Annotated in this window: 63 protein-coding genes, 1 tRNA gene and 1 pseudogene; 41 read left to right on the forward strand and 24 right to left on the reverse strand. The window is 53.2% G+C overall.

Annotated features, from left to right (window positions below; all coding sequences use genetic code 11):
* Window positions 1-258: 258 nt before the first annotated feature.
* The 6 genes and pseudogenes from A6X21_RS11360 to A6X21_RS11380 form a co-directional block, all read right to left on the reverse strand.
* A complete protein-coding gene (locus A6X21_RS11360) occupies window positions 259-591 on the reverse strand; it encodes a HesB/IscA family protein (RefSeq protein ID WP_068847953.1) in 333 nt (110 codons plus the stop codon).
* A 180-nt stretch (window positions 592-771) separates the two neighbouring features.
* Window positions 772-1,818 carry a DUF6807 domain-containing protein gene (locus A6X21_RS11365; protein ID WP_165603774.1) on the reverse strand — a complete coding sequence of 349 codons (1,047 nt, stop codon included), beginning with the start codon at window positions 1,816-1,818 and terminating at the stop codon, window positions 772-774.
* A 166-nt stretch (window positions 1,819-1,984) separates the two neighbouring features.
* Complete coding sequence (locus tag A6X21_RS11370; RefSeq protein ID WP_068847957.1) at window positions 1,985-2,956, reverse strand: ketopantoate reductase family protein; 972 nt, start codon at window positions 2,954-2,956, stop codon at window positions 1,985-1,987.
* 121 nt (window positions 2,957-3,077) lie between these two features.
* Complete coding sequence (locus A6X21_RS11375) at window positions 3,078-4,895, reverse strand: hypothetical protein (RefSeq protein ID WP_240490241.1); 1,818 nt, start codon at window positions 4,893-4,895, stop codon at window positions 3,078-3,080.
* A gap of 414 nt (window positions 4,896-5,309) precedes the next feature.
* Window positions 5,310-5,414: pseudogene (locus tag A6X21_RS25555) on the reverse strand (zinc-ribbon domain-containing protein); the annotation flags it as partial.
* A 130-nt stretch (window positions 5,415-5,544) separates the two neighbouring features.
* Window positions 5,545-7,041 (reverse strand): hypothetical protein, encoded by a 1,497-nt coding sequence (locus tag A6X21_RS11380; RefSeq protein WP_068847961.1) that lies wholly within the window; start codon window positions 7,039-7,041, stop codon window positions 5,545-5,547.
* A 419-nt stretch (window positions 7,042-7,460) separates the two neighbouring features.
* Here A6X21_RS11380 and A6X21_RS11385 point away from each other — a divergent pair, with 419 nt between their 5' ends.
* From A6X21_RS11385 to A6X21_RS11395, 3 genes are all read left to right on the forward strand, one after another.
* Window positions 7,461-8,324, forward strand: coding sequence for a 4'-phosphopantetheinyl transferase family protein (locus A6X21_RS11385; protein WP_068847963.1), 864 nt, complete (start codon window positions 7,461-7,463; stop codon window positions 8,322-8,324).
* Window positions 8,325-8,627: 303 nt separating this feature from the next.
* Entirely contained in the window at window positions 8,628-8,864 is a 237-nt protein-coding gene (locus A6X21_RS11390; RefSeq protein WP_068847965.1) for an antitoxin family protein, read from the forward strand.
* Window positions 8,864-9,277 carry a type II toxin-antitoxin system VapC family toxin gene (locus tag A6X21_RS11395; RefSeq protein ID WP_068847967.1) on the forward strand — a complete coding sequence of 138 codons (414 nt, stop codon included), beginning with the start codon at window positions 8,864-8,866 and terminating at the stop codon, window positions 9,275-9,277. Before A6X21_RS11390 ends, A6X21_RS11395 begins: the two co-directional genes overlap by 1 nt.
* Window positions 9,278-9,513: 236 nt before the next feature.
* Here A6X21_RS11395 and A6X21_RS11400 read toward each other — a convergent pair whose 3' ends face one another.
* Window positions 9,514-10,530 carry a hypothetical protein gene (locus tag A6X21_RS11400; protein ID WP_131818300.1) on the reverse strand — a complete coding sequence of 339 codons (1,017 nt, stop codon included), beginning with the start codon at window positions 10,528-10,530 and terminating at the stop codon, window positions 9,514-9,516.
* A gap of 1,132 nt (window positions 10,531-11,662) precedes the next feature.
* Here A6X21_RS11400 and A6X21_RS11415 point away from each other — a divergent pair.
* The 4 genes from A6X21_RS11415 to A6X21_RS11430 all read left to right on the forward strand — a co-directional run bounded on the left by A6X21_RS11415 (window position 11,663) and on the right by A6X21_RS11430 (window position 17,325).
* The gene (locus A6X21_RS11415) at window positions 11,663-13,708 is read left to right on the forward strand and encodes a PrkA family serine protein kinase (RefSeq protein WP_068847975.1); all 2,046 of its coding nucleotides are present in this window, start codon (window positions 11,663-11,665) and stop codon (window positions 13,706-13,708) included.
* A 207-nt stretch (window positions 13,709-13,915) separates the two neighbouring features.
* Window positions 13,916-14,590 carry a Uma2 family endonuclease gene (locus A6X21_RS11420; protein ID WP_083233555.1) on the forward strand — a complete coding sequence of 225 codons (675 nt, stop codon included), beginning with the start codon at window positions 13,916-13,918 and terminating at the stop codon, window positions 14,588-14,590.
* Window positions 14,591-14,608: 18 nt separating this feature from the next.
* Window positions 14,609-15,715: a DUF444 family protein gene (locus A6X21_RS11425; protein ID WP_068847977.1), complete on the forward strand. Its 1,107-nt coding sequence runs from the start codon at window positions 14,609-14,611 to the stop codon at window positions 15,713-15,715.
* A 68-nt stretch (window positions 15,716-15,783) separates the two neighbouring features.
* Entirely contained in the window at window positions 15,784-17,325 is a 1,542-nt protein-coding gene (locus tag A6X21_RS11430) for a SpoVR family protein (protein WP_068847979.1), read from the forward strand.
* A 3-nt stretch (window positions 17,326-17,328) separates the two neighbouring features.
* Here the strand turns inward: A6X21_RS11430 and A6X21_RS11435 are convergent, their stop codons facing one another.
* Both A6X21_RS11435 and A6X21_RS11440 read right to left on the reverse strand, forming a co-directional pair.
* A complete protein-coding gene (locus A6X21_RS11435) occupies window positions 17,329-18,306 on the reverse strand; it encodes a DUF1559 domain-containing protein (protein WP_205847456.1) in 978 nt (325 codons plus the stop codon).
* Window positions 18,307-18,402: 96 nt separating this feature from the next.
* Window positions 18,403-19,728 (reverse strand): cytochrome-c peroxidase, encoded by a 1,326-nt coding sequence (locus A6X21_RS11440; RefSeq protein WP_083233556.1) that lies wholly within the window; start codon window positions 19,726-19,728, stop codon window positions 18,403-18,405.
* Window positions 19,729-20,085: 357 nt separating this feature from the next.
* Here A6X21_RS11440 and A6X21_RS11450 point away from each other — a divergent pair, with 357 nt between their 5' ends.
* The gene (locus A6X21_RS11450) at window positions 20,086-20,721 is read left to right on the forward strand and encodes a hypothetical protein (RefSeq protein ID WP_068847983.1); all 636 of its coding nucleotides are present in this window, start codon (window positions 20,086-20,088) and stop codon (window positions 20,719-20,721) included.
* Window positions 20,718-21,305 (forward strand): hypothetical protein, encoded by a 588-nt coding sequence (locus A6X21_RS11455; protein WP_068847984.1) that lies wholly within the window; start codon window positions 20,718-20,720, stop codon window positions 21,303-21,305. Before A6X21_RS11450 ends, A6X21_RS11455 begins: the two co-directional genes overlap by 4 nt.
* Window positions 21,306-21,533: 228 nt before the next feature.
* On the opposite strand, the gene A6X21_RS11460 is transcribed toward A6X21_RS11455, so the two are convergent.
* Together A6X21_RS11460 and A6X21_RS11465 are read right to left on the reverse strand one after the other, a co-directional pair.
* Window positions 21,534-22,373, reverse strand: coding sequence for an MBL fold metallo-hydrolase (locus A6X21_RS11460; protein WP_013111248.1), 840 nt, complete (start codon window positions 22,371-22,373; stop codon window positions 21,534-21,536).
* Between the two features lie 58 nt (window positions 22,374-22,431).
* On the reverse strand, window positions 22,432-23,511 hold the full coding sequence (locus A6X21_RS11465) for a Gfo/Idh/MocA family protein (RefSeq protein ID WP_068847986.1): 1,080 nt from the start codon (window positions 23,509-23,511) through the stop codon (window positions 22,432-22,434).
* A gap of 424 nt (window positions 23,512-23,935) precedes the next feature.
* On the opposite strand from A6X21_RS11465, the gene A6X21_RS11475 reads away from it, so the two are divergent.
* Complete coding sequence (locus A6X21_RS11475; protein ID WP_013111251.1) at window positions 23,936-24,136, forward strand: carbon storage regulator; 201 nt, start codon at window positions 23,936-23,938, stop codon at window positions 24,134-24,136.
* Window positions 24,137-24,436: 300 nt separating this feature from the next.
* Entirely contained in the window at window positions 24,437-25,123 is a 687-nt protein-coding gene (locus A6X21_RS11480) for a hypothetical protein (RefSeq protein WP_068847990.1), read from the forward strand.
* A 1-nt stretch (window position 25,124) separates the two neighbouring features.
* On the opposite strand, the gene A6X21_RS11485 is transcribed toward A6X21_RS11480, so the two are convergent.
* On the reverse strand, window positions 25,125-27,734 hold the full coding sequence (locus A6X21_RS11485) for a ligase-associated DNA damage response DEXH box helicase (RefSeq protein ID WP_068847992.1): 2,610 nt from the start codon (window positions 27,732-27,734) through the stop codon (window positions 25,125-25,127).
* Window positions 27,735-28,122: 388 nt separating this feature from the next.
* Here A6X21_RS11485 and A6X21_RS11490 point away from each other — a divergent pair, with 388 nt between their 5' ends.
* On the forward strand, window positions 28,123-29,250 hold the full coding sequence (locus A6X21_RS11490) for a VWA domain-containing protein (RefSeq protein WP_068847994.1): 1,128 nt from the start codon (window positions 28,123-28,125) through the stop codon (window positions 29,248-29,250).
* Window positions 29,219-30,328, forward strand: a complete 1,110-nt coding sequence (locus tag A6X21_RS11495) for a tetratricopeptide repeat protein (protein WP_165603776.1) — start codon at window positions 29,219-29,221, stop codon at window positions 30,326-30,328. The genes A6X21_RS11490 and A6X21_RS11495 overlap by 32 nt, the downstream gene beginning before the upstream one ends.
* 75 nt (window positions 30,329-30,403) lie before the next feature.
* On the opposite strand, the gene A6X21_RS11500 is transcribed toward A6X21_RS11495, so the two are convergent.
* A complete protein-coding gene (locus A6X21_RS11500; RefSeq protein ID WP_068847997.1) occupies window positions 30,404-30,748 on the reverse strand; it encodes a hypothetical protein in 345 nt (114 codons plus the stop codon).
* A 417-nt stretch (window positions 30,749-31,165) separates the two neighbouring features.
* On the opposite strand from A6X21_RS11500, the gene A6X21_RS11505 reads away from it, so the two are divergent.
* Both A6X21_RS11505 and A6X21_RS11510 read left to right on the forward strand, forming a co-directional pair.
* A complete protein-coding gene (locus A6X21_RS11505; RefSeq protein WP_068848078.1) occupies window positions 31,166-32,482 on the forward strand; it encodes a nickel pincer cofactor-dependent isomerase, group 22 in 1,317 nt (438 codons plus the stop codon).
* A gap of 51 nt (window positions 32,483-32,533) precedes the next feature.
* Entirely contained in the window at window positions 32,534-33,211 is a 678-nt protein-coding gene (locus A6X21_RS11510; RefSeq protein WP_068847999.1) for an HD domain-containing protein, read from the forward strand.
* 130 nt (window positions 33,212-33,341) lie between these two features.
* On the opposite strand, the gene A6X21_RS11515 is transcribed toward A6X21_RS11510, so the two are convergent.
* Window positions 33,342-34,118, reverse strand: a complete 777-nt coding sequence (locus A6X21_RS11515; protein ID WP_068848001.1) for a hypothetical protein — start codon at window positions 34,116-34,118, stop codon at window positions 33,342-33,344.
* 73 nt (window positions 34,119-34,191) lie between these two features.
* A complete protein-coding gene (locus A6X21_RS11520) occupies window positions 34,192-34,866 on the reverse strand; it encodes an RNA polymerase sigma factor (RefSeq protein ID WP_013111260.1) in 675 nt (224 codons plus the stop codon).
* Window positions 34,867-35,408: 542 nt separating this feature from the next.
* Between A6X21_RS11520 and A6X21_RS11530 the strand changes: the two genes are divergently transcribed.
* Entirely contained in the window at window positions 35,409-36,713 is a 1,305-nt protein-coding gene (locus A6X21_RS11530; protein ID WP_068848005.1) for an aldose epimerase family protein, read from the forward strand.
* Window positions 36,714-37,300: 587 nt separating this feature from the next.
* Here A6X21_RS11530 and A6X21_RS11535 read toward each other — a convergent pair.
* Window positions 37,301-38,818 carry an intermediate filament family protein gene (locus tag A6X21_RS11535; RefSeq protein WP_068848007.1) on the reverse strand — a complete coding sequence of 506 codons (1,518 nt, stop codon included), beginning with the start codon at window positions 38,816-38,818 and terminating at the stop codon, window positions 37,301-37,303.
* On the opposite strand from A6X21_RS11535, the gene A6X21_RS24665 reads away from it, so the two are divergent.
* From A6X21_RS24665 to A6X21_RS11595, 11 genes are all read left to right on the forward strand, one after another.
* Window positions 38,817-38,984: a hypothetical protein gene (locus A6X21_RS24665; RefSeq protein ID WP_165603777.1), complete on the forward strand. Its 168-nt coding sequence runs from the start codon at window positions 38,817-38,819 to the stop codon at window positions 38,982-38,984. The genes A6X21_RS11535 and A6X21_RS24665 overlap by 2 nt on opposite strands.
* A gap of 560 nt (window positions 38,985-39,544) precedes the next feature.
* A complete protein-coding gene (gene polA, locus A6X21_RS11540) occupies window positions 39,545-42,574 on the forward strand; it encodes a DNA polymerase I (RefSeq protein WP_240490242.1) in 3,030 nt (1,009 codons plus the stop codon).
* Between the two features lie 229 nt (window positions 42,575-42,803).
* Entirely contained in the window at window positions 42,804-44,711 is a 1,908-nt protein-coding gene (locus tag A6X21_RS11550) for a hypothetical protein (RefSeq protein ID WP_068848011.1), read from the forward strand.
* 89 nt (window positions 44,712-44,800) lie between these two features.
* Window positions 44,801-45,892 carry an ABC transporter ATP-binding protein gene (locus tag A6X21_RS11555; RefSeq protein ID WP_240490243.1) on the forward strand — a complete coding sequence of 364 codons (1,092 nt, stop codon included), beginning with the start codon at window positions 44,801-44,803 and terminating at the stop codon, window positions 45,890-45,892.
* 67 nt (window positions 45,893-45,959) lie between these two features.
* Window positions 45,960-47,645, forward strand: coding sequence for an ABC transporter permease (locus tag A6X21_RS11560; RefSeq protein ID WP_068848013.1), 1,686 nt, complete (start codon window positions 45,960-45,962; stop codon window positions 47,643-47,645).
* 657 nt (window positions 47,646-48,302) lie between these two features.
* Complete coding sequence (locus A6X21_RS11565; RefSeq protein WP_068848014.1) at window positions 48,303-49,652, forward strand: metallophosphoesterase family protein; 1,350 nt, start codon at window positions 48,303-48,305, stop codon at window positions 49,650-49,652.
* Window positions 49,649-53,206, forward strand: coding sequence for a YhaN family protein (locus tag A6X21_RS11570; protein ID WP_068848016.1), 3,558 nt, complete (start codon window positions 49,649-49,651; stop codon window positions 53,204-53,206). The genes A6X21_RS11565 and A6X21_RS11570 overlap by 4 nt, the downstream gene beginning before the upstream one ends.
* 206 nt (window positions 53,207-53,412) lie before the next feature.
* Window positions 53,413-53,748 (forward strand): hypothetical protein, encoded by a 336-nt coding sequence (locus A6X21_RS11575; protein WP_068848018.1) that lies wholly within the window; start codon window positions 53,413-53,415, stop codon window positions 53,746-53,748.
* Window positions 53,749-54,069: 321 nt separating this feature from the next.
* Window positions 54,070-55,752 carry a DUF4153 domain-containing protein gene (locus A6X21_RS11585; protein ID WP_068848022.1) on the forward strand — a complete coding sequence of 561 codons (1,683 nt, stop codon included), beginning with the start codon at window positions 54,070-54,072 and terminating at the stop codon, window positions 55,750-55,752.
* A gap of 432 nt (window positions 55,753-56,184) precedes the next feature.
* The gene (locus tag A6X21_RS11590) at window positions 56,185-56,430 is read left to right on the forward strand and encodes a hypothetical protein (protein WP_068848024.1); all 246 of its coding nucleotides are present in this window, start codon (window positions 56,185-56,187) and stop codon (window positions 56,428-56,430) included.
* A 171-nt stretch (window positions 56,431-56,601) separates the two neighbouring features.
* A complete protein-coding gene (locus A6X21_RS11595) occupies window positions 56,602-58,536 on the forward strand; it encodes a hypothetical protein (protein ID WP_068848026.1) in 1,935 nt (644 codons plus the stop codon).
* A gap of 48 nt (window positions 58,537-58,584) precedes the next feature.
* Here the strand turns inward: A6X21_RS11595 and A6X21_RS11600 are convergent, their stop codons facing one another.
* From A6X21_RS11600 to A6X21_RS11615, 4 genes are all read right to left on the reverse strand, one after another.
* Entirely contained in the window at window positions 58,585-60,090 is a 1,506-nt protein-coding gene (locus A6X21_RS11600) for a J domain-containing protein (RefSeq protein WP_083233559.1), read from the reverse strand.
* A 119-nt stretch (window positions 60,091-60,209) separates the two neighbouring features.
* The gene (locus A6X21_RS11605; protein ID WP_068848030.1) at window positions 60,210-61,016 is read right to left on the reverse strand and encodes a hypothetical protein; all 807 of its coding nucleotides are present in this window, start codon (window positions 61,014-61,016) and stop codon (window positions 60,210-60,212) included.
* Window positions 60,985-62,739 (reverse strand): Hsp70 family protein, encoded by a 1,755-nt coding sequence (locus tag A6X21_RS11610; protein ID WP_068848032.1) that lies wholly within the window; start codon window positions 62,737-62,739, stop codon window positions 60,985-60,987. The genes A6X21_RS11605 and A6X21_RS11610 overlap by 32 nt, the downstream gene beginning before the upstream one ends.
* 288 nt (window positions 62,740-63,027) lie before the next feature.
* A complete protein-coding gene (locus A6X21_RS11615) occupies window positions 63,028-64,350 on the reverse strand; it encodes an alkaline phosphatase D family protein (protein WP_165603778.1) in 1,323 nt (440 codons plus the stop codon).
* A 151-nt stretch (window positions 64,351-64,501) separates the two neighbouring features.
* On the opposite strand from A6X21_RS11615, the gene A6X21_RS24350 reads away from it, so the two are divergent.
* Together A6X21_RS24350 and A6X21_RS11625 are read left to right on the forward strand one after the other, a co-directional pair.
* Window positions 64,502-64,831, forward strand: a complete 330-nt coding sequence (locus tag A6X21_RS24350; RefSeq protein WP_131818302.1) for a hypothetical protein — start codon at window positions 64,502-64,504, stop codon at window positions 64,829-64,831.
* A 239-nt stretch (window positions 64,832-65,070) separates the two neighbouring features.
* Complete coding sequence (locus tag A6X21_RS11625) at window positions 65,071-67,422, forward strand: prolyl oligopeptidase family serine peptidase (protein ID WP_068848038.1); 2,352 nt, start codon at window positions 65,071-65,073, stop codon at window positions 67,420-67,422.
* Between the two features lie 224 nt (window positions 67,423-67,646).
* Here A6X21_RS11625 and A6X21_RS11630 read toward each other — a convergent pair.
* Both A6X21_RS11630 and A6X21_RS11635 read right to left on the reverse strand, forming a co-directional pair.
* Window positions 67,647-67,717 (reverse strand) — tRNA-Gln (locus A6X21_RS11630).
* A gap of 233 nt (window positions 67,718-67,950) precedes the next feature.
* On the reverse strand, window positions 67,951-68,589 hold the full coding sequence (locus A6X21_RS11635; RefSeq protein ID WP_068848040.1) for a carboxypeptidase-like regulatory domain-containing protein: 639 nt from the start codon (window positions 68,587-68,589) through the stop codon (window positions 67,951-67,953).
* A gap of 633 nt (window positions 68,590-69,222) precedes the next feature.
* Here A6X21_RS11635 and A6X21_RS11640 point away from each other — a divergent pair.
* From A6X21_RS11640 to A6X21_RS11675, 8 genes are all read left to right on the forward strand, one after another.
* Window positions 69,223-70,872, forward strand: a complete 1,650-nt coding sequence (locus tag A6X21_RS11640; protein WP_068848042.1) for a hypothetical protein — start codon at window positions 69,223-69,225, stop codon at window positions 70,870-70,872.
* 59 nt (window positions 70,873-70,931) lie between these two features.
* Window positions 70,932-71,924, forward strand: coding sequence for a flagellar motor switch protein FliG (fliG, locus tag A6X21_RS11645; protein WP_013111342.1), 993 nt, complete (start codon window positions 70,932-70,934; stop codon window positions 71,922-71,924).
* Between the two features lie 135 nt (window positions 71,925-72,059).
* A complete protein-coding gene (locus A6X21_RS11650; RefSeq protein WP_068848044.1) occupies window positions 72,060-72,827 on the forward strand; it encodes a FliH/SctL family protein in 768 nt (255 codons plus the stop codon).
* Window positions 72,824-74,155: a FliI/YscN family ATPase gene (locus A6X21_RS11655; protein WP_068848046.1), complete on the forward strand. Its 1,332-nt coding sequence runs from the start codon at window positions 72,824-72,826 to the stop codon at window positions 74,153-74,155. Before A6X21_RS11650 ends, A6X21_RS11655 begins: the two co-directional genes overlap by 4 nt.
* Before the next feature lie 168 nt (window positions 74,156-74,323).
* Window positions 74,324-74,767: a flagellar export protein FliJ gene (gene fliJ / locus A6X21_RS11660; RefSeq protein ID WP_068848048.1), complete on the forward strand. Its 444-nt coding sequence runs from the start codon at window positions 74,324-74,326 to the stop codon at window positions 74,765-74,767.
* A complete protein-coding gene (locus tag A6X21_RS11665; protein ID WP_068848051.1) occupies window positions 74,764-75,441 on the forward strand; it encodes a hypothetical protein in 678 nt (225 codons plus the stop codon). Before fliJ ends, A6X21_RS11665 begins: the two co-directional genes overlap by 4 nt.
* 97 nt (window positions 75,442-75,538) lie before the next feature.
* A complete protein-coding gene (locus tag A6X21_RS11670) occupies window positions 75,539-78,040 on the forward strand; it encodes a flagellar hook-length control protein FliK (RefSeq protein WP_068848053.1) in 2,502 nt (833 codons plus the stop codon).
* A gap of 98 nt (window positions 78,041-78,138) precedes the next feature.
* Window positions 78,139-78,558, forward strand: coding sequence for a flagellar hook assembly protein FlgD (locus tag A6X21_RS11675; RefSeq protein ID WP_068848054.1), 420 nt, complete (start codon window positions 78,139-78,141; stop codon window positions 78,556-78,558).
* Window positions 78,559-78,801: 243 nt separating this feature from the next.
* Here the strand turns inward: A6X21_RS11675 and A6X21_RS11680 are convergent, their stop codons facing one another.
* Window positions 78,802-82,209, reverse strand: coding sequence for a WD40 repeat domain-containing protein (locus A6X21_RS11680; protein ID WP_131818303.1), 3,408 nt, complete (start codon window positions 82,207-82,209; stop codon window positions 78,802-78,804).
* 823 nt (window positions 82,210-83,032) lie between these two features.
* Here A6X21_RS11680 and A6X21_RS25765 point away from each other — a divergent pair.
* Window positions 83,033-83,362, forward strand: a complete 330-nt coding sequence (locus A6X21_RS25765) for a hypothetical protein (RefSeq protein WP_068848058.1) — start codon at window positions 83,033-83,035, stop codon at window positions 83,360-83,362.
* Between the two features lie 790 nt (window positions 83,363-84,152).
* Here the strand turns inward: A6X21_RS25765 and A6X21_RS11695 are convergent.
* On the reverse strand, window positions 84,153-84,545 hold the full coding sequence (locus tag A6X21_RS11695) for a hypothetical protein (protein ID WP_068848064.1): 393 nt from the start codon (window positions 84,543-84,545) through the stop codon (window positions 84,153-84,155).
* 512 nt (window positions 84,546-85,057) lie between these two features.
* On the opposite strand from A6X21_RS11695, the gene A6X21_RS11705 reads away from it, so the two are divergent.
* Genes A6X21_RS11705 through A6X21_RS11715 form a run of 3 tightly spaced genes read left to right on the forward strand, consistent with a single transcriptional unit; the run spans window position 85,058 to window position 86,044 of the window.
* On the forward strand, window positions 85,058-85,240 hold the full coding sequence (locus tag A6X21_RS11705) for a hypothetical protein (protein ID WP_068848067.1): 183 nt from the start codon (window positions 85,058-85,060) through the stop codon (window positions 85,238-85,240).
* Window positions 85,188-85,685, forward strand: a complete 498-nt coding sequence (locus A6X21_RS11710; protein ID WP_131818304.1) for a hypothetical protein — start codon at window positions 85,188-85,190, stop codon at window positions 85,683-85,685. The genes A6X21_RS11705 and A6X21_RS11710 overlap by 53 nt, the downstream gene beginning before the upstream one ends.
* Window positions 85,682-86,044, forward strand: a complete 363-nt coding sequence (locus A6X21_RS11715) for a DUF1257 domain-containing protein (RefSeq protein WP_068848070.1) — start codon at window positions 85,682-85,684, stop codon at window positions 86,042-86,044. The genes A6X21_RS11710 and A6X21_RS11715 overlap by 4 nt, the downstream gene beginning before the upstream one ends.
* Window positions 86,045-86,178 lie beyond the last annotated feature (134 nt).

Genomic DNA, 86,178 nt, shown 5'->3' on the forward strand with positions numbered 1-86,178 from the left:
CAACGCCTGACTCAAACCCAACGCCGCCAAGGAGAAAGACTGCTCAACTCCTGCTGAGAAAATCGTGGACGGCGTTGTGTGCCATGCTTGCGGTTTTTGTGCCATGCTTGCGGCCTGGAGCAAGCATGCGGTATGACCCCTCGCCACACGCCATCGATTTCTACAACGCGTCACATCCAAACAAAAAATGCGACTTCAGGAAGACCTCCCGAAGTCGCATGAATTTTTGTCTTGGCAGTGAGAACTGATTCTCAACTACTATGCGGAAAAACTGCTGCCACATCCGCAGCTCTTGACAGCATTCGGGTTTTCAAACACGAATCCGCGACGATCCAATCCACTGTAGAAGTCGATGGTGGTACCATCCAGATACAACGCACTCTTCTTGTCGATAGCAACCTTAACACCATGATTTTCGATCAGATGGTCGTTGACGGGATCAGCGGCTTCTTCGAAACCGAAGTTATACTTGAAGCCACTGCAACCGCCGCCGGCAATACCGACTCGAACCAGCGTGCTTTCACTCATTTGCTGCTCGCTGATGATCCGCTGAATTTCCTTGGCGGCACTTTCGGTCAATGTGACTGGCATGTTCTCATTCCTCAATTAAGGGCATCGCTGTTTCACAAGTGAAAGCGAAATTCAGTTGCATTATACAACCCGGCGTCACAAGTCAACAAGGGGCCTTGTTTGACCGGCTGCCGGAGGGAAAGTGGCAATACAGAACCATCCACCATACACAACTTTATACGCCATTGAGCAATACGACAATCAACCAGCCTTTTTCGGATTCTCTGTGCGACCTTCTGTCAGGAATCCTTCGTAGACTTTCTGAATCTCCTCAGCAGTCGGAACTCCCGAATGAACCCATAAACCGTATCGCAGCTTGACGGTTTGCTTGGCTCCCCTGGCCGCCAGTACCACAGGCTTGGACAGCGTCATATCATTCTGATAAGACCCTTCACCAAAAGGACTTACGGTGAACAGACCGTAGTCTCGAACGTGGTATCTTCCGGGGCGGAAGTTGGTCGCGTCATCGAGAATTGTCACACCGTAAGTTTTCTCATTCACCTTTCCGGAATAATCAATCCACTGCGCTGGCTGGCCCCAGGCCTCCTTGGTTTTGGTCTTCCCGTTGGCAGTCAGGATTTTTCCTCCCTGCAGTTCCCGCATGGTCTGAGCAATTCGAACTGCGAAAAATCCTTCCTTGGTATCTCCCATCGTCACGTCATCCACCAATGGTTCCAGCACGATCTCTGCTGCAATCAGGCGGTTCCTGGTGATCGTCCACCGTGTCGTCTCTCGCAGTTGGGCCTGCCCGTCTCCATTAAGCCATTCGTTTTCGAGTCGAATCACCACCTTCTCGCCTGCCCCCTTCTCGATCGTCGCCCCGCGATTCACGATGGGCTCTCTTTCCATCCAGTGCTTGCTGTGATTCACTTCATCAATGCTGATCCACAATCCTTTATGGTGTGGATGCTCTTTTTCTCCTGGTTCAATAGGCCGGGTGAGTATGGCCCCATCGGCAGCCAGGAGTGGCCAGAAATAGGGCTTTTTCAAATCCTTGCCCAAATGCAAAGTCGTGAAGGGTTGCCCATCAATCGTAATCGCAATCTGATCTCCCTCCTGCTGAGCAACGACTCCGCCTTCAGCACCAAAAGTCGTGATTGACCCCAACGTCAGACTGCAGATCACAGCCAGGCACCAGAGAAACTGGCCAGCAGTTGGTAAAGCCCTCATTCCAGTCATCTGTTGGAACGTCATTGCCTGATCTCCCGGTTGTTCAAAATCATGGTCGTCCATCATGCAGCGGGACATGGAAGTCCCCATGGGATGCAACTGGCAACCATACCAACCTCAGCCGTCACTTTCCTCAGGAAATGCCCTTCACCACCATGAAATCGCAACAGGAATCGCCACGATTCCCACACGGGCTCAACATCACCTGTTCGTAACAAAGAGTTCGCTTCCATCCAGCGACAGATCAACCTCTGGAGGAAGCACCCTCCCGCTCTCTGCGAATGTCAGCCACTTTGAGATGAGTGATCGCCAGGTCGAGCAAGCGGAAACTTCCCGCCGGGACAGGCGATGGATAATTTTTGAGATCATAAAGAATCTGTGCCGCCTCATTCGCTCCCCCCGCTTCGAGGTCTGTCATCAACGAGGCTGCCAGAGTGGATTTGGGGTTATGAACGCGAAACTTCAGATCCTGATACACAGCATCTCGAGGGGGATACCCGGCCGCCTCAGCAATCGACCGGCATTCCTCAAGAAGTTGTAACGTAAACGCCCCACCGCCCGCCTGTACAATATCTCCCACCGTCCCCCGCATGAGGCAATTGATCCCCGCCAGCGTTGCCAGGAAGAACCACTTCTCCCACATCTCAAGCAAGATCTGGCGACTATGGACCGCAGTAAACTTCGCCCGTGAAAAAATCGGATCGATCACATCCACCCGCTCGGCCTGCTCGGCACATCGTTCTCCATAAACAAAATCGTGCACATTGCTCAAATGCACAATTTCACCAGCAGTGTTGAGCCGAGCCGAAATATGGCATTTGCCACCCAGCACATGCTGGGGACCAAACGCTGCATCGAGAACCTGCAGATGCCGCATGCCATTAAGCATGGGAATGATGAGTGTCTCTGGCCCAACGGCTGGCCGAATATCAGCGATCGACTGCTCCAGGTCATAGGCCTTGCACGTCAAAATCACGAGATCGAATCGGGCGGCAGGTTCACCCCGCTCTGCCAGCGCACGAAGTCCACTCGCAGTCAGGCAAGCAGGTGCCGGGAGAAACGCATTCCCGAAAGAACTGGCGATCGCCAAACCGGCTTGAGCCAGCTTCTGTGCGCGCGCCGGCCGGACCAGAAACGTCACATCCTCGCCCGCTTCAAGCAGCCGCCCACCAAAATACCCACCCACAGCCCCCGCACCCAAAACCAGAACTCGCATGGATTATCTAGCCTCTACCAAAATCATTTTTCATCGTTCAATCTGACGATGATCGATTCCCAGCGATCATTCAACACGAGGCAGAACTTTCGTCTCAACATCACCGGACGGTGAAACTCATTTATTTTCTGGGAAACGGTAGATTCTCAAATTTGAACGAAACCACCTGCTCCTCAGGTTGATCGATCACCTCCACAAGTAAGACCTCATCACCATGAATTGGAAGAGATTTCAATCCAGCGAAAACATGCCACCAACGTCCATTCTCGAATCGATTCGACGTGGTTATTTCATGCGGAGTACGAACTTTTCCCTCTACCTCAAAATAACGAACTTTCATCTCTTTGACATACTGCATAGAGTCTGCTGAAAATAAATAATCCGGGTAGTCTTCATAGTCATTCATATCAGGTTTAATTTTTTTCCTAAATCCTAGCTTTTTTATCAATGGGGAAGCATCATTCAATGATTTACTATCAAACAGGCCTGGAATTTCATGCACCACTCGTTTACCACCAATCAGGCAAGTGATTTCTCCTTCCATAGAAACGATCCGTGACGCCTGAAATCGTTGATTTGTAAACAGAAGAGCCAGATTGTTCTCGTCGGGCTCCACCTGGCCACTATGTCGCAGAATTTTGCAAATGTTCAGCGACTCTCCATTCACTTTATCGGTTGAATCGATCACTACCTGACCTTGATCAACCTTGATGCTATGAATTTTGATCTTCCCCATCCCGCTGAGCCGGTTGAACCTCTCTCCTTTGGCGCGAAAAACAACTCCATGGGGGACGTACTGCTTCCCTGTATTTCCGTCATCAATTCGATAGATACATCTCATGGCTGAAGCGTTCAATGTGATACCAGGCTCCAATCCCTGAGCTTCCACAGCCGGCTGAAATGGTGCACCTTGTGTGAAGAAATTCGATTCTCTGGTCTCACGCAGTTTCATTCCCGGAGCGAAATTCTTCGGTCCGCCCATAGCCATGAGCAGCATGAGACTCGAAGGAAGCTGCACCAACCTTTCTTCATCCGTTGCCGGAATGCTGGTCACAAATCTGAGTGAGCCCGGTTGTTCTTCAGTTTTCAGATTCTCAATAAGATGCTTACTGATCGTGTCCAGATCTTCAGTAAAGTTCGAAATATTGGGCCGGAGAAATGTCTGAATATATTTGATCTGATTATCAATCAAGGTTTTTAGTTTGGGAAGTTCATCAGTGCTCTTCGACAGAAGTTGAAAGCCTATTGAAAGATCTTCCCCAACCTTAACCGAAAATTGCGCAGCACTCAGATCATAAGGCCACTTCCCTTGAGTCATCGGGCTTGTGCTCTCGATCTGACCAGGGATCGAAGAGGCTTTTGATGGATCAATCACCGCTACGAGGAGGTGGGCATCTCGATCGAGTGTCGCCCACATGGGATGGGGTTTGACCGACTCACCCCCGGCAATTGCCCGCTGAATAGTCTCGACAGAACCAACTAACAGAACATCCGGCTGACTCAAATAGAATGCGCGTGAGTCTAATCGATCCACATCGGCTTCATAGAAGAGATAGTCACGATCTGCATGTTTTCTTATTTCTCCCTTTCCATCAATGGCCCGGAGATCATCATAGCTGACAGATCTATTCAGATGAAGGACACCCAGAGTGCTCTTCGTCCACTCCTCAGTTGACGATCCAATCGCTTGAGCAATCCTTGGAAGAAGGACTTCCATCGAATCTTCCGGCAGTGGTGCGGCCTTTTCTATAGCGGCCGAAATCACTTTCAATCCAATAGTGATACTCTTAATATCCTTCTGCGAAAGTGAACTTTTTCCTAAAGGCTGATCCGGGCTGACTCCAAACTTGCTGCCCAGAGAAACAACCATCGGTGACTTGTTAATCTCTGCCGAATTCACATGAATCAGCAGATCGGTATCGCGATCAAACCAGCCCATTCCGGGAAGAAATTTTTCAGTGGTCGCTTTCTCATTGCCAGCCGTTTGAGCCACGGATTCGTTACCGGGGAGCTTCTCGGCACCGATTGAAGAAGAGGTTGAAGTTGCCTCCCCCTGTGTCGAAGCAGGTTCCGGCGCTGCAACCACCGGCATTACTTCTCGACTCGATGAGCCTCGGAAGTACATGGCGGCCACTAGCGTGCCTGCAACGAGAACGAGCACGCATACACCAGCGATCAATGCGACCACTGGCGGCTTCTGAGAAACGGGCTGCCGACGAGTCTTCACTGTCGAGCTATGCCCATGAACTTTTGAGGTTGATTTTTTATGCGGTAACTTCGCTGGTGGAGAGATCGGTTCATCGAAGTCTGAACCAAAGCCCCCTTCTTCCTCTGGAGACAACCTCGCTACGAATATCGAACCACACTTGGAACATTTGACTTTCTTGCCAATTTTTTCGGCTGAAGCCAATTTGAAAGTTGATTCGCAGTCAGGGCACGAAATCCGTAGTGAGGCCATACTGTGCTCCGCTAAAGCCACTCGCCTGTTGTGTAGGACTTGAGCTTATACGTAGCACAGTAAAATGAACAGTACTGCCAGATCCGATTTTTATGAGAAAATCACCCGAGGGCACAAAGAAAAAAGCCCCCTAACCCGGCCCCATTCCCAGGTCGTAGGCCTTCAAATTCTGGCGATAGACAGCGAGTGCCGCATGCAGCGTTGAGCGGTCGATCTTCCATTGGGGATTGCCATCGGTGAATCGATTGCAGTGCTCGACCAGCAGTTGATGCAAGAACTTGAAAAGATGCCGGGGCACGCGCATTTGCGACAACGTGCTGACAAGTTCCGCTTCCGTCACACTGCTGTCGAACCAGTCGAGCAGCTTGGGCGGATTGGTACTGCCATTGGTACAAGCTTTAATCCGATCGTTCGCCAGGTCGTAAAGCGATTCCCCTGTCCACTCGAGCGAGCGGATCATATTCTGCTTATCGAGCCGCGAACGCTCGTAGAATTCGGGGTTTTCCCGGCTGAGAAAATGACTGATCTCGACAGGCAACAGCAGCTTGAAGCCCAATCCCGAATGCTTGAGAAACTTGTTATCGAACATGGGCCACATGAGATCACGCATGCGCTCGGCATTACCGTTGATCAGATGCGGCTCATCGACACGATCAACAATCACCACCATCCCGGTGAAGCCCAGCGTTCTCAGCACGCTTTGTAGCTTCGAGAGGAATTCATAGCGGTCATCACTGCGGTCCTTGGCAGGGACAGGCTGTGCCACGAGGTCTTTCGATTCAAAACCTGCCAGCACCTGCTTGAGTGCAATCAAAGGATGATTCAGCACGCGCACCTGTCGGCAAACTCGCCAGGCCAGCCACAACAATTTTGTCTGCTTGATCAGCCACGGGCCCCACGCCACCAGCAGCACCAGCCACGGCCAGGGCCTGCCCATTTGATTCAGCGAGCCGTTCTGTGCCAGCACCCCAAAGAGGACCAGCGTGGCCAGTGCTCCCAGCCCCAGTTCCCACCAGCTCACAAAGTTGGCAAACCTCAATTTACGACGCAAAGCATTCCAGCGTGTGGCGGGATGTGTACTTCGCGCCTTATCGAAAAAGGCCGCCAGCAGCAGCAGATCTCGCTTCTGCGAACGCGAAAGGCTCGCCAGTCGATCCGCATGAATCTCAAAAGCTCCCGGCTTGGACGTATGGTTCTCCTCCAGCACATCATCCACGAGCCGGGTGGTCGCTAACGACAGGATCGCATCCATATGATCCCACAGCTTCCACTGATTCAAAGCCCGCTCAGGTCGGGAAGAATGCGGGGCCACATGCTGGCGGAAGTTGTCGAGAAACGGATTGAAGTCGTCGTACTCGACCACAAACACCCGGTCATTCGGATTCCCCACATTATGCTCGGAAATCTGATCCACCACCTGCAGGCGCAGTGCCGTTTTCCCACTTCCCTTTTCACCAAACACAACGGCTGTCGATGGTTCCCCCGGGTTGCCGCAGATTTTATCCCAGGCAGGATGGAACGTCGCCTGAGCACAGAACCGCTTGAACAGCGGATCGCTCTGTGCGTCTTCCTGACTGAATGGATTCTGAGAAAGCCCATGATGTTCGAGAAACTGCTGAATCCGCATGAACAACCTTTACGGCTGGTGAATGTAAGCTCTGCAAGGCCCTCATCAACTCAAGAACTGGCACTTTCTACAGAGCGAAACATAAAACAGGGCGAAACATGATTCCGTGACTTCCCATCGCTGGCTTCCCTGACCCCGGATCATTAGGCCCTGCATCGATCCTTCGATCGAGGTCAAGCCCGTCTCCTGTCGGACACAGACTCATGACCACAGACCGACGACCATCGACGACAGAGCCCACCGGGTCATACCTTCTTTGAAGGAAAGTCGTTTGCCAGTACAACGCGCGCTCCTACAGAATACCTGTTCTGCGCAAAACATCGCCAGTGACTTGATCCGGGGATCAACCCTTGTGGAAAATTTCATACAGAATAAATTCCACCGCGAACCATGATCGTCTGTGAACCATCGAGAACCTTGTGACGCTCTCCACGGCAGCCAACACATCTTGCAGCCCGCTTCTGTGGCCCGACTGGTCGCCAGAGATCCTCTCCAGTTCGCCCAGCCAGATCCTCGTGGTACGCGTCCCGCTCGAAATCTCTCCTGACCGCCAGACATCGTTGCGGGAACTCCTTTCCACCTCGGAACTGGCACGGGCCGATCGATATCGATTTCCGGAAGTTGGTCGCCGGTTCATTGCCTGCCGGGCCGCTCTCAAAACGTTGCTGGCCACTCACATTCAAGGTTGCCATCAGCCCAAAGATATTCGGTCGATCGAACTGATCCCCACAGCCAGCGGCAAACCCACCTGGGCCGGCTGCGAGAGCGATTTCAGTGTCAGTCATTCGGGCGAAATGGCCTTGATTGCCCTCCAGCTCCCCTGCTCAACCTCCACAACAAATCACTCCCCCGCACCGTTGCGACTGGGAATTGACCTCGAACATGCGGCCCGCACGACCGATTGCCTGCGTCTGGCCCGCCGGTTCTTTGCACCCGGCGAAGTCGCCGCCCTTGAAGCTCTTCCCGCAGAAGAGGTCCAGCGGGCGTTCTTTCGCTGCTGGACGCGTAAAGAGGCCTATGTAAAGGCGATTGGCGTCGGCTTGGCCTATTCGCTGGAAGCGTTCGAAGTCCCGATTCATTCCCTTCCCCCGGGAACCAGCCACCGGGCACTCCTCGCGCATGCCGCCGACAGGGAGCAGGTGCAGCGCTGGCAACTCTTCGAAACCTCACCTCACCCGCACTACGAAGCCGCCCTTTTCCTCGACTCGCCCCACCCTCCCAAGATCACCTACGCCACCATCGATTGGGCAGAAACCAATTGGGTAAAAACATCGATTCGATAGTCCAAGACCACACACCAATTGACCCGCTGCATCCATCCATCACCACTAAAAAACTGCTGAAGTGTGCCATGCTTGCAGCTCTGGGCAAGCATGTTTCTGCGAATCTCAATATGCGAATCCTATTGCGGGAGAGTCGACACCTGAAGTTGGTGCATTCCGAAGACTCCATGCACCCTACAAAATTCCTTCGCGCCTTCGCGAGAGCCACAGCTTTGTTTCCATCAAGAAAATTGACTGATTGATGACGAAGAATGATATGATAGGGACATAAAACTCTTTCCTCTCCACCGGGAGATTCCATCCATGCAGCAGGCGTTTGAAGCGATTTACGAGAATGGGACGTTCCGGCCACTCCCTGGTGAAAATCTCACCATTTCTGAAGGCAGCCGGGTGAGGATTACTGTGGAGAATGAACCAGAACCCAAGGCCCTGGAGCTGGCTTTGAATGTCTTCGCCGACTTCACAGAATCGGAAATTCAGGAGATCGAAGAGATCGCCCTGAATCGCGATCACTTTTTCGGTTCAAGGGACGCATCCTAATGCATCCTCGAACACTTCTCGACACAGATGTGCTTTCAGGCTTGATGAAAAGAAATCAGACAGCCTTGAACCGAGCGAGAAAATATCTCAGAAGTTACCCGTCATTCACCATATCCCTGATGACTCGATTTGAGTTAATGCGTGGATTACAGGTCAAACAGGCATCAGCACAACTCGCGGCATTTGCAGTGTTCTGTGATAACAATGAGGTACTTCCGCTCAATGACAAAGTGATAGTGAGAGCTGCAGAAATCTATGCGGATCTATACCGCCGGGGAGCCCTGATCCCAGACGCCGACATTCTCATTGCAGCAACTGCAATCGAAAATAATCTCGTGTTCGCAACAAACAACGTCGATGATTTTGCCCGCATCGCCGATCTCCAGATCGACAACTGGTTAACATCGTCATGATGTCATCAATCACTCATTGAGTCGAGTTGATCCATCAAACTCCTCAATGCTTGCAGCTCTGGGCAAGCATGTTTTTGCGATCTTCGATATGCGAATCCTAGTGCGGGAGAGTCGACACCTGAAGTTGGTGCATTCCGAAGACTTCATGCACCCTACGAAATTTCTTCGCGACTTCGCGTGAGCAGCCGTGATGAGAGAGGTTTTCACTTTGTGTGGTGAGAGCCTTCACAGATTCTTCAACGCAAGGAAGCATTCGGAACCAGCGGCGATTTGAGACCTTGACCTAGTTGCTGCAGCACGTCGTCAACCTGAAGAGGTTCACACGCCTGTTCCAGTTGATCCAGAAACTGGCTTTCCCCGTCCAGTCCCAATTCAAAGCCGGGGGAGAGGGCTTGCCGGTCGCCGAAGCAGAGGGAGTAGGTGCAGTTGGCCAGATCAGGTCGCTGGACAGGAAACGCCAGGAGCAGGCGCGGCCCGCGCAAGGAAATCGACTCGGGCCGAAAGCTGGCGGCATTCATCTCGGGCGGAATACCTCCGAGCAATAGGCGGTGCTGGTTGATATTGGAAACCACGAACGACACTTCCACAGCCGATGGCTGGCCCGCAGTTGATGGCTGGCCCGATGTTAAAGGCTGGCCGGCAGTTAAGGGCTGACCGGGTTGGGCCACCCGCGTACGGAGAATGCAATCCCACGGCGAAACTCCCGCTTCCGGCACAGCTCGCTCAACCTCCACTGGAATTTCGACGTCCCTATCAGTCGCTGACTCGGCAGCGGGAAACCTCCACTCGACGGCCCCGACGGGAAGGTTGCGCGTCTCGATCAAGACCGTCCATACCCGCGAAGCTTCATCCCACTGGTCAGAAACCTGATAGGGCTCGTAACGCCTTTGAACTTCGAAGGATCCGCTCTCTTTGACTAATGCAGCCGCTGCGGAGCGTGGCAGATTCCGCACAATCCAGCCGGCTTCAGCCGCGATCGACGGTGCGATGAGTGGCTCTTTCTTTGCAGGATCTTCAACTTCCACGCGCAGATCGCGCAGGTCACTCCGGCAGGTGGAGAGAATCTCAGGGCTCAATTCGACCAGCAGCCACACAGGCGCATGGAGTGAAGCATCGGCGGGAGATTCTGCCGCAGAATCAGCTCGTAAACTCTCCACAGCGGCCCGCACATCGAGGGGGAGTTTTCTAAATTTGGCCACTGCAGGAGATGACTTCGAGCCGGTCGATGACACCGGCCCTGCCATGGGAGTCACTGATGTCTCACACCCGGACACCAGGCTCAAGACCAGACCGCACCACCCCCCAAAAAACCAACAGAGGATGCAGTGACGACTCAGAGTCCGGTCAGAGAGAAAGCAGGAAACCATGATGTGCGGGCCACCTCAGGAGGAACTCTGCGGGCAACGTTTTAAGGATGGTCAAGTTCGTCAGCGACATGCCATGAGCATCAAAGTGATCGCGGTTTCCGACACAAAAACTCGGAAAACTACCTTCTAGATGAGAGCCTGCCCATGAAGGATTTGTGTGCAGGAAGTGAAGAGTTTGCAAAGTTGGGCTTGTCGCCAACCCGGATGGAGAGATAATTGAAATATGAAGACAGCGTTCGAATGCCTCTTCGACATACCTCTGTGAATCGATGGCGTGTCTGTTCTGGTGCCCATGGTTCTGGCGAATTCATGGTTCTGGAAAGTGTGAGTCGATTTCTCGAAATTTCTTTTGACGTGTGTTGTCGATCTCATGTTAGCATGAGGTGCAGTGATGTTGTCGATCACTGGATGATGCCGCGAGGCTGACATTCCTCGCACTTCGGTCATGAATGTTCCCCGACCATGAATGTTCCTCGACCCTGATCAGAATCATTCCGGGTTTCACTCAACCCGAAATGTTCATAAATAATTGTGCTCACAATTGGTGATGTGATTTGCAGTGAACGAACTGCAGTCGATGATTCGGGGGCTTTGAAAGCTCCTGTTGCTACAGCGTGTCAGACTCTCGCCAGTATTGACTCGAGATGGGACTTCTCAGCCTGCCTTGCAAACTTTCGTCGATCGCTCTTTCCCACATCGAAACCATTGACGAACTTTCACTGTAGCTCTGGCCTTTCGCTCTCGTCCAAGGCTTTGACTCAGTGAAGTTCATGTGCAGTTTCCCCTCATTGCCAGGGCTGGCGGCAGCCTGCGCAACAGGAATGGAACTGCCATCCCATGAACCTGACTGATGTTCATGATGTCATTGGCTGGCTGGTTGAACAGACCCGCAGCTCACGGAGATGCAGGCGCCTCGGAGATCTCACATCACAAAATTTCATCGCCAAAAACCACAGAACTAAGCATTGATATTGCAGAATTTCAGTTTCGCCGAACGGATTCGAATTAGGAGTGAAACATGACGACAGGACAAGATCTGCTGGAAAAATTCTCTGCCCGCCAGAATGCCGATACCTTCTGGCAGGAACACTGGCAGGGGACATTTGCCGAATATCTGGATATCGTTCGCGAAAATCCAGGTGTCGTGCGGACGGCTCATCAGCGGATGTACGACATGATCACTTCCTATGGTGATTATTCTGTCGATGAAGGCCGCCGGGGTGGCCTGAAGCGCTATGCATTCTTTGATGATCCCGACAACGGGGGGCGGGATGCGATTTTCGGTCTCACCGAAGAACTCTCACAACTCGTCTCCGTCTTTCGCAGTGCGGCTCTCAAATACGGCAGCGAACGCCGGGTCCTCCTGCTTCACGGCCCAGTAGGCAGTTCGAAATCGACCATTGCCCGACTGCTGAAAAAAGGGATCGAGCGCTATTCCCTCAAGCCCGAAGGAGCACTCTACACCTTTGGCTGGAAGGAAAAGGATGGCAGCATCACCTGGGATCCGATGAATGGTGATCCATTGCAGTTAATCCCCCACGCTTATCGCCAGGAATTGTGCGATCAACTGAATGAGGAAGTCCAGAACGCGACTTATCCCATCGAGATTAAAGGGGATGTCTGCCCTCTTTCTCGATTCTACTTCCGCGAGCGACTCTCTGAGGAAAATGGCGACTGGACGAAAGTTCTCGAATCGATCGTCGTCAAACGATTCTTCCTGTCAGAAGCCGACCGGATCGGGATTGGTACTTTCCAGCCCAAAGATGAAAAAAATCAGGACTCAACAGAGCTGACGGGAGATATTAACTATCGCAAAATTGCCGAGTATGGCAGTGAATCTGACCCCCGCGCTTTCAACTTTGATGGTGAGTTTAACGTTGCCAATCGCGGGATGATCGAATTTATTGAAGTCCTTAAACTCGATGTCGCCTTCCTTTACGATCTGCTGGGGGCTTCGCAAGAACATAAAATCAAGCCCAAGAAGTTTGCTCAGACCGATATTGATACGGTAATTATCGGTCATACCAACGAGCCTGAGTATCGTAAGCTGCAGTCCAACGAGTTTATGGAAGCACTTCGTGATCGTACGGTCAAAATTGATATTCCGTACGTCACCAAGTTAAGCCAGGAACTTTCGATCTACGAAAAGGACTATAACAGCCGACGTGTCCGCGGGAAGCACATTGCTCCTCATACTCTCGAAGTGGCAGCACTGTGGGCCGTTCTTACCCGACTCGAAGAACCCAAGCATCACGGGTTGACACTGCTCCAGAAACTGAAGCTCTACAATGGAAAATCATTGCCAGGCTTCACGATGGATAACGTTGATCAGTTGCGGAAAGAATCCAAGCATGAAGGGATGCAAGGAATTTCACCTCGCTACGTGCAGGATAAAATTTCAAATGCACTGGTGAATAATGCCGATGCGACAAGCATTAACCCATTCATGATGCTCAACGAACTGGAGGGCGGGCTCAAGCATCACTCGTTGATCCCGAATGAAGATACCCGGGATGCCTACCGCCGGCTGATTTCTATCGTTAAAGAAGAATATACCGATGTCGTCAAAAATGAAGTGCAAAGGGCAATTGCTGCTGACGACGAGGCTCTCACACGACTCTGCGGCAACTATATTGATAATGTGAAAGCCTATACTCAGCGTGAACGTGTTCGTAACAAATTCACTGGCCAGGATGAACAGCCCGATGAACGCCTGATGCGGTCGATTGAAGAGCGAATTGATATCCCCGAAACACGGAAGGACGATTTCCGCCGGGAAATCATGAACTATATTGGAGCTCTGGCACTCGATGGGAAAAAGTTTGACTATAAAACCAACGAACGTCTGCACAAAGCTCTGGAAATGAAGCTCTTTGAAGACCAGAAGGACACCATCAAGCTCACGAGCCTGGTTTCCAATGTGGTCGATAAGGACACTCAGGAAAAGATCGACATTGTGAAGGGCCGACTGATTCGTGACTTTGGCTACAACGACGAATCAGCCCACGACGTGCTGCAATACGTTGCGAGTATCTTCGCCCGCGGCGATGCCAAACGAGATTAAACGAGTGTGACTGGCGCCTCAGATCGTTGATGAATGCCGGCCATCATTTCTCAAGAGACTTGTGAAGATCTGTACCATAATGTGAGTTTGGAAACTGTTGGTTTTCTATTGGGGATCCATGGTACACTGTCAGGGAACATGAACATTCACAACACTGGATATCACACAACAGCTTCTCAGTAGGGAAGCTCACAAAATGGTATTTCTATGTCTACCAAGACAAACAGTACGAATCAGGTTTCTTTAATTCCCCGGTCGCGGAAAGGTGAACCGACATGGGAACTCGTCGATCATTTTCCGGTTCAGGGGCACTGGACGGAGGAGGCATATCTGGCGATCAACAGTAATCGCTTGATCGAGCTAGTCGCTGGTGTACTGGAGTTTCCCCCGATGCCGACCTGGTCTCACCAGATGATTGTCGATTTTCTGCATCAGCATCTGAAATCGTTCGTTCAAGAGAGGCACCTTGGTCTGGTTGCTTTTGCACCCTTGAGAGTTCGTGTCGGGGTGGAACGCTACCGGGAACCCGATGTCATTTTTTGCTCAACCACCAGAATCAAAGACTTAACGAGTCCTGCCGAAGGTGCAGATTTGGTGATTGAAGTCGTCAGCGGATCTCCTGCTGATCGCGATCGAGACTATATTGACAAACGTAAAGATTACGCCGCAGCCGGTATCCCGGAATACTGGATTGTTGATCCCGACGAATCTCGGATCACGGTCCTTAATCTTTCGCATCCGTCAACTGATTATGAAGTGGAGAGAGAATACCACCCTGGAAGTATTGCGACTTCTCGATTACTTCCCGGTTTTCTGATTGATACCACCGCCTGCTTCGCGGCTGGGCAACTCACGACAAATGCGGATGACTCCCGCGAGTGACTGGCATGAGGCCATACCATGACTCGACCGATCGATCTTGATACCCAGCGGTTCAAAGAAATTGTCCGCGGGAAAGTGCGCGACGGACTGAAGAAGTACATCACTCAGGGAGAAATTCTGGGGCGCCAGGGCCGGGAGGTGGTGAGTATTCCGATTCCCAATCTGGATATTCCCCGCTTTCGCCATGGCAGCAAAGGTTCTGGAGGTGTGGGTCAAGGCGAAGGAGAGGCCGGGCAGCCGGTCGGCCAGGGAGGTGATCAGGAAGGTGGCCTGGCCCAACCCGGCGATCAGGAAGGCCAGCACATTCGCGAAGCCGAACTGACTCTCGATGAACTGGCTGACATGTTGGGAAGTGAGCTGGAATTGCCACTGATCACTCCCAAAGGAGACAGCACACTTAAGACGAAAAAGCTGCGATACAACAGCATCCGCCAGACAGGCCCCAAATCACTGCGTCATTTCAAGCGCACTTATAAGCGGGCTCTGCGGCGGCTCATTGCAACGGGAGGCTACGATCCTCTAACTCCGGTCGTTATCCCCACACATGAAGATGAACGCTTCCGCTCCTCCTCGGAAGTGGTGCTGCCGCATGCCAACGCCGCCGTCATTTACATGATGGATGTCTCCGGCTCCATGACCGATGACCAGAAGCAGATTGTCCGCACAGAGTCCTTCTGGATTGATACCTGGCTACGTAGTCAATATGACGGACTTCAGCGGCGGTATATCGTGCATGATGCCGTCGCCCATGAAGTGGATGAAGACACTTTCTATCGCACGCGGGAAAGTGGGGGCACCAGGATTTCCTCAGCTTATACGATGGCTCAGAAGATCATCGAACGCGACTTTCCTCCCGCCGACTGGAACATTTACTGCTTCCAATTCAGCGATGGCGATAACTGGGGCGAAGACAACACACTATGTATGCAGAAACTGCAAAATGATCTGATCCCTGTCTGCAACCTCTTCTGCTATGGCCAGGTCGAAAGCCCCTATGGCACGGGAGATTATCTGCGCGAATTGAAGAAGATCGTCTCCCGCTTTGAAAATCTGATTCTCTCAGAGATCAAGAACCGCGAGGGAATCTACGAGTCGATCAAAACGTTTCTCGGGAAGGGAAAGTAGTTACCAGGCGCCTGTCATTCATTCGACCATTCCCGAGGACTTGAGAGTCTGCAGGCGAAAGGATTCCCATGGCCACGTCGATCTCCACACACCGGCAACTTCCTGCCGAACTGCGTGAAATCCAGTTGAGAACGGAAGACTATGCACGCAGTTATGGACTCGATTTCTACGAAACGATTTTCGAGGTCCTCGATCTTGAAGAACTCTGCATGTTCGCTGCCTATGGTGGCTTTCCGACCCGATATCCGCATTGGCGATTTGGAGCCGAGTACGATGAGTTAGTGAAGACTCATATGTACGGTCTGCAGCGTATCTACGAGATGGTCATCAACAACGACCCCTGCTACGCCTATCTGCTCAATACGAATATGATGATTGACCAGAAGCTGGTCATCGCTCATGTCTACGGGCATTGCGACTTCTTCAAGAACAACGCGTTCTTCTCACATACCAATCGCAAAATGCTCAACCAGATGGCGAATCATGCCGCCAGAATCAGTCGCTACATCGATCGTATTGGCTATGAGCAGGTCGAGCAGTTCATTGATGCCTGCCTCTCTCTGGAAGATCTGATTGATCCTCATTCCGTCCAGATCAAAAGAGCTCCCGATATCTCGGCGATGCCGCATGCCGCCCTGTTGCGAGACGAGGATTTTGAATACCTCGCCACCGAGGGACGCTTTCCTTCAAAAGGGTATATGGATCAATTCATCAATCCACCCGAAGTGCTCGAGCGCGAGGCCAAAGAACGCAAAGACCGCGAGGTCGAACGCGTGAAAAAAAGATCTTTCCCTGAGCAACCCCAGCGGGACGTGCTGCAGTTTTTATTACAGCATGCACCTCTGCGTGATTGGCAGCACGATGTATTATCAATTATTCGCGATGAGGCTTACTACTTTGCCCCTCAGGGTCAGACCAAAATCATGAATGAAGGTTGGGCCAGTTACTGGCACACCTTTCTCATGACCCGTCACGGCATGAATGATTCCGAAGTCATCGATTATGCCGACCATCACAGTGGGACAGTCGCTATGACACCTCAACGACTGAATCCCTACAAAGTCGGGATCGAACTCTTTCGCAATATCGAAGAACGCTGGAATAATGGCCAGTTCGGCCCTGAGTATGACAACTGCACAGATATGAAAGAAAAGGCCCGCTGGAAGAAAGATGTTGGATTAGGCCGCCAGAAGATTTTTGAAGTTCGTCGGATTCATAACGATATTACATTTATCGATGAGTTTCTGACGCCTGAGTTTTGTGCCCAGCATAAGTTCTTCTCATTTGCTTACAACCCTTCAGCAGATCAGTATGAAATTGCCTCGCGAGAGTTTGATCAAATCAAGCAGCAGCTCTTAACCAGCCTGACAAATCATGGCCGGCCATTCATCTATGTGGTGGACGGGAACTATCGCAATCGTGGTGAGCTTTATCTGCAGCATCAATATCAGGGTGTTGAGCTGAAATCGGGGCATACCCAGGATACTCTGGTTAATCTCCAGAAACTCTGGGCACGCCCAGTGCACATTGAAACCGTCGTCGACGACAAGCCCACCGTCATTTCTTACGATGGACATTCCCATCAGACGAAAGCAATGTCGGCTCTTTGAAAATTAGAATTCTCCCAGCACTTCGTCGCCTTGCACAGTCAGCAGACCACAGATGATATTGATATCAATATTCTCGCTGATGGATCGGACAGAGCCATCGATCATCAGAACGTTGGCCATTCCATCGTGAAAGCTATAGATCGAGTAGAAGTTTGAAGCGTTCACCATGCGATTCCCGGCCGGGCTGAATGTCGTACCGTCGGCTGCATACGCACGCACAACAAACAAATTCCCGGAAGCCCATGACGAGACCGCAACATAGTTGGCCGAGGTCGATGTCAATTCGCCTGAGCCGGGAACCATGACATCATTTCTCCAGACTTTAGGCCGACCGGCAGATTCAATGAGCGCGATCGAATTCGAAGTGCCATCCAGCACCTCTTTAATAGAAATACCAGGGACACCAGGATCTGTCGTACCTGTAAACAGCCCCGTCGTTTTCGCTGGGCGGGGATAATTCAGCGGTGAGGGTGAATTCCACAAGTTGCTGTTCACCCCCGAATTCCCGGCATAATCACAAGCCGCAGCGGGCCAGCCTGGATTCCCATTTGAAGCCAGCACAAATCTGGGATCCATATGAGGACCATTGGGCGTCGATGGACAGACCATAAACGGCAGTACATACTTAACGGCTTCCTGATTCAATGCGTCATTAAAGCGAACCTTATAATTATAGATGTTCGCCAATGGATTATTATCCATGAAGGGCAGGATCTGAGCACCCCAGTAATGTGTCACACCTGTACCGCTGACGGCCTGCGGAAAAGCATTGTAAGCCGAGTGATGATTATGCAGCGCTAACCCCAGTTGATGCAGGTTATTTTTACATTGAGTGCGGCGAGCCGCTTCGCGAGCCTGCTGGACAGCCGGTAGCAGTAACGCAATCAACACGGCAATAATCGCAATAACTACCAACAGTTCGATCAGCGTAAATGCCCGGCGTGAGTGAGATCGCCACAAATTCATCGATTGTCGAGACATGGAGTCATTCCGGAGTGGATTTCTGGCTGGATAGAAGCAGTACTTCTATTGGCTGAGCAGGGTGAATTGAACACAACGATTTTTCAGAAACACCCATTAACGATCCGGTGGAGTACCAGAGCCTAAAGAAAGTGTTTCTGTCTTATCATTGAGTTTTGGCCATTGTGGAGGCCGCACACGGGTGCGAGGCTCTTCGAGTGCTTTCAAGAACTCCAGCAGGTCGGTAATGTCCTGCGGATTGAGACCTAAGGGCTTCAGATGTGGCGATTTCACTGGAAAGCGGGGATCATTTTCCTGCTCTGCCTTCGGTACTAAAGTGGGCATACCGGCATTGTAGAGATTAATAACATTTTCAAGTTCAAACAGACCATTATGCATGTAAGGTCTGGTGGCAGTCACATTGCGAAGCGAGGGAGTGCGGAATTTGCCGGAGTCAGCATGATTGCCAGTCACTTCGTGCCGACCAAGATCCTGATATTTACGACCGAAGTAGCTTAAACCCACATCGTGAAATTTCCCGTCACTGAGCAACGGGCCATAGTGGCAGTTCATGCAGCGGGCCTCTCGGCGAAAGAGATCCAGCCCGACCAGTGCACTATCCGAGAGTGCGACAGACTTCCCCGAAAGAAAAGCGTCAAAACGACTGCGACCACCAAGGACTGTCCGTTCAAAACTGGCAATGGCCTTGGCAACTCGTGGCAGAGTGATCACTTCGTCACCAAAGGCATCTCGAAAAGCCCGCTGATAATCACTCGAAGCTGAAAGTCTTTGCCGGATCAGTTCCGGCGATGAATTCATTTCCTCAGGATTCATGAGCACCTGTATGGCCTGATCCTCCAGGGTGGTCGCCCTTCCATCCCAGAAAAAGGATGATTGATGAGCGACATTCAGAATGGATGGCGAATTACGCTTTAATTCCAGACGGCCAGTCCCAAAGGCGACGGTTCGCCCATCAGCCCACCCGAGATCCGGGTCATGACAACTCGCACAGGACATTTCCCCCGAAGTCGATAACTTGGGTTCAAAGAACAGCATCTGCCCCAAGATCCTTTTGGGCTCGAGGGGAGCATCCAAAGCCGAGACAGGCAATGAGGGCAACAGACCCAATTCTTTCCACTCAACGCCGGAATCGACGAGCGGTGCCGGCCAGCGATCAGTCGATGGCGAATAGTCTTTCCGGAGCTGTTCAATCCATGCCTGACGAGCCGCAGCATCCCGTTCGGGACGCGGCGCCAAGCGTTCAAAATAGCCGGCTCGCCCCCGAATGATTCTGGTTGGTGCTGGCGTTTCCGATTGCCGAGCAACCTCACCCGACCGTTTTGAATTTTCAGAACCAATGACAGGCAAATCGTTTACAACAAAAAAACTCCCGGCAATCGTAAGAGACAGCAACCATAAGTTGATGAAACGCCTTAACTTCATGGACAGCCTGCTGAGAGACGAATGAACCGTTGCGAAGAAGCCAACCCGGCTGCCTTCGAATTGAGATTGAGACCGAGTCTCAAAACATTCGCCTCAATAATAGTCCGATCAAACCGAGGGTCAATACTTACGGCGGAAATGTCTGGAAAAGATCGCCACCGTTCCTTGGACGACTTTGGCGTAACTTTAGCCGTGATCATTGCTAAGATTTTCTCGACAACTCGCCTGGGCTTTCGCAAAAAAGCCTGATTCCCGAAAAACGCATCCTCCAGCCAGCCAACAGCCACGACATCTAACGGATCGATGACCTTCAGTTGAATGAAAGTTTGCTCAGTGGTGATTGAATCCAGGCGACGAATGATCCGAGACATCGTCGTACTGCTGGCGATTGCTGGAGTGATTGCCGCGATATGCTGGTGGAGAAGCTGGCAGACGATTACTCCGCAGAAAGAAGAAAATGCGGCCCTCTGGAAAGCAGCCGACAAGCCTTCTTCCGAAAAAATCTTGTCGCTGAAAAGCACGCCACGATTCGAAGGGATTGATCAGCAGAACCGCATGTTTCGCCTCGATTCGATCCTGGGGCGCCACGAGATTTACCTGCTGTTCGTCCAAGAGTTCGATGCCCCCGGCTCTCGGGCGGCTCTCGAAGCGTTGAAACGAATGGCTCGTGTGACCTCTTCGCCTGCAAAAGTCCGGTCAAATACAGCCTGGGAAGAAACTCAACTCGTGGTCGTCACAACATCGCTGCCGCCGATTGTTCGAGCCGAACTGGAAAACACAGGAAAGTTTGGTGGTACGATTCTCAGCGACGCAACTGGCGAAATTCGACGATTGTGGAATGTCAGTGATTTCCCCACGCTGTTTCATATCAATCGAGCCAGCCAGGCCCGCCACGAGCTGCTGCACTATAATCCAGAAGATCAACCAGAGAACTCAGCAGCCATTGAACAGTCAGCACCCACCGAACGGCCCGAATGGCAGGACTCACCATGACACATTCCCCATCTCACGATGCCTCCCATTCTGATCGGGAACATTCTGCTTCCGAACTCACTGACATTTCTTCGAACGTGAGTGGTGAGGGGATCAGTGGCAAAGCCGTCGATGGCCGCTACGTGGTGGTTGCTATGATCGTTTTTGGATTAAGTGTTGCGGTTGCGGTCGCTCTCTTCTGGAATTACCAGACGAAGCCCTTCCGGATCTTAACTTTGGCACTGGGAAGGGAATTCCCAGCTTCATTACCAAAGGTCGAAGGTGGCCTGCCGAAGAAAGGGCCCGCGATCTTGAGAATTGCCATTCGAGTCCCCTTTCATCCCGAGGAAGATAATGCCGCTTTTGAAACGTTTCGCGACAAAGTGCTGGCCACCTGTGTGAAACATCAGAATCTCAAGCCCTTTCAGGATATTGAGCTGCATGTCTTCTACTTCCCCCCCAAGCATGTCGTTGTCCGCCGATCGGTGACGATGCCTGTGAGTGAGGTTCTGGAAAAGTTTCCTCAGCCTGATGGGCCGAACAACAGTCAAGCGAATTCGCACTCTGTTGAACCCGGGACCGCCGATCATCCGGCAGCAAATTAAACAGCCCACGCCGGCCCACCAGCCCGGTAGGATAGGTTAAGGCTTTGCGCAACCCATCAACTTGAATTCCATTGACACAGCAGGGCTTAACCCAAAGCCCATAACATTCTTGATCGTGTTTGACGATCACTGGAGTCGGGCTGTCCGCCTCCGTGGAAAAGGAAAGCCAAAGGTGGGTTGCGCAAAGCCTTAACCTCACCCTACTTGGCTAAATACTCTGGTGCGGTACTACAACCAAAGCTTGATTTTTGATTTCAGCTCAGCGGGCAGACGTTTCATTACCGCCTTCTCAATGGTTGGTGTGGGATAGCGTGTGCTGAAGTGCATCGCGATGATCACCTCATTCTGAAAGCGGTCTTTTCGTTCCACGAAATCGTCCAGATGCAAATGGCCGAACTTATGCACTTTTTCGCGACGGTGCTCCGGGCGGAAGAAAGTCATTTCAGTAATCAGCACTTTGGCCTGATAGATCGCTTCACAGGCATCGAGCCCTGCAGGAGCAGTATCCCCTGTGTAAGCAATCCAGGGAGTACGAACTTCGGCTGTGACTTCATTCCCAGCTAAACGCAAATCTCGAATCTCATCACCGGAAAGGCCATGGTATTCCGGCTTAAGCTTCATCCGGCGATTCCAGACAACATATCCCACAGAAGGGACGGTATGCTTTGTCGGAAACGATGTGACCACCCACTCGCGACCTAACTCGAATTCCGAGTTCTCGCCCACTCCAATCAGATTGACCAGCATCCGTCCACGGTCCAGCTTCTGCCACGCACGGAGCATGCGCTCGACATCTTCCACCACCGCTTCAGGCACATAAACCGTCGGTGGCTCCAGCTTCATCATGCGGCGGCGGGCCACATAAGCTGGCAGAGCCGCCATGTGATCCAGATGCGCGTGTGTAATAAAGAAGGTGGGAATGCCGATGAAATCCCAAGGCGAGCCTCCCAGATCAAACCCAATCTTCAACTCGGGAATTCGCCAGTAGCTTTGAACAGCCGCCCGCGACCAGCCTTCAATCGTGATGTCTTTGTAAGGCATCGAATGAACGGGAAGATTTTCAAGCATGTCAGTCCGTTCGCCTTGTAAAACCAGTCAGATGCGGAACCAGTGATCTTGCCAGATTTCAGGAAACCTTGACTGGTTTTCCAAGCTCGACACTGGCCAGTTCAGCATGGCACAGCGCCAAGGCACTTCGAGCCAGATCGGCAGACAGCCCACGAGGAACTTCCCCGGTTTGCACTGCCACAACGGCCTGTTGCAACTCTGCCGTGAAGGCGGCGTACCATTCGCTGCCTCCCTTCAGTTTGGGTTGTGTCGCCTTTCCTTTCGAGAGGACAGTCAGAGGTCTGTCGGCACACCACTGGCCCGCCAATGTCCCGGCAGAATAAATGAGTGTGGCTTCCTCAAAGAACAACTCGAACCCATGCGCAAAATCGAGGCCAGATGCTGCCATCCCGCCACTGACTGCCGAAACCGCCAGACCACCATCTTCAAAGACATAGCTGGAGTGAACATGGTTCACGAAACCTTCCTGCAAAAACCCGCGCGAGAAAACCTGGCGTGGAGTTCCGCAGATCAGAGAAATGAAATGATTGTCATGGATATGCAGATCGATCCCCCAGCCGCCGAGCTTGGTGAAGTCGGACATTCCTCCTGACCACTTGGGACTCGAAATAATGCGTTTGAAATTGGCAGCGAGAAGCTTGCCATATTTTTTGGAGGCGACCGCTTCCGCAGCGAACTGAAACTCAGGGAAGAACGGCAGCACATGGGCCACCATCAGCAGCTTCCCGGCTTTCCTGGCAGCAGCGACCATACGATCTGCCGACTTCAGATCGACTGAAATCGGTTTTTCAACCAGTACGTGTTTACCCGCTTTCAAGGCGGCAATCACCATCTCTTCGTGCTGGTCATTCGGAAGGCAGATATCAATCAAGTCGATCTCGGGATCGGCAAACATTTCGTGGGGCTGGTCGTACGCACCAATTTTGCTGAGGTCGAGCTTCGGGCCACGCGGGCCAAAGTTTCCCTGAATACTCGTCCAGTCTCCGGCCAGCTTTTCTGCACTGCGTGTGCAGATCGCTGTCACACTCCCACCTTTCAGACGGGAACCGGCCAGCGTGCCATCCTCGCGAATCTTTGTCGCACCGGCAAAGTGAGTCCAACCCATAAAGCCAATACCAAGAATACCGATCCGAATCATTCGCTCTTCTCCTGAGGTGGCACACCGTCACGAAATTCTGATGCACCCGTTTTCAGTCGGCGCTCCAGTTTTGTCCCGGCAGCTTTCCCAATGCGGAGTTGTAAATCAAGCGGCTCAGCGAAACACGTCACGCCCAGCCCAGAAAAACTGCCAAAATGGCATTCCGACATCTTTTGCACAAAAAATAGGCAGCCTGTTTTTTGTGCATAGCCCCGCCACATTGCCCCCGATCACTAAGAGTGGCGAATTTGGCCGATTTTGCACTGGATTCTGAGTGCCCGGTGTTGATATCTTCTTGACGACGCCATCGGAATGATTGCAGGTCTCGGGGAAATGCCCCGGTCGCAATTGGGGCGGCATCGATTGCCAGATAGCTGGTATTGATTCACAGGGATGCGAATTCGGTCCATGAAGGGGGTGGGTTATGTTGGTGTTGTCACGAAAGCCAGGCGAGAAAATCCTGATCGGCGAAAATGTCACTGTGACAATCGTCCGCATTGGGCCAAACACAGTCCGCCTGGGGATTGAGGCACCGCGGGATATGAACATTGTGCGAGAAGAACTCTGCACAGGAGAAGATTCCGCTCCGACCACAACACACACAATTGATGTCCATCACGCCTAACGCGTGTGATATCCATCTCTGTGCTGATGTGGTCACTTTTCGTCAGCACACGTCTGCTGATGAAGCGACTCCCTTTTGACTGGTTCTGATTTCTCAGCCACCCATGTATTCCTTAGAGAATGCTTCTTTGGGTCGCTGCCAGGCTCTGCAGATCATCTTTGCCCAACTTTCACCCGAGAACTGGCGATGGCCGTCTCGGGTTTTTTCGTAGGCTGTTTTCTGCAGAGATCGACGCATAACGAACTTTACGCTTTATGACTCACATGACGATGAAATCAAACCTCGAGGGAGGACTTTGGGATGCCAGAGACTTTGTCCAATCCTCTGCCTCTTCCCCCGGAACAACAGAGTGAGCCAAAATCTCTTCGAGATCACCAGCGGCCAGAAGCGGGTTCAATTCCCAATGTCGCGGGGATTGCTGGCCATTGCCCAGCCTGCGGCCAAAAGGCACTCCTGGTTTCAGCCGTTTGTACCAGTTGCGAAGAACCACTCGTCGTTACCAAAGGGTCAGACGGTCAATCGATCCTTCGCCTGCAAAGAGAGGTCCAGCACGAAGAAATTCTACGACTGGAGGATCAGCTTTCGATCTTCTGGATAATGCTCGGAAGCTATCAGTCGATTGTAATTCTCTCAATGGTTCCCATGGCAACTCGACATCTTTCAAAGACAACTTCTGCTGTCATTCAACAAAACTGGATGAATCTTTATGTCGCCAGCATGATGATCAGTCTCTTTGTAATCGGACTCGTCTTTTTTGCCTGCGGCATGGCCATCAAGTTTGGTTTTCGACAGATCGCATGGTTGGGAGTTTTAGTAAATATTATGGCCTTCCTGATCGCACTGGCTTCACTGTTCTTCATCGGAGTACTTGGCTACGGAATACCCCTTTACCTTGGCTGCCGACTGATGTGGCTGTGGTACAAATCTCCCGGAATGACCGTCTTCAATGATCAGGGTATGCCGACAACTGCTGATCGCTCGTTGTAGCTCACTTCTGACGGGAGGTCGCCGCTTTTTCCAAAGGAATCTGCATTTTGCGAATGCGGTCTTCGAGCTTTTCACTGGTTAATCGCTCGCGCAAACGGTCCACCATCAGTGGAAATGCCAGTGGAGTAAAACGTGGAAGCTCGACAAGCTGGATGGTGGCTCCCTGCAAACGAACTAATGTTTCCCGCAGTCGATTCGATTCCAGTTGCTGTTCGAGGACTTCCTGCCGAGCCTGCCTGAGCAGCAGATTGTCGGGATCATATTCCGTGAAGACATCGTGCAGTAAACCGGCCGAGGCCTGCAGATGTCTGGTCGATTTGGCCGCTCCGGGAAAGCCCTGAGAAATCAACCCGCTGATTCTGGCGACTTCTCGAAACTGCCGCCTGGCCATTTCGACAGCATTCAGGCTCTGTTCAATATCTCCTTCGAGTTGATCTTCCGAGAACAATCCCTCCTGAATCGCCCTGCCGACATCAATGGCCTCTGTCGCCAGGAGTTCAAAGCCATAATCATTAATCGCCATCGTGAATGTGACCGGCAGTCGTTGAGCCAGGCGATAGGCAAACAGACTGGCCAGACCTTCGTGCACCAGCCGCCCTTCGAACGGATAGAAGTAGTAGTGGTATCCTTCACGCGATTTGAGTGTCTCGATCAGCAGTTCGCCCATAGCCGGAATGAGTGACCAGTCGGCCTGCACTTCAAGAATTGGCCGCACAGCCTCCATTTCAGGGCCAAGAAACAGACCTCGGCGTGCTTCGTCCAGTTTGTGACGCACAGCTTTGGAAAGTTCTGTCGAAAGGGGCATGCGGCCACCCATCCAGCGGGGTACTGGCCCGAGTTTCCCAGTCGCAGGTTTGACATAAGCCTTCATATCGTAGACACGAATCAATTCGAGCAGCTTACCCGAGAAGATAAAGCGATCTCCGGGCTTCATTTTGGAAACAAAAGATTCCTCGATCGTGCCTAATCGTGCACCACTGCGATACACCACAGAAAGACTGGCATCTCCCACAATTGTGCCAATCGCCATACGGTGCTGACGGGCCACTTTCTGGCTGGTCACTCGATACTCACCATCAACGACATCGACGCGTTGATAGTCCGGATACGCCCTGAGTGCCTCACCACCACGATGGATAAAATCAAGTACCCATTCCCATTCGTCTGCCTGGAGATCATGGTAGGCCGACGACTGTCTGACCTCCTGCAATAAATTCTCAGGACGAAAGCCCGTTCCCAGAGCGACAGTAACAGCATGTTGAACAAGCACATCAAGTGGCTTTGAACGATGGATCCTCGCCTCCAGGTGGCCCTTTTCCAGCGATTCTCGAGCAGCGGCAAACTCCACGAGCTCCAGGGCATGAGTGGGGACACACACCACCCGGCTCAAAGCCCCCGGTTGATGCCCTGCCCGCCCTGCTCGTTGCAGCAGACGGGCCACACCTTTGGGGCTCCCCACTTGCAGCACCTGATCGACAGGTGAAAAATCGACTCCCAGATCGAGGGATGAAGTACAGACCACCGCCTTCAATTTTCCCTCACGCAGCCCCTGCTCGACCCAGCGGCGAACATCCTGATCGAGTGAACCGTGGTGAAGTGCCAGTTCGCCCGCCCAGTCGGGCCGAGCTTTGAGGATCGCCTGATACCAGAGTTCTGTCTGGGCTCGGGTATTGGTGAAGACCAGCGTCGAACGAGCCGCTTCGATCCTTTCGATGACTTGCGGCAACAGACGAACCCCCAGATGGCCAGCCCAGGGGAATCGTTCAATCACAGGTGGGATCATGGAATCAATGGCGTACGATTTACTCGTGGCGCCATGCACAATCTTTCCCACATAAGCCTGCGAAGCGGTGGTCTGATACGCAGCCATTCGCTGACCAGTCGGCCTCCCCAGCAAGACATCACGGGCATGCTCAAGATTCCCGAGCGTGGCCGATAATCCCCACACCTGCAATCGAGGTTGCCAGCATCTCAGTCGAGCCAGGCAGAGTTCGGCCTGTGTGCCTCGTTTTCCGCCCAGTAGCTCATGCCATTCGTCAAAGACCACACATTCCAGGTTTGCCAATTGTTCCTGAGCATCTGCACGAGCGAGCAGAAGTGAGAGGCTTTCGGGCGTGGTGATCAGAGCTGTGGGTAATCGTTCGCGCTGATGTCGCCTCGTCGTGGCTGATGTGTCACCGGTCCGGCGTTCCACCAGCCAGGGGAGGTTCAGATCCTGAACAGCCGCCTGCAATGCATTTTCGGTATCGGCGGCCAGAGCACGCAGTGGCGTGATCCATAGAACTTTGAGGCCCGGTGCTTTCTGTGAAGGTTTTTTGCCCGCATCGACGAGTTTTTGCTCTTCGTGAAGCGCACGTAAAAGCGGGCCTCCCCACGCGGCATACGTTTTTCCAGTCCCTGTGGTGGCATGAACTAAACCACTCTCACCCGCCAGATAGTTTTGCCAGACTTCTTCCTGAAAAGGAAATGGCTGCCAGCCCCGGGAAGTGAACCAGTCTCTCATCGGCTGCAGAAGATCGGCCCTGGCAACAGACTTTGAGTCGAGACCGGGCGACAGATTCTCCGCGATTGAAGCTGACTTTCGCGAGATTCGGGGCCGCGGCGGCTTCATGGGCAACGACCTTTTCGAAGTCTCAACAGGACGAGTTACTTAAATTCAGAAACAAGTTTTCACAAGGCTGTCTGGCATGAAATCATCGATTGATCCGTGGCTAGAAATCGATACGAGATCGTAGTCGCAGGCATCCTGTTGAAAAGGGACACAAGTTCGACAAGGCGTTGAGTTTCTGATGCTGACGCCATAAATCACCTTGCGGGATTTTGAGACATCGATCAACCTTATGGAAGTCATGGACATAACTTGTTGAAAACAGACAACTTGAGCCCACAATTCGCAGTCTTTCACCGTATCGTTTCTCGTGCATCCTTTTTGAAGCAGAATATCTTTTCCCGACGTACGAATGGTTCAGCCTGCGGTTCGCTTTGAGGGAGATTGAAACATGACGACCCCTCAAAGAGCTGTGACGGAACCAGCCATTCAGGTCTCACAGGAAGCCACCAGACAGGGCGCCACCGGACAGGGAGCCACCAGACAAAGTGCGCTCGTAGGCTGGCTCCTTTCCGGTTGTCTCCATCTGATCGCCATCGCCCTGCTCCTCCTGGTCATTCAAGGACAAGGTGTTGAACGCGTTGGTTTCGGCAATGGTGCTGAAGGTCCACCCGGTCTCGTAATGGTGGATGCCAGTGATGGTGGCTTGACGCAAGAAGCCTCACCATCAGAAATTGGAAATGGAAATCGACCATTACGCACAGCAGCAGGGAGCAGCGGGACTGGTCGGGAAGTTCAATCAACAGAACTCCCGGCTGATGTACCACCAGTTCCACTCTCCTTGCCAAAAGCTGGTGCAGCAGGACTGGGTTCTGCCCGCGGCAACCTGGCCTCCGAGTTCTCTCCCACGGCGGGAACCGGCAATAGTGGAACCGGCCTGACAGGGACAGGAACCAGCGGTGATCTGCGGGATCTGATCGAAGGGACAGGAACACGAAAACCGGGGACTGGCCTCGGTGCTGCCACACCTGGCACCAGCTTCATGGGAATCAAAGATCAGGGAAGCAGGGTTGTGTTTGTGATCGATTGCTCGGGGAGCATGACCAACTACAACGCGATGCGAGTGGCGAAGACTGCACTGGTCAGCAGCTTGCAGGCACTTGATACCGGGCAGCAGTTCCAGATCATTTTCTACAACGACAGCCCGACTTTTCTGAAAGGGACCAGTCGCGACGGAAAAGCCAGCTTGTGGTTTGCAACCGAGATCAACAAAACTCTGGCAACACAGCAGATCAGTGCGGTTCAGCCCGACCGGGGAACACAACATCTGCCGGCACTGAAGCTCGCTCTCAAGTTTTCTCCTGAGGTGATCTATTTCCTCACAGATGCCGACGAACCCGAATTAACATCCATCGAGCGCAAAGAACTGATTCGGTTGAATCAAGGTCGCAGCCGCATTCATACGATTGAGTTCGGTCAAGGGCCGGAGTTGAAGACTGAGAACTTCCTCAAGAAAGTCGCTCGCGAGAATGGAGGAAGCTATCGATATGAAGATGTCACCCGCTTCACTTCCCGATAATCGCATCGCTGACTGGCAAGATGCTCGATACGTCAACTTAAACGTTACCTCCTGGATGATCAGATCCATGCTGATCATCTGGCTGACAGCGGCAGGAACAGTCCTTTCGGGAAGTGGTCCAGCCCATGCCATCGATCGTGTCGTTCTGCAGCAGCCTGCCGGTGGCGGACAGATTGCGATTACTGGCACGATTCTCGACTATACCGGCGAATCGATCACCATTCGGCCCAGACAAGGCGGGACGATTGCCAGACATGTTTCCAGCGATGTGATCGAAGTGACCACGGAGTATCTGCCAGAGCATCAACTGGCCATCGATCTGATGTCCCGCGGTGACTGGAAAGCTGCTTGGGCTCAGTTGACCGCCACGGTTGAAAAAGAAGACCGTCTGTGGGTTCGCAGGATCATCCTCTCGCAACTGGTGCGTTGTGCCGCTGCCCTCGATGAGCCTTTAGCCGCGGGACGATATTTTGCGGCATTGGTGCAAAGCGATCCACAAACGATTCATGCTCACGTCGCACCGCTGGACTGGACGGATCAGATTCCTGATGAACCGTTGTTGTTACAAGCCCAGCAATGGTTGAAAAGTTCGCATCGATTGACGCGATTGCTGGGAGCCAGTCATCTGCTCCGCGATCACAATCTCGGCCCGCAGGCTGTGGCTGAACTGCAGATCATCCTGAGATCCGACGAAATCGCCGCTCGTACTCTGGCTCAGGGGCAACTCTGGAAGCACCGCTTGAATGCACTGGAATTGACCAGTACGGAAGTTGCTCGCTGGGAAGAAACGATCCGATCCTGGCCTGATCGATTACAGCCCGGAGCCTGGACGGTCATTGCCCGGGGGCACGAACACTTTGGCCAGTGGCCCCAGGCAGCCGCTGCCTGGATTCGACTGCCGGTGGCTTTTCCAGATGTCGATGCCCTGGCAGCTTATGCAGGTCTGCGCGGGGCCATTGCTTTCCAGGAAGCAGGACAGCTCGCCGCTGCCAGAACCATGGGTGAAGAAATCAGCCAGCGGTTTGCCTCGACCCGACATGGGAAAGACGCTGCCAACTGGCTGAAAACTCTGAAATAAATTCACCCAGTTCAACCATTGAATGACGAAAGACTTTGGATCTTCAGAGCCATCAACGGAACCGGGTGATGTGAACTAAGAAACTGTCGCAGTGACCGTCGTGCTCAGCCAGCGTTCCTGATCCACAATGATCAGTTCAGCAGGGTTCGATGGCGAAGGTGCCAGTTCGACACCGGCCCCTTCGAGAAGACCGGCCTGCTCAGATTCTGCAGGAACATTTCCTTCATTACCAACAATGCGATACCACTGCAGGTGTGGCCAGTCACGACGGACGGCGTTCAAAGCAGTCAGCAAAGCCTTGCTGCCAGCACCGGGTTTGAAGCCACACTTGGCTGCCGCCTCATTATGAGTGGCGAGCTTATCAGCACGCTTCAAAGAAAAGATCACTTCCGCGAGTGCATCGGCACGGGTCGAGGCCATGTTCAATCTCCAACAAACAATAGAAAACCGGCGAGGAAATGGCCTTCCTGGCAACAGTGACCTTGAGCACTTGCGATTTTCAAGGTCGCCTCAGTCACATCGAAAGAGAGAACCCTCTAACGACGTTATCCACACCAATGATGGTAACCAATTCTCCACCTCTTCTCAATGACTGAATTCCACTCTCTGCACACGTTGCATGCAAAGCCTGTAGCCGAGAGTAGTTCGCTCATTGCCACACTGGCAAAGACTGCCGGAATCGAATTCGATTCCAAGCGAACCATCCCCCAGGAAAGGTTCACCGGCGAATCCAATCACTTGTTGCAACTCTCCTTGCCACATCGGAAAATATCATTGCTGATAACCGGCCTCAACAGCTTACACATCAACACACCTTCTGGAATGGATCTTCATCCTTTGCCCAATCACCAGAATTCTCGCAGCCAATCACTTGCCGGTGCGGCGTATCAACTTCCCCGCATGGCCAGGCTGAAACAGCAGTTTCAAAGACCACAAGAGCCCGATCTTCGCCAGGCAGTCTTTCGCGAACTGGCAGCTCTGCACCTGGAAAAGAAGATCGCTCCCGGCCAGACAGTGGCCATAACGGCAGGCAGCCGAGGGATCTCGGGCATTGATGTCATCATCAAAGGGGTCGTCGAATTCATTCGAGTCCTGAATGGGATCCCATTCATCATACCGGCCATGGGGAGCCATGGCGGTGCCACTGCTGAAGGACAACTCGCAGTTCTCGCGGGCTATGGGATCACCCCCGCAACCATGGGTTGCGAGACTCGCTCCTCCATGGCTACGACCGTTGTCGGAGAGACGATGGACGGCATCCCCATCCATGTCGATGAACACGCACTGACCGCTGATCATGTCCTCGTTGTGAATCGCATCAAGCCCCACACAGGATTTGTGGGAGAAATTGAATCGGGCCTGCACAAAATGCTGCTGATCGGCCTGGGCAAACATCTGGGGGCGACGGTCTATCACCAGGCGATTGTCCGTTCGAGCTTCCGCAAGATCTGGCAGGAAGTGGCTCCCGTCGTCATTTCCAAAGCCCGAGTCGTGGCAGGCTTAGGGATTGTCGAGAATGCCTTCGATGAAACGGCCCTCATCGCTGGTGTTCCCGTCGAAGAGTTTGCTGAAAAAGAAGCGGAACTGTTGAAACTGGCCAAAGCCTACCTTCCCCGATTGCCTTTCAGTGAGATCGACCTGCTCATTGTCGACCAGATCGGCAAAAACATCAGTGGAACAGGCATGGATACGAATATTGTGGGCCGCAAGTACAACGATCATGCGGCTACTCCTCAAGACGATGTGTCGATCCGCAGAATCTTTGTGCGTGGATTAACCGCAGCCACGCATGGCAACGCGACGGGAATTGGCATTGCCGAATTCACCAATCATCGTACCGTCGCGAGCATCGATCGGGAGATCACTCAAATCAATTGTGTTACGGCCAGCCACCCCACCGGGGCCATGATCCCTGCCTCGTATGAAACCGACCGACAGGCCATTCAGGAAGCACTGAAAACGATTGGCTGGGTGCCACCTCATCAGGCGAAAGTCATTCAGATCCGGGATACATTGCATCTGGGAGAGTTATTGGTGAGCGAAGCCTTTGCCCCGGAGCTGGCCAGGCATGATCAAATTCAACAGGTGACGGATTGGGAAGAGATGGAGTTTGATCAGGACGATAATCTGCGAGATCTCCTCCCGGGCGAGTGAGAACTGAGCATCAACCATTGAAAAAAATAGCCACTGAATTCTTGAGCAGCCATGAACAGCAAAACCCTGCCAGACCCACAGCATGTCATCGAACAGGTGGCACACAAAGTTCGACAACTGCTGGAACATGACGCGAGTGGTCATGACTGGTGGCACATTGAACGAGTGCGCCACGTCGCCTTGCAGTTGGCACAACAGGAAGGTGCCGATGCGTTTGTCGTCGAACTCGCTGCCCTGCTGCACGACATTGGAGACTGGAAGAATCAGACTGATGGACAGGATCGGGGAGCCGAACTTTCGCGCCGATGGCTGGAAGAATTCGGCCTCTCGCGAGAGACCATTCAACATGTCGCCGGCATTATTGAAGGGATCTCATTCAAAGGAGCCGGTGTCGCTACAGAAATGCCAACGCTGGAAGGAAAATGCGTGCAGGACGCTGATCGACTCGATGCCATCGGAGCCATCGGCATCGGTCGAGCCTTTGCCTTCGGCGGATCGCGCGGCCGACCCATGCATGATCCCGAAGTCAAACCAGAACTGCACCAGTCGTTTGAAGACTACAAACGGAAAAGCGGCGCCACGCTCAATCATTTCACCGAGAAGTTGCTGCTCCTCCAAGACCGCATGCAGACTGCCACCGGGCGAAAATGGGCCCGGCAGCGCCATCACTTCACCGAAGAGTTTTACAATCGCTTTCTTGCCGAATGGGATTCTCGCGACATGGCCTGAGACGAAAAAAAGCGGGCGAACCGAAGTTCGCCCGCCTCTCCGTTGGTCGGTCACGCACCGACATTTCATCAAATCAAATTTATAGCTGACCTGGGGCCAGAAGCCGTTATCAATAATCCCAACAAACAGACTATTGGTTTCTTTTCTGATGGGTTCTTCTCTGAGGTTTCGGTGCAGTTTCCACGTCAGCTTCCTGAGGGAACTCGGGCATGACAGGTGGTGTCGTCCATTGCTGCTCCAGACTCACAGGCACGAGAGTTTGGCTTTGAAAATCGCTTGACTGGTTCAGAAAGCGTGGATCGTTAAACAGATTTCTCGTTGCCACACGATGCCCCGAAGCATCACCATCCGGAACGATCAATGGATTCGTCAGACTGGCCGCAATAAGCACCGAAGCCGCCATGACGGCAATTGTCGGATACCAGCCAGCCGAAGACATTTTGCGACGCGACGAGCGCCCATGACCAGCCCCCTGAGCTGCTGGCATCGCTGGGGACATCATAGGATCAACACCCGATGTCAGCCCGGCGGCATGCTTCATCTCAGCCCATGATCTGAACGGAATTGTCTCTTCCGTTCGATCCGGCAGATGTTCCGCCAATAGCTGGAGGGTGACAGGAATCCCATGGCCAGCCACCGGTAATGGCGGCTTGGAATCATCATTGCGAAATCGTTCCCGCTGAGAACTCGACAGATCACTCAACCGGCACTCTAAAGCCACGGCATGCAAGGCCTGCATCGCGGTGGTCAGTTCAGCCTCGAACTTCTGGCATGCCGTGCAACTGAGCAGATGCAATCGAGCTGCTGGCGAGACACGGGAAGCTAGAGCAGCCTCCGATTCTGTCGCGACGTCATCACTGGCATCTGCAGCGAGTGCCAGCTCATGTCGAAATTGTTTACAGTCCATCATTTCACCTGAATCAATCGATCAGCCTGGCTGCTATCAAGCTTGCATGCTGCACAGACACGGGCAGCGAATGTCATTCCACTTCTGCTTCCGATGAAGCTGCCGTACCATCATCAGCAAAACCAGGTAAAGTTGTACCTGCTAAAGTACTTCTCTTGGCCCACAAGATACTGAATCGCTGCCGGGCCTCAGACAGCCTCCAGCGAATCGTCGCTTCGGTTCGTCCAAGGACAGCGGCAATTTCGGAAGTCGAAAAATTTTCCAAGTCTCGCAGAACCAGGACTGTACGATACTTTTCTGGAATCTGTTCCAGCACAGTCTGTACTTCCTGCTGCAAATCGAGCTTCACCCGAGGATCGGCCATTTCCGGGTCAGGAGATTTCTCCTGGCCAGTCTGGCTGAAAAGCGACCACCAGATGCGGCGTTTTTTCTGCCGCAAATGGTCGAGCGTCAGGTTCACTCCAATCTGGAAGAGCCATGGCCCAAACCGCCGCGAGGGGTCAAACTGAGAGAGCCGCACAAAGGCGCGCAGGAATGTTTCCTGCGTCAGATCGGCGACGGTTTCGTCATCCGAAACAAAGCGGCCAATGACCCGCTGTACCCGCCGCTGGTAGCGATGCACCAGTTCGGCGAAAGCGTCCTCGTTGCCACTGCGTGCAGACTCCACCAGACGGGCTTCACAGCCGCTGGAATCAAAGTCGTCACTCGTGTCTTGCGGAACGTCAATCCGCGGCATGGTTGGGCTCATGGGCATTCCTCTCGTACAACAAATTACGAAAAGGTTTGCCAGAATGTGGGAAATAACTGCTCAAGAATTTTCTGTTGTGGCAACTTCATCGATCGTTAATGCCTGAAAAAGCCTGTTGAGAACCATCAGCTTGAACATAACACGCTGCTGAATCATCACTTAAGCTTAATCCCGACTTAACACCTCGAAGCTCCCTGCACCTGTGACCCTGGCCGAAGCCAGTTCCTGTATGATTGCATTTGTGGCGCGAAAGTTCACGCAAAATCTGACAAATGCCACATTGAAGAAAGGGTATTGTTCGCCGTTTGAATCGATTTCTGGCGGCCTGGCGATCGGGACAGAGCGTCAGTTTTACGAAAATTCTCACGAGGGATGGAGAGACTGGTGCTTGACGGAACACCAATTGCCACCACACGATAAGCGACGTTTAAGCAATCGGGAAAGGGTTGTTGGATCAACCCCAATTCCTTGAACACTCGACCTTTCAGTCTTACATCTGAAGCACGTTACGCACCATCGCAGACCTCTCTGGAGATCAATTCATGGATCGACAACACGCGTCTCTTCGCTCTCGAGATCCCCAAAATTCCGCCTCATCCGACGGCAATCATCGCACTTCGTTTCCAGAGAGATTATGGATCACTGGTTTTGGCCTGGGCTGCCTCACCATGACCACCCTGCTGGGTTGTCCCGGGCAACCTCTGAAAACAACTCCCACCGACCCCACGAAGTCGGCCACATCATCCACCACTGCTGACCCGGCTGAAGCCGCCGCCATGAAAGGCCAACCGATGTTGACTGTGCAATCCGAGCCTTACGGAACAACACCAGAAGGAGCTGCGATTACGCAGTACACCCTCCAGAACGAATCGGGAATGAAAGTCTCGCTGATCAATCTGGGGGCCACAGTCACCTCTGTCGAAGTGCCGGATCGTGAAGGCAAACTGGCCAACGTGACGCTGAATTTCCCCGACCTGGATGGCTACCTCAAAAATGGCCCTTACTTTGGGGGAATCTGCGGCCGGTTCGCCAATCGAATCGCCAATGCCCGTTTTTCTCTCGAAGGAAACGAATACAACCTCTTCAAAAACAATGGCGAACACACTCTTCACGGCGGCAAAACAGGCTTCAACAAGCTGGTCTGGAAAGCTGTTCCGTTCGAGACCCCAGGCTCTGCCGGTGTCACCTTTGAGTTGGTCAGTCCCGATGGAGATGAAGGATATCCCGGCCAGTTGACTGTTCGAGTCTCTTATGCACTTAACACCAAAAACGAACTTGCCATCAGCTATGAAGCCACCACCGATAAAGCCACTGTCCTGAATCTGACCAATCACTGTTACTGGAATCTGGCTGGCGCTGGAAATGGCACAGTTCTAGGCGAGATCCTCGAATTGAAGAGCGACAAATACCTCCCTGTCGATGAAGGAGGGATTCCGACGGGAGAACTGGCTGCAGTCGCCGGGACTGCGATGGATTTCTCCAAGCCCCACGCCATTGGTGATGCAATCGCCCAGACAGTCAATGGGCATGGCGGATACGACCACTGTTACGTGGTCAATGGAACTCCCGGCGAGTTGCGTACTGCCGCAAAAGTGATTGATCCCTCCTCAGGCCGGGGAATGGAGATTCTGACGACCGAACCAGGGATCCAGTTCTACACGGGAAATTTCCTCAATGGCACTGCCGAAAACGGGAACGCCGTCCAGCATGGGGCCTTCTGTCTCGAAGCACAGCACTTTCCCGATTCACCGAATCGTCCAGAGTTCCCGACGACGACACTCAAGCCAGGCGAAACTTATAAGCAAACGACCATTCATCGCTTCTTTGTCGAACCTGCAGCCAAGTAGTCGATTGGCAGAGATGACATCTGGATGAGAATCGTGGCTGCTGTCTTCCATACACAGCCTTGTGTTAAAGCTCAGCCCGACAAAAGTGACGACGGGTGGCCCGGCCAACTCGTGGTCGGGTCGTCGTACTTTGTACGATGACAAGAAGCCGCGCCATGCGCATGCCTGCCATCACACTTAACTTGGGTTTAGTTGGCACCCTTTGGGGTGGCACGACCCTGAAGGCTTTGCGGAAGGGCGTGGTCTTGAAGTCCATCCAATTCACATTTAAAGACACGCACGGATGGCAGGCATCGGATGTCATCATCTTCCAATAACCTGGGGGCAAACGAGGACGTTTGACCCCAGCCACCCAATTTCCAGCGACACGCGAGATCAGCGCAACGCAAAAGTTGTGCATAAGTGACAGTTCCGATCCGCAAGCATGGAAACCACCCATAATTAATTCTTGGAATCAGAACTCCATTTCTTTGGCAAGTACACGCCACCGAACGTGGTTTGAGCAGACCTCAAAAAAAACACTCCGCAATTCGATGAGAATGCGGAGTGCCTGAGATCGATCACTTGTTTCAGACTATCAGTTGAACTTATGGCTTACTGCCAAAAGCACCACTTGTCTGACCTGTGGATGTTCGAGGTGGCAGACGGCGTTCACCCTGGAAGGCGCCTGATGTGTTCCCTGTGGAAGAACGCTCTCCTAGAGGATCTGCCGTCGAGGCACTGGCTGCTCCGGCTTTCAGCGTGTAAGGACGATCGTCACCCGGAGTGAAGAGGCGTCGTTTTGGCTTGTAACCCACATAGGCAATGAAGTCACTCAACGAGACAATTCGCACGCCGTAAGTACGGGCTTCATTACGCATATCTTTGAGATGCTCGGCAATCTTCTCGAAGCGGGCCCGTTCATCGTCGGCACTGGCAGTGGCCACGTCCGGGATGTCACCAATCACCAGGAACTTGATTTTCTCAGTGATGGGACCACCTGTCCGTTCGCCATTGTCATCGACTTCCGCAGCAATGGAAGCTCCGACAGACGTCAGCACTTCTCTCAGCAGATCGCGATCGTTGCGTTTGTCGTTATCGATGTCGATCCCGCCGATAAAAGCAAACGCTTCAGGGCGACCAGGACTCCAGAGTGGAGTGTAAATCAGATCACCAGGAGCAATCGGCCGGTAGAGATCTTCATCGACAATTCGAGCCTCGGCAAGATGTGGCCCTACGATACGGGTCACTTCAATTTTGCCCTTCACGTCTTCCTTGCCGCGACCGACGCCGTAGTTGTCTTTGTTGTAGACACTGAATGTGGTGCGAACCTTGAGCAGGTCAGTCTCACCCAGATTGATCCAGACGAGTCGGGTGTTGTTATCTATGCGGGTGATTTTTCCATCGGGAATTTCGAAGCTGATCTGCGTCACCTTATCGACTTCATCAGCCAGATTGCGATTGATGATGTTCAGATTGCGAATCTGGTTATCGCGCTTGGTAATATCGCGAGCCGCCTGATCCTTGACGGTATCCATCTCCACCTGTATCTGGTTGTAGTCGTTTCGCAGACGGTTGATCTCGTTGTTCTTGGCATTGACGGTCTCGGCGACTTCGTCGATTTTGTTGCGCAGTTGAGTCTCAGCCACGAGCCGCTTCTGATCGTTCTGATCGGATCGATCCTGATAAGCCTTCTGCAGAGCCAGAAGATCAGCCTGCAGCTTATTCAGGTTCGCTGTAATCTGATCACGATCAGCGGCCGTCGTATCGAGCTCTTGTCGCAGTTTCTGCAAAGTCGCCAGGAACGTGGGCTGAGCGAGCGATCCACCCAAATTCCGCATTTCTTCTCGCATCTTGCCGGCGACCGTCTGCGGATTGTTCGGGTTCGCCGGATCAACCACCTCGGCCAGATCGAGGCCGACCAGTTTTTTCAGCTCAATCAGGTCGTTTTCGACCTTTTTGAAAGCCGAATCTGACTGTCTCGCTTTGGTCTCTGCAGCAGCAGTTTTCGCCTGATCTGTCGACCAGTTGCTGTGAAACATGTAGGTCGTCACTCCCAGAATGATGCTAAGCATCACGAAGAAAATGAGCGAACCAACCACTGCAGGGGATTGCTTTTCAGCCATGCTGTTCTCCACCTCGAAATCGACGCCATTCCGTGGCGAATACGCGACTGTTGCTCCCGCAAACAGCAGGCAGACCGGAATCCTCCACATTGAGCGATCACTCAAAAAGAGTTACGAACTCATTGTGTCGATTGCCGGAATGTTTTACCTGTTTACACCAGTCTAATAGGCCACCGAGTCGAGTCAAGGCGTTACTGCAAAAACGGTTATAACGATTCTGCAGCCTGGTTAAACGACGGGCACAATTCTGTTTTTCCTACTCGTGACCGGCGGCTGCCAAATGACGAGCAGGCCGCACAGAATTGTGCAGACTCTCCCCAGCGACTATCGACCACAAACAATCCCTGATTTGGTCTGATTTCTTTGGAACGACCAGCTTTTGATAAACTCTTGCAGAGGCTGTCGGTTGTACCGTCGGCAAGGCATTGAACCGCAACCTGGCTCGAATCATTGGCTTTCCCATCCACGAACCTGCTGTTGTCTGGGCATGGTTGTCACCGCGAAGACAAAAGATCAGTGTATCTGACTGGTCTGGTCTCAATTCGGCCTGTTCCTCCTGGCACTGCAACTGAAATGTCAGGCTCGCTGAGTTGGCATGATCAGATTACGGGATGAGATTTCAAGGCGAGATCTCAGTGTGAGATCTCATGGCGATTGCTCATGCCCCGAGTCTGCCACCAGCCAGTTTTTGATCCTCGAATGATCCTCCTGCCAAAGAACCTCTTCATGCGTCGAGATCCCACGTCCAAAAACGCTTCGGCCAATGAAGTGAATCCTCGCGATCTGTTTTCCGATCTTGAGTCCGAGCCACAAACACAGTTCCCACCTCTTGTCACTCCGCCACCCAAAGACTCTCAAAGAGCGGAACGATCACAAGCAGTTGTGAATTCTTTAAGCACAGAGACCACCAGGGAGACCGCTGTTCCCACAACTCCCAGGGAACGCGCCTGGCTGATCGATGTATTCGGCGTCATGTTCCAGGTCTTCCATGCCATCCCGCCGATGACTAGCCCTGCTGGTCAACCGACCAATGCGGTTTTTGGCTTTTGCCGCGATCTCTTGTGGCTCATTGAGAAGCAGAAGCCCACCTGGCTCATCTGTGCCATGGATAGCCCGGGCCCCGGGATTCGCGAAGCATGGTATCCGGAATACAAGGCGAATCGTACCGAGATGCCCGAAGATCTCCGACCACAAATTCCTCTCTTGAAAGAGGTTTTCGAAGCCTTTGGACTCCCCATCATTCAGCAGGATGGCTGGGAAGCTGACGACGTACTCGCCTCGCTGGCTGCACAATTTGCCAGGCACGGAACAGATGTCGCCATTGTCACGAATGATAAAGACGCCCGCCAACTGCTAACGCCGCAAATTCAGATTTATAACCTCAGGAAAATGACCTGGTTTAACGAAGCCTCTTTGCTGGAAGAGTGGGGCATACGGCCTGATCAGGTGGTCGATTTTCAAGGACTGGTGGGGGATGCCGTCGACAATGTTCCCGGCGTGCCGCTGGTCGGGCCCAAAAAGGCAGCCGCCCTTTTGCAGCAGTTTGAAACTTTGGAAGGGGTTCTGGCCCATGCCGATCAGGCCCCGGGTGCCAAGTTAAAGGAAAACCTGAAGAACTTTGCGGAACAAGCACGACTCAGCCAGAAACTCGTCCGGCTCAACACAGAACTTCAACTGGATTTTGACCCGGAAGCGGGCCGGCACTTCCGTCCAGATGTCGAAAAACTGCAGGCACTGTTCCGGCGCTTAGGCTTTCGCAAGCTCATTGATGAAGCCGCGAGAGTCCTGGGACAGGTTCCATCTTCTGCAGTCAACACCACTCAAGTTTCTTTAACGACTCCACTGGTATCCGAGGATGGAAATCCTGCTGAAAGTTCACTCTTTTCAGAACAAGGGAACAATGCCGCAGCTCCAGCCCTGACTTTACAAAGGCTGGAGCGAACATGGGACATGGTGAATACTCCAGAAGGTCTCACAGCACTCTCCTGGCAATTGCCATCGCTGACGCAAATCTGCATCGATCTGGAAACAACCGGGCTTGACCCTTTGCGCGATGAAATTGTGGGCTGGGCCATCGCCTGGGCGGCCCAGCATGGCCAGCCAGCCAGAGCAGTTTATCTGCCTGTCCTGGGGCCTCCCGGAAGCGTACTGCTTGATGGACAAGCCGTCGTTCAAACGCTCAAGCCCATTCTTGAAAATCCTCAATGTCAATTGATCAATCAGAATGTGAAGTTTGACCTGCTGGCCATGCGCAAAGTGGGGATTCGACCCGCCACGATCGGGCTGGACACCATGGTCGGTGACTATCTGCTCGATGCGGGTGCCCGTTCACATAACCTGGAAGTGCTGGGACAGAAGTATCTCTCTGCTGCCACGATTCCTATCTCAGATCTGCTGGGAAGTGGCAAGAACCAGAAGACGATGGATCAGATCGAGATCGAGCGCGTCGCCGAATATGCCACCGAAGATGCCGAACTGGTCGTGCGCATGGCACCCATGATTGAAGCACAACTCCGCGAGGCCGGACTTTGGAAGCTGTACGATGAAGTTGAAAAACCACTGATTCCAGTATTGGCCGATATGGAGTTCAAAGGGATCAAGGTCGATGTGCCCGAACTCGAACGGCAAAGCCAGGAGCTGACAATCACGCTGGCCCGGTTGATGTCCGAAATTCACGAACTGGCGGGCCGGGAGTTCAATATTGATTCCCCTCTGCAATTACGAAAAATCCTCTTTGAAGAACTGAAACTGCCAGTTCAAAAGAAAACCAAGACCGGCCCCAGCACCGATCAGGAAGTGCTCGAGTTGCTGGCCCCCTTGCATCCTCTGCCGGCTAAAATTACCGAGCATCGACATCTGACGAAGCTCAAGGGGACCTATCTCGACGCACTGCCACTTCTGGTGCATCCGCAGTCGGGGCGTATTCACACATCGTTCAATCAGGTGGTGGCAGCGACAGGCCGGTTAAGTTCCAGCGATCCGAATTTGCAGAACATCCCGATTCGTACTCCAGAAGGAAGCCGAATTCGTCGAGCCTTTGTTTCGCGCGACCCGGAGTGGCGACTTGTCTGTGCCGATTACTCGCAGATCGAATTGCGTATGCTGGCACATTTCAGTCAGGATCCGGCACTGGTTTCGGCTTTTGAACATGGTGAAGACATCCATCGCCTCGTGGCAGCTCAAGTGCATCAGGTGGCTCTGGAAGATGTCACCAGTGACATGCGCCGCATTGCGAAAGCCGTCAATTTCGGCGTGATGTATGGCCAGAGCCCTTATGGTCTCAGTGCCGCACTCGGGATCAGCCGAGAAGCCGCCACGACATTTATCGATGAGTACTTTACGAGGTATGCAGGTGTCACGACCTTTATGGAAAACGTGCTCGATGAATGTCTGGCAACTGGTTATGCACGGACAATCCTTGGTCGCCGCCGGCCCATTGAAGGGGTCCGCGGCCCGCGTGAACGCAATCGAAATCGGAACATGGCGGAACGCACGGGAATCAACACCGTCATTCAAGGATCAGCGGCGGATCTGATCAAAATGGCGATGATTCGAGTTTATCATCGGCTCGAACGCGAGAATCATCCGGGGCAACTCCTGTTACAGATTCATGATGAACTCGTTCTCGAAGCTCCTGCTCATCTGGCAGAAGAGCTGGGTGCCCTCGTCCGTGAAGAAATGACAAACGCCTTACCTTTGGATGTCCCACTGGAAGTGGATGTGGCGATTGGTACCAACTGGCTCGACGCTCAATGAACATGGATGGAAATCTTTAACGGACAGCTTCCTTCCGGCATTCGTTGATAAATTCAATCGGAATTCTCGACAACACCTTTCGATGGAGTGGTTCATCGGGTAGCGTGTTCAGCATGGTGATCGTAAGGACTACTTCGCGAGTTCTTTTGTCGAACATCTGCCTGTCAAACTTACTACCGAATCGTGATTTGAAGATCTGTTGACGATCAAGCGAGATACGAAAGGCTTCATGAACCAGCCGATCCATCGACCAGTTCGTTTGTTTCCTTTGCGGGCAGCATTGATGATTCGTCGCTGTTCGGCATGGATCGGGCAATTTTTTGCCATCAGCCGGCCGTTCCTTGCGAAAGTTTTGGTCATCGCCACCTGCGTGCTGGCTGCGCAATCGGCGTACGCTATTGACCTTGAATCTTCCAAATGGGGGCTCAGCGGAAACGTCGCCAAGCGGCAATTCAACCTGCTTTCGCTCGTGCTGCGAAATAACAGTCCTGAGGCGTACGATGGCTATGTACGCGTGAGAAAGTACATCGGGCCTTCACCTGTGGATGTCTCCTATGTAGAGCCGGTTTTTCTCAGCCCCTATTCCGAGAGAATCGTGCAGTTGTATGTCTATGCCGGTGAATGGAACGAGACCTGGCAACTGACAATTGCCGATCAGCCAGGTTCGATCACACTTCCTTCACCTCCCCCTGCTCCTCCGGGTGTGGTGCATCTGGTCGAGAACCCGGCTTTGAGCCAGACATTGAATGGAATTCCTAAGGTTGCCGATACCTTTTTCCCGGTCTCAACTGCCGGTCTGAATGATGTCTCCCATATCCTGCTCGATCATCAACCCAACTGGGAAGAAGCACGAGCCCGGACATTGCTCGACTGGATTGCTTTAGGTGGAGAACTGCATCTCATTCCCGGCAGTTCGGGGTCCTTACCCACATTAACTGGCCCTCTGGCGGTCCTCAACGCACCGCTCGACAGCCAGCGGATTCAGGCCGGCAAAGTGGTAAAACATCAGAGCAGTTTTGCCAAACTCAATACAGAGCAGATTTTCGCGCAGATTGGCCGCAAGAACCCGACTCCCGATAACCCTAATAACTATTACAACACCATCGACTACGAAGGTGGCGAATATTATAGCCGAGGATTCTTCAGCACACTCAAAGAGATCAGTGAGCCCAGGCATCTATGGCCTCTGATTCATTTACTCTCAATAGGATACATTGCGCTGGTCTTTCCCGGTGCCTGGCTGCTGGGTCTGAAGTGGAAGAGTTATCAGATCACATTTGCCGTCACTCTGGGGGCTGTGGTGATTTTTGGAGTACTCTTTCAGTTTCTGGGGCAGCGTGGTTATGGGGAAAAAACCCAGATCAACAGTGTAGCGATCTTAAGACCCGTGGCCGATAACGCCTGGGCAGTCGAAGGCTGGGCCAGTATGTTCGTGACCTCCAGCGGTCAGAGATCAATTCGCCATCAGGGAACCGGGTTGTCTTATGCCACCTGTCAGTCTCAGGAAGCTGTCCAGGGAGTTGTTCGCAGCGGTACCGATGGTTCGATGAATGTGAACTTTCCGCCCTATTCTCACCGTGAGTTTTCGTATCGGCAGAGAGTTCTTCAGCCAGTTCCGCAAGTGCAATGGCTCCAGCTCAATGTGAATCAGGACGTGTCACCACCCGAATTGGTTTCCGGTGAGCTGCTAGTCAGTGGGAAATTCCCAACAACGCCCAGTAGTGCCTTTCTCGTATGTGGCAAAGAGGTGAGGTCACTTTTTCCAGTGAATGCTCCCACCAATGCAAAAGCTGATGCGAACACCTCCGCAGGTTCCCAGGTGTGGAATGTCCGTGAAAAGCGGGGAGAACTCTCCGCGTTTCTCGGCGGAGACTATGGCACGCCCTTTCCCTTTGCGAGTCAATCATCCCGAAAAATGGATCGCGAACAGATCCTGGAAAAACTTAAGCCATTGCTGACCGTCCGAGCGGGGAACATCTTTGAGAAATCATCGGATGGAATGATGGCTCTCCCTGCAGGTAAAGCTTACGCGATCTTCTTTGCTGATCCGCCACCCGAACTGGAACTGAAATCCAGCGATGGAGTTCTTCAGCGAGGCTGGGTGGCTTACGTGCTGCCAGTTCCTCTGGAACGATAGTTTTTCCATGCGACGGACCCGCACAGAATACGACAACACTTTCAGTCCCATCCATGACGTTCTGAATCCAAACGTCGCCGAGGAATTTTATGAATCACATGTCGGATGATGAAACTCAGGCGGTCCCTCCTGATCAAGTCCAAGAGCCGACTCCACTGGACAACGAAGCCTTTGAAAAAGCAGCTTCTTCTCCCGCTGGTGCTGCGGATGACGCCTCAGATCAGATTGCCTGGGCCGATCCCAATCATGCGATCTCGCTGCATAACGTCACGCATCGTTATCAGGGAAAGAAGGCTCTGGATCGCGTCTCGTTTGTTGTTGAAAAAGGAGCGCTGCACGGGTTCGTCGGGCCCAATGGAGCCGGTAAGACCACCTCTTTGAAGCTGGTCTGTACGTTATTGCAACCACAAGCCGGGCGCGTACGGGTCTTTGGCGAAGATGTCGTCGATAACATTCGTAAAGTCCGCACGATGATCGGCTTCATGCCCGATCACTTCAGTACTTACCGGCAGATGACTGTTAACGAATATCTCGACTTCTTTGCGGCCGCGTATGGATTACCCCCCGTACGACGTACCGAAGTGATCGAGCAGGTGCTGTCGCTGGTGGATATGAATCATCGCCAGAACGATCTGATCAGCGGGCTTTCGCGCGGGATGCAGCAACGCGTAGGACTGGCTCGAGTTCTGGTCAATGATCCGGAACTTTTGCTGCTCGATGAACCGGCTTCCGGGCTGGATCCCCGGGCGCGTATTGAGCTGATGGATATTTTGAGAGCCCTGCGGAGCATGGGCAAAACGATTTTCATCAGCTCGCATATTCTTTCGGAACTGGCCGAACTTTGTGATGCCGTCACGATCATCGACCGGGGAGAAATTCGCTTTTCCGGCCGCATTGGTGATCTGCTGACCAATCCCCAAAATCGCCACACGTTACGATTTGAGTTTGCGCCTGGATCTGCCGACATGCGAGAGTCGCTGGCACAGATCGAAGGGGTTGTTTCGGCTGACAAATCGGGCGAAGGGGCCGGCTATCGCGTCGAGTTTGATCCGGCCCGGCTCGATGCCAATCAACTCGTCGTGCGCGTCGCTTCTCTAGGTGTCCCACTGGTCAGCTTCAGTGAAGATCGGCGACAACTCAACGAAGCCTTTATGGATCTGACTACGGCTGGGGTCCGATAACGATATTTGCTGGAAGTGATGGAAATCATTTTGCCTTGTTCGATAGACCTGGGGAGTCGAATCACAGATGTATCACGGGATTGCTGCACTCCTGGGTCGTTCGATGAAGCTCGACGCCCGGCAACTGCCACCAAATCTTTTTCGACTGGGTTTTGTGCTGGCTCTGTACGGTGCATTACTGATTGCTCAGCTCGAAGCTGGGAGCTTTGGTGCCCCCGGGCTGAGGTTCTTTCAGAATATTGCCTGGTTGAATTTTCTGGTGATTCTCTTCTCGGGAGTGACTTACTTCTCGACAGCCATTACTGAAGAGAAAGAAGAGGCCACTCTGGGCCTCTTACGCATGGCCGGGATCAGTCCGATTGGAATTCTGCTGGGCAAATCGACCAGCCGACTCATCAGCGCTCTGATTCTGTTGACGATTCAAGTTCCCTTTACACTCCTGGCCATCACGCTGGGTGGGGCGACTCTCGACCAGATTCTGGCGGCGTATGTGGCTTTAGGTGCCTTTATTATCTTTCTCGCCAACGCGGGCCTGTTTTCTTCAGTCATCTGTGCTCGTGGTGGCACAGCCGCTGCATTGACCTGCTTCTGGGTGGCTCTTTACTTCATCATGCCGTGGTTCGCTTATTACATTTCCTCAGAGATTCGTACTGCCGGCGGCCCGACAACAACCATCTCGAAATGGGTGGTCGCCACCAGCGATCTGCTGCAACAGACTTCCGTGGCGAGTGAACTCAGCCAGATTGTCTCTTCGGGCTATGGCGACCTGAGTGATGTTCTCCCTGTGAATGAGGATGGGCAACCGATTTCCTCCTGGTCGTGGGCAGTCTGGCAAATCCGCTTCAAAATGCTGGCTACAACACAGGTCATTTCGAACATCATTGGTGGTCTGCTCTTCTTTGCGATTTCGTGGATCCTCTTTGACCGGCTGACACGCTACGAACGGCCCGGCTTTGTCGCAGAACGCAATCTGTTCATGCCTTTAAAGATCGGTCGTGCTCAGCGGTCTCCGCTGGGACAGGCCTGGCAGAACCCACTCATCTGGAAAGACTTTTACTTTGTGGCGGGCGGGCCACGATGGCTCTTTTTTCGACAGTTGCTCATCTGGATTGTGGTGATCATCCTTTATGCCTGGATGTCATTTGCCAATGCTGTCGGGAATGGAAGTTTCTTCCAATTCGACCAGTTGTTCGCGATCGCGCTGACGATTTTCATTCTTGTCCTGATTATCGAAGCCTCGATTTACAGCTCTCGCATCTTCCAGACCGAACTGCAGAACCAGACGCTTTCGGCATTGCTCATGCTCCCCTGCTCCGTGGCTTACCTCGGTTATTCGAAAGCGGTGGGTTGCCTGCTGGGACTGGTTCCCACGTGCATCTCGATTTTCTTTGCGTGGGTAGGAATTCTCGCATCGTCGGTGTACGTCGATCGCACACTCGAATCGACATTTGAAGTCCTTGGTCAGCCGATTGTCTGGTGTGGGGTGACGTTGGTGGTGGTCTTCCTGAATCTTGTCACCACGATTTCTCTGTTCCTCAAATGGGGGGCTCTCCCGTTGAGTTTTGTGATCGTCTTTTTTGGCAGCAGTTGCTGTCCTCTGACATACATTCTCATGGCCTTTGCCGGTGCTGCCAGCGACCCGCTGGGTGCTGCGGCAGGGATTCTGATCAACATCATGGCCATGGCGCTGATCAGTCTGGTCTTCCATGCCGTCATCGCTTCACGTCTGCAGGCCCTGGGCAGCAAACTTTAATCACTCCGTGAGCCATGCTTTGTATGCTGTGCTTTGTGTGCTGTGTGCCATGCTTGCGCCTCGGAGCTGTTTTTTACACACATCTCTGTATTCAAGTGAGACTGGAAACTGCGTGGCTTAAAATGGGGTGGCTGGGATCAAACGTCTTCGTTTGCCCCCAGGTCATGGGACTTTGCTTGTTCATCGCGAACATGTAGAAAGTCAGTAAAGCTTCTTCCGGATGCATTTGCGCTGGCGAATTCGATTGACGAGAGGGCAAATGAAGACACCTGTCCCCAGACACCCCGGTAGAGAACAAGGCATGCCGTACGGTTTTGATTTATCAGGAGCTGAAGCATCGCGCTAACCAAGACAAAGTCAACAGTGGTGGCAGGGAAAGCGCATGGCGCGGCTTCTTGTTGCCGTGCAATTGCACGGCAACCCGGCCACGAGATGGCCGGGCTACCCATGGGTGGACTCAAAGTCCAAGTTGTGTGTAATGGACTGCGGCTATGCGCAAGCATGTTCTGCCAGTTTTAGCCCGCCATGACAAATTGTGATTCCTCCCGGAACTGTTCGAACCAGGTACTTCGATCCCTTTTCGGCTATACTGCACGAGTGCCCAGTTCTTATCCGGGTTCAATGCTGATTCCTTCCCTGCAGTGACGTTTTCCACCCATGCCCTCATTTTTGCACGTCGCCGACCTGCATCTCGACAGCCCGAGAAGTGGACTTTCTCGCGATGCCAGTGCCCCGGTTTCAGAGATTCAGCAGGCTCCTCGCAGAGCACTCGAGCGATTGATCGATGAAGCCCTGAGGCGAAAGGTTTCTGCGGTCGTGATTGCTGGTGATCTTTACGATGGCGACTGGAAAGATCACCAGACGGGCCTCTTCTTCGTGAGGCAAGCTCAGAAGCTGGCAGACGCCAGGATCCCGGTGGTGATGGTCACCGGCAACCACGATGCGCAGTCCGTCATCACACAGCAGCTTCCTTTACCCCCCAACGTGAAAGTTTTAAGTGTCGATGCACCCGAGACATTCCTGCTCGACGATTGCGGCCTGGCACTGCATGGGCAAGGTTTCAAGAACCGGGCCGTGCCGCAGAATCTCTCGGCGAACTATCCCGCAAGAGTTAACAGCCTCTTCAATGTAGGGCTCCTGCATACGTCGCTCACAGGGTTTGAAGGCCACGAGGTTTATGCCCCCTGCAGCTTGAGTGATCTGGCTCGGACAGGCTACGAATACTGGGCCTTAGGCCATATTCATAAGCGGCAGGAGTTTCCGCTGGCCAGTGGCGGGATTGCGGTTTTTCCAGGAAATCTGCAGGGGCGTCATATTCGCGAATGCGGGCCCAAAGGCTGCGAGATCATCGAGTATCAGGCAAACGGAATTCTCTCGCGAGAATCGATCGTCCTCGATGTCTTCCGTTGGGAACTGCTTTCAATCGCGGTGGACGGGTTATCTTCCCGAGACGAAATTCTCGCACTGATTGAAGATCACCTGCGTGCCTTTCGAGCTTCTGCAGATCCCCAGCCACATGCCCTGCGTATCGAACTGATCGGGGCCACAACTTGTCATGGCCTGCTCATCGACCGCCAGCGGGAACTTCGTGCCGAAGTCCAGAGCCTGGTCGTGCAATCGGGGAGTGGCAACTGGTGGCTCGAAGACCTTTCGCTCCGCACAACCTTTCCAGAGGCTTCCATCGAAACGGCTTTGGCCAGTGCTGCCTCTCAGGAATTGCTGGCCTTGGCCCGATCTGAACTTCAGGCAGCACATTCCTCTCCCGAACTGCATCGTCTGATGCAAAGCTTGACTGAGGATTTGCGAAAGAAACTCCCTGCGGAAATCTCGTGGAGCGAAATTCTTAGTCCCACCTCTTCGCTCCCTGCGGGTTCCAAAACAAACCAGGCAACATCCACTGCCGGAGTCGAATGGAGTCCGCTTCTGGAAGAATCTTTAGCACTTCTTTCGGCTCGACTGGAGCAACCCCAAACGCAAATCTCCACAGGTCGAAAGGGGCGGTCATGAGGATTGCGTCACTCCATCTGGAGAATGTCGGTCCATTCCATAAGACGACCTGGACCCTCAATCCATCCCGGGGATTTCAATTGTTTATCGGGCCCAATGAGGCGGGCAAAAGTACCGCACTCCGGGCCCTGGCTGATGCTCTGTACGGCTTTCCTCACACCTTACCTGACGGTGAGTCCTTTCAACCTTATCGCGATCGTCGTGTCGGCCTCTCGCTAATCAGCGATGATGGCCAGCAGCTCCGTTTTCTCCGCCGCAAAGCAACCAAACAGGCCTTGCGTGGCCTGGATGATAAAACGGTGGTCGACGAAGCCGAATTGAGCCGGTGGCTGCAACAGGTGGATCGTCCCCGCTTTGAACAGTTCTTCGGGCTGGATCACGCCCGGCTGGTTCAAGGTGGTAACGAACTGCTCAACTCGAAAGGAGATATTGGCACAATCCTCTTCGCAGGTTCTCAACTACAAGGAGCACCACAGATTCTTGAAGCGCTGTCCCAGGAGGCAGCCAGCCTGTTCGCCCCCCGAGCACAGAATCCGCCCATCAACAGCCAGATCCGGCAGCATGCCGACCTGATGGCCAGAGTCAACCAGTTGATGGTTAAGCCACAGGCCTGGCGCGACGTTCAAACCGAGTTTGATCAGGCCAGTGCCACCAAAGACAGACTGCAGGCACAACTCAAAGAGCTTGAAAAACGAGTCAGCCATCTGGCAAGGCTCAATGCCGCCTGTACCCCGGCCCGGCAGCTTCGGCAGATCAGGCAGCAACTGCAAAGCTATGCCGAATTGCCGATGCTCGATGAAGAATTTTTTGAACAGGTGGAAACTGTTCGTCAGAAGATCTTCAGTACGGCTCACGAACAACGAGTCAAGCTCGACGAATTGCAGCAATTGAAAGCCACCCTCGATCAATGGCCACCTGTCGAATCGATCTGGCTGGAACACGAAACCACGATTCGCCAACTCGTCGAAACACGCGGATCGATCCAGAAGGCCCGCAAAGATACTCCCAAAGTTCAAAAAGAACTCCTACTGGCAAAAGCCCGACAACAAGCCATCCTCGATCAGTGGAAATGGGCTCCTGCGGATCAATCCGCTTCGATCCCCAGGAAACTTCGCAAAGAGCTGGAAGCACTTCAGGCCGAGTGGCTGGTGCTCTCCGAACGCAAAAAAGCACTGACAGATCGCGCTCAGAGCCTGGCCAGAACCACAGCCAGAATTGCCAGCGAACCCGTCGATCGTCGAGAGGCATTGCGGCAAGAGCTGGCGAAAACTCAGGCTGAACTGCAAACAGCCACCTCACTGCTCGAAGCCGATCAGAAAATCAGAACTCTCCGCATCAACCAGACGACACTCGAACGAAACGTGGCACAAGCGTGGCAGAAGCTTGAACCACAAACACTCATGACTCAGTGGGCGGAAGCACACACACTTTCGAATCAGATCGCACTGCTCTCATCGACGAATATCCCCCCTCACGATGTGATCGAACAGTTCCGCGAAGAAATCGACACCTGGCATCAACAGGTGCTCTCAGCAGTGGCCGCTCTCGAAAAAGCACAGCTCGAACAGTCACACGCCATCGAAGAGCGGCAACGACTGCGCACATTGATTCTGCAAACCACGCCCGAAGATCTGGCCGCCGCTCGAAGCGAACGCGACCAGCTCTGGGCAAAGTTCCAGCAACTCCTCGAAAGTGAACCGCGACTGGACCAGCAACCACTGGTCGAGCATTCTCAGCTCATGCAGCAATCGATTCAGCAGGCCGATCAACTGGCCGATGCACTCTTCAAGCAGGCGACCAATGTCTATCGCGATCAAGAGCTGGCCTTACGAACGGAGCAACTTTCGACTTCTATCCAGCGGCTCAAAGACCAACTCACCGCCCAGAAACTGCTTGAAAGCCAGGCACTAAAGCGCTGGGAAAACTTGTGGAGTTCCACAGGGATCTCGCCAAAATCCCCTCGCGAAATGCTGGCCTGGTCTCGCATGGCACACGAGTTGATCGAACTCGGCGAGAAGCTCGCGACAATCAATGACGAGCTCACAGCTCACGATCAACAGTGCGAAATCTTCTGCCGAAAGTTCGACACTTCGCAGAGCACCAAGGCCGAATCTCCCGAACTTCAATCTTTGCCCACAATTCATGCACGGCTCAAGATCGACGAACAGAACCTGCTGGAAAAAATTCGTGCTGCCGATCTGCTCGCACTCGACAGGCAACGTCTGAACGATGATCAGACAGCCTATCAACGCGATCTCGAAGCCTTGCAATCGACCAGCGAGGAGTGGGAACACCGGTGGAATGCCGCCATTCTGTCGACTGGCTGGGGAGAGTCGACCACACCCGATGAACTGGCGGAGTTGTTAGAACAGTTTCAACTTCTCGAGCAGACACAGAACTCGATTCAAACTCTCGAAGAGAGACTTTCGGGGATGGCCCAGGACGAATCGACGTTCCAGGAACAGATTTTTGCGTTTGTTCGCACGTCGATTCCCGCAGAGTCCGAGAACCTGATTGCCACCTTCCCGCCCTTTGAACTTTCGCAAGCCATCGAGACTCGACAGAATTCCGCCCGCGTGCAGCAGGCTCAATATCAACAGCAGCAGGCGACCATCAAACGCCTGACGGCCGCTGTGGGAGAACTGGGTGATGAACTTGAACTTGCCCAGGAACAACTGAACCAGGCTCTCAGGCAGGCCAGGATCGAAGAACCCACTGGCCTGACGGCACTGCGAGAGAAGTGCCGCCTTCGTCGAAAACTGATCGATGATGCCGTTCACCACGAACTCGAACTGGCCCGGCAATGCGGTACCAATTCGGTCGAAGAGCTGATTCAGCAGGCACTCGAAGTCGACCCTGCAACGCTCCCTCCGGAAATTGAGTCGCTCGAACGGGAAATCAGTTCCTTGAGAGAGCAACTGGGGCAAGCCACCGCACGCCTGGAAGCCGCCCGCCTGGCATTGGCAGGCATGAGTGGAGAATCGAAAGCGGCTGAATTGAATGAAGAGGCCAGTGATCTCCGCCGGTTGATGATACAGGATAGCCGGGAGTATCTGCGATTAGTGACTGCTGCCGAGCTCTTGCGCTCTGCGATCAAAACCTATCGAGAGCAGCATCAGGGGCCGGTCTTTGCCCTGGCTGCGTCGATTTTTACGCGTATGACGGGCGGTGTGTTTGAAGGTTTGCAGATCGATGCCGAGGATGGTTCTCAAGAACTGCTGGTGCGTTGCCACGATGGGCGCACGCTGCGAGTGACTGAACTATCGACAGGCACTGCCGACCAGCTCTTTCTGGCCATCCGGCTAGCGTGGATTGAAGAGTATCTGCATCAGCACACCCCCTTCCCGCTGGTGCTGGATGATGTGCTGGTACAGTTCGATGATGAGCGCACGCGTTATGCCCTGCAGGTGCTGGGAGAACTCTCTCGCCGCACTCAAATCCTGTGCTTTACGCATCATGAACATCTCAAGGAACTGGTCGAACAGACGCTGGACCCCGACCAATACGAGATCCACTCCCTCCAACGCCTTCGCACACCCCCTTTCAAGAATTGAAAACCCCCGATTCGGTGAGCGCAAAAGCTTTTAAACAAAATCCAACATGTGAACGCGTCCCAACCCGAGCTGGCGAGTTGCGCAAAGCCTTAATTCACCCTACCTAGCTGGCATGAAGTTATCCCAAGATGAGTTTTGGAAAACGAGTCCGTGATGCGATTTTTGTAAGCGGCATTCTACGGACTTAACTATTAGGGAGCGACAAAATGATTGATGAAAGGGTAACACTCAAGACCAACTCGCAAGGCTATCCCGTTTTTCCTCGATGTGGCAATTTAGCAATTGAGGTTTTGATTTCAGAGGATTCAGGCCCAGGAGTCACCCTTGTTGAAATAATTGGTGACGAAGCAGCCTTACGCCGTCTCGGCGAAGTTTTGATCGGTGTGAGCAAGGCCAAAGGGTATCACATACATGTCGAAGCAAATCCTGAAACTTCGCCACTGGATATTAAGCCGAAGAACGTTCGATTGACTATCTCTAACACAGAGATACCACCACATGCGAAAGCGTCATCGCCACCGCCAAATTGGGCAAAGGGATGATCGTTAGAGCTTAGTTGGGTTCAACGCAGGGTGATCCCGGTTCAAATATCGATTTCTTCCGGGATGGTGAAGCCACAGGAGGCCTCTGGCCGCGTCATCTCTCCGAACGAGTCCCAATTGAAATCCCCAGCGGCTCAATCAGCAGGTCTTGTGGAAAAAAATCTTCTTCTGCCTTCGGCACACAGGTCGTTAGCAAACGGCCAACCCATGGCATTCCGCTTGCCGAGTGCGATATGCTCAAGCTGTCTGAACGGATTGTCATGATGGGCTGAGCGTCTGTTGGTCGTGTGCGCAGTGGCTGGATGGTCACGGGAGGGGAGCATGGAGGAGCGTTGGAGGCCGCAGATCAATATGCCGTCGTTCTTAAGCGATTCCCGCGTGCTGCCGAATTCCATCGCGGCGGAGCAACTCGCTGCCGAAAGACTGGCCACAGATCAGCCTGCTCAGGAACAATCTCCCGTCCGGCTTGGGGTGGCCTGGCGAGAACTCCTGGCAGTTTTGCTGCTGGTCGTTCTGGGCGATCTCACCCTCTACTGGGGCCACGGGTTTGGCGGGTATGCCCTGCTGCTCGCGGCGGCTCCGCTGGCTGTGCTCCTCGGTGCCGCCCGGCATCAACGCCCCTGGCAGATTCTCGCCGCGACATTGATGATCTGGGGAGCCGCCCTCCGGCTGGCGTGGTGCGGCAACTGGCTCGCCTTCGCACTCGGTGGCGTACTCCTCATCTGCCTTTCCACCAGTCTCGCCGGTGCCGGGATGTATTTGGGAGATGTCCTCCGGTGGCTGGCTTCGTTTATTCCCAGTCTCTTTCGCAGCCTGGCTGATTATGAAGCGACCTTCCGCCGGCGAGTGAGCCTCCGTTGGGGATTGCCGGCCCGGGCAATCCTGTGGGCCTACCTGCTGCCGCCGATTTGTGGCGTCGTCTTTCTCGGGCTGTTCATCCAGGCCAACCCCGATATCTCGCTCTGGATCCAGCAACGCCTGCTCTCTTTTCAGGAACTCTGGTCGCAGGCCTGGAACCAGGTGTGGTCGGTCATTGGTTCTCCCTATCGTATGGGCTTCTGGCTGATCTGCGGCTCCGTGGCGATCGGACTCATGCGGCCGCACCTGATGACCCTCTATGAGGTCTTTCAGTTTGAACCATTGGAAGACTTGAAGGTTGATAACACATCGCGGACCGATCTCTATCCCGCCTATCGCAATACGCTCCTGGTGCTGATCGTCCTTTTCGCGATGTATCTCGTTTTTGAATTCGTGACGATGTGGACGCGGACCTTTCCGCCGGGCTTCCACTATTCGGGGTATGCGCATGAAGGGGCCGCCTGGCTGACGGTGGCCCTGGCGCTGGCGACCATCATGCTGTCGATTATCTTCCACGCCTCGATGATGACCGACCCGCGTATGCCCGCGCTGCGGAACCTGGCGATGATCTGGGCGGCGGAGAACATCCTGCTGGCGCTGGCGGTCTACAACCGGCTCTTCATCTATGTCGGCTTCAACGGCATGACGCGGATGCGGGTCGTAGGGATCTTGGGTGTCACCAGTGTGCTGGCGGGCGTGGTGCTGGTGATGATCAAGATCTCGCGGGGGCATAGTTTCGGCTGGCTGCTCAAGAATCAGATCTTCGTGGTGGCTGTCGCGGCCTATCTGTACGCCGTGCTGCCGGTGGATGGCTGGGTGATGACCTACAACGTGCGACAAGTGCTGGCCGGCAACCTTCCGCCCAGCGTGCAGATTGCCCACCACCCCACCACGACCGAAGGCTGGCTGGCACTGCTCCCCCTGCAACAGGCCGAGAACCCGGTGATTCGCGAAGGGGTGGTCGAGATGTTGACCAATCACGAACGCCGCCTCAAAAACGGACCGCCCATCGACTGGACAGCCCGTCAACTGGCGGATGAACGATTCCTGCGAGAGGTGCCACTCCCTGAAAACGACACCTTGAGAAAGCCGATCAAACCCGGCGCGGAAGACCGGTTTCGCTCGTTTTCGTTTCAGTGGTATTAGCGCGGGCTCGATGAGCGAGACGAAACTTCCAGTCTCGATGCAGGGCTGAGTGCGGTCTGCGAAGAGTGAGTGAGATCCGGCAACGTTAGGCAAACGCTGGGGTGTTGACCAACGTCGGCGGTGCTTTTGGGGGGGAGTGGCGGATTCAGTGGTTGAGCGAGTTCTTGATCGCCAGGCATGCAAGCCCTGTCAGTTCTTCCCATTAACAATTGGCAACAGCATGTTTCATTTTTGAAACATGCTTGCTCGTCACCGCGTTCATTTCCCTCCGTAAATCCTCGTTAAATCGAGTGTTTCCCCTCAACTGGCCGGTTAGGTATGCGAAATGCACTGATTTGGTAGCAGTGACCGGAGCAGGTCTGATGTTTCAAAAGGCGAAGGGAGTCTTTTGTTTTCTGTGATTGGATTTCTCTGAGTGAGAAGGTGTTTGCCATGGAACCAATGGCCAACCGGAATGACGGCAATCTCTACGCGTCGAACACCATCGAGCCCAGCCTCGTCTATCTGCTCGTCGGGATGGGAGTCATGTTCTTTCTGGTGCTCACCTTGATTGGTGTGAACAGCCGGGGAGAATCCACGGGTGATAAAGTCTTCTCGAAGACGAAGCCCGCTGCTCAGGTGGAGGAAGCCCCTTCCGAGCCCTCGCCAGAAATTGGCGGCTTGCTTCCCACGAATTGAATCTGATGGATTCATGATGGCTGCGGAGTGGCGTTCAGCCGAATCTTGTGCCTTCCACTGGTGAAAATGTCTTCCAACCCGAGGCATCGCTGGTCAATTGGCTGAAAAATCGTCAACGTAAAGCGGAGAAGTTTCTCATGTTTTACGCTGTCTATCTGCCAATGGTTGACCATGAGTCGTCCTGCTGAATCGCCCACTCCCGAAGAAATTTCACCGGTCTTTCGACTGAGTGAAAAGACGACGCTTTTTCCAGTCATTCACGAGAGTGGCGATTTCTCCGTCGCTATTCGTCGGTTTTTGTTGCATCACAGCTTTGATTGCCTGGCAGTACCACTGCCACCTTCGTTTGCCGAAGCGGTTGAACAGGCGATTCTGCAATTGCCCTCAGTTTCGATTGTCCTGCAGCGGGAAACCGCCATTCCGACAGTCAGTTCGTGGACACCTCCTGCTGAGACGCGCGATGAGCGGGATGACGATGAACAGCCGGAGTTTTTTACCCGTGCCGCCAGCTATGTGCCGGTCGAACCTTGCCAACCGGTTATTGCCGCTCTTCGTGCAGCGATGGAAGAACGGATTCCCCGGGCATTCATCGACCTCGAGACAGATCACTTTGAATGTCATACCGCCGTCTATCCCGATCCGTACTCACTCAAGCATACGACTCCTGAAGCGTTTGCGGCAGCCATTCTCCCTGCCATTCCTCCACCGCCGGGAGAACAGGCCTATGCCCGTATTCATACCATGGCACACCGCCTGCACGAACTCGAACAGCGGTACAACTCGATTCTCTGTATCTGCTCGCTGACTGACTGGCCATGGATTCGCAAAGCGTATCAGGATCGCCTCCCCCCGGTGACAGACGACCAGGTGGAACCGGTCGAGACTTTTGCAGTCACTCCCGAAACATTGCATTTCATGATGGGTGAGCTGCCCTATATCACCGGTCTTTATGAACGGGCGCGAGCCGAGTTGGAGTCCGATGAGAACCTGAGCATCGACGGCGTCAAAACCATGCTGCTCGCCACACGCGATGAATATCGCGAAGATCTGGGTTCACGGGCGCGCAAGATTACCCCTAAGCTGCTCAAGACCTATTTTCAGTACGTCCGTAATCTCACCTTGATTCAAAAGCATTTGACTCCCTCGCTCTATACGCTGATCTCAGCGGCTCAGCAGATAGCTGGAGATCTGTTTGCCGTGCAACTGGCCGATGTGGCCCAGCAGTACGGCTATCCACCTCTGGAGGGTGTTCCCCCTTTGCGCATGGGAATTAATAAAGCCGCTCTGCCCGATGGAACTTTCTATGGCATGAAAACGCGACTGCCGGGTCAGACCCGTCTCTGGTGTACCTTAAAGCTCACACCCAAGCCGCCTCAACTCCAGCAGCAGGATTGGCAGTCGCGATGGAATCCCTTTCGTCAGTGCAGTTGGCCGCCTGAAGATCTGGCGATCGAAAAATTCCGCACGCATATTAAGGATTCTGCAATCGCGTTAATGGGTGCTGATCTGGCCCGCAGTGAAAAGTTCACAACCAGTTTGAAGGATGGTCTCGACATGCGCGAGACGCTTCGCAACTGGCATTCGGGAGAGTTATACGTTCGTATCAATCCGCCCGCCCGCGGAAATCTCGATTGCGTGATTATGCTGTTTGATTCCCCCGCTGACCCGCGCACTTACCCCTGGCGGGTGACGTGGCATGCCGAGCATCACGATGAATCAACACTTTCACTCTTTGCCACCGATTACCGCGCCAGTATGCAGGGCCCGGGGATTGGCATGGCGACTTATGGCGGCGCCATGTTCTTATTCCCGCCACGGCCGATTCCCGATATCTGGCGGTCGAGGCATTTCGATCATGCCGATACTCTCGAAGAGCGGTTGATCATGGCGGCTTGTCATTACTCGCGAGAAAAGCATATCGCCATGCTCAGCCCACTTCCCCCCGGGTTAGCATGGAAGAAAATTGCCCAGCGCTACGGCAAAAAGCTCATCCATCTGCCTCTTTCACGATTCAGCCAGGAGACGATCGAAAAGCTCCGCGTGTTCCATGTCCTGAATGGAACCAGCGTTCGCAGCTACGCCGCTCATTTTATTCGTAAGGGGTGAGTTCATCGAAGTATTGTGCTGAGTTGATACACAGCACGCCTCTCGATATCAGATGCCGATCTGACATGCCTGAATCAGGCAGCGCAGGGGTTTGTCTTTGAGTAACATGTCTGCTCGGGGAGTGGTGGCTCTGTTGGCGATTTCGATCATCTGCAGCACTGGGACCAGTTTTGTCATGTCGACACAGTGTACCAGACAGAATCGCAGGACTCGCCCTCGTAATGAGTTGTAGCTGAATTGTGATGCGGACATCAGACCCATAAGCACCGTATCGCGCTGGGCCTCGCTTTTCAGTCCCTCAAATTCAAGGGCTTCGTACTGTGAGTATTCTTCATACCAGAGTTGATAAATCGCCTGACTGAGTATCTGCAGCCAGGGTGCACCTTTTTTCAACAATTCATCCAGGCACATCAGTGAACTCTGCGGGTGATTGACAATCTGATCGATCAGTGGCAACAAAATCTCCCGACTGCGCGACCCTTCAATATGTTCCAACTCCGTGGCGACCTCCAGACAGCGACGATACAGAAATCGGATCGATTTCGAGGTTCTGACGAGTGATGAAGGGGAGCGAAAGAAGTCATGGTAATTCGATATCAGATAGTCTGCCCGATCAAACAATTCCTGTTGATGAACCCCTTCGGATTCCAATTCGTTTAGAAGAGTCTCGCAGCGATCAAACAGCGGCTGACGCAGGCGGGGATGATCGACCACCACCAGTTCCAGCAGCAGGATGACAATCGTTAACCATTGAGCAGGATCGTCGAAGTACTGCGATTCCAGTTCTTCAAACTCCTGCAGCACAACTTCATCGCCGTCGTCTTTGAGAAGCCCTTTCCACCTCACACGTAGTAATGAGAGACGGAAACTCTGGTTGTAGCGACCTGAGATCAGCTTCCAGATCTGGCTTCTCGTCGCCAGTTCCGGCCGGTTTGACACTTCAGCCAAGAGCAATCGCTCCACCTCATCACTCAATCGATGACTGGTGGCGAAATTCAGAAGCTGATCACAGGCCGTTGTCGTACGATCCAGCTCGGGATGAAGTGTCAGCAACCAGTAGCGCTGCAGCATTTCCCGCTCAAAATGAGGCCTCGTAAAACCTCTTCTGGCAAGTTCGGCATACGCCTTTTCATATTCACCCGCCTTCGCCAGTTGCCACGGATCGAGATCTCGATGAGCCTGCCGTCGAGACTGGGATCTCTCGGTGGAAGTTTCATGCCCCGCATCACGGTGTTCGGAAATCTCGGCTGAATGATCTTCTGCCGTATTACCATCTTCCTCGACGGACTTCTCATCCGTGGTTTGAAGATGATTCCAGATCAGATGAGCCACAGCGGCAGTTTCTGCATCGGCATCGGCGTAATGCTGTAATGTTTCATACGCCTGCCTGATTTTTTGAAATGCTTCTGGTGCCGATTCAGGTCGATAGCGTTTGATTAACTTCGAATAAGCCAGCTTCAACTCTTTTTTGGTAAACGATCTTTCCACGCCCAGAATCCGCCACGGATCCTGAGGCCATTGGGAAACATCATCTGGTAAAGAGTCCATATTCATCAAGGATTTCAATGAAATTGTTGTGATACGATCTGCTGAAAAGATATCTATTGCATAGACATTATTCGCAAGTCATTATTAACCAAATGATGATCATCGAGAGTACTCCTGAGAATTCGCTAGCGATTGATCAATACGGAAATCAGACTGATAACAAACAGGATCGCGGTGATCAGGCAACCCCATTGATCAAAAAACGAAGTTTTCTGGGGCGCGACCCACTGGAGCCCGGTATCTTTCTCTGCCAGATCTGGAAAGTGCGTGCGGTACCAGTAGTGAGGATCCTGGATGCTGAGTAACTCCTGAAACCAGTTGCCTCCCAGAGAGGCCAGTCTGGGATCTTGTCTTTTCAACATCTGCGCAGCAGCATGCCATTCATTCGCTTGATCGAAGAGAAATGCAATTTTCTCTCGATAGAAATGTCCCTTTTCGGTAGGCCAAGTGGTATAGGACCTGAGAATACAATCGCCCAGATACTGTTGATACTCTGTTCCCAGATGATCGACATTGAGGCTGAGATTCAGCCCACGCTCCAGATGGTTCAGCAGTCGCTTCAGTCGCAGATGGGGTTCGCACAAGGGCCTCAGTCTCTCATACTCATGTTTTCTCAATTGTGGCGGAAGGCTGTAGTAGCGGTTGTAAAATCTACGAAGCACCTGCTCGGTTTCTTTTTCCGAGAGTTGCCGGAAATGCGCCTCGTCTGTGGCGGTCCACAATGTCTCCGGCCCGCCCGCCAGATATTTCACGGCTCGGTCAAATTCGGCATGCCCTTCAAAATCGGCGGTTTCCAGAGCTTTCAGGGCCCGGGCCTGACAGGCAGCAGCATCGAGAGATGGTTCCAGATCCAGATAACTTCTTGCCCACTCTCGATGATGCTCTTCCACCTGAAGGCGGTTACTCGTCAGATGGAGAGGTTCCGTAGTCACCTTGTTCGCCTTCAAAGGAATCGAATGCCTTGAGAAATGCTCCCAGCTCTTCCGCAAAGAGTTTGATCTGCGTCTGGTCCTGAGACTCCAGTACCTCTTCAAACCCGGTAATCAGTTGATCCAGGCGGTTTCGCTCACGGTGAGGAAGCTCCATGTAAAGCCGTTCGGCCCATTTGAGCAGTAGCCGATTCTCTTCCTCATCGCGTGGATGAGCCTTTAATGCCTGCATCTTTTCGAGAGCCGTTTTCATCTGACTTTCACTCAGATTTTTCATATGGCGGGTAAAGACCTGCGTGGCCCGCTTTTGTGTCTTCACAATCACGGCTTCGGCTTCGAGAATGCCATTAAGATCGTAAGTGAATCGAATATCGATTTGTTGTCCCGGTGGGCCGGGGGGAATACCTGTGACTTCAAAGGATCCCAGAAGCTGGTTGTCTTTGACCAGTCGTGATTCGCCTTGATAGACCGAGACCTTCACTACGGACTGATTGGCCGAACGGGTCAGGACTCGTTCGACCCGGCTGACAGGAATCGTAGTATTACGATTGATGATCGGCAGGTAATAACCATCCCGATCTTCGCCACCAATTTCACGACAGATCTCCACGCCCATGGTAAAAGGAGCGACATCGGTCACAACGATCTCAGAAAGGCTCTCATGCCGATCCAGAATCCCGGCATTGACGGCGGCACCCAAAGCAACCACTTCATCGGGATTGATGGTGCAGCGTGTGGGTCTTTCAAACAGCTCTTCAATACGTTTAATAAGACTCGGCATGCGAGACGCACCGCCTGCCAGAATGACTTCGTCGATCTCCTGCCGTTTCAGCCCGGCATCGCCCAGCGCCCTGCGAATCGGGCTTAAAATGCGATCCAGCGTCGGTTTCGTCCAGAGGTCGAATGTTTCCCGCGTGATTGCAAAACGTGGTGCATCGGGCTCAATTTCTCCCTGACTGTTCGGCAGGCGAACTTCTGTTGAGGCTTCATTCGTCAACCGGCGTTTGGCCTGTTCGCATTCCCGACGTAAGCGGGAAACCCGCAGTGGCTCCTGCATTTCGGTGTGTTCAAACTTCATCCCGGCCTGATTGAGAATCTGCGAGACACAGGCATCGGTAAAATCTTCTCCACCTAAAAAGATCTCGCCGGCTGAAGCACGAATTTCGAGCACACCTTCAAACATTTCGACAATCGAAACGTCAAACGTGCCGCCACCCAGGTCGATAATCACGGCTGTCTTTTGAGAATCAGCTTCATGGAGACCATACGCTATAGCTGCAGCCGTGGGCTCGTTGACAATCCGTTCCACCTTGAGACCGGCCATCTGACCTGCGGCAATCGTGGCACGCCTCTGCTCTTCATTAAAGTAGGCAGGGACGGTAATCACAGCCGACGTCACTGCCTCGCCCAGATAATGCTCGGCATCAGCGACCAGCGATCGAAGCACACAACTGGACAGATCGATTGCCGACATCTTGCGGCCAGCCAGAGTCACACTCCAGTCACTTCCCATGTAGCGTTTGAAAACGCTCGCGCAACGATCCGGATGCGAGACCTGATATTCTTTGGCCGTCATCCCGACCAGCAGATGGTCACCCTCGACACCTACGACGGAAGGAGTCAGTTTCTGGCCCAGAGAATTCGGGATGAGCTTCGGGCCATCCGCTTCCATAATGGCGATGAGCGAATTGGTTGTTCCCAGATCAATGCCAACAATGCGACTCATATCGTCTCTATCTGATCCTGTCAGTTCTCACCACAGACTTGAATCTCACGAGATTCTGCTGCAAAGGACACACTGGCAGGCCACAGGTTCCAGAAGAAACGGTGTCTCGAAGTCGACTGGCGACTGACCCTGCGCCCACTTGTTACTTGAAGCTAATCTTCAGAGAACGGTGATCGCAAGACGCTTTTGATTCCTCCGGCCTCGAAGTTGAACATCAGTGATTCTGAATGCATGAGAGCCATAGAATCGACTTGTGAACTCCATCGGTTTGACAGGATGCAGTCGAGATCAGGCAGTCCATTCAAAAGAGTGGAGTTCTTCGCCCTGCCTGTTGATCCAGGTGGCGGTCAGTTTGGGTTGGCTTTCCAGGTTGCTGGCAACGAGCTTGAGGAACACATTTGGAGCGGGTTTGCTCCAGACACGGGCTGGATGCTGCACATCGAGCGAAGGAATAACCGAAGCGTGCATTGGCGAAACAACACATTCGTGGAGTGGATAACCAACTCGTTCCGGCCCATAGACATGATGCCGGCTGACATGAATATCTCCCGAGATCAGCATGACGCCGCTGATCTGCTGCTGCTTGATCCAGGCAAAGAGTGCATCGCGTTCGGCACTGTAGGTCTCCCAGTGATCTTTTTCTTTGTTCCCTTTGGGATACCAGACCATGCCGGTACAGAGAATTTTGAATGGGGCCGTCGAAGCTTTCAAAGTTCGCTGGAGCCACTCCCACTGCGCTTGGCCCAGGCAGGTCTTTCGTGCCGGGTCAGCCCAGGAACTGGCTGTCTGTGAGAACCAGCGGTCGTCGATCAGCCAGACTTCAACAGGCCCTCGGCGAAACGAGGTATAGATCCCTTCGTTGTTTTCTCCGTAGTTTGCCAAAGCGTTGTATTCGAGGAAGGCCTGGCGAATGTCTTCTTTTTTTGGCATCAGTCCATCGGAATCGTTCTTGCCGAAATCGTGATCATCCCACGTGTTCCAGAAGGGGATTTTCGTAGCGAGCATTCTGAGGGTGGGGAGTGTCCCCCAGAATTTCCTTCTTGCAAGTCGGTTCCTGCTGAGGTCGTTGGTATCGATGTAAGGCGTATCACCCAACAGGCAGAAGCCATCGACTTGATGAGCAGCGATCTGGCTCCATAAATCGTCAAACTCGGTGCTCGACACACAGGAGCCCAGCCCCAGCGTGATTGTGGCAGGCGTTTCAGGTGCTGCGGGGGTCGTGAAGGTGAACTTCCCATCAAAGTGATCAGCACCGAACAGTGAGATTGAACCGGTGGTCACCAACTGGCCGCGATAGGAAGTCCCCGGTTGGAGGTTCTGCAGGGAGAAGGTCACACAATCATCATGAGCATTCTCGGGAGCCGATTCCAATTGCCGTATTCTCTGCCCTTGTCCATTCTCGAGGCTCAGGCGTACCGATGTCGCACCAGGCGCCCGGCAGAATAGAAAGGCCTGTTGATGATCGACATGCCCCAGCACTGGCCCGATCACTTCTCGAACAGGCTGATCGGCAGCCAGCAGAGGATTGACGCCAGCAGCCATCACCAGAGTGCCCGCAGCGGTCATAAACTCCCGGCGATTCCACCCGGCAGAAATTGTTACATTCGTCATTATTGAAGTCCGATCGTGAGCGAGCAGTGACCACTCGATGCATGAGAGTGCCAATTGACCCCTCATTCTGACAGCGATCATGCTTGGGGACGATGAAAAATCGATTAAAGAGAAATATTTTTTCCTAAAAATCACATACTGGCCACTCATCATGCGATTTGAAGACTGGGATTTGGCAGTACTGATCAATGCTTGTGAAGTCCTGATCTGGGTGGGGCTGGCGGTCGTCGTCGCCTTGAGGCCACTCTTTCCGCCTGTTCAACCCGCACAATTGCTGAACGAGGCCCGACTTCGCCGGTGGATGGCGATTGCCTTGGTGCTGTTTGGCTTATCCGACGCCGTAGAAATCTGGTCAGGAGCGTGGTGGCGACCGTGGTGGCTACTGGCCTCGAAAGCCGCCTGCGTGATCACGATCTGCGCGCTTGGGTCAGTGCTTTACCTTCGCAGTCGGGAAAACAGCGCAGAAATCCCCAAAACCTGATTTTTCAGGTCGCTTCTGAATTTCTGCGAAAAGTCGAACCGCGACAAAAGGTTGAATTTCTTGAGAATTCGAGTTTTAAGGGTGTGATTTCAGAAACAGATTTGTTTTGATTTTGCGTACATTGTTGTGATATGCGATGAGTTTCGCTCGGAAAACGAATGGTTTCGCAAAGAGCTTTCCTGCGGCTTAATCGCTCAATGGTTGAAAACAAACCTGCCAGTAATCTTCGGGAGTGGTGCATGAAACCTTATGTCTGGTTGATGGTCATGGCTTGGTCTCTGCCCTGCCTTGGGGGCTCATTATTGATCAGTGAGGATCAACCACCACAAACCTCGCCCGAGGCGAAAATCTACCGTGATCGGATTTCGCCCACCTGGCTGCCAGATGAATCGGCCCTGTGGTATCGCGTTGAGGTGGCTCCGAAGAAGGAAGAGTACATTCGCATCGAAGCAGCGACTGGCCGCCGGAGCGTTCACAAAGACTTCAAATCGATGAATCTGCCCGGTCCTGCGGAGATTCGCACCTCGACACTCACGACCAGCAGACGCAAAGGTCCTGCGGAATCAGAGATTTCCTGCCATCTGGAGTTTAAAAATCAGTTGGATGAACCAGTCAAACTCGCCTGGGTAAAAGCGGAAGGGGAGTCGATTCCGTATGCCGTGATCGCGCCAAACGCCAGCCACACCCAGCACACCTATCAGACACACCAGTGGATCATCACCAAGCAGAATGGCGATCCTGTGGCCACTATTTTTGCGGAGCCTGCCACCTCACGCATATTGATCGATGGTCCGTCAGGAAAAGGACCGAGGAATTCTTCCCCCAAGCGGCCCAGATCTTCTGCTCAAGGGTTCTCTCCCGACGGAAAATGGTGTGCTCGCGGATCAGGGAATCAGGTCATTCTCACCAACGGCCAGATGCAGGATGAAGTTCGCATTTCGCCACCAATCCCGGCAGATGCCAAAATCTTTGGGACGGCCTCGTGGTCGCCAAATTCAGAGGCCTTTGTCTTTTCGTCAGCCGTACCTGTCAAGGTGCGGCAAATCTCGATTGTCGAGACCTCACCCAAAGATCAACTGCAACCCAAGGTACGTCAGTTGAACTATGCCAAACCGGGCGATGAACTGGATCAGCCAGTCCCTGTGCTTTTCCGTCTGGAGAACGGTTCCTTTCAGCCAGTTGTGCTCGATTCAACACTCTTTGCCAATCAGTTTACCAGTTCCCCTTTGATGAATTTTCACTGGTCGGAAGATGGCCGCGAGTTTTACTTCGATTTTAATCAGCGGGGACATCAGTGCTATCGAATCCTCGCAGTTGATGTGATGACTGGGCAGGTTCGTCCTGTCGTCGAAGAGGTCAGCCCGACGTTTGTCGACTACCGCAATCTGTCGTGGCGACATTGGCTGCCGAAGACGAATGAAGTGATCTGCAAGAGCGAGCGAGATGGATGGAGCCACCTTTGGAAATTTGATGTGTCCGGGCAGAAATCGCCCCAACAACTGACGACTGGCCCATGGGTGGTTCGAGAGATTCAGCGCGTCGACGAAGCCTCACAAACGATCTGGTTTACAGCCAGCGGGTTACGCCCAGAAGAAGATCCTTACCATCTCCATCTTTGTAAAGTCTCGTTCGATGGCACCGGTTTTCAACAGCTCACACAAGGCGATGGGACTCATGAGATTCAGTTCTCTCCCCAATCGACCTACTTTGTCGATACCTGGTCGCGGATCGATCATCCTCCTGTGGTTGAACTTCGGAAAAGTGCTGACGGCAAGTTGATTTGTGAAATGGAGCGTGCCGACGCCACGGCGTATTTAGCCGCAGGCCAAACCTTTCCCGAAAGGTTTGTCGCTAAGGGACGAGACGAAAAGACCAACATTTATGGCGTGATCTTTAAGCCCACAACTTTCGACCCTGCCAAAAAGTATCCTGTCCTGGAAAACATCTACGCTGGCCCTCACGGAGCTTTCACACCCAAACGGTTTGGAACAGCCCGTCAAATGCAATCCTTTGCCGATCTGGGCTTTATCGTGGTGCAGGCCGATGGCATGGGCACCAACTATCGGGGCAAAGCATTTCATGATGTCGCCTGGAAAAATCTGAAAGACTCCGGCTTCCCGGATCGTATCCGGTGGATCAAAGCCGCCGCTGCGACCCGCCCCTGGATGGATTTAACCCGCGTGGGAATTTACGGCGGAAGTGCCGGCGGGCAGTCGGCGATGAGAGCGCTTCTGGATTACTCGGATTTTTATCACGTCGCAGTCGCGGATTGCGGCTGCCACGACAACCGCATGGACAAAATCTGGTGGAATGAACTCTGGATGGGCTGGCCGGTTGATGAAAGCTATGCAGCCAGTTCAAACGTGGTCGATGCCCACAAACTCAAAGGCAAACTGCTGTTGATTGTTGGCGAACTGGATTCCAACGTCGATCCTGCGAGTACGATGCAGGTGGTAGCGGCATTGCAGAGAGCAGGAAAGTCATTCGACTTCCAACCCATCATCAACGCCAACCACGGGGCCGCAGAGACACCAGCAGGCAGCCGGGCCCGCAAAGAGTTTCTAATCCGACACTTAAAGCCAGAGCTTTAACCTTTGAAATAGACAATTACGCATCGCATGAGTTCAACGAGCCGGAAGCGTGAGCGACGGGAATTTACCAATTTTCCTGACGATCAAGTTTGGAAAACGAGAGTGCCCGTCGCTGACGCTTCCGGCTCGTGGATGGCAACCTGCGTTCAAGAGGCCCCAAATGCAAAAACCCCTGCAAAGCAGGGGTCACACGAACTGATGACGATTTTTGAAATTCCAAACAATTACCCCGCCAGGATTCGAACCTGAACGTGCAGGACCAAAACCTGCTGTGCTACCGTTACACTACGGGGTACCAGAAGTGAGTGACCACCTCTTGAAATGAGTGTAGTGCCCTCTGGCGAGAGCGGCAAGCCATCAATCCTCGACTGCAGGGGGCAATCAAGTTTTTGCCGCAACCCCAATCCTTGTGAGGATTTTTGCGCTGGTGTTCATGCCGGCATCCATGAGAAATCACCCAAAAAACCGAGAGCGACAGGCCATCCGCCCATCGCTCCCAGAAAACTCATTCTCAGAGAACCCCATCGATTATGGTGTCTTGGGAATCTGATTCAGTTGATTCAGAATCTGGTCGTTCTGGTTCTTGATATCGTCATTCTGGCTGACAGCCACAGCGCCCAGCACCACACCGGCAATCACACCTGAGGTGAGCAGCACCATGCCAGGAGTGACACCACCAAACTGTCCACGCACTGCAGGCGACTGAGCCACCATGGTCAAACCGGATTTCGCTGCAGGTGGTGCCGTTCGCTCTGTCCAGGCGCGTACGGTCCGAGTTTCATTCCCGGCAGCAATCCGGTAAGTACCACCTTTCAACCCTTTGACGGCAAACTGTCCCTGGGCATCCGTGCTGGTCTGAGCAATCGAATTGTTTCCAGCGTGAATATCCACAACGGCCCCAGCCAGAGGTTGTCCCTGGGTATCCACCAGACGACCTTGGAGTTCACCGCCAACGAGCGTTACATCCACAACGGGAGCAACTTCCCTGGCAGGAGCAGCAGGTGCAGGTGCAGCTGCGGGGAGGGAATTTTCCAGAGCCGGTGCTGCGGGTGCTGAGAAACCTGCACCGGGTGCCTGATTGCCAGCCAGTGCCAGGCTGTGTGGGCAGAGAATTCCGCCAGCAACCAGTGCCACCAGAGCAGCACGGTAAAATTTCGTTGTTCGCATGACATCGATCCTTTGAGAACAAAACGGGCAAAAAGAGCGATCTCAGAGAAATTTCAGTATTGAAACTTCAGAACCACGGAATGGACAGACCACCCTGAATGGGTAGCCTTCGCAGGCCAGAATCCTTGGGTTGAAATCGCCAGGGGGGTAACAAAATGTGAGATCTGGGACATCGCAGCGTTCATTCCGAATGAGTCAGACTCACTCAGAAGCACACGGATTAACAGTGAAACTGGGAGAACTTAGTGGAAGGGTATTGAATCGAGGTATCCTGGGAATTTAGCGATGCACTCAGGGACAATTCGATGGGGGCAGTACTCTCGAGGGTGAGCCACAAGGAATGTCCTGGAAGCAGACTGTACCGAAACAACACGGACAGAATTCACTCAAGAGCACGGAATCTGCTGCAAGTTGGTTTTTTCGTCAACCACAATTTCCTGAAAAATTCGAACCCGCGAGGTTTCTCTCAAGTCTTTCTCACTCGGCTGAGTGAATCGCCGAAATCCGATCTCGACAGAACTGGGATCAATTCGGTACACCACGCGATGACCGCCTGCAATTCCCTCCTCCTGGCATTCGCCAGCTCCTCTCTGTTTCCCACGTGCCCTTCCTTCCTACAGCACGATTTTTCCTATGAATTTCCTTCAATCACTGCAGCAGCAGTTCAGTTCACTGTGGAGTTCGATGAACTCGGCACAGCGAATTTCATTAATCGTTGCGCCCCTGATTCTGCTGGCCGGCTTTGGGTTTCTTTACTGGTCAAACAATACGTCCGGCATGGTCGCACTCTCGTGGGGCAAAGTCTTTACCACCGAAGAACTGATTGCTGCTGAACATGCTCTGATGGAAGCCGGCCTCACAGATTTTCAGAGACAGGGCCGCATGCTGCTGGTTCCAGCGGCTGAAAAAGACCGCTACAACGCAGCGCTGCTCGAATTCGATGCCATGCCCGAAGATCTCGGGTCTCAATTACTCAAGCATTATGAATCGCTGAGCCCGTTTATCACGGAAAAGCAGCGTCATGAGATGCGCGAAGCGATGCTGCTGAAAGAAGTCGCTCAGACGCTCAAGGCGATTCCTAATGTGGAAGATGCACGAGTCGTGATTGCCAATCCCAATCGAAGAAACTCATGGAGCCAGAAGGGAACTGTCACAGCCAACGTGACGATCACTCCCAAAAAAGGCCGCGAACTTTCGACCCGGCTGGTGGCTTCAATCCGGGCAGCGGTCGCCAGCATGGTTCCAGATCTAAAGACTTCCGATGTCACGGTCTTCGATCCCGTGAATGAAGTGACATATGCCGGTGATGCAGCGGACGATCCTCTCAGCAGCCAACTGGTTCAGAGAATTCGCGAACTGACGAAACAGTACGAATCGCAGATCTCGAAAAGCCTGTCTTACATTCCTGGTGTGAATGTGACTGTGCATGTTGATATCGAGAACTTGAAATCATCCGTCATTCGGACTCAGCAGATCGATCCCAAGAAATCGGCACCTGTGATCTCCAATGAGTTCACGGTTAACGATACACAAACCCAGAGGGCACCGCGTGGTGAACCCGGGCAGGTGGCCAATCGTCCCGCCAGTGTGGGTGGCAGTGCCGGCAGTGACCGCAATCGCCAGATGACAGAATCCGACAACCGGGTGGTGAATGGCGTGAGTTTTGAGATCAGCGAAAAGCAGCTTCTGGCCGCCATGCCCAAAGCCGTGCAAGTGAGCATCAGTGTGCCGCGAGATTACTACCGCGGGATTGCAGCCCAGCGTACTGCCGCAGGTGAAAAGGATCCGGCACTGACGGAAATCCCGGCTATTGAAAAAGAGGTCCTCGCCTCGGTCTCAAAAAGTGTCAACCGCCTGATCCCGGCAGACTCTCCCGATGATGCCATTGTTGTCAGTACCGTTGATACGCTCGCAAAAGAACTTCCGACAGTCACCATCCCATGGACTGAAACCGCCTGGCAATTCTTCCGAGAGTATGGCAGCACAATGGCTTTGGGAGCCTTTGCCATCTATGTGGCCATGATGCTGCGGAAATCCATGGGAAGTCTGGCTCAGGCCAACGCCTCGCCCGGCGATAGCCGCACAGATAGTGTGAATGGCATGAATCCTTTGAATCCTTCAGGTGGCCCGGAAGCTGCCATGGCGATGAATGCCCTTCAGGGTGCGAGTGCGGCTTTACCCCCCAAACCTGCCACGAGGCGTGATCAGTTACAGGCGATTGTTCGCGATAATCCGGAAGCAACGGCAGCCCTTTTAGGAAAATGGATTCAGGCGGCTAAGTAGCTGTCTGGCGTTTCTGTTCGATTGAGCTCTCGTCATCCCGTTCACAAGGTCACAACAAAATGGACGCCATCCGCAAAGCTGCCATTCTGCTGCTCAGCATGGAAAAGCCATTGGCTGCCGAGGTGCTCGCGAGCATGACCCGTGAGCAGGTCGAGCGTGTGACTCTGGAAATCGCGAAGGTTGATGATGTCACCCGCGAGCAGCAGGAAAGTGTTTTTGATGAGTTCTTTCAGGGTGTCAATGAGCTCACACCCATCGAACGGGGTGGCCTGGGCGCTGCCAACGAGTTGCTCGAACAATCCCTGGGGAAAGAACATGCCGGGCAGATTCTCGAGAATGTCCGGCAATCGATGAACTCGGTTCCGTTCTCATTTCTGCATAAAGTGGGTGCCGAGAACTTGCTGACGTTTATCTCGGAAGAGCATCCACAGACGATTGCACTGATCATGTCTCACCTGCCGGCTGCACTGGCGGCAGAAGTTCTCAGTGGTTTGCCATCACTCCGGCAACTGGAAGTCATTCGGCGAATTGCCGGTATGGAGCAAACCAGTCCAGAAGTGATTGCCACAATCGAGAAGTCGTTGCAGAGCCGCATGACGAGCATGTTCAACCAGCAATTGGAAAACGCCGGGGGCGTGCCAATGGTGGCTCAGATCTTGAACGTGACTGACCGGATGACGAACAAAGGGATTCTGGAAAGTCTCGATCAGGAAGACAGTGAACTGGCCGACGAAATCCGCCGACTGATGTTCGTCTTCGACGACCTGCTCAAGCTCGATAACAAGTCGATCCAGGCACTGCTCAAAGAAGTGGATAACAGTCAGTGGGCTCTGGCACTCAAGGGAGCTTCCGAAGAAATCAAGCAGAAGATCTTTGGCAACCTTTCCCAACGGGCGGCGGAAATGCTTAAGGAAGAAATCGAGTATCTGGGTGCCGTGCGACTCTCCGATGTCGAACAGATGCAGCAGCAGATTGTCGATGCAGTGCGGCGACTGGAAGACGCAGGCGAAATCGTGGTCGCAGCCGGCGGCGGAGAACAGTTTGTGAGTTAGTGGGTTGTTGGTTGGGAGTCGAGGGTTGGGAAATGCAAAGCATCCCGTGAATCCTCCCCGACCCCACCATCAACCATCAACCATCAACCATCAACCATCAACCAACAACCAACAACCAGCAACCAGCAAATCACCATGTCCACCAGTTCCCGAGTTCTGAAAGCTGGCATGGCTCCTGGCAGCCAGGGCCCTGTCGTCTTCAATTACGACGACCTTCAGGCTCAGGGTGAGAGCTATCTCGCTCGTGTGCGGGAACAAGCGGCCAAGATGATTGACGACGCTCGGAAGCAGGCGGATGAGCTGGTGAAAAACGCTCACTCGAAGGCAGAACAAGCCGGCTATCAGGCTGGCCAGGCACTGGCGATGCGCGAGATGGATCAGCGGCTGCAGACGAACGTCAATCAACAGGTGAAAGAGCGAATTGGACACCTGCTCCCTGCCCTTGAGCAGGTTTCTCGACAGATCGAACAATTGAAAGCCGACTGGATCGCCCGCTGGGAGACTCTGGCCGTCGAGCTTTCGCTCGCGATTGCGGAGAGGCTGATGGGGCAGAAAATCGCGGCCGACCCGGAAGCGGTGAAGCCCATGATTCAGAGTGCGCTCGAACTGGCCTCGCGAGAAGAGATTGTCCTGGCGATTCATCCCACCGATTGGGAAGTCCTGGGGCACGACGAGGGGCTGCGCCTGCTGGCTTCAATGGCGGGTTGCGGCGAAGTTTCGATTCAACACGATGCTTCGCTTTCACGCGGCAGTTGCGTCGTTTCGACCCGCCACGGCGAAATCGACGCCCGTCTGGAAACCATGCTCGACCGCATGACGAGCGAACTTTTAGGGACAGCCCATCGACTGCTCCCGCACCAGCAGGCCGCCAGCACTACATCGATCTCGGGGAACGCGCCATGACCACACTTGTCGAACATGCCCGACAAGTTCTCCCTTTAGGGCTGACTGGTCGCATTGACCGGGTGGTGGGGCTCACGGCGGCCGTCGTTGGTTTTCCAGCTCCATTAGGATCACGCTGTGCGATTGATCGCGATCATGGATTGCCGATTGAAGCCGATGTTGTGGGCTTTCGTGGTGATGAAACATTACTCATGCCATTAGGCGAACTCACTGGTGTTCGCCGGGGCGCACGAGTGCGGCTGGTGGAATCTGTGCCTTGTGTCAATGTGGGGGCTGGGCTGCTGGGTCGTATTATTGGCAGCCGGGGAGAGTTCCTCGATGAAGGCTCCAGGCCACTTCTGGCTCATCGAGCCGATCTGAATGGCAAGCCTCCAGGGCCGCTCGAAAGACCGCGCATTGCCAAAATCTGGCAGACTGGAGTCAGGGCGATTGATGGCCTGCTGACATTGGGCGAGGGCCAGCGGATGGGGATCTTTGCAGGCAGTGGTGTCGGTAAAAGTACGCTGCTGGGTCAGATCGCCAGGCATAGTTCAGCGGATATCAACGTCGTCGCACTGATTGGTGAACGAGGCCGTGAAGTGCGTGAGTTTCTCGATCGCGACCTGGGACCGGAAGGACTGAAACGAAGTGTAGTGATTGTCGCCACAGGTGATGAACCGGCCATTTTGCGACTACGGGCCGCGTGGATGGCGACCGCGATTGCCGAACATTTCCGCGATCTGGGCCAGCATGTCGTGCTGATGATGGATAGTGTCACCCGTTTTGCGCTGGCTCAGCGTGAGATTGGCCTGGCGGCAGGCGAACCCCCCGCAACGCGTGGCTATCCACCCAGTGTGTTCGCTTTGTTGCCTCGATTACTCGAACGCAGTGGCTGCTCGCCAGCAGGAAGTATTACCGGGTTGTATACAGTGCTTGTCGATGGTGACGACACCAACGAACCCATTTCAGATTCTGTCCGTGGAATTCTGGACGGACATATTGTCCTTTCGCGAAAGCTGGCTCAACAGGGGCAGTTCCCGGCGATTGACGTCCTGCAGAGTATTTCGCGATCGATGAACGACATTACCACAACTGAACATCGCCAGTGGGCCCTGACTGTTCGTCAACTGCTCTCGTCCTACCAGCAGAACGAAGATCTCATCTCGATTGGCGCCTATCAGAATGGATCGAACGCTCTCATTGATTCGGCGATTCAGGCAAGGCCGCAGATTCTTGGATATCTGGGACAGAAACCTCAGGAACAGACCACTTTCCCGGAAAGCCTCTCGATGCTCGAACGACTGGCCCGATTAAAAGATCTCCTGGCCCGCAAACCGGCACCAACCTAATCATGTAGGGTGCATGCTAATGCACCAATTATTGACTCAATTTTGATCGATATTTATCCAAGGATGTTCGCTGATTTCAGACTGGTGCATTCCGTAAGAACTTCATGCACCCTACAGAATTCATGCATCCTCCGTACGGCTCTCTCATAACTCTTCTGGCAAGACAAGATGGCCGCTTCCCGATTTTCACTTCAAAGTGTGTTGCTGCTGCGTGATCGCGAGCGAGACCAGGCCAGGCAGCAGATGGCTCAGGCAATTCAGGTGATCGAACAAATCGAGCAGGAATTACAGACTTCTATTGATGTCCACTCGCTATACTCACAAGAGTTGAATGATTTATTAAGGCACAATCCGATCTCTATTGAAGCGGTCAATCTCCGCCGTTATCACCTCACGCGAACGGAAATCGAGATTCAGGTCATTAAATCTCGATTGGCTGCCGGGCGTGAAATTCTGGAAAAGTGTCGAAAGCTGCTGGTGCTTGCCGATCAAAAGGTTAAAGCGATCGAGCAGATTCGTGATCGACGAGAGCAGGAAGCTCTTGAGGAGGCGATCAAAAAAGAGACCTTTGAACAGCAGGAAGCCTGGCAGGCGGGACAGTTCTCATCATGATGCGTCTGATCAAAACACTGTTGTTTCTGGGTGGCGCTTTGTCGCTGATCATTGTTCTGGGCGAACTGGCCATGCTGGCTGTTCTCTGGCGACAAGGGAACCTCTCGGCACGCACACTGGCTGAGATTCGACTGGCCGTCTCCGGGCAATCGCTGATTGATACACCTGCTGTGGAAACACCGGAAGGACCACCCGCAGTTTCGACCGATGACGTGCAAACGGCCCGTGTCATGAGAGTTCTCAATCTGGAAGCTCGAGAAAAAGAACTCGATGTCGTGAAGGAAGCGATTGCCGCTTCGATGAATCAGCTCTCGCAAGAACGAGACGCTTTCCGGCAATTGAAATCCAGATTTACGAATGAACTCCTGGCGCAAGCAAAGCAGCGGCAAAGTGATGCGACCGAACAGGCCAGAGCAGTCCTGCTGGCTTCGCCTCCAGAAGTCGCAGCCTCCCGCCTGATGGATCTCTCGCTGGATGAGTCCATTGTGCTCACCCGCGGCATGCCCGAAAAGCAGATTGCCAAAATTCTGCAGCAATTCACCGGGACTCCCGAGAAGGAAAAACGGGGGCGAGAAATCTTTGAAGCGTTGGCCGACGGACGACCTGAGCGCGAACTGATCGATCAGGCCAGACAAGCTCTAACGCCGAACCCTGACAGTTCTAGCGGCCTTTAGGTTTGTGGCCGATAATCCTCATACGACACTTTTGCAGCAATTTCCTTAAGCTCAAGAGGCTTCAGATTGCTGGCAGGTCGTTTTTGAGGGATGAGAAATGGATATCCGCGATCCTCAACGATGGACTGCTCAAGGATTGGCAGGATTCCTCGCGACACCCGCCAAATCTGCCGAAAGCGACTCGCTTAAGGCCGAGGGTTCCCAACCATCATCCTCTTCCGAATTCAGTGCCAATCTGCTCCGGCAATACCTGCTGAATCAGGGAACCCTTGCTGAGTCTCTCACGAGCCAGAAAAGTCTGACCAGCGCTAAAAGTTTGACCGGCGCAAAAAATCTGGCTGGCGCGAAAAGCCTCACCAGCGACAAAAGCGAGGCCAGCAAACAATTTGACCGCAGATCTCAATTATCTGACAACTCGCGGTCAAGCTTAAGAAGTCTCTCACAAGCAAATCGCAGTTCTCAGCCGGAGCCGACAAAAAGGTCGGAGGATTCCACGCCGTCGTTCACGGATCGACTCATCGATCGTCGCACGGAAGAAACACAGCGTAACGACGAATCGACAGCACGTTCATCCACACTCCACGAACATCTGAGCAGGAATGAACGCAAGGCTTTACCTGTTGATCGCGAACAGGATCTGCTGGATCAGGATCAAACAGCCGCTGCCACTTCCCAGGAGAATTCTCAGACGCAGGTTGAGCGAGCAGAGCCACTCCCACAAGGCCAGGCCGATGTCTCTACGACCGGAGTTGAGGCAAATCGATCTGAAGAGTACAGGATTGCCGAAAAAGGGAGAGTTGAAGCCGGAGAATCGTTCTCTCTGTTCGACGAGGAACACCTGACGCACGCCAATTCCAACAGTTCTGACTTTGCTGCGGAAAATGCCGCTCTCAACGTCTCTAACAGCTTCGCGGGTTCAGAAATTCAGGTTCCATCGAGCGGAATCGTTCCAGTCGATGACGAGCTTAACCTCGTCACACAGGAACCGGATTCTGTGCCTGCAAACGTCGCCAATCCTGCTGCTGCCAATCAATACCACCATATCGCCTCCCGGCTGGTGAACACAAAATCGACTGATGCAGCCTCGATTCGCTCACTGCAATCTTTCCAGCAACTCCTGGCTCAAGATCCATCATCGCAGTCAATTTCTGGCAACACCTCGTCTGCTGTCACAAGCGATGAGACGAATTCCGCGACGGCTGGGGAACTGCAACCAGCGATTAATGATCAATCGTCTCAATCGACAGCAAACCCTGACGATGTGACGATCGATTCTTCGTCAACAGATCTCACGTCGAGCAATACCACCTCGATTTCATTAGCTGGTCTCTCTGCAGGAGCATTGCCTCCCGCAATGACCCCTCTGGCAATCACCACTCAGGAACAGCGATCGAATCCACAAGGTGCAAGTGACAAACTGGCAGCAGGACAAGTTCCACAAAATCGTCAGGCGGATGTTGGAACACTGCTCCTGAAGACGACGCCGAGTGACGAAGCCTCGCTCGCAACCTCAAACTCGATTCCAGCGGGCACCAGCCAGGATCCACAGATCGCAGCCCCACCCAGTTTGCAGACTCAGTCCGAATCGATCCTCAACCAGCGGTCGGCTACGGGCGACTCCTCCCGTTCTCCGAATTCGGGGACTCGGAATGGCAACCCGTCTTCGAGTCAGCGGCAAACTTCATGGAGTGCCGTGGGCGGAGTGCCACCGTGGAGTTCCTTGCCCGGACTTGGCGATGCTTCGACAGGCTCTTCGATCAGTGCGAGTCTGAATCTCTCATCCCGCGCCGTTGCATCCCCAGGCACATTCGTGGCAGCTCTGGCAGGCTCCCCAAATGCCGCCCTGGGCCAGATCGCAGAAGCATCTCCCGCATCGCTGGCTGATGCCGAAACCACGATTCAGGCAGCCGCCAAACATCCGGGAGCCGGTGGGCCGGCAGCAAATCTCAGAGCAAATGATGACTCGCTGACTCGCCAGATAAGTTCCGCGACATCGAACAGTACAACACCACCCCTGGCTCAGAGAGTTGTCGTCGATGGTATCTTGAACATGACGGCCAGCCACATTCTGAACTCGGCACGAACCGAGCAAACGTTTTCGATTGTCCTCACCCCTGAAAGTTACGGCGAGTTGTCGATCGATGTCCGCCAGAATGAAGAAGGAGTGATGGTGCGGCTGGAAGCGGCCACAGCGGCGGGGCATGAATTATTGAGCGAACATCTTTCCGAGCTGCGCGAAATACTTGACCAGCGCGGGCTGGATGTTGATCAGATCTCGCTAGAACGCGTCGAAGCTCCCCGAGAAGTCCTTGCGAGCAGCGATCCAGCGAACGATCGATCATCGAATCGTGAACAACCGGATGCCAATCGCCAGAATCTCCTCCCAGGCCAGGAAGGTTCCTCTGGTTGGGGCAGCGATCGTCAACCAGACTTTGGCACTCCTCGCGAAAACTGGAACCGACTCGACCCACAGGAAGAGCCCCGCGCCGACCATCTGGCCCGGAACAATCAGGAAGCCAGATCGACACAAACTTCCGGATTTGCTAATGAAGGCTCTGCGAGGCCTGTCCGCTGGGATCACGTGAATATCCAGATTTGAAATCGATCCGGGCTTGATTCTCGCTGGCATTGTGCCGGTACGGTGGCAGCATGCTCGGGCATAAACAGCCCACAGCTCAAATCATAGAGAGGGATTTCATGTCGAGCATCGATCCAGTCACTGGCAAACCCAAAGAAGTCCCTGTCATTCCGCTGGATAAACAAGGCTTCAATGCTCTCGATACGGAAGCCTTCATGAAGCTGCTCATTACCCAGCTTCAGAATCAGGACCCTTCGAATCCGATGTCCAACGAGGAACTCCTCTCACAGATTTCGCAGATGCGGAATCTGACATCTGACATCGAGTTGACCGATGCGCTGGAAGGCCTGACCTTGAGTCAGCAGCTCAACAGCTCGACGGCTTTTCTGGGTAAAGAGATCAAAGGCACGACGGCTAATGGAACGGAAGTGAGCGGAGTCGTTGACCGCGTCTACGTGAAAGATAAAGCATCGTTTCTGGTGGTCGGGGACAAAGAAGTTCCACTCACAAACGTCACTGACGTCACCAACGAGTCCTGATCATTTGGGCAAACTCCTCTCACATAGACTTCACCATTCCGGGTGGAACACTGCCAGGCACAGACACAGATCCCCTGCCCCAGCCTGCCATAATGCCCCGCGACCTGCTCAAGATGCAGCATAAAACAATCCCGGTGATCCGAACAAACCTGGTGACCCATAGCACTCGTCGCGTCTGCGATGATCTCAAAGTCCTCGATCATCGACTGTCAAATCTAAAATAGGTTATTGACGCCACGCAGCTTACTTTTTGATGTTTGCACCCTCTGGCTTTGGAAACGGGCTTTTGAACGTCGGCGGCTTAGGTAGAGGCTCTGGGACAATGCTGTTGGTCAGTTCCTCAGGCGACATCTTTCGATCAAAATCCCAGTAGCTCAAAACTCCCGCCCCTGAGATCAGGCACATTTCAGGTTTATTAGGGTGCCAGGCAACTCTGGCAAAGTTTCGTACTCCCGGCAAGATCCTCCATTGGGACTTGGGATCACGACGATCCAGTACGAGCATCGAACCATCGAAGAATTGGCCTGGTTTCGTAAACGCCAAAGTCCAGAGCTTTCCATTCGGAGAGATTTGTAAATAGCATCGCCCCCGTTTTGGTATGGGCATGGCCGAGATCGGACGGAGAGAACCGGTATCAAATTCGACAATGTCGTCTTCTCCAGTGATGACAAGTCGACTATGTCCGCTATGGAAGCACATTGAGGCCAGACTATCGCCTTGATGGGCCAGTTCGCCATGTCGTTTTCCTGTCGTCAGATCGATCAATGTGATTTTCTCGACCTCTGTCTGGATGGCAGCTCTTTGGCTATCGGGAGAGATTGTCACCAATCCTCCTACCCGTTTGTCTTGTGAGACCAGTTTGTCGAATCGCGCGATGATCTCCGCTGTGATCGCATTAATGATCGACACGGATCCATCAGCGTGGACAAGTACGATTCGACGACCATCGGGAGAAAGATCTTTGTGCGGATTCGTCTCTTGAAGTTGTGGAATTGGCAGACAGTCAATGGGCTGGCCCTCTGAGCGGACAATTCCATTTTGGGTCAGAAAGGACTCGACTCCCTGACTGTCCACAGCAAAATCGACAACACTCAGGTAGGGCCTCTCCATTTTGCCACTGATTCGACCATCCGTGCGGTCACAGTATTCGACCAGTCCTGCCGGGCCAGCCAGAGAAATCTGCTCGCCGTCCGGCTGAAAGGCGACAAAGCCCCAGACATCCATCCATTTTGACCAAACGCATTGCGATGGTCTGGGCTTTTCGAACAGCATATGCCTTTCCCGAAGATAGGAGACATGCGTTGCGGGGGGAACAAATCTCAAGTCTGAAATCTCCCGCCAGACTGCCTGTTGAGCATGAAGGTCATCTGTTGCGGAGAGTTCCATATGGAGGCAATTGAAGGCGAAGAGGTCGTCTGCTGGGGCCAGTCGTCGATAAATCCGTGAAATCTCGCGAAATTCGTCGATCGTCATCTCGCAGTGCTCCATCCAATGCCGCCTCTCGTTGAGATAGCTCTGGGTGGCCACCCTGGCGGCCAGGGCCTTGCCCAGGTCTCCAGGAAATTTTTCCTTGAGTTGTGCCGCAAAGCGAGCAGGTGCCGTCGCTTCGCCTGTCCAGCGTCTCTGCAGAAACAGGACAGTACTGTCGATCAATTCGAGGCAAAGTAGATCCTCCCTCAGACCGACCATGGCCATTTTGATCAAGGAGTCTGCGGTCATCCCCGAACCGGGTGAAGAGCGGATAAAATTGTGCGCGATGTAAGGATCCTCTTCAGCACGATCCACATAGTCTGAAAGAAGTTCCCGCGAAAGCTTTAACCGGGCGTGAAACTCTTCGAATTGCTCTTCGCTTACATTCGCTGCGATTTCGCTCCCACGATAGTCGTATCCGTCGTCAATCGTGAAAGAACCAACGATGATCCGGGCTGTGAGAGAATTGGGGTATGCCAGCAGGTATCGATCACAAACAGCTTTAAGAGTCTCCTTATCGAGATTATGCCCCAGATCGATTCCCCGGTAGATCGCTTCCAGGCGGGAATGCCCGAAGGAGAACATCGAGCGGGAAGTCCGTGCCTCCTCTGCCTGCTTTTCAATCCATGCGAAGTCTTCTTTCCTAAAGCGATTCGCAGCTTCCAAACGGAAGAAACATTCGCGGGCGTTGGGGGGATAAGTTCGCGCAGCCTCTTCCTGAAGAAGTGCGAATCCAGGTACGAAGAAAAGTTCGTCCCCGCTATGGAACTGAAGACCACGTGGCGGCACCGGATCACCTGGCGAGCGGAAGTCGATGTACATGCGGCTTTCAGGCCGCCATGGGCAGGGCGCCAAATACATCCATTGATCAGCTGGAATCGAGATGCGACGGAGATACGCCTCAAACTTTTCGTCCGGGGTGTCGAGACTCATTTGCCCGGGAATATAGAAGAATATCCCAGACTGATCGACCTGGATGGATCCAGGATAGGCGCTGCGTGTCAATGGTTCGACCTTCCACGCGCCGTTGAAATGAGGAGGAGCCTGAGGGTGCGACCAGCGAGTGAACTTCCATGAGGGATGCTTGAGCGGCGAGTCCGGATCCACTGCCGGCAACTCGAAAGACGCCATCGATCGACTGACGTCCAGTTGCCCATTTAAAACTGAAAAAAGTGGTCCCCTGTTAAAAGGAACTCCACTCGTGTCCCAAAGTGTTACCTGCCCCTTGGAATCTCGAATCGCCAGTAATCCGCTACGCTTCCCGTACCTCACTTCATCCCACTGTGATGGAAGATCGGTAAGGTCCCCCACCTTTACATTTTTCTCCAGATCCCAGATAACACCCTGGCTTTGTTTTCCTTGACTGGCCTTGCCGAGACAAATGACACATCGCCCATCGTTCGAAGCTTCAACTTCAAACTCGTCAAAACCGGGGATTTTCGCAAATTGATCCGTCCGATCAATCCAAGATCGAAAGGGGACGAGGATTCCTCCCGGAAACGAAGCTACATGCACTTTCTGGATGTTCGTGAACGAGACACTCCTGGGATCCCCTCGACCCTCATTAAACTTCTCTCCTGCAATTTCCGTGTCGACGTTGACATTGTTCAGAAGAATGACTTTGAGCCTTTCATCATCTGCAAAGAGAATAGTTCGACGATTATCGACGTATCCGGCAAACTTGAGTTTCCCCTTGAATTCTGCTGAGTTAAACAGTTTTCCATTGATCGTGCTGAAGGTTTCAATCCTCGTTGATACTGCGGTCACTTCGCTGAAGAAATCATCGAGGATTTTGGTCACGATTCCATGAGTTTCGAAGGTGAATAACTCTCTCTCAATTTTCACATCGAAAAAATGGAGCTTACGATCCGCAGTGGCGATCACCAGTGTTTGACCATTTTTGCCACGGTTAATTGCTGTGATGGGTTGCTTAACAATCGGCCATGCGTGGCGGGTTTCTTTCCCCTTGTTGTTCCACCACCGAACCTCGCCGTTTTGATGGCCTGTCACCAGTTCCAGATCCTTACCATCATGAGTTGCCATACAAGTGATGCGTGACTTCCCTTTCAAGATGGCGGATTTGCGGATCACAGCCCCCTCCGCAACCGGGTTGGTCGCAACCGAGAGAAACAGTACGGCAACAATAGCCATGCCTACAGAGGACAAACGAATCGTGCGCATCACCGAATCCTGTGTGGGGCGTTCTATATTGCGGGCGTTCTAAATGTACGTTTCCTCATCTCGATCCTCAAAGCCGTCAGGATCAAGAATGAAAGAACGCACATTTCAAATAATCGTAGACTGCGTGAGTGACTGTATTGTTTTGTTTGGCAGTCGCATAAAGCAAGGCCATAAATGATTTAATTATGCAGATGCTCGCCGGGGGAGAGTCAAGAGCGAGGGAAACGTTGCGGTCGCTTCGTCAATCTGTGCACGACCCGACAACCGGGCCGTAACTTGTGGGCAGAGGAGGGAAGATCTCGCGGTCGGGCAGAACCATGTCATCACCACAGATGACTCACTCCGGCGGCTGCGCAGGCAACACAACGCCTATGCGCCAACAGGTGGCCGAACAGCTGCCTAGCTTCAGTCATTTTCGTACCCGTAGAGATGCCATTCAGCGGGAAACGTTTTCGTGGAAACGCTCGAAAACTCTATTTTTCAGTACATAGACAAACTCACGTGGCGAGACCGGATGAACTGGATTCATAATTTCACCGATGATCCAGCAGATCACTGTTGTTTGATGATCGACAGTAGCGACAACATCACTACCTATACCTGCGACCTGCTGAATCCTAACTTCGTATTTGAGTCACTCTCAGACGATGCCTGAACCACCTCGCCAGAGGCAACGACGACATCCCATTTTAGCCGAGGTGAGTTTCACCGCCTGACAACACAGTCTATTTCGAGTAATCTTGGCAAGACCTGCTCAGCAGCTTGACGACTTTCTTAAATCGATCCAGACCCTGACCTCATTGAACACCCCCAGCACGTCTTGATGCACCTTCTCTGTGAGTTTGAACCAGCGAAGTCCATCCTGTTTCTGACTGAAGACCTTGAACTCGTCGCGGATCGTCGTTCCGAATTGTGGTGGCCCGTGTATGTCGTAGCTGATTCGGCCACCATCAGTGCTCCTTACGCCAGTCGTGTCCGAGCCGTCTCACCAGAACAGCCCATGCCTGCTGGCAGTTTACGCCAACTGCAGCCGGTGGTGAGCACGAACCAGATGACTCGGAGAACAATGTCATGGGAAATTGGCGGCCTGCCGCCTCCCGAAAGATTACTGGAGAGCGTCCCGGCGGGGATTGCTCGGGCAGCATATTCATGACAGACTGAGAAATCGCATCCGGCAATTGAACATCCACGAACGGCTCCAGAGAAGGTGAAGGTGGTACTTCCACTTCCTGGCGCAAATCCCGTGCCATTTGCCGGGTGCTTTGGATATTTAGGTCTTTGCCGGGTTCTTATACAGCGTATCGGAGCTCGACGAATAAGTTTAATTGAAAAGTTTTTATTATGAGTAGTTTTTCGCTCGAACCCGACATAGTTGTGATTGGTTTACTTCTGCTTCCTGTTGGAGCATCGTTTGCCGCGATTCCTATCCGAAATCCAGAGTATTGGTATTTGCCATATATCGTTTTGTTTCCAGTCCAGTTGGTTGTAGCAACGCGCTATGGTGAGCTTGTTCGACGCGGTGGGCAGATTGGCCAGCGGGCAGCCTTTCTTTTTGCGCATCAGTGTTTCGTTCTGTTTATTGTTGCTACAGTCTGCCTCGTCTCGATCTTATTCAAGGGGCACCTATGAATGTGCCATGACATAAGTGTGTCTCTAGGGGACGCAGGTTGCTCGCAGGGTGGCCCGGGTTGAAATTCCGATTTCTTCCGGGGTGGCAAAGCCACAAGAGGACACTGGCAGAATCGCATCCTTGAAAAATCCCAACTGAAATCGACAGAGAATCATCTTGAAGTGCTCGCGGCAACCCATCCTCTTTTGCCTCTGGCACACAGCTTGCTCGCGGACGAACAACCTGTGACACCCTGCGTTCAGTTTCCATGCTCTGTGGGACCGTGTTTGGGGACCAGACAAGGTTTTGTCCGAAGACGCCATCCGCAGTTTGGTCACGCGGCTCTACAAACAGCTCCAAGAAGCAAATTTTCCATGGCGATTGTCGACTGCAGGCCGAAGTCGCGGACGAGGGTTTGGCCATAGAGCTGAATGACGGGACGCAGGGCCTGGCGGAAGTGGTTTGTCGAGCGGGTTTCCGTGCCGTCCCGATGACGGTAATAGGTTTTGGCGAAATCCAGAAACAGGAGTGCCAGATCATCGATCGTCAGGGCGACATGCCGTGGATCCTGATCCGACAGCCAGGCCGTGACCAGTTCCTCGTACTTTTCGCGGCTTTCGGGCGTGCCGAACTTGCCGAGGTAAAAGTCCTTGCCCGCGATTCTCACGCGGGCCTGTCCCGTGGGACGATGATGGACGTAAGCGGGGCGGTTTTTGGTGGGTGCCATGGGTGCGACCAACTGCAGCGAGGGTAGAAATGAGGGTAGTCACCCACTTTTCTGCTGCACCACCAAAATGGCGGGTAGTCGCAAGTATTGACTCAGCAAGGACTTACAGGATTGGTCGATACAGGATTCGAACAAACCACAGTTTCTAACTCGAAAACCGCATTTCCCAGTTCACGCGGTGCAGAAAGCGGTGCAGTTCAAAATTCATCGGCTCTCGTAGCTGGGTTGATGCAGGCTCTTGCCACGGATGCCGATCTCCGACGGCTGGCGGCGGTTTGGGGACGACTCTCTCCCGAGGACCGACGAGCCCTGGCCAGTCATGCTGAAGGCCTAGCGGCGGTAAGCCACTGCTCGTGAGTGATCGTGAGCTGAATTTCCGCCCTTTTTGCGTCATGAATCTTTGACGGAATCAGGTTAGGTGTCCCAGGGTCGCCGACCCTCCATTTTTTGAGCCGTTTGCCCCCGATTTGGGAGCAGACGGCTCATTCCTTTTGATTTCAGGAGAAACGTTCATGTTCATGCTGCTGGCTTTGCTCAGTTTCCTGGTGTTGGTGAGTTGTCTGGTGATTCGGCGGGAGCGTGTGCTCCGGCAGGCCTGGCAACATCTCGCTGCCCAGATCCTCTCGCGAAGGAATACTCCCGATGCGTCTTCTGATGTCACTACTGATCAGCACGATGCTGGTTTTGGCCAGTAGCTGTCAGGCTCCACCGCCTGCTCAGATTCCACCCGATGTGGGGCGATTTCTTGAGGCCCAGGCCCAGCAGAACCAGCGTCTCGCAGAACTGCAGGCAAGCTGGCAGCAAGAGCGGCAAACGCTCTTCGAACAGCGGGATCAACTCGAAGCCGAACGAGTGGAACTGGCACGGCTTCGCAATCAGGAACCCGTTGTAGCAGCCGCTATCCTGACGATTGGAGAGCTGATCCTGTGCCTCAGTCCCCTGCTGCTAGCCGGGATGTTTCTCAAGATGTCGACCCCTCTGACCAGTACGGATCAGCTGGCAGAAGTGTTGCTGCTTCGAGAAGAAACCTCGCGACGTGCTGCTGCACCGCTGGCACTGCCTCGCGATCCCCTGCGTCCTGCCCCTTCACTTCCCTGTGCCGCACCCGGCACCACTCCCTCGAAAGGAACCACTGAATGAGTCATCTCGTAACCATAAAAACCCAAGTCAAAGACATTACTGCCATTCGTCAGGCGTGTGTGCGGCTGCAACTCGCTCCTCCTTGCGAGGGGAATGCCCGCATCTACAACCAGGAGTGTTCCGGTTGGCTGGTGGAACTGCCGGGATGGCGGTTTCCCGTGGTCTGCCAGACCGAAACTGGCGACCTTCAATACGATAACTTTCAGGGTCATTGGGGCGATCCTCAGAGACTCGACGCCTTCCTGCAGCATTACGCCGTCGCGAAGGCCACGCTGGAAGCTCATCGTCAGGGGCACACCGTTCAGGAGCGGCTGGAACAGAATGGAGCCATCCGCCTGACAATCGGTCTGCCTGCCTGACAGCACCTGTTCGTCATTGACTGTCGTTTCTTCGCAGCTCATTCCCTTTTTGAAGGATTTGCCATGCCTCCCACTCTCGAAGTGCTGGTCGCTCCCGATGGCTCGGTCCAGGTGAAAGCCCAGGGCTTTACAGG

Origin of the sequence: Planctopirus hydrillae (assembly GCF_001707835.1) — a bacterium.
Taxonomy (GTDB): domain Bacteria; phylum Planctomycetota; class Planctomycetia; order Planctomycetales; family Planctomycetaceae; genus Planctopirus; species Planctopirus hydrillae.

What these genes read in the sequence shown, in the direction of transcription:
- A6X21_RS11360 (WP_068847953.1), bottom strand. Translation starts at nt 591, where the DNA reads ATGCCAGTCACATTGACCGAAAGTGCCGCCAAGGAAATTCAGCGGATC.
- A6X21_RS11365 (WP_165603774.1), bottom strand. Translation starts at nt 1,818, where the DNA reads ATGTCCCGCTGCATGATGGACGACCATGATTTTGAACAACCGGGAGAT.
- A6X21_RS11370 (WP_068847957.1), bottom strand. Translation starts at nt 2,956, where the DNA reads ATGCGAGTTCTGGTTTTGGGTGCGGGGGCTGTGGGTGGGTATTTTGGT.
- A6X21_RS11375 (WP_240490241.1), bottom strand. Translation starts at nt 4,895, where the DNA reads ATGGGCTGGTTTGATCGCGATACCGATCTGCTGATTCATGTGAATTCG.
- A6X21_RS11380 (WP_068847961.1), bottom strand. Translation starts at nt 7,041, where the DNA reads ATGCGGATTCAGCAGTTTCTCGAACATCATGGGCTTTCTCAGAATCCA.
- A6X21_RS11390 (WP_068847965.1), top strand. Translation starts at nt 8,628, where the DNA reads ATGCAGCAGGCGTTTGAAGCGATTTACGAGAATGGGACGTTCCGGCCA.
- A6X21_RS11395 (WP_068847967.1), top strand. Translation starts at nt 8,864, where the DNA reads ATGCATCCTCGAACACTTCTCGACACAGATGTGCTTTCAGGCTTGATG.
- A6X21_RS11415 (WP_068847975.1), top strand. Translation starts at nt 11,663, where the DNA reads ATGACGACAGGACAAGATCTGCTGGAAAAATTCTCTGCCCGCCAGAAT.
- A6X21_RS11420 (WP_083233555.1), top strand. Translation starts at nt 13,916, where the DNA reads ATGTCTACCAAGACAAACAGTACGAATCAGGTTTCTTTAATTCCCCGG.
- A6X21_RS11425 (WP_068847977.1), top strand. Translation starts at nt 14,609, where the DNA reads ATGACTCGACCGATCGATCTTGATACCCAGCGGTTCAAAGAAATTGTC.
- A6X21_RS11430 (WP_068847979.1), top strand. Translation starts at nt 15,784, where the DNA reads ATGGCCACGTCGATCTCCACACACCGGCAACTTCCTGCCGAACTGCGT.
- A6X21_RS11435 (WP_205847456.1), bottom strand. Translation starts at nt 18,306, where the DNA reads ATGTCTCGACAATCGATGAATTTGTGGCGATCTCACTCACGCCGGGCA.
- A6X21_RS11440 (WP_083233556.1), bottom strand. Translation starts at nt 19,728, where the DNA reads ATGAAGTTAAGGCGTTTCATCAACTTATGGTTGCTGTCTCTTACGATT.
- A6X21_RS11450 (WP_068847983.1), top strand. Translation starts at nt 20,086, where the DNA reads ATGATCCGAGACATCGTCGTACTGCTGGCGATTGCTGGAGTGATTGCC.
- A6X21_RS11455 (WP_068847984.1), top strand. Translation starts at nt 20,718, where the DNA reads ATGACACATTCCCCATCTCACGATGCCTCCCATTCTGATCGGGAACAT.
- A6X21_RS11460 (WP_013111248.1), bottom strand. Translation starts at nt 22,373, where the DNA reads ATGCTTGAAAATCTTCCCGTTCATTCGATGCCTTACAAAGACATCACG.
- A6X21_RS11465 (WP_068847986.1), bottom strand. Translation starts at nt 23,511, where the DNA reads ATGATTCGGATCGGTATTCTTGGTATTGGCTTTATGGGTTGGACTCAC.
- A6X21_RS11475 (WP_013111251.1), top strand. Translation starts at nt 23,936, where the DNA reads ATGTTGGTGTTGTCACGAAAGCCAGGCGAGAAAATCCTGATCGGCGAA.
- A6X21_RS11480 (WP_068847990.1), top strand. Translation starts at nt 24,437, where the DNA reads ATGCCAGAGACTTTGTCCAATCCTCTGCCTCTTCCCCCGGAACAACAG.
- A6X21_RS11485 (WP_068847992.1), bottom strand. Translation starts at nt 27,734, where the DNA reads ATGAAGCCGCCGCGGCCCCGAATCTCGCGAAAGTCAGCTTCAATCGCG.
- A6X21_RS11490 (WP_068847994.1), top strand. Translation starts at nt 28,123, where the DNA reads ATGACGACCCCTCAAAGAGCTGTGACGGAACCAGCCATTCAGGTCTCA.
- A6X21_RS11495 (WP_165603776.1), top strand. Translation starts at nt 29,219, where the DNA reads ATGAAGATGTCACCCGCTTCACTTCCCGATAATCGCATCGCTGACTGG.
- A6X21_RS11500 (WP_068847997.1), bottom strand. Translation starts at nt 30,748, where the DNA reads ATGGCCTCGACCCGTGCCGATGCACTCGCGGAAGTGATCTTTTCTTTG.
- A6X21_RS11510 (WP_068847999.1), top strand. Translation starts at nt 32,534, where the DNA reads ATGAACAGCAAAACCCTGCCAGACCCACAGCATGTCATCGAACAGGTG.
- A6X21_RS11515 (WP_068848001.1), bottom strand. Translation starts at nt 34,118, where the DNA reads ATGGACTGTAAACAATTTCGACATGAGCTGGCACTCGCTGCAGATGCC.
- A6X21_RS11520 (WP_013111260.1), bottom strand. Translation starts at nt 34,866, where the DNA reads ATGAGCCCAACCATGCCGCGGATTGACGTTCCGCAAGACACGAGTGAC.
- A6X21_RS11530 (WP_068848005.1), top strand. Translation starts at nt 35,409, where the DNA reads ATGGATCGACAACACGCGTCTCTTCGCTCTCGAGATCCCCAAAATTCC.
- A6X21_RS24665 (WP_165603777.1), top strand. Translation starts at nt 38,817, where the DNA reads ATGCTGTTCTCCACCTCGAAATCGACGCCATTCCGTGGCGAATACGCG.
- A6X21_RS11535 (WP_068848007.1), bottom strand. Translation starts at nt 38,818, where the DNA reads ATGGCTGAAAAGCAATCCCCTGCAGTGGTTGGTTCGCTCATTTTCTTC.
- polA (WP_240490242.1), top strand. Translation starts at nt 39,545, where the DNA reads ATGCGTCGAGATCCCACGTCCAAAAACGCTTCGGCCAATGAAGTGAAT.
- A6X21_RS11550 (WP_068848011.1), top strand. Translation starts at nt 42,804, where the DNA reads ATGAACCAGCCGATCCATCGACCAGTTCGTTTGTTTCCTTTGCGGGCA.
- A6X21_RS11555 (WP_240490243.1), top strand. Translation starts at nt 44,801, where the DNA reads ATGAATCACATGTCGGATGATGAAACTCAGGCGGTCCCTCCTGATCAA.
- A6X21_RS11560 (WP_068848013.1), top strand. Translation starts at nt 45,960, where the DNA reads ATGTATCACGGGATTGCTGCACTCCTGGGTCGTTCGATGAAGCTCGAC.
- A6X21_RS11565 (WP_068848014.1), top strand. Translation starts at nt 48,303, where the DNA reads ATGCCCTCATTTTTGCACGTCGCCGACCTGCATCTCGACAGCCCGAGA.
- A6X21_RS11570 (WP_068848016.1), top strand. Translation starts at nt 49,649, where the DNA reads ATGAGGATTGCGTCACTCCATCTGGAGAATGTCGGTCCATTCCATAAG.
- A6X21_RS11575 (WP_068848018.1), top strand. Translation starts at nt 53,413, where the DNA reads ATGATTGATGAAAGGGTAACACTCAAGACCAACTCGCAAGGCTATCCC.
- A6X21_RS11585 (WP_068848022.1), top strand. Translation starts at nt 54,070, where the DNA reads ATGGAGGAGCGTTGGAGGCCGCAGATCAATATGCCGTCGTTCTTAAGC.
- A6X21_RS11590 (WP_068848024.1), top strand. Translation starts at nt 56,185, where the DNA reads ATGGAACCAATGGCCAACCGGAATGACGGCAATCTCTACGCGTCGAAC.
- A6X21_RS11595 (WP_068848026.1), top strand. Translation starts at nt 56,602, where the DNA reads ATGAGTCGTCCTGCTGAATCGCCCACTCCCGAAGAAATTTCACCGGTC.
- A6X21_RS11600 (WP_083233559.1), bottom strand. Translation starts at nt 60,090, where the DNA reads ATGAATATGGACTCTTTACCAGATGATGTTTCCCAATGGCCTCAGGAT.
- A6X21_RS11610 (WP_068848032.1), bottom strand. Translation starts at nt 62,739, where the DNA reads ATGAGTCGCATTGTTGGCATTGATCTGGGAACAACCAATTCGCTCATC.
- A6X21_RS11615 (WP_165603778.1), bottom strand. Translation starts at nt 64,350, where the DNA reads ATGACGAATGTAACAATTTCTGCCGGGTGGAATCGCCGGGAGTTTATG.
- A6X21_RS24350 (WP_131818302.1), top strand. Translation starts at nt 64,502, where the DNA reads ATGCGATTTGAAGACTGGGATTTGGCAGTACTGATCAATGCTTGTGAA.
- A6X21_RS11625 (WP_068848038.1), top strand. Translation starts at nt 65,071, where the DNA reads ATGAAACCTTATGTCTGGTTGATGGTCATGGCTTGGTCTCTGCCCTGC.
- A6X21_RS11635 (WP_068848040.1), bottom strand. Translation starts at nt 68,589, where the DNA reads ATGCGAACAACGAAATTTTACCGTGCTGCTCTGGTGGCACTGGTTGCT.
- A6X21_RS11640 (WP_068848042.1), top strand. Translation starts at nt 69,223, where the DNA reads ATGAATTTCCTTCAATCACTGCAGCAGCAGTTCAGTTCACTGTGGAGT.
- fliG (WP_013111342.1), top strand. Translation starts at nt 70,932, where the DNA reads ATGGACGCCATCCGCAAAGCTGCCATTCTGCTGCTCAGCATGGAAAAG.
- A6X21_RS11650 (WP_068848044.1), top strand. Translation starts at nt 72,060, where the DNA reads ATGTCCACCAGTTCCCGAGTTCTGAAAGCTGGCATGGCTCCTGGCAGC.
- A6X21_RS11655 (WP_068848046.1), top strand. Translation starts at nt 72,824, where the DNA reads ATGACCACACTTGTCGAACATGCCCGACAAGTTCTCCCTTTAGGGCTG.
- fliJ (WP_068848048.1), top strand. Translation starts at nt 74,324, where the DNA reads ATGGCCGCTTCCCGATTTTCACTTCAAAGTGTGTTGCTGCTGCGTGAT.
- A6X21_RS11665 (WP_068848051.1), top strand. Translation starts at nt 74,764, where the DNA reads ATGATGCGTCTGATCAAAACACTGTTGTTTCTGGGTGGCGCTTTGTCG.
- A6X21_RS11670 (WP_068848053.1), top strand. Translation starts at nt 75,539, where the DNA reads ATGGATATCCGCGATCCTCAACGATGGACTGCTCAAGGATTGGCAGGA.
- A6X21_RS11675 (WP_068848054.1), top strand. Translation starts at nt 78,139, where the DNA reads ATGTCGAGCATCGATCCAGTCACTGGCAAACCCAAAGAAGTCCCTGTC.
- A6X21_RS11680 (WP_131818303.1), bottom strand. Translation starts at nt 82,209, where the DNA reads ATGCGCACGATTCGTTTGTCCTCTGTAGGCATGGCTATTGTTGCCGTA.
- A6X21_RS25765 (WP_068848058.1), top strand. Translation starts at nt 83,033, where the DNA reads ATGCACCTTCTCTGTGAGTTTGAACCAGCGAAGTCCATCCTGTTTCTG.
- A6X21_RS11695 (WP_068848064.1), bottom strand. Translation starts at nt 84,545, where the DNA reads ATGGCACCCACCAAAAACCGCCCCGCTTACGTCCATCATCGTCCCACG.
- A6X21_RS11705 (WP_068848067.1), top strand. Translation starts at nt 85,058, where the DNA reads ATGTTCATGCTGCTGGCTTTGCTCAGTTTCCTGGTGTTGGTGAGTTGT.
- A6X21_RS11710 (WP_131818304.1), top strand. Translation starts at nt 85,188, where the DNA reads ATGCGTCTTCTGATGTCACTACTGATCAGCACGATGCTGGTTTTGGCC.
- A6X21_RS11715 (WP_068848070.1), top strand. Translation starts at nt 85,682, where the DNA reads ATGAGTCATCTCGTAACCATAAAAACCCAAGTCAAAGACATTACTGCC.